We start from the raw sequence: 82,034 nt of genomic DNA, 5'->3' as shown, positions 1-82,034 counted from the left end.
ACTGGTGCCTTAGCTCAGTTGGTAGAGCAAAGGACTGAAAATCCTTGTGTCCCTGGTTCGATTCCTGGAGGCACCACTATAAAATCTTAACTTTAGTTTTGACTTTTATAAATTGTTACTTTAATAAGCATTAACTGGTGCCTTAGCTCAGTTGGTAGAGCAAAGGACTGAAAATCCTTGTGTCCCTGGTTCGATTCCTGGAGGCACCACCGAAAAACCCGAACTTTTTGTTCGGGTTTTTTAATTTTAACTAAAAAACTCATTGTTAAACAATGAGTTTTTTGTTTTTATTTTAATTTAAATTGCATTTCAATAGGCAGATGATCTGAAGCTTGGCCAAAATCATTTAAAACATTTCCACCTACATACTCTATGCTTTTTTCTGTATAAAATATATAATCTATTCTTTCGTATAAATCTTTAGTATCAAATGTATTTTTTGGGTTTTGAATATTGAAAGCAGCATTTCCTACTCCTTCCATTGTAAACATTTTTTGAATAACGGCTTCTTGATCTCTCGCTTTTGAGTTAAAATCTCCAAGTAATATTGTTGGGTAATTTTCTTTATACCTTTTAAAAACATTTAATACATAGTCAAATTGACGAACTCGTGTAGGTTTATCAAATGCTTCTAAATGTATATTTATAACCACAACTTCTTTTCCTTCAAATACAACCTTAACTACTTGAACTAACCTATCTAAATACAACGCATCCCTATAAAACGGACTATCTGGAACTCGTTCTAAAACAATACGTTCATAATCTTTTAATTCATATTTACTTAGAATTGATTGGCCAGAAACTACTTTTCCGAAATGCATACTAGGTGGCCAGTACGGATATGGCAAATAACGCTCATCCCAGTTTACTCCTCTTGCAATATTATTATAACCTAATTTAGAAAACTCTTCTTCTTGATTAACTTCATAAGATCTAGAAGCATTATAATCAATTTCTTGAAAAGCTATAATATCTGGATTTACTTTTTTAAGTTCTTTTTCTACTTTCTTTAAATTGTTTTCAAATAATTCTTTAGGCTTTGCTATTGGTAAATTATTTGTCATTCCACTTAAATAACCAATATTGTAAGTAACTATACTATATACAGAGTCTTTATCTAAATTTTCTGGATAATTATTTACTATTAATTTTGAATACTCCTTAGCGTCCATTGTTGACGATGAAGCCCAAAAGAAAAAAACTGCAAATAGTACCAATACTAAAACAAGTAATCTTAATAAAATTCTGATTATATTTTTCATAAAAAATTAAAGAAATGTTAAAAATGACTTTCAAATTTAAACTTTTTTAAAATAGCATAGTCATAGATGTGTAAATAATTAAAAAACTTAAATTTTATAAAGATGAAAAAAATAATAGCATTATTAGTTTTAGCAATTGGGTTTACTTTAACATCTCAAGCTCAAAAAGGAAAAAGAGGTGATTTTGAAAAACTAACAGTAGCTCAACAAACCGAATTAGCTGTAAAAAAAATGACTTTGAAGTTAGATTTAACAGCTGCTCAACAACGTAGAGTTAAACCTTTACTTGCTGAAAAAATAGCTAAGCGTAAAACTATGCATGAAAAAAGAAAGGCGATGAAAGAAAGCGGTAAAAAAAGGGAGAAACCATCTGCTGACGAACGCTTTGCTAAAAAAAGTAAAATGCTAGATGCTCAAATTGCTTTTAAAGCTGATATGAAACGTATTTTAAATGAGAAACAATACGAAAGATTTGAAAAAATGGCTGCTAGAAAAAAGCATAAACTTAAAAAGAAAATGAAACATAGAAAGCATAAAAAAAACTCAAAAGAAAGACGTCATAAAAATCATGATGAAAAATAAAAATTGGTTAGTAGTAAATTAGTTTTGATTGATGGCCCAGTTTTGGAAACAAAACCGGGCTTTTTTTATTCTTTAAACCAACTTGAATATTTTACATAATTGTTGGCTATTCTATCTATTTCTCCTGATATTAATTCTTTAGAAACATCCTTCACTTTTTTTGCTGGAACCCCTGCATAAATACTTCCACTTTCTACTCGTGTATTTTTTGTTATAACTGCTCCCGCCGCAATTATAGAGTTTGATTCTATAACACAATCATCCATAATAATACTTCCCATCCCTACTAAAACATTATCATGTATTGTGCAACCATGTACAATTGCATTGTGTCCTATAGAAACATTATTCCCTATTGTTGTTGGAGATTTTTGATAGGTTGCATGTATTACTGCTCCATCTTGTATATTTACCTTGTCTCCCATTTTTATATAATGCACATCACCACGAATTACCGCATTAAACCAAACACTACATTCTTTTCCCATTTCTACATCTCCAACTATTGTTGCATTTTCTGCCACATAACAATCTTCTGGTATTTTAGGCGATTTCCCGTTTACTGCTTTTATAATTTTCATTTTTCTATTTAAAATAAGATAATAAGTTTGCTTTTTTTGAAGAGGAAACCGTTATTTCTTTACCGTTTGATAAAATTACACTCCCTCCTTTTCCCTTCTTATATTTAACTACCATATTTACATTTACTAAATACGATTTATGAACTCTTGCAAAAGAATTTTCTTTTAAAAGTTCTTCAAAATACTTTAATGTTTTACTAACTAACTTTTTTGAGTTTAAAAAATGTATTTCTGTATAATTATCATCTGCTTTACAAAATTGAATATCGTTAATATCTATAACTTCAAACCCATCTTGTTGAGGGATTGTTATTTTCTCTGACGTTAAATTATTCTTTGGCAATAATACTGTATCTTCTAGCTCCTTTTCTCGTTCTTTTATTTCTGTTACTAAACTTACTGCTTTTATTAATTCATCTATTGAAATAGGTTTTAATAAATAGTATGTTGCTTGACTGTTTAATGCTTCTATTGCGTAGTGATCATAAGCTGTTACAAAAATAGTTTCAAATGTTTGATTTTCTATTCTATCTAACAAATCAAACCCATTTCCGTAAGGCATTTCTACATCTAAAAATACTAAATCTAATTCGTTTTCTTCAATTAATTTTTGTCCATCATCTATATTATCAGCTTCTCCAATCAGTTGAACATTTGGACAATATTTTAATAGATAATTTCTTAAAATATCTCTTCCAATAGCCTCATCTTCTATTATAATTGCTTTCAATTTCATTACTAATTTCTTTTTAAAATCAATTCTACTTTTGTTCCACTACCATCCTCTAACAAATCAGAAACTGATACGGATATTTTATCTTTATACATATCATTTAAAATAGCTATCCTGTTTTGAATAGTACTTAAACCTTTTGACTTTTGTTTTAACTGATGCTTGGTTTTAATTTCCATCGATTTTTTACGTCCAACTCCATCGTCTTGAATTGTTATCAAAATATTTTCCTCATTATATTGATCCATTGAAATAGTTAATTTTCCTTTCTCTTTTTTATATCGAAGTCCGTGCCAAATGGCATTTTCTATATATGGTTGTAATAACATTGGTGGAATCGCATAGTCATCTAATTTAATTTTTTCATCTATCGAAATCCCATATTCAAATTTATCTTTAAATCGATTATGCTCAAGTTTTACATATAACTCTAACAACTCAATCTCTTTTGTTAATGGAATAAAATCTTCATCAGAGTTTTCTAAAACAGAGCGCATTAACACTGAAAACTCAGATAAATACCTGTTAGCACTACGCTCATCATTTACCGCTATAAAATTATTCACAGAATTTAAAGCATTAAAAATAAAGTGTGGATTCATTTGCGAACGCATAGACTTTAGTGCTAATAAATTATTTGCTAACCTCTGTTGTTTATTTGTACGATGCATTAAATATGCTAATAAGCACATCAATAAAATTCCAGCTAACAATGAATAAATAATTAATTCTTGACGCTTGTTACTTTCCTGAACTAATTGTTGATCTTTATAAGCCAAGTCTATTTTATTCCCTGCTAACTCTTTATCTTTTTCTAAGCTTGATATTCTATTCTGACTCTCTGCTATTCTCCTACCAAAACGTTTGATTTGCTGTATTTCTTGCTCCTTTCTTGAATATAACGTATCTACTAACCTAACATAACTTTGATAAGCTTCTAATGCTCCCTTACTATTCCCAACCGATTCTAATACTTCTGAAAGTTTACGGGTTGCATCTTTTTGAATAATTATATCCTCATTCTTACCTGCCTCTTCTATACTCTTTTTTAAATAGGGAATTGCTTCATTATACTCCTCTTTTAAAATATAAGCATTCCCTATTTTATAATTTATTTTTTGTGAAGTTATTGAATCTACTAATGACTCTTTCAATTCTGAATCTATTGGAATATCATCTGTTTTTTCTAGACTTTCTTTACGTAATTGTATTTCTTCATCGTAGCGTTGGTTTTGATTATAATAGTCGGCAACTTTTTGTTGCACCTGTAATGAATTCATTGAGCTCCCCAAACTATCATATGCTAAATCTAAAGAATTTTGAAATAATGAATCTGCCTTTTTTTCTTCTCCTAATTTCACATATACTTCAGCTAATTTAGCATTTAGGTCTGTTATTTTAGACTTTACCTGACTCTTCTTCGCTATTTTCAAAGCACTTTTGTAGCTATCTAAAGCTTTAGTAAACTCTAGTAAATTCTTATATGCATCCCCTAAACCTTCATTCGCTATTAAACGATTATATACACTTAGTTTTCCTTTTAATACTTTCTTATAATTTCTTTTAGCATCACCATTTTTTAATGCTAATAATTCAGTTTTGGCTAATAGCAACAATACTTTTGAGTCATAAACTTCTTCTATTGATGCTTTATAATTTTCAATTGCTAAATCGTATTGCTTCCAGTGTATGTATATCTCTCCCAATTCTTTAAATGAAACAGATTTTCGCCTTTTAGTTTCACTTTCATTCAACATTTTTTCTACAAAAGTTAAACTTTTATCTAAATTTTTTTCTTTATAAAATTTTACTGAATCGAAGTATACATTAAACAGATTTGCTCCTTTTTTTCTTTTTGACGTTGCTTTCTTACTTAAAGAAACTTTATTAAAATTATATCTTGATTCTTTTTCGCCTTCAAAATTTTCTACCATAATTTTAATATCCTCATCATCTTTTATCCTATAAAAAACGGTATTAAAATCTGGATGAGCAACAACTAGTTCATCATTAATCTTAGCCCTAACATTATATCTTCCATATGAATCTAAAAATAAAAACCTTTTACCATTTACTGATATATCTGCATTTTTAATTGCTTTCCCCGAACTTTCATCCACCACACTTACTTTTACTGAAAATTCTTTAGCTTCTCTTTCTTGTCCTTGAGAGAAAACTATCGAAATACTCAATAGTAGCAACGTAAATAATATGTTTATTTTTTTATTCATCTCTTTATTAATTAGTGTAAACATACACACAAAAAATGAGTTCGAAAAATTCGTAATTACTCAAAAACACTTGTTATATACATCAAAAGCCTCATTTACTCATTTTATCTATCTAATCACTCAATATAGTGTGCTCTTTACTCATTATCATTTTTATTTCAAATAAGTTGCTCTTAGTTTTGAAGTATAAACAATATGTTATGAAAGTTACACAAACCTTAATTATTTTACTTTTTACTACTGTAGTTTTTAGTCAATCATTAAAAAACAACAGTCCTTTTATTGAAATAACTGGTCACGCTGAATTAGAAATTAGTCCTGATGAAATTTACTTAGATATTCGTTTAAAAGAAAGAATGAAAAATGGTAAAAAAATAACGTTAAACGAATTAGAAAATTCTTTAAAAAAAGAATTAGAAATCATAGGTATACCTATAACTAATTTATTTATTTCTGACATTAATTCGGTTATATCTAAAACTGGATGGTGGAGTCAAGAGGTTTTATCTATAGGCAAATATTCTTTAAAAATCACAAGCCCTAAAAAACTTAAAAAAGTATTTGAGGTTTTTAAAAAATTAAAAATTACTGATACTCGAATTACCAAAGCCACTCACTCTAAATTAACGCTTTTCAAAAAGAAAAATAGAATTGCTGCTATTAAAGCTGCTAAAGAAAAAGCGAAATATCTACTAAATGCAATTAATGCGACTATAGGAAAACCTTTAAAAGTTAATGAAACTGAACATCAACTACAAGATTTCGCACAATTAAATCATTTAAATACAACTTCAGAATATGGAAGTATATCGAAAGTAAAGTCTTACAAAAAAGATATTATACAATTTGAAAACATCAAGTTAACTTCTTCTATTTATGTAGTTTTTCAAATCAAATAAAAGATAATTATTAGCTACCAAACTACTAATAACTTAAAACAGAAAATTATGAAAACTCATGTATTAAAAATATTATTCGTTTTTACTCTTATAATCTCTACAGTAGGTTACGCAACGAATCCTAAAAGTAAAAAACAAACAACTAAAGTGGCTTTATTACTAGATACTAGTAATAGTATGGACGGGCTAATTAACCAAGCTAAAGCTCAATTATGGGAAATTGTAAATGAATTATCGTATGCTAAATGTAACGGAGTTACTCCTAAGTTAGAAATTGCTTTGTATGAATATGGAAATGATCAATTATCTTCAAAAGAAGGTTACATCCGTCAAGTATTACAATTCACTAGTAATTTAGACGATATTTCTGAACATCTTTTCTCTTTAAAAACTAATGGTGGAAGTGAATTTTGTGGACAAGTTATTCAAACTTCTTTAAACGAATTAAACTGGGGCGCGAAAGAAAATGATTTGAAAATGATTTTTATAGCAGGAAATGAACCATTTACTCAAGGTAAATTAAACTATAAAGATGCTATTACCAATGCTAAAGAAAAAGATATTACAATTAACACTATTTTTTGTGGTGATTATAACCAAGGAATTTCTGGAATGTGGCAAGACGGTGCTATTTATGGTGGTGGCGATTATATGACTATTAATCATAATAAAAACATTGTTCATATAGTAACTCCTTATGATAATGATATTATTATTTTAAATAAAAAATTAAATAAAACCTATATCCACTATGGTAACAAAGGATATTCTAAATATACAAATCAGAAAAAACAAGACTCTAATGCTCTTACTTTAGATGAAGTAGTAGTTGTAAAACGAGCTGTTACTAAAAGCTCTAAATTATATAAGAATGCTGAATGGGATTTAGTGGACGCTTCTGAAGAAAAAGAAATTGATTATACTAAATTAAAGAAAAAGCAACTTCCAAAGCATTTACAAAACAAATCGTCGAAAGAAATAAAAAGGCATGTAGATTTTAAGCGTAAAGAACGATTAGATATTCAAGAAAAAATTAAAGAATTAGATAAAAAAAGAAAGCAGTATGTAGCGAAAAAGAAACGTGAATCTTCTAAAAAAAACGAATTAGAAAGTGTTATGATTAAGGCTATAAAAAAACAAGCGAAAAAGAAAAACTACTCTTGGTAGGTTTAGTTTGATTAGTAGTTAGTTTTGAAGCGGAGTGGTACTCCGCTTTTTTATTTTATCATTAATTTTTCTCCAATACTAATACTATTACCAGTTAAACCATTAGCTTCTCTTATGCTTTTTACTGATGTTTGATATTTTCTAGCTATAGAATATAACGTATCTCCTTTTTGAACTTTGTGGTAGCCTGCTTTTATTCTTTGCTGCTTTTTATAATTCTTAGGTTTTATTCTATCGTATTGCGCTAAATTATATTTTTTTATAATCCCTATCAGTTTTTGAGGATAGCGTTTGTCTGTTGCATAACCCGCTCTACGTAAACCATAGGCCCATCCTTTATAATTTCTATGCCCTAATTTAAATAAGCTTGCATATCGTTTTCGAGTAATTAAAAACTGCGAATGATCTTCATATGATGTTTCTGGATATTTATATTTTCTAAAACATTCACCTTTTTCATCATCGTCATGTGTTACACTTTTTCCTTTCCAACCTCTATGGCACTTTATACCAAAATGATTGTTTGATCTTCTTGCTAAATTACTTCTACCACTTCCCGATTCTAATACTCCTTGTGCTAAAGTTATACTTGCTGGTATATTATGCTCGTGCATTTTTTTTACAGCTATCGGTGCAAATTTTTGAATATATGCTACCGTATGATTTTTATTTGTCTTTAAAGGCTTCTGTACCTGCTCTATTTGTGGTAGTTCAGGTATTACTTCTTCTACCTCTTCTAAAACAACCACTTTTGGTGTAGATTTAACCACATTTTTATTAGAACCACAACTTGCTAAAAATACTGTGCAAACTACTATGTAAAAAACTAACTTTATTCTCATTAAATGTTTATTAACTCTTGGTTTTTATTCTTTAATCTTTGATTTACTCCTGCTATCCCTTGTAAACCTCCTGTATGGATTGCTAATATTTTACTGTTCTTTTGAAATTCATTCTTTTTAATTTTCTCTATAATTCCAAACAACATTTTACCAGTATAAATTGGATCTAGAGGAATACTTGTTGCTGTTTTAAACTCATTAATAAAACGAATAAGTTCGGTATTATATTTTCCATAACCTCCAAAGTGATAATCGCTTTCCAAGCTCCAATTATCATTCCTATTTACTAACTGCTGAATATCATCTTGTAAAAAATCACCTTTTAAGGCTGGAAAACCTATTATTTTTTGATAATCTTTAGCTGATTCAATTAATCCAGCTATAGTACCTCCTGTGCCAATAGCAGAGCAAATATAATCGAATTTTTCATCTTTATTTGTTAAGATTTCTTTACAACCTTTTACAGCTAATTCATTGGTTCCTCCTTCTGGAACTAAATAAAAGTCTCCAAATTCTTTTCGAAGCTCTTCTATAAAGTTTTTTTCTGATTTATTTCGATAATCAGACCTTGATACAAACTTAAATTGCATTCCACTTTTATACGCTTCTTTCAAGGTAGTATTTTTTGACAGTGTTTTATTCAAATCAACACCTAACTCATCTCCACGAATAACACCAATAGTTTTAAATGCAGATAACTTCCCTGCTACTGCAGTAGCAACTATATGATTGGAAAATGCTCCTCCAAAAGTTAATAATGTATCTTTTTGTTGATTTTTAGCTTCTTCTATATTGTATTTCAGTTTTCGAAACTTATTCCCTGATACAAACGGATGGATTTCATCCTCTCTTTTAATATAGAGTTCGATATTCTTTTCTTTTAAAACTGAAAGAAAAACTTCTTGATTTTGACTTACAAAATCCTTACTAAAAAAAGAGTTATCTATACTATTCAATACTACCATATTTAAGATGCTAAAATACTAGAATTCCTACTGAAATAAAGTAATTCTGTTACTACATTTAATCATTAACACCCCTTTTCGCTTCAATTAATTGCTTTTAAATACTTCTTATAGAGTATAGCATCTGTAACAAACCTTTAATCCAATCGTTAAAATAGCATAAAAAAACTCTAAAAATGCGATCTATATTCTTCTTACTTTTAATTATTTCATATTTTGTTTCTTCTGCTCAAAACATTAAAATAAAAACTTTAAAAAAAGACAGCTTGATTATTATTAAAAAGGAGTCTAAAAAAGGGTTTTATCATGATTATATTTTATACATACCAAAAAAAACTCCTTTAAATAAAAATATTTTTTTATTGGTAGAGCCCAATAATACAGGCAAAACATCTGATAATATAGAAATCCATAAAAAATATGCTATTAATTTAGCTTCTGTAAGCTCCATTGGAAATAATATTTCTACAGAATTAAAAATCCCTTTACTTGTTCCTATTTTTCCAAGACCAGCATCTAAACCTCTTATGTACACTCATGCATTAGATAAAGATGTGATGATTGAAAAATCTCTTGAATTAAAACGACTTGACTTACAACTATTAGCAATGATAAATGATGCTAAAAAAAAATTAAACTCTATGAATATTAATGTTCATTCTAAAGTTTTCATGAATGGTTTTTCTGCTTCTGCTACATTTACAAATCGTTTTTCTTTTATTCATCCTAAGACTATTAAAGCTCTAGCTATTGGTGGTTTTAATGGAGAGCTCATTCTGCCTCAAAATAAAATTAACGATATTCAATTAAATTATCCAATAGGAATAAAGAACTTTAATGAATTATTTAATAAAGATTTTGAGATTAATCAATACAAGCAAATTCCTCAATTTATTTACATGGGTAAATTAGATAAAAACGATGCTGTTCAATTTGACGATGCTTATAGTGAAAACGAGCGTAAAATAATTAACAATAATATTGGAAGATCTGTATATAAAAGATATTTAAAGTGTCAAGAAATATATTATAAAAATAATATACATCCAATTTTTAAAACTTATGATAATGTTGGGCACTGGACCACATCTGATATAAATCTTCAAGTTATAAAATTCTTTTTAAAACAAATGCAAAACAAATAGAATCATACAAATTTGTTCTCTGTTTATCTATATAATGTAGTACTTTTAAACTCTTTATACTTTATATCCTGAATAATAAACTATGAACAAATTTTAAATTTTCTTTCAATCTTATTTTCTTGTTTTTTTGAGGAAAACACTATATAAAGCACCTGTTTCATTGTGAATATCTATTAATCTTTAAAAAATGAAATCAAAAACGATAAACATCAAACAAATTACTCCTTCTGAAGTTTTACCTATTCGACATAAAGTTATGTGGCCAAATATGCCAATTACATATGTTTCTCTAAAAAATGATGATGAGGCAAGACACTTTGGTTTATTTCTTAACGGAGAAATTACCTCTATAATTTCCTTATTTATAGAAAATAACGAAGCTCAGTTTAGAAAATTCGCAACTTTAATTGAGTTTCAAGGTTTCGGCTATGGATCTATATTGTTAAAACACATTATTTCTTTAGTGCAAAAAGAAAACCTTAAAAAATTATGGTGTAATGCTCGAGTAGAAAAATCAAAATTCTATGAGAGGTTTAACTTAAAAACCACTAACAAAAAGTTTGTAAAAGACGGAATTGATTATGTTATTATGGAAACCTATTTTTAAGAATAATCAGTCCATAAAAAAGCTCCTATAAACTAAGTATTATAAGAGCTTTAAATTTTATTAGTAGTTAGAAATCTGTTCTTCTACAGTTTCCCATTCTTCCATTAATGTATCTATTTGGGCTTTCTTTGCTTTATATTTTTCAAAGAAATTAGGTCGAGAAGAAACTTCATCATAATTCTGAGCCAATTCTAAATCTATTTTTTCTATTTCAGATTCAATATCTGCTATTTTATTCTCTATTTTATTTAGCTTATTCTTTAATCTTTTTAATTCTTTTTCTTCTTCTCTAGATAATTTATAACTGTCTTTTTTTGAAGTGTTTTTTTCTTCTTTTACAACAGTTTTCTTTTCTGCATCACGCAAATTCTCCATTTTGTGTTGCTCTAAGAAATAATCAATATCTCCTAAATATTCTTTTATTACTTTATCTTTAAATCCGTAAACTGTAGAAGTTAACCCTTGTAAGAAATCACGATCATGTGATACTAAAATCAAAGTTCCATCAAAACTCTGAAGTGCATTTTTTAACACATTTTTTGAGGCAATATCTAAGTGATTCGTAGGCTCATCCATTATTAACACATTAAACGGCGATAATAATAATTTACATAAAGCTAAACGATTACGCTCTCCCCCTGATAATACTTTTGCTTTTTTATCTACTGCATCTCCTCCAAACAAAAATGACCCCAACATATCTCTAACGCGCATTCTATTAGAATCGGTAGCAGCATCTTCCATAATTTCTAAAACCGTCTTTTCTGGAGGTAATTCTTCTGATTGATTTTGAGCGAAATACCCGATTTCTACATTGTGGCCTAGTTTTAAATCGCCTTCAAAAGGAATTTCTCCTACCATCATTTTTGCTAAGGTAGATTTCCCTTGTCCGTTTTGACCTACAAATGCTATTTTACTATTACGTTCTATTAATAAATCTACATTTTCTAAAACATGTTTATCTCCGTAACTTTTACATAAATTTTCTGCCTCAACAATTATTTTACCAGGTTCTTTAGAAATAGCGAAACGCACATTCATTGTTGCATTATCATCACCATCAACCTCAATACGTTGTACTTTGTCTAATTTTTTAATTAGCGATTGCGCCATAGATGCCTTACTTGCCTTGGCTCTAAACTTTTCAATCAACTTTTCAGTTTGCTCTATCTCCTTTTGCTGATTCTTCTGTGTTTGTAACTGCTTCTCTTTAATCTCAGCTCTTAACTTTAAAAACTCTGAATATGGCTTTTTATAATCGTAAATCTGTCCTAAAGAAATCTCTATTGTTCTATTAGTTACATTATCTAAAAACATTTTATCATGCGATACTAAAACGATAGCTCCTGAATAATTTTTTAAAAAATTTTCCAACCAAATAATAGATTCTATGTCTAAGTGATTGGTAGGCTCATCTAGTAACAAAATATCGTTATTTTGCAATAATAGTTTAGCCAATTCAATACGCATTCTCCATCCTCCTGAAAAAGTATCAGTTAACTTATCAAAATCTTCTCTTTGAAATCCTAAACCTTGTAATATTTTCTCAGTATCTCCTTGATAATTATATCCACCAAGTAATTCGTATCGCTCTGTTTTTTCGTTTAAATCGATTATTAACTGATTGTACCCTTCACTTTCATAATCGGTACGAGTTGCTAATTGATTGTTTATTTCATCTAAATCTAGTTCAATTGCTTTAATTTCAGTAAATGCCTGATATGCTTCTTCTAAAATAGTTCTTCCTTGAACAAAATCTATATCCTGACGCAAAAACCCCATACGTACTTCCTTATCAAAAGCCATGGTACCTCCACTACTTTCAATATCTTTAGAAAGCACTTTTAATAAAGTTGATTTTCCAGCTCCATTTTTCCCTATCAATCCTATTCTATCTCCTTTATTTAATTTAAAAGTGATTCCTGAGAATAAATCAGTTCCCATGAATGAAACCGATAAATTATGTACGTTTAACATAGTGTATTACGAATTACTTTGTTTTTGTAACTACTGTTACAAAATAATGTGTTATTTTTGTTGAAATTTGTGCAAACTTACAAAACGAAATAGTTAATTAGGTTAATAATTTAATAAGATATGTTAGGTAAAGGAAGTAAATTATATAGTATTTTTAAAAGTAAATGCCCACGTTGCCATGAAGGTGAGTTTTTTAAGTATGGTGTTTCTTTTAATCCTAAAAAAATAACAACACTTCATGATAACTGTCCAAAATGTAACTTAAAATATATGATGGAGCCTTCTTTTTTCTTTGGAGCTATGTATATTAACTATGGAATTGCAGTTGCCTTATTTGTTGCTATTTTTATTATCGCTAAAGTATTAATTGGCTTATCTATTCTTAAAAGTTTTATTCTAATTATAATATTATCTTTATTATTAACTCCTATTAACTTGCGTTTATCTCGCATTATTTGGATTAATATTTTTGTTAGCTATGACAAAAAACACTAAAAACACTTGATTTTCAGTAGTTTATTTAGTAGGTTTATATCATAATCTTACATTAGCCTCCAATATAAATTGCTAAATAAACTTTTAAATAAAAATTTAAAGCATTGTTTTTTTATAGTAACTTTTGCTTTCTCTTTTAGTTCTTTTTCTCAAAAGGACAAAGTTAAAAACATCTCAAATTTTAAATTAATACAACTTGATAGTCTTATTAGTACTTCTTTAACTAATAATAAAATTACTGATTTTGTTAAATACTCTGAAGAGTATATTGATATAGCTATTGAGAATAAAGAGTATGATGAAGCTATCAAAAAAGGCGTAAAGGTTATATATTATGTAAATGTACGTTTAGGAAAAAGAGAAAAAGCACTAAAAATAATTAATAAATTAGAAGGAATTAAAAGTACTACAACTAATTCTTACCTCCTAGGAAGTATCTTTTTAAAAAAAGGTGGTGTTTATTTTAACGGAAAAAATTATAATGAAGCCATTAAAAATTATAGTAAAGCTATAAACAATTACTCTTCTAAAGACTCTATACATGTTGCTGATGCATTGTATTTTAGAGGTCAAGCATATTTTAATATTAGCGATTTTTATAATGCTTTAACTAGTTTTAAAGAAGCTTTAAAGTATTATACTAATCTTAAAGATCAAGCTTATATTTACTATACCAAATCTTCAATAATTGACGTTAATGCTATTAATAACTTAATTACAAAAACTATTGAAGAAAGATTAAATCTTATCAAAGAAAAAATAAATGCTAATTATCTCGAAGGACTTTCAAGTGATTATTTAAAACTAGCTAATGAATATAAAAATAACAAACAGTATAGTAAACAAGAAAAAGCTCTTTATAAAGCTTTAAAAGCTGCAAAAAAGGAAAATGATGAATTTCTTAATTTAACCTATATTTATTCTGATTTAACTAGATTTTATTTACAATACGACAACTTAGCTCAAGCAAATTTGTTTTACAATTTAGCATCAAAGAGTATTATTAGTAACGAAAATGACAATTATTATCATTTTCAAAAATTAAAAGCTCATTATTTATTTAAAACTAATAAGTTAACTGCAGCTCTAAAGCTAAGTAAAGAGAATCTAATTAATGCAAAAAAGCAAAATTACACGCAAAATATTATTGATATTAATGAGCTACTATATAAGATATATAAAGCGCAAAATAATTTACCAGAAGCTTTTAAATTTTACACAAAATTTCATACAGTTAAAGACTCTTTATTTAATAAAGAAAAATTAAGCATCCTCTTATATTATCAAACATTATATGATATAAAACAGAAAGAAGATAAAATTAGAAAACAAAAAACAGACATTCATAATTTAACTGAAGATAAAAAAGATAAAGATTTTTTACTTTTAATATCAATAATTTTAAGCATATTAATAATAGCTTTACTTTTTTTCTTTTTTAATAGTATTTATTTAAAGAAGTCTCAACAACTAGATAAAAACTATTCTTCAAATCTATTATCCTATATAGATAATGAAAGAAAAAGGGTTTCAAAAGATATACACGATAGCCTAGGACATAAATTATTATTAATAAAAAACGAAGCTGTTATAAATAACGATGATAAAACCTGTGAGCTGGTCAATAAAGCCATTAATGAAATTAGAGTTATTTCTAAAAACTTACAACCAATTCAAATTTCGCAAATTGGAATAACAAAAACTATTCAAGCTTTTATTGATGAAATAGACACTTCTTATCAAGATATTTTAATTTTTGGAGATATTGATAATATTGATAATATATTACTTCCAGAACAGGAGCTTAATTTATTTAGAATAATACAAGAATCTTTAAACAATATAATTAAACATTCAAAAGCAGATTCTGCAAAAATTAGCATTCATACAACTCAAAAGCACATCAATTTAATAATTAAAGATAACGGTATTGGGTTTAATTATAATGAAAAATATAAAAATGCAAAAGGGCTCGGTTTAAAAAACTTAAAAAATCGGTTAAAATCATTAAATGGAATATCTAAAATAACATCAAAAATTAATAATGGAACAGTAATTACTATTTTAATACCTAAATAAAATATGAGGCCAAGTATTTACATAGCAGATGATCACCCTATTTTAATAAAAGGATTAACCGACTTATTAATTGAAAATAAATATCATATAATTGGCACTGCTAATAATGGTAAAACTGCACTTAATTTTATTTTAAAAAACGAACCCACCATTGCTATATTAGATGTTGAAATGCCATTATTAACAGGTATTGAAGTAGCAAAAGAATGCTTAAAGGAAAATATAAGTACCAAAATAATCTTAATAACTTTACATAAAGAAGTTCAACTTTATTTACAAGCAAAGAAATGTAATATTTATGGTTATATACTTAAAGAATTTGCTTTGGAAGAAATTGATTTGTGTATAAAATCTGTATTAAACAATACACCTTTTTTTAGTCAAAAAATAAAAGATATTTTAAATTTCACTGAAGATGACACTAGTATTTTAAATAATTTTACTTTAGCTGAAAGAAGAATTCTAAAACTCATTTCACAACATAAAACTAATAAAGAAATTGGGCATTTGTTATTTTTATCACCTAGAACTATTGAAAAATATAGAAGCAAAATAATTTTAAAATTGGATTTATCTCATAAAACTGGTGCATTATTAAAATGGACTCAAAAGAACAAACATCTTTTTACTTAAACTACATCCATTAAAACATAAAACAACTATAGTTGTTTTTCGATTTCAAAGAACATATTTCACTACGATAAACTTAATAAACTAATGATAAAATTACATTATTGGGTATTAATACCCAGTATTAATTCAAATAATATAACTTTATTTGCGTATTAAGATTGTTAATTAGTTACTATCTGTCTGGGGGGGCGCAAGATAACACTGTCTTAACAGTTGAATTATTAAAACAATCTGATTATTATAATTAGATTGTTTTTGTATTTATGTATTAAATCTTTTTATATCTATTTCCTTATCTAATTCTTCACCTTTTTCTAGATGATTAAATAGATTGTTTGCTATCGTTGGACCAATCATAACACCTCGTGTTCCTAAACCGTTTAAAACGACTAATTCTTTATATTTAGAATGTATTCCAACTAAAGGTCGTCTATCATTTACTGTAGGTCTAATTCCCGCTGTTTGATCTACTACTGTATATGGTACAGTAATTGCTTTTTTTAGTTTCTCTTCTAGCTCCTCCCTAGCTTCTTTTGTTGGTTTACATGTTTTATCTGTCCAATTAAAAGTAGCACCAACTCTATAATGGTCCTTTTGTAGAGGCATTACAAATACACTCGATTTTAATAAAAAATCAATTTTTAGCCCTGGGGCATGTATAATTATTGTTTCTCCTTTTGCCTCATTTAATGGCAAATAATTAAAAAATGGATTCTCAGTTATCCCAAAACCTTCACAAAAAATCACTTTTTTTGCTTTTATACTTTTATAATTAATCCTATTTTCTGAAATATTTAATTTATCATAGTTAAATGTTTCTTCTAACAATTTATTAGAGTTCTTTAAATATTCTCTATAAGATTTTACAAGTAGCTCTGTGTCTATTCTTCCTGTTCCTTTTAATTCACCAAAACCAAAATCGCCTATAATACCATCAATTTTTTCTTTGCTTATTTCTGGCATCATATAATTTAATAACGTTGGTTTATCTAATGCTAAAAACCAATTATTCTCATCACCAATACTTGTAAATGCTTTTTTTATAGAAAATTTATGGTCTAATTTTACATTTAGTTTTTTTTCTAAACTCTTGTAAAAAGATTTAGATCTTTCTATTTGTTTATGTCCATTCCATGCTGCATTAAAACGCTTTAATATAACAGGATTATATACACCTCCTGCTACTAAAGAAGAAGTTTGCGAATTATTTTCAAAAACTACAAAACTTTTATTATTCCTTTCTAAAATTTCTGCAAATGAAATTCCTGCTAAACCTAAACCAACGATAATGTAATCAACCTCAATATTCATACTTCAAAAATACTATTATTAAAACAAAAAAAGCGCTTGCAATGCAAGCGCTTTTAATTTTATTAACTAAGAATTACTAGTAGTTCCACATATCCATTTCACGGTTGCGAATACCTTCTTTAATTCTATCAGCTTCTAATAATTGGAATAAAGAATTACCTCTAACATAATCTTTAATAGATCTGTCTCCGTAAATATTTTCTTCCTTTTTTACTGTTGAAGTAAATCTTCTTGCATTTAACAAGTTGTCATACGATAACGGCTGTGCAGAGTTTTCTGGATTAAATACTTTAGATGCATGTAAGGTTTCTCTTGCGTCTGGGAAAAACACCCAAAATAAAGCATATTCACCTTCGTCTACAATATCAGTACCTAATATTTGTACATCTGGTCCCATTGGTGCTAAAGCTAACATACGATACTTTAGCTCTCCACCTCTTTTATCAAAATACCAAAGACCTTTAATTAAGTAACCTTTAATATCTGCAGATTGTACCGAATAAGGATCAACATTACCATAACCATCATCACGTTCATTATAAGTCATAGACTTAATTTCTTCCATTCCTATTTTAGTTGTAAAATAAGAATCGCTATAAACCTCTTTTATTTCACCATTTTTAATACCTTTTAATAAGGTATCAAACAACGAACGTCTTGTTAAACCTGCATTTGTAGTATCAATTGGATAATAATAAGGTAAATTGATTTTTTGATTTAAATCAACGTATTCCCACACCACTTTAGACCATAACACATCTCTATCACTAATATAGCCATAAGGAAGTGGTTTATCGTCCTCCGAAACAATTTGTGCTTCAGATTTAACTCCAATCTCATCTACCTTTGTAGCATTTAAGAGGTTAGCTTGGGCACTTACAAAACTAGTTGTAGCAAGTGCTAATAAAACCATATAAAAACGCTTCCAATTCATACTTTAAATTTTTTACTTATTAATTCGTAATTTCTATATTAACAGGTAACACTTTCTTAATCTTGTAATTAGAACCTGAAACCGATGCCTTAATATCATAAATAGTTATTACATCATTTCTTCTAGCTCTACCAAGTGCCTGTTTTGCTCTAGCTGTTAATCTAGTTCCATTAACTGGTATTGTTACTTGTCCTGGAACTTTAATTTTAAAACTAGATACATTTAATTTTAAATCAAATAAGAAATCTGGTAAGCCTGCTCCAACTGTAATTCGAGCTACACTTGCTTTTGGCATTTTTACAGTACCATATTGACCTCTTACCATACCTACCGCTGGTGGTATGTCTTTAATTCTATATTTCTTAGGTGTATTAATTTTACCACCTCCTGGTATTGTTGCAGAAACTCTAATAGTTACTTCATTCCCATTACCTGGTCTCATCATATACTTATCTCCATTAACTCTTCTTAAACCTGGTGCAGATGCAGTAACTTTGTTACCTGCCACTCCTGGTACAGAAATTGTTAAAGGATTAGATAATCCACGATATACTACATTCATTTTATCTGCAGAAACTACTGCTTCATTTGGTTTTGGAATTACAGAGTAACCACCTACAATTGGAATTGTTACTAAAGAATCATTTTCCATAAATTGGAATTCTCCTTTTAATTCCTTATCTCCTACTGCACCAGCTGGACCATCTAAGATAACTTGTCCTGCTTTAATCTTATCAGCAGCAATCTCTTTACCGTTAACAATTACTTTTTCAGCAGTTAAATTATCATCTTTTTTACCTAATACAATTTTACCAGATAATTTTTCTCCCGGATAGTATGCATTCTTTTCAAAAAGAACCATTGCTTCATAGTTCTTTAAAGAAACTGCACTTTCTAACTCTCCTTGTAATAATGCAGATAATGCATCTGATTCTGTTGCTTTAACGTCTGCCTGAATCTGAGTAAACTTAGTTAAAGATGCAATTAAAGGAAATCCTTCATAGTTATATTTCAACCAATCAACCTTCTTTTTATCTTTGTTTGTTACTTTATCTGTATTGAAACGAGATTCTACAACTCCAGCTACTTTAGTACCTTCTAATAATTTAGCTGATTGATCTCTAAATGCATCAATTTTAGCTACAAATTCTTTTCCTTTTTTAGTAACTTTTCCTCCTTTAAAGAAAAGCTCATCTAAGAATTTGGCCTTATCCATAGACTCATATGCCTTTGGATCTTTTACATCTGCCATCATTTGAGTTTTTAAATCTCCAATGTATGCATATAAGTCATCTGCTAATACTTTTAACTGACTTGTTTTTTCTTTAGCTTCACCATATTGTTTAGCTTGCTCTTGAGCTTTTTTTGCTAAAGTTGCATATGCGCTAGTATTCTTTTCAGTTGCTTTTACATTCGCTTCTGAAAGCTTTTCATTCATCAAACCGAAAGCAGATAATACCTCTTTACTCATATTCATTGCTAACATTGCAATAAATACAAGATACATTAGGTTAATCATCTTCTGCCTTGGTGATAGTTTTCCTCCTGCCATATTAATTAGTTTGTTTAGTTAATTAAAATTAGATAAACTAATTATTATTTATTAGACATTGCAGTTAACATTCCGCCATATACTCCGTTTAAAGAAGATAAGTTTGTTGCTAACGACTCCATTTGTTCTTGTAAACGTTGAGAATTTTCAACTAAAGCAGTATTTAAATCAGCTTGTTTACCTGCATTTTCAACTTGAGTAGAGTATAATCCGTTTAAAGACTCTAATTTAGCAGCTGCCATAGACATTTGCTCGTTATATTGGTTTGTTGACGCGATTGTGTTAGAAGTAGAAGTTAATCCTTCTGCTGCTCCTTGGAAATTTTTGATACTATCTCCTAAACTTGATACTAAGTTAGCATCTAAACGAGCATCTTTTAAAATATCATCTAATTTCTGAGATAACATACTTTGTGCTTCTGCAGGGCTTGCTTCTCCATTTTTTCCTAATGACTGTCCGTCTGCTAATTCAGGGTATACTTTTGTCCAGTCTAATTCATCTTCAACTGGTTCAAATGCTGATAAAGCAAATACTAATGCTTCTACAATCATACCTACCATTAGTACTTCATTACCAAAAGGCCAGTGTAAAATTTTAAATAATGCTCCAATAATTACGACTGCGGCTCCTAGACCGTAAGCCATATTAAACATTTTCTTAGTTGATTTTGATTGTGCCATAATTCTTTTTGATTTTAAGGGAATTAATATTTATTCTTGTTTGTATTATTTGTTTTTGCTAGTACCTAAGTAATCTTGTACTGTTCTAAATCCGATGTAACTTCTTGCTGTATCTGCATATTCCCAGTCACGAGAACTTACTTCTAAGAAATACGCTACATCTTTCCATGATCCTCCACGGATAATTTTTCTTCTATTTTCTTTTATCTCTACATTAGGATTCATTGTTGACCCCATGTAATATGACATTTGATTATACGCTGTATTAGTCCATTCTGCAACATTTCCTGCCATATTGAACAACCCATACTCATTAGGGTTATATGAGACTGCTTCTACAGTATATAAAGCTCCATCTGCTGCATAATCTCCACGCACTGGTTTAAAGTTTGCTAAGAAACATCCTCTATCACTTGTTGTACTTGGACCTCCCCAAGGGTATTTTGCATAATTTAATCCTCCACGAGCAGCATACTCCCACTCTGCTTCTGTTGGTAATCTAAAAGCTGGTACTAATCCTAATTTCTTTCTAGATCTTTGGTATCTATTTTTAGTTTTTGTTCTCCAGTGACAAAATGCTTTTGCTTGGTTCCAAGTTACTCCAACTACAGGATAGTTTTCATATGCTTTGTGAGCAAAATATTCTTGGTGCATTGGATCATTATATGAATAATTGAAGTCTTTAATCCATACTGTTGTATCTGGATATACATTTATAACTTCATCTTTCATAAAGTCTTTTCTATTCTTTCCAGTTCTTGCAGCAGCATCATTATCGAACCAAAAATACCTATAATTTAGTAATTTCGTATTGAAAGTCCTTATTCCATTTAAAGCTTCATCTTTTTTAATATATAAAGAATCCATTACTTCAACATAATCAGAATCTGGGTACTCTTGTGCTTGCCATACTAGATCTTCTTGCCAATTTAATGGTTTCAATGAATCTAAGCCTTCTCCTAACTCATAGTAATTCTCTCTCATATACTTGTCATAAGGAGTTTCATTTACTGTATCTTTAGAAGCAAAAGCATATAACTGAATACCTTGAGCATTTTTACCTGCAGTTGCTGGATCTTCATCTCCTCCAGAAGCAAATTCTGCTTGATAAGCTAATTTAGTTCTTGTAATAGAATCTCTTACCCAAGTAACAAACTGTTTATATTCACTATTAGTAATTTCAGATTCATCCATATAAAATGGCTGAACTGTTACTGTCTTAGTTGGGGCATTCATAGCTCCTAAAGGATCTTCATCTTGTTTACCCATAGTAAACGAACCTCCAGGGATTTTAGCCATTCCATATGGTTTTTCTGCAAACCATTTTCTTTTTGACTTTACTCCGACTAATTCTCCTCTATCTCCTCCGCTTGAACCACAAGAGTAAACGATAGATACTAATAATGCAAGTACTGCTATTTTCTTCATATTATTCCTTTCTTAAAAAAGAGGCGTAAACCTATTATTTTTTTTATTAAAAAACAATTACGTATTATATTTTTTTACCATTTAAAAGACAACTCTCTTTTAAACAAGCTTTTGCAAAGCTTTAAACCATCTATTAGGCATCTTTTGTTTAAGCGCCTGTTCATAATCTTGATAGTTACATGGTATTAACGCATGTCTTTTATGTTTATTATTCGATATTAAATTTATTTCCATCCACCAACGACCTGTTTTATCACTTTTATAAAAATTTATAGGGTCATCATCGTTTAGAAGAACTGTAAATTTTTGATATTTTTCTTTTGTTACAAATGGATAATCCTTAGCTCTAAAATTTACTCCTTCTATAAAGTACCAAATCATTTGAGCTATTAAATTTGCTGTTTGATAATTTGAATCTAAGGTACTATTATACTCATATATACCAAAGGAAGTTACTTTATCGCTAATACCAGCATATCTTGTTATTGCACAAATATCTTCTCCATAAAATCCATTTGGAGAAGCATTACTATTTGCTGGTGCTTCACTTTGACGAATACAACCAATGTCTATACTAACAATGTCTGCATCTCTCATTATAGGTTCTACTAAAGTTACATCTTTAACTTCTCCTAACCTAAAAGCATCAAAGTATAATTTATCTAATAAATCTATTTCTTCTTGTGAATTAAAATATGTTTGGTATCCAATATTACTATAATTGAATAAATTATTAGGTTGCTCCATAATCACCTTACTTAAAAATGATTTGGAAGACATTTCATCATCTATTGATCCTAAATCGAAACGGCTATCTACAGAAACTAAATTAACGGTTTGCTCTAAAGCATCATACCCTCTATAATTTGCGTAAGTTATATCTTGACTTCCTCCTATTATTATAGGTAGAATATTCTTCTTTAATAAAAATTCAACTGAAGAGCTTACTGCAAAATAAGTATCTTTAATAGAATTCCCTTGTTCTATATTACCTAAATCAGCAATTTGAACCTGCCAATTACCGGGAAATAATTCGTAAAGTTTTTTACGTATGGGTTGTAAATCTTTTCCGCAGCCTTCGTTATTCTCAGCTCCTCTGCCGTCTTTCACACCAAGTATAGCAATATTCACCCCAGATAGACTAGGGAAACCATTTTCAGCTGTGTGTAAACTAATATTTTGTCCCAAAACAGATCCTGGTTGCGACAATATATGTGCAACTACAGCTCCTTCTATTGGTTTAAAAAAATCGTAATTCATCTTAAGGGGGTCAGATTAACGAATTCGCAATATACTAAACTATTTTTTTCTAAAAGCTACTTTATTTCTTTTTAGTAGTTTTCTTTTTAACAGCTTTCTTTTTAGTAGTTTTCTTTTTTGGAGTTTTTGCGTCTATCATTTTCACAGCTTCTTCTTGAGTTAACTTCTCAATTTCAGTTGTTTTAGGTAACTCTATCTTTACCTTACCTTTTATAACATTAAAACGTCCCCAACGAGCTTTTTCTACACGAATACCTACTTCTTCAAAGTTATGAATTAGTTTTTCACGTTCTTTTCTCTTTTTATCTTCAATTAATGCTTCTAAATCTTCTTTAGAAAGATTATCAAAATCATATTTTTTATTAACGTTAATAAAAATTGAATTCCATTTGATAAAAGGACCAAAACGACCAACTCCTTTTTGAATAGGCATTCCTTCATATTCTCCTATTGGTGCGTCCGCTTTTCTTTTTGCTTCAATTAACTCAATAGCTCGATCCATATCTACAGACATAGGATTCTCTCCTTTATCTAACGACACATATTTACCATCAAATTTAATATATGGACCAAAACGACCATTTGCTACTATTACTTCTAAATTATCATAGTCACCTAATGTTTTTGGCAATTGAAATAAATCCATTGCTTCTTCATAAGTAATAGAATTCATCGTTTGGTCTGCTTGTAAACTTGCAAAACGTGGTTTTTCTTCATCTGTAGCCTCACCTATTTGCACCATTGCTCCAAAACGACCTAATCGTACATATACATTCTTACCACTATCAGGATCCACACCTAATAAACGTTCACCTTTAGCTCTTTCTGCATTTGCTGCAACATCCTCTACTACGACATGAAATCCCTGATAAAATTCTTTTATCATTTCAATCCAATCTTCCTTACCTTCAGCAATTTCATCAAAATCGCTTTCTACCTTAGCTGTAAAACCATAATCTAAAATAGCATCAAAATTAGCTACTAAAAAATCGTTTACAATATTACCAATATCAGTAGGTACTAATTTACCTTTATCAGACCCTACTCTTTCTGTTAATAACTGCTCTTCAACTGTCTGGTTTGCTAAACGTAATTGAATATAGTTTCTTTCTTTACCTTCTACAGTTCCTTTTTCAATATATTCTCTTCGTTGAATTGTAGAAATTGTTGGTGCATATGTAGACGGGCGTCCTATCCCTAACTCTTCTAAACGCTTTACTAATGCCGCTTCTGAAAATCTTGCTGGTGGACGCGTATAACGTTCAGTCGCTGTAATGTACTCATTACCTAAAACTTCACTTACATTCATTTTAGGCAACATTCCAGCTTGTTCTTCATCTTCATTATCGGTTCCTTCTAAATACACCTTTAAAAAACCTTCAAAAGTAATAACCTCACCGTTTGCTGTAAACTGCTTATCGTTTTTAGTATTATCTATTTTTACAACTGTTCTTTCTAATTGAGCTTCACTCATTTGAGAAGCTAAAGTTCTTTTCCAAATTAAGCTATACAATCGAGTTTGATCATATTCTCCAGTAATCTCATGATTCTCCATATTAGTAGGACGAATCGCCTCATGCGCTTCTTGAGCTCCTTTCGATTTATTTGAAAAATTACGTGGTTTGCTATATTCTTCTCCGTAAGATGCTATAATTTCAGCTTGTGCTGCATTCTTTGCATCTTCAGATAAGTTTACACTATCCGTTCTCATATATGTAATCAAACCGGCTTCATATAAACGTTGAGCAACCATCATTGTTTTTGCTACTGGAAAACCTAATTTCCTTGAAGCTTCCTGCTGTAACGTTGATGTTGTAAATGGCGCTGCTGGTGATTTTTTTGCTGGTTTTTTCTGTAAGTCTGCTACTGAAAACTCAGCACTCAAACATGAATTTAAAAAAGCTTCTGCTTCTTTCTTTTCTGAAAAATTCTTAGCTAATTTAGCTTTAAATTTTTTACCACTAGCATTTACAAATTCAGCATCAACTCTATAAGAAGCTACCGGTGTGAATCCTTCAATATCACGCTCACGTTCAACAATTAAACGTACTGCTACTGATTGAACTCTACCTGCTGACAATCCTCCTTTTACTTTCCTCCATAATACTGGAGAAAGTTCATATCCTACCAACCTATCTAATACACGACGTGCTTGTTGCGCATTTACTAAGTTATAGTTAATATCTCGTGGATTTTCAACTGCTTTTAAAATGGCTTTTTTAGTAATCTCATGAAAAACAATACGTTTCGTATTTTCTTCTTTTAATTTTAATTGCTCAGCTAAATGCCATGCAATAGCTTCTCCCTCACGATCCTCATCACTTGCTAACCAAACAGTTTCTGCCTTTTTTGCTAAATCTTTCAGTTTTTTTACAACTGCTTTTTTATCTGTAGAAACTATATACTTCGGTTTAAAATCTCCTTCAACATTTACACCTAACTCTTTTGAGGGTAAATCGGCAATGTGACCAAAACTCGATTCAACTTGAAAATCTTTACCTAAAAACTTTTCTATTGTTTTTGCTTTTGCAGGTGACTCAACTATTACTAAATTTTTTGCCATATGTATTTCCTCTTATCTCTTTTTACACCATATAATAAGAATAGGTGCTTTCAATTTGCAAAAGTATGTAGTTTTTTTTTAATAGTTATTGAATTAAAAAAAAATACATTTTCTAAACACTAATCAAAGTAAAAACATATTCTTTTTTTTAAAATTAAGAATAAACATTGTAATGCTTCAATAAAAAACCCCTATTCATTTCTGAAAAGGAGTTTTAAAAAAAGTTTTCAATATAATTTATTTACTTAGATATTGTTTTTTTCTGTTAAATCAAGATCTATATCTTCTTCAAAGCCAATTACATTTTTATAAATTATATACGCTGGTAAATAAGATAATGAAATTAGAAATAAGTTACCTAATCCGCAAGTTATTATACCTAACATCGTTGTTATTAAACCTACAATAAGCATTACTGCAATGGAAATCCCCCATTTTTTTGTTCCTAATTGAAATCCTACTTTAACAATATTTGTCACTGATTCTTCAGGATTAAAAGCAAAAATTATTAAAAAATATGAAATAGGCACCATTGTATATAACAAAGGAAGATAGCATAATAAAGCCGAGCCAATAGCTATTGATACAGTTATTAATGTTAGTAATAATAATTTTGTTAAATATTTTGTTTTAAAAAAATAAAAGAAATCTGATGTTGTTGTACCCTTACCTTTATCTAATGCTTTTACAATTCTATAAAATCCAGCTATTAAAGCAGAACTAGCAGCTACCAAAATTAAAAATAACACTATTATTAATAATACATATAGTATAGAAGTTCCTGCAAAGAATCCTGTAAACACCTCTGAATCTAAAGTTCCTCCTTGCGACTCCATCATTGCAACACCTATTAAAGGAACATAAACAAGGATAATAATAGGTAACATAATAAGAATAGAGAACAAAAACAATAATAACCCTTGCACCCAAACTTTTTTAAATAGTTCGATAATTTCATTTAAAATAGTTCCAAAATCTAGATGTTTTGCATTTCTGATTTTTTCTGATAACATTAAAATTTTATTCATTTTTTTATTGATTGTTGATACTAGCAAATATACCAACTTTAAAAAAATATTCTTTTTTACAGCGTTTATTTTCTCTGCCAATTTGTCATTGATTATAGTTTTTGGTTGTATCTTTGCAGACTATTTATTACGATTTAAGATTTTATGGAACAAGTAGAAAAGGTAATTGACGAAGAGAAGCAAGGGAAACCTCTTGTTATAGAACAAAAAGAAGAAAACAGTAAAAAACTTTTTATTGAAAGTTATGGTTGTCAAATGAACATGAATGATAGCGAAATTGTTGCTTCTATTTTAGCTGAACAAGGTTTTAACACCACTCAAAACTTAGAAGACGCTGATTTAGTTTTAGTAAACACTTGTTCTATTAGAGAAAAAGCCGAAACCACTGTTCGTAAACGCTTACAAAAATACAATGCCGTTAAAAAAGTAAATCCAAAGATGAAAGTTGGTGTTTTGGGTTGTATGGCTGAGCGTTTAAAAGAAAAGTTTTTAGAAGAAGAAAAAATCGTTGATTTAGTTGTAGGGCCTGATGCTTACCGCGATTTACCAAACTTAATTGAAGAAATTGACACTGGTAGAGATGCTGTAAATGTTATTTTATCTAAAGAAGAAACATATGCTGATGTTTCTCCTGTACGTTTAAATTCAAACGGAGTTTCTGCATTTGTTTCTATTACTCGTGGCTGTGACAATATGTGTACCTTTTGTGTAGTTCCTTTTACACGTGGTCGTGAACGTAGTCGCGATCCTCAAAGTATTATTGAAGAAGTACGATCTATGGTTGATAAGAACTTTAAAGAAATTACTTTATTAGGCCAAAATGTAGATTCATATTTATGGTATGGTGGTGGATTGAAGAAAGATTTTAAAAAAGCTTCTGAATTAGCACAAGCAAGTGCTGTAGATTTTGCACAATTATTAGATATGTGTGCTACTGAATTTCCAAAAACTCGTTTCCGTTTTGCTACATCAAATCCTCAAGACATGAGTTTAGATGTTATACGCACAATGGCAAAACACAGGAACATTTGTAAATACATTCATTTACCTGTACAAAGTGGAAGTAATAATATGCTTAAAGCTATGAATCGCCAACATACACGTGAAGAATATATGGAATTGGTTGATAATATTTACAAAATAATTCCTGAGATGGCATTAAGTCAAGATATGATTGCTGGTTTTTGTGGGGAAACAGAACAAGATCATCAAGATACATTAAATCTAATGCGCCATGTAAAATACGATTTTGGATTTATGTTTGCTTATTCTGAAAGGCCTGGAACTTTGGCTGCTAAAAAAATGCCAGACGATGTTCCATTAGCTATTAAAAAGAGACGTTTACAAGAAGTTATAGATTTACAGCAAGAGCATAGTTTATATAGAACTCAACAACATTTAGGGAAAATTGAAGAGGTTTTAATTGAAGGTACTTCTAAAAAAAATCCTGACGAATGGAAAGGTAGAAACACTCAGAATACTGTAATTGTTTTTCCTAAAGAGCATTATAAATTGGGTGATTTTGTTAATGTAAAAGTTGAAGATTGTACTTCTGCTACATTAAGAGGAGTTGCAATTGATTTCTCTGACAATAATTAAATTTTAAAATAACTATGGAAAACCTACAAGCTATAAAACAACGTTTCGGAATCATTGGTAACGATTTACATTTAAATCGTGCTATTGAAAAAGCTATCCGCGTTGCTCCTACTGATATTTCGGTTTTAGTTACTGGAGAAAGTGGTGTAGGTAAAGAAAATATACCAAAAATAATTCACCAGTTATCACACCGAAAACATGCAAAATATATTGCTGTAAACTGTGGCGCGATTCCTGAAGGAACCATTGACAGTGAGTTATTTGGACATGAAAAAGGTGCGTTTACTGGAGCTACAGCTTCCCGTAAAGGTTATTTTGAAGTTGCTGATGGAGGAACTATTTTTTTAGATGAAGTGGGAGAACTACCTTTAACTACTCAAGTACGCTTGTTACGTGTATTAGAAAATGGTGAATTTATTAAAGTAGGGTCATCTCAAGTACAAAAAACTAATGTTCGTATTGTAGCTGCAACGAATGTAAATATGCATCAAGCTATTTCTAAAGAAAAGTTTCGTGAAGATTTATATTACCGCTTAAGCACTATTGAAATTGACTTACCTGCTTTGCGTGATAGAAATGAAGATATTCATTTATTATTTAGAAAATTTGCTTCAGATTTTGCTCAAAAGTACCGAATGCCAACTATTCGATTAGATCAAAACGCTGTAAAAATGTTATTGAGTTATCGCTTTCCTGGTAATATTCGTCAATTAAGAAATATTGCTGAACAAATTTCTGTTGTAGAAGAGAGTCGTTTAATAACGCCTGAAAAACTAGTTCAATACTTGCCTAACAACAAAGGAAACTTGCCTGCGGTTATTGGAAATCAATCTAGTAATTCTGATTTTGCAAACGAACGAGACATTATGTATAAAATTTTATTTGATATGCGTAATGACATTAATGATTTGAAGAAACTTACATTGGACTTAATGCAAAATGGAAATTCTGAACAAGTACAAGCTGAGAATCATCAATTAATTGAAAAGATATATCAAGAACAAGAGCTGCCAGAAACGCAAAACATAGAAGTTGTTCAAATTCCACAATCTTCTTCTGCTCAAAATAATTATGAATATGCTGAAACTATTGAAGAAGATGAAAACTTATCATTACAAGAAAAAGAAATTGAAATGATTAAAAAATCTTTAGAAAAAAATAGTGGAAAACGTAAATTAGCTGCTAAAGAACTAGGCATTTCTGAAAGGACATTGTACCGAAAGATTAAACAGTACGATTTATAATCTAGTTAACAATAAAACAACTACAAATTATTTACTTTTGATTTTATGAAAAAATTATTTTACACCTTATTTTTTATTTCTACCACAATTATTGTAATTAGTTGTGGAGCCTACTCATTTACTGGTGGTGATACTGGAAATGCAAAAACAATTCAGGTCGATTTTTTTCCGAATCAAGCTCCATTAATAGAGCCAACGTTAAGTCAAAAATTCACACAAGAATTACAAGATCTTTTTACACGCCAAACAAATTTAACTTTGGTTAGTAGCGGTGGAGATTTACATTTTTCAGGTGAAATAACCGATTATCGTATTACTCCAATGAGTGCTAATGCAAATCAAACGGCAGCACAAAATAGACTAACAATATCTGTTAATGTAAATTATATTAATAATTTAGATGAGAAAAAGAATTTCGAGAAACGTTTTTCTTTTTATTATGATTATGGAGCTACAGAACAATTAACTGGAGGAATACTAGATACAGCTTTGAAAGATATTTTAGAAAGATTAACTCAAGATATCTTTAATGCATCTGTAGGTAAATGGTAAACTTTGAATAAAAAAAACTACATACAAATTTTAGAAAGCCCTCAATTAATTTCAAACGAAAATAATTCAGAGCTTAAGAATATTGTCCAAGAGTACCCCTATTTTCAATCGGCAAGAGCCTTATATTTAAAAGATTTAAAAAATCAAGAAAGCTATAAATACAATAATGAATTAAAAGTTACAGCTGCTTATACTACTGACCGTACTCTTTTATTCGATTTTATAACTTCAAAAATTTTTCAAAAAGAAAGTTCAAAAAAAGGAGAAAAAACTAGTTTAAAGGATATTTTACTTCCAAATAAAAAAGGGAAAAATATTTCTAAAATTGAAGAGAATTTAGCTATTGGAAGTCCGCTTCCATTTACCAAAAACGAATCATTTTCGTTTAATCAATGGCTTCAATTATCTTCAAAAAATATTATTGTAAGAAATCAAGATCCTAAGTCTCCTTCTGAGAAAAAAACTCTTCCTGAAAAATCAGAAAATGAATCTATTATTGATCGTTTTATAAAAACATCACCTAAAATTTCTCGTCCAAACAAGGCTAATCCATCTGAAATAAAAATTATTGAGAGCAAACAAAATTCTCAACTAGCAACAGAAACTTTAGCTAAAGTTTACCTTGAACAAAAAAAATACGATAACGCTATTCAAGCTTATAAAATATTAAGTTTGAAATATCCAGAAAAAAGTGGTTTCTTTGCAGACCAAATTAAAAGAATACAAATTTTACAAAACAATAAATAATGACAACGTACACTTTACTTTTAGTTTTAATTTTGATTGTTGCTATAGCATTAATCTTAATAGTAATGGTTCAAAACCCTAAAGGTGGAGGATTATCTTCTTCTTTTGGAGGTGGTGGTGCTCAAAACATTGGTGGTGTACAAAACACTAATAGTTTCTTAGACAGAACTACTTGGACTTTAGCTATTACAATGTTTGCTTTAATCTTATTAGCTAATTTCGCTATTCCAAGAGGTAATGCAGGAGATGCTCCACAATTAGATAGCACATTAGAAAACGTAGAAGCTACTACACCTGCTACACCATCAGCAAATGACACTACTAAAGATAGCGTTAAGTAAGCTTACTAAAACAAAATATATAATGCCAACGTAAATGACACGTTGGCATTTTTTTTTACACAAAACTCAAGCGCTCTAGAAAAAATGTCAGCAAAATTCTAATGGCATAATTTCTGACTATTTCAAAGTATAAACAAAAAACAAATTAATCATAATTTATATAAAATGGGATTAAACATTAAACCTTTAGCAGATAGAGTTCTTGTAGAACCAGCTGCAGCTGAAACAACTACAGCTTCAGGACTTATTATTCCTGATAACGCAAAAGAAAAGCCACAAAAAGGAACTGTTGTTGCCGTTGGTAACGGAACTAAAGAAGAGCCTTTAACGGTTAAAGTTGGCGATACTGTTTTATACGGAAAGTATGCAGGTACTGAATTAAAACATGAAGGAAATGATTACTTAATCATGAGAGAAAGCGACATATTCGCTATTATCTAATTTCATTCTATTAAAAAACTATTAAAAGATTAAATCAAAATGGCAAAAGATATAAAATTTGATGTTGACGCTCGTGACGGATTAAAACGTGGAGTTGATGCATTAGCAAACGCAGTAAAAGTTACATTAGGTCCTAAAGGTCGTAACGTTATTATTTCTAAATCATTCGGTGCACCTCACGTAACTAAAGATGGTGTTACTGTTGCAAAAGAAGTTGAGTTAGAAGATGAGTTAGAAAACATGGGAGCTCAAATGGTTAAAGAAGTTGCTTCTAAAACTAATGATTTAGCTGGTGACGGAACTACTACTGCAACTGTTTTAGCACAAGCAATAGTAAAAGAAGGATTAAAAAACGTTGCTGCTGGAGCAAATCCAATGGATTTAAAACGTGGTATTGATAAAGCTGTTAAGGCTATTACTGAAGATTTAGCTAAGCAATCTCAAGAAGTTGGAAATTCATCAGAAAAAATACAACAAGTTGCTTCTATTTCTGCTAATAACGACAAAGTTATTGGGGATTTAATTGCAACTGCTTTTGGTAAAGTTGGAAAAGAAGGTGTTATCACTGTTGAAGAAGCTAAAGGAATGGATACTTATGTAGACGTTGTTGAAGGTATGCAATTTGATAGAGGTTATTTATCTCCATACTTTGTTACAGATGCTGATAAAATGATTGCTACTTTAGACAATCCATATATTTTATTATTCGATAAAAAGATTTCTAACTTACAAGAAATTCTTCCAATATTAGAACCTGTTTCTCAATCAGGGAGACCTTTATTAATTATTGCTGAAGATGTTGACGGAACTGCATTGTCGACTTTAGTTGTAAATAAATTAAGAGGAGGATTAAAAATTGCCGCTGTAAAAGCTCCAGGATTCGGAGACAGAAGAAAAGCAATGTTAGAAGATATTTCTATCTTAACTGGTGGAACTGTAATTTCTGAAGAAAGAGGTTATTTACTTGAAAATGCTGATTTAACTATGTTAGGTACAGCAGAAACAATTACAGTTGATAAAGACAATACTACTATTGTTAATGGTAATGGAAATTTTGATTCTATAAAAGCAAGAATTTCAGAAATTAAAACTCAAGTTGAAACAACTACTTCTGATTACGATCGTGAAAAATTACAAGAACGTTTAGCTAAATTAGCTGGTGGTGTTGCTGTATTATATGTTGGTGCTGCTTCTGAAGTAGAAATGAAAGAAAAGAAAGATCGTGTTGATGATGCTTTACATGCAACTCGTGCTGCTGTAGAAGAAGGTATTGTTGCTGGTGGTGGTGTTGCTTTAGTTCGTGCTAAGAAAGTATTAGAATCTTTAGCTACTGAAAACTTAGACGAAACTACTGGTGTACAAATTGTAAATAAAGCAATTGAAGCTCCTTTAAGAACTATTGTTGAGAATGCAGGTGGTGAAGGATCTGTTGTAATTAACAAAGTCTTAGAAGGTAAAAAAGACTTTGGTTATGATGCTAAATCTGAAGCATATGTTGATATGTTAGATGCAGGGATTATTGATCCTAAAAAAGTAACTCGTGTTGCTTTAGAAAATGCTGCTTCTGTATCTGGTATGATTTTAACTACTGAATGTGCTTTAGTTGATATTAAAGAAGATTCTCCTGCTGGAGGAATGCCTCCAATGGGTGGTGGAATGCCAGGAATGATGTAAAAACCACCTACTTTACAAACCATATATTATATTAAAACTTGTTATTCTTTAACAAGTTTTTTTATTTAACAGTAATTATAAAAAAACAATAAATTTAAGGCATAATAATTGATGATAATATAAAAATTAAAAAATATTATTATGAAAATTAAAATTTACTCAGTTCTGTGTTTTTCTTTTATAGCACTAACTATTTCAGCTCAGAAAAAAAACATTACTACAACAGAAAAAAACAAACCTTTAGTTATAATTGCTCCTGAAGGGAAACTTAAATCTAATCAACTTGTTTTAAATTTTCTAAAATCAGATTCAAGGTTTAACTCTTTGCGATTAAAAAAATTGATTAACAATCAAAACAATGTAGGCTATAATGACTATGAAGATATTAATATAAAAATTAAGGAAATACCAGGCCAAGCCGTTCCTGTAAGAACTTTCGTTAAAATTTATTTAGATAATGAATTAATTTTAGATAGTGGCTTTAATAGACTACATGTCTTAAATGACTTAAGAATGAAAAAAGTTAAAAAAATTAGCAGAAAAAATGTAAGCTCTGGAAAAGAAATTTACATTTACACATTATAATCTTTTTATAAAAAACCTCGGGAAATAATTCTCGAGGTTTTTTTATGGAATGATTTTTTGACGATTTTTAGAAAAATTTACTATGAAAAAAAACTACATTAAAATAGCTTTATTGCTATTTTCAACTATTCTAGCTGCTCAAAAATCAAAACTTAATAATAATTATATAAGTTATTTTGAAAACACAAGAGAGATTCCTTTTTTACATCTTAATAAAACTTCTTTTTTAAAAGGTGAAGAAATTTGGTTCAAAGCATATATACAAGAACAAAATTCTCAAAAATTACATCCTACTACCACAAATCTTTATGTTTCTATATTTGAAGAATCTGGAAATCTAAAAGACCAACAACTTATACATATTAAAGAAGGTATGGGTTCTGGAAGTATTGATATAGATTCTACTTATACAAATGGTAATTATTACCTAAAAGCATCCACTAATTGGATGAAAAACTTTAAAGAGGACAATTCATTTAATCAAAAAATAAAAATAATTTCTTCTTTAAAAAGCACAAAAAAACTCACTAGAAATAAAGGAAATTATGAATTTAAACTATTTCCTGAAGGTGGTCATATTATAGAAAACACCAATAATAATCTTGGAATATTAATAAAAGATTATACAGGAAAATGAACAAAAATATATAAAAGCATACATTGAAGGTATTTCAGAGCAAGGGAAATTACTTTCGAAAGAAAGTATTTTAAAATAATTTATTTTTGGTATAAAATTTGATACTTATTCTTAATAAATTAAAAAATATTATTATGAAAATTAAAAACTATTTTATTATTGGAATTTTTCTTATTTCTATTTCAGGTAAAGCTCAAGAATTATTAAACAAAAATAATACTGAGACTTTTGAGACTATAAAAATTAGTGAAAAAACAAAAAAAAATCTACTATTACTTGATTTTTTAAAAAGCGATTCAAGATTTAATAATAATAAACTAAAGAAGTTAATAAAACTTCAACTAAGCTCTAATAACAATTCATATAAAAATTCCAACACTAGAGGAAGTAGGAATTTTGGGAATGGGACCACTAGTATAACTAAAATATTTCTTAATAATGAACAAATTCTAGGAGAAGGTATCAATAGACTTTACGCATTAAATCAACTAAGAATGAAAGACATAGACAAAATTAACCTATCTAATGTTAGTTATGATCCCGAAATTTATATTTATGAAAAATAATTAAATACAATTAAGCCTTCAGTAGTTTACTGGAGGTTTAATTATATATCTCTGGATTAGGATAAAAAGAAGCTAGGGAAAACCATAAACCAGTTACTGAGTCATTTCTTAATAATTCTCTCCCTTGCATTGGTCCTTGAATAACCTTACCATTAATTGACCATTTATTTCCTAAATTATCTATAAAAAAATCTTTTTCTCCTTTGTATGAATAGCTAAACTCCAAATTAGTTAAATCGGTAGGGATCTCAAATGATTTTATCACATTTTTATTTCCAACTAATAATATTCTTTTTCCATTAAAATTATCTTTAAAAACATTGCCGCCTTCAAACGTTTTAAATCGATATGCCTTTAGTAAATCACTGGATATTACACCATGCACTCTCTCTTTTTTAGGTAACCTAGTATCTAATGGCGATACAGGGAAAAATAAAAAATCATCAGAATCTAAATAACCTCCGTATGGATAGTTCTGATAATTTCTTGCAAAACCCTGATTATCTGATAAAATCTTTGTCTCTGGATACATTAATTTCCATGTTTCCCAATTAGTCTCTACTATTTCTATTCTTGTTGGTTTCTTTCCTAATTCACTACCATTAACACATTCTAATTTCATTTGAGACCAATTACTATTAGTTTCTCTATCATATAGTATTAAATTAGAATTGTATAAAAGACCCGAAACACCAAATTTAACAGGTTTTCCCAACTTAGAGTATTTCCACGCAAAAGCTGTTCGAGTTAATGGACAGTAATTAATCGTAATTTTTTCTCCATTAAAATCATCATTTAAAACCTCATGCCAATCCATAATCCTATGTGGGTACGCTCTAACTTCTGTTCCTATTTTTAAACCTATTACAATATCGTCATTTTGCATATAAGTACTAACTGTAGCATCTTGTCCTGATAAAAAAACTGGAGAATCTATTGAAGGAATTCCATCTTTACCTGCTCCATCGTAAATTTCATCTAATGGAATAGACCACGACTTAAAAGTTGAATTATTATTTCCTGAATTTGTGTTACCATTATTATTCCCTCCATCGCTTATATTGGAGTTATCATCTGATGAACAAGAAGTTATCAATAATAATATTAATAAAATTAGATTATACTTCATTTTTACTGAATTAAATTTACTGCTTTTTTATTCTTTTTCGAAAATTGAATTGAAATCCCTGTATTAATCCTATAAGTCGGTGTCAATTGAATTCCATCTACATTAGCATAAAGAGGTACTTCTAAACTTGTTGAAAAATTAATTTTCGGTGTTATTTTCAAAGAGAAATTTGGATTTATAAATAACCAGTCCCCTCCTGTATTCGCTATTTTAGTGTTATTTAATTTATCTGGATAAGCTTTCCTATACTTGAAAGATAAACTCGGGTTAATAATTTGCCCCAAAAACAAAAAAGAATCAGAAACACCTATAAAACCTTGAATTTCATTTCCAAATTTGTATTCATTAACCTCTTGATATTCAGAATTAACTCCTGTTTTTCTATAAGTTAACCTTCCTATTACATTAGTCGTTCTTCTAAAATTAAATCTTTTTATAAATGTTGATGTAAATAAGATATCAAAGGAATTACTACCTGGTTGTAAATCTGCATTTAATCTAATTCCTAAATCATTTACTTCCTCTGTAGATCCTATTGGAATTTTACCCCCTATCCCTGTTATTAAACTATAATTTTTTTTATTTAAAATCATATACCTCAATAATAGTACTCCATCTCCGATTCCTGAAGTTTCATCTAAATTTAAACTTGATAATCCAGTTATTTCTCTTTTCTGATTAACCCAACTTATTAAGCCTTCCACCAATAATCTCTCTGTTATATTATAACTAAAATTAAATAAAATTGAATTAGTTATTCTTAAGCGAGAATTATCTTGTAACTTTTTACTTCCTTCATTTAATGTATTCAAATTATTATAATCGTAAAATACACCAAATTGAGACCCTCCTTTTTCTAAAAAAGGTAAACCTATGTTATTTGACAATGGTACACCACCTGAACAACAAGTTTGTGAATATACTGTATTAAAGAAAAAAATGGTTATTAATGAAAATAAGAACCTAATCAACATAACACTATAGTTTATTAGTTTGTCGATTAGATTTCAATTCCTTACATGTAATAATAGAAGTGTTAAATTTTACGTTCTACTACATAATCAATCATTTGAAGTAATGAACTCTTATATTCAGATTCAGGAAAATTATTCAATATTGCTAATGCCTTATTTTTATAGTCATGCATTTTAGCAGTCGTATACTCTAAACCACCATTATCTTTTACAAAAGCTATAATCTCCTTAACTCGTTTTTTATTCGTGTTATGCTTTTTGACTGAATTAATCAACCAAGATTTTTCTTTTTGCGAGCAATTATTTAAAGTATAAATTAATGGGAGTGTCATTTTTTGCTCTTTAATATCTATACCGGTAGGCTTTCCAATTTTATCCTCTGTATAGTCAAATAAATCATCTTTAATTTGAAAAGCAATACCTATGTATTCTCCAAACTTTCGCATTTGTTGCACTGTTTCATTATTTGCCCCTACCGAAGCCGCCCCAATACCACAACAAGCTGCTATTAAAGTTGCTGTCTTTTGACGAATAATTTCAAAATATATTTCTTCTGTAATGTCTAATTTACGTGCTTTCTCTATTTGTAAAAGCTCGCCTTCGCTCATTTCACGAACTGCAATTGAGATTAGTTTTAATAAATCAAAATCTTCATTATCTATTGATAATAATAATCCTTTTGATAATAAAAAATCTCCTACTAAAACAGCTATTTTATTTTTCCAAAGTGCATTAATTGAAAAAAAACCTCTTCTTCTATTGCTATCATCTACAACATCATCATGAACCAGCGTTGCTGTATGAATTAATTCTACTACAGATGCTCCTCGATAAGTACGTTCATCAAACCCTCCGTTAGAAACCATTTTTGCAACCAAAAACACAAACATTGGGCGCATTTGTTTACCTTTTCTACGAACTATATAATACGTAATTCTATTTAATAACGGTACTTTAGATAACATAGAATCTTTGAACTTAGTTTCAAAGAGTTCCATTTCTTTAGTTATGGGAAGTTTTATTTGCTCTACTGGCTTCATTAATGTTTGATTTCCAAAATCAAAGACCAAAAGTAACGAAATATATTAAGATTCCATCACTCTAATTCGTTTCAATCTACTCCAAGCTTTTTTATGTCTTCTCTTGTATATTGACATTGTTCCTCTATCTAACCCAAAATAAAACAAACTAATACCTAAAGGAGGATTTGCACTAGGTAAAAAGTTAAATTTATTAAACGCTATCTCTGGCCATTTCCAACATTCAAGACCTGTTCCAATAAATTCTATAATAGCAATTACGCAATACATTGTTAAGTAAAACAATCGCTCATTAGGGTGTTTTCTCAAGAAGAAAAAAACCAGTATTGTGCATAAAAACCCAAAAACATCTTTTTTAAACAGTAAAAAATAAAGAGAAAAAAGTATGATTAAAATTGAACAAACTAATTCTATCGTTTTTCTATTTTTTTTGATTTTTGACTTTCTAGAGAAATAATAAACAAGTACAAAAACAATAGCGTGTCCTGGCGGAATATAATGTGGAATATTCCCTAAACGATAAGCATACATTCCTAAAACTATAGAAAATACATACTCCCCTATTATAGCTATTAATAAAGCATAAATAAGTTGTTCCTTTGTTCTTTTATTTGCTTTTAAGTATAGAAAAACAAATACCAGAATTACTCCTGTATTGTTTATCCATTGCGCATTTTTATAAAAATTTTCAGCTACTGGTTTACTATCTATAAATAAACCTAAAATAAGAATAAAGAATAACCAACCTAAAGTTTGTAAAGTTTGGCCTAAAAATGTTTTAGAAAAATACAAGTTATGATTTATTTGCTAATTGACCACAAGCTGCATCTATATCTTTTCCTCTAGAACGACGTACGTTTACAACAATATCATGCATTTCTAAATTTGAAATATAATTATTTATTGCTGCTGGACTTGCTTGTTGGAATTCGCCATCATCAATAGGATTGTATTCTATTAAATTAACTTTACATGGCACATAACTGCAAAATTTTATTAAAGCATTAATATCTTCTTTCCTGTCGTTTATTCCTCCCCAAACAACATATTCGTAAGTAATCATTCTTTCGGTTTTCTCATACCAATATTCCAATGCTTCTTTTAAATCTTTCAAAGGAAAAGTTGCATTAAAAGGCATAATTGATGTGCGCACCTCATCTATTGCCGAATGCAATGAAACTGCTAAATTAAATTTCACCTCATCATCTGCCATTTTCTTTATTATTTTAGGCACTCCTGATGTAGATACAGTAATACGCTTAGGTGACATCCCTAAACCTTCTGGGGAAGTAATTTTATCAATTGACTTAATTACATTATTATAATTCATCAAAGGCTCTCCCATTCCCATAAACACAATATTTGAAAGTTTTCTATTATAGTATAATAAACTTTCTTTGTTTATGGCTGCTACTTGATCATAAATCTCATCTGGATTTAAATTACGCATTCTTTTAAGTCTTGCAGTTGCACAGAACTTACAATCTAAACTACATCCTACTTGACTTGAAACACACGCCGTTGTTCTTGTTTTTGTTGGTATTAAAACCGATTCCACCACAAGACCATCGTGTAAACGAACTGCATTTTTTACTGTCCCATCTTTACTACGTTGCATGTCATCAACCTCTATATGGTTAATCACAAAATTCTCATCTAGCATTTGACGTGTTACCTTTGATAAACTTGTCATATCATCAAATGAATGTGCCGATTTATGCCACAACCATTCATACACTTGATTCCCTCTAAATGCTTTATCTCCATTTTTAACAAAAAAATCACGAAGCTCTTCTTTTGTTAATGCACGTATGTCTCTTTTCTTCACTTTCATCGGGTACAAAAATACACAAAACCTCACAAGTAGTCTTGTGAGGTTTTGATTTTAGTTTTATTCTATTTTTATAAAATTAACATCGCATCTCCATACGAGTAAAATTTATATTTCTCTTTAATTGCTTCTTGGTATGCTTCCATCATAAAATCATGACCTGCAAATGCAGAAACCATCATTAATAATGTTGATTTTGGTGTATGAAAATTTGTTATCATACAATTTGCAATGCTAAAATCGTAAGGAGGAAAAATAAATTTATTAGTCCATCCTTCATATGAATTTAACTTGTTTTTTGAAGATACTGACGATTCTACTGTTCTCATTACAGTTGTTCCAACTGCACATATCCTTTTTTTCTTTACCATGGCATTGTTTACCATATCCGCACTGTCTTGAGATACTATTATTTTCTCAGAATCCATTTTATGCTTCGATAAATCTTCAACCTCTACTGGGTTAAAAGTACCTAAACCTACATGTAATGTAGTTTCTGCAAAATCAATTCCTTTAATTTCTAAACGCTTCATTAAATGTTTAGAAAAGTGTAATCCTGCTGTTGGTGCCGCTACAGCTCCTTCATGCTTTGCAAAAATTGTTTGGTAACGATCTTCGTCCGATGGCTCTACTTCACGCTTAATATATTTAGGTAATGGTGTTTCACCTAATTTTATTAATTTCTCTCTAAACTCTTCGTACGGCCCATCAAATAAAAAGCGCAATGTTCTTCCTCTTGATGTTGTATTATCAATAACTTCAGCTACTAGATTTTCATCGTCGCCAAAGAATAACTTATTTCCAATTCTAATTTTTCTAGCTGGATCTACTAATACATCCCATAAGCGATTTTCAGCATTCAATTCACGTAATAAAAATACTTCAATACGAGCTCCAGTTTTTTCTTTATTCCCAAACATACGAGCTGGAAACACTTTTGTATTGTTCAACATCATTACATCTCCTTCATCAAAATAATTGATTAAGTCTTTAAACTTTTTATGTTCAATTTTTTGAGTATCTCTATGTAACACCATTAAACGTGACTCATCTCTATGCTCTGATGGGTACTCTGCCAATAGTTCTTCGGGCAATTCAAAACTAAAATTTGATAATTTCATCGATTATATTTTCTAAACGTGGGCAAATATACAATTTCGACATAGGCCTTGTCAAGTGATTTACTGTTTATTTTACTTCTACTGTTTTTATACCTACTTGCTTCATGTCTTTCCAAAAGTTTCTGTATGACTTTGTTACTACTTCAGCTTCTAAAATAGTAATGGGTATTTTTAATGCTAAAGGAGCAAATGCCATTGCCATTCTATGGTCATTATATGTTGCTATTGAAACATTCTCATTTGTCTTTTCCGATGCTTTTAAATGTAAACTTTCGTTAGTTACTGTAATATCTGCTCCTAATTTAGTTAACTCTTCTTTTAAAGCTTCTAATCTGTCTGTTTCTTTTATTTTTAAAGTATGTAAACCTGTTAAATCACACGCTAATCCTAAACCAAAACTAGTTACCGCTATTGTTTGTGCTATGTCTGGTGCGTTTTTTAAATCTTCTGTTAGGATTTCAGAACTAGTTTCTTTCTCTTTAGTTAAAGTAATTGAATTTTCTTCAAACACTGTTATAACTCCAAAGTGCCTATAAATTCTAGCCAAACAACTATCTCCCTGTAAACTATCTTGCTTATATGCCGACAATTTTACTGAAGAACCTATTTCACTCAAAGCTATTAATGAATAAAAATAAGAAGCGGAACTCCAATCAGATTCTACAGTTATATTTTGAGGCTGAATATCTTCTTTCGACTTAATACTAATAATGTTTCCTTCAAAACTTGCTTCAACACCTATTTGATGCAACAACGTTAAAGTCATTTTTATATATGGAACTGAAGTTATTTTTCCTTCTAATTGAATTTCTAATCCGTTTTCAAGACTTGAAGCTATTAACATTAATGCTGAAATGTATTGACTACTCACATTTCCATTTATAGATACTTTATTTTTCACTAATTTTTTACCTGTAATTTTTATTGGTGGATATCCTTCTTTTTGAAGATACTCAATATCCGCTCCTAAACTACGAAGTGCTTCTACCAATATTTCTATTGGACGATTGTGCATTCTTTCTGATCCTTGTAAAACCTTCACACTCCCTTCTTGAGTTGCAAAGAAAGCTGTTAAGAAACGCATTGCTGTTCCTGCATGTCCTATATCTGCTATTTCATTTGTAGAAGATAATGCTTCTTGTAAATGATGTGTATCATCTGAATCTGATAAATTATCTATAGCAATACTTGGAAATAATTGTTGTAAAATTAGCAGTCTATTGGATTCACTTTTTGAACCCGAAATTGTTATTTCTGATGCTATTTTATTATTCTCTTTGGTTTTTAGATGTAAGTTCATACAAACTATTTCATTTTTTTATTTACTATATACATTCCATACAAAACACTAACTGTTAATTTTGTAAGCCAAAAACGGACCCATTTATTTTCTGAAAAATTAATAGTATTTACTGTTTCAAAATCTAAAGTAAACAAGGCTCCTCCACTATTTACTATTAATGAAAATAGTGTTACAAAAATTAAGAATGGAATACTTACCTTTAAAACATTAATCCAGAAAATTCCCTTTTGTATATTCTTACCGAAACTCATTTATTTTAGTTTTTCATTATTATGATGACGATCATGATCGCGTTTTGTTTTTATATCTAACTTCTTATCAAAAGCTTCTTGTAAATTTACTCCTGTTTGGTTTGCTAAACATAAAACAACAAACATTACATCTGCCAACTCTTCTCCTAAATTTTTATTTTTATCGCTCTCTTTTTCACTTTGCTCGCCATAACGACGCGCAATAATTCTTGCTACTTCACCAACTTCTTCTGTTAATTGTGCCATGTTTGTTAATTCGTTAAAATAACGAACGCCATGATTTTTAATCCAATCGTCAACTTGTTTTTGAGCGTCTTGTATATTCATTTGTTTTGTTTTGACATTTTTAAAAAATCAAATATAAAATTTTTGATTACTTATTAATTCGCCATGGCGGATTTTTTCTATTCTCTCCTGCTTTAAATAAAATTAGTTTGTTTCCATCTGGATCTAATAAATGTGCTTCTCGCCATAACCATGTTTGATCTTTTGGCTGTTGCAAAAACTCAATTCCTTTCTTTTTAAGGTTTTCTACTAACTCATCTAAATTTTCATCTTCAAAATACAAAACAATTCCATTTTTTTCTGGCAAAGTTTCAACTTGATGTATTGAAAATGTACTATCTCCATCCGGAACTTCAAAACGAACATATCTAGGTCTTGCATCTACTATAAGATGCAAGCCTAGTTTTTGATAAAAAGCTATAGACACTTCTACATTTACTGAAGGTATAGTTACTTGGTTTAAGTTCATGCTTTTACTTGTTCTTTTTTTATAACTTTTATTAATATTGATAAGAAAAACAACCCGATTAAAGACATTAATGTAATAACCCACCATGTGTTATCGAAGCCTAAAGCATCAACCATTTGCATTCCAGAGTTATGTCCGAAAATATGTGCCGCAGAAAAAGCAATACTATAATATGCCATATACTCTCCTTGATTTCCTTTTTTTGCTCTTTCCATTACAAAAGCGTTAGAAAACGGAAAAGCGATCATTTCTCCAATTGTCATCAATAACATTCCTACAATTAAAACTCCAACCCATCCTGTTAAGTTTAATACTAAAAAACTTATTCCTGTGAGTAATAACCCTACAAACATTAATCGTTCTTTAGAATATTTACTTTCTTCTAACCATTTAATTAATGGCATTTCTAATATGAAAATTAAAAATCCGTTCATACCCATTATTAACCCTATTTCTAATTCTGACAAATGATGTGCATCTTTATAATACAAAGGTATTGTTGAGAAATATTGCAAGAACACAAATCCGAAAATAAACATTGCTACAAAAAACACCCAGAACGCCTTATCTGAAAAAACTGAAACTGGATTCTCTACTTTTACCTCATCTACTACTTTTGATTTCTTAGGGTTTAAAACATTTATAAGTAAAAAGGTTGCTAAAATACAAGTAACCCCATCTACCCAAAACAGTCCATTATATCCTAATGATGTAATAATTATTCCTCCTACTGCTGGTCCTGCTGAAAAACCTAAGTTGATAGCTAAACGTATTAAGGTTACCGAACGTGTTTTGTTTTCTGGTTTACTATATGCACTTAAAGCAACAAACATTGCAGGTCTAAAAGTATCGGCAACTAACATTACTAAAAATATACCTACACAAAATCCTGTAAATGTTGTTATGTATTGTAATGCTATAAATAACAAACCTGTTAAAAACAAGCTAGTTTTCATCACTTTATAAAAACCAATTTTATCTGTTAGCTTTCCTCCTAACCAAGATCCTATTACTGATCCTAGCCCAAAACAAGTCATTATCCATCCTACATCTTTTAATGTAAAATCCAAACTCTTTGTTAAATACAATGATAAAAACGGAATTACCATTGTACCTGCTCTATTTATTAATGTTATTAAAGATAGCCACCAAACTTCACTAGAGAGGCCTTTAAATGTGTTTAAGTAATTAAAATATAATTTTTTCATAGTTGTTGTGGTTTAGTTATTTGTGATTTGTTTAAAAATAAAAAGTCCGACTGTGAAGTCGGACTTTTTATAATTGATATATTTTATATTTAAATAATCATAATACATAAATAGCCCGACATCTTCCGTATCTCACGGTAGACTTACACTGCTTATATGTATTAAAAATTGTCATTTTATTTCTTAATTGAGGTGTAAAACTATAAAAAAAAGAAATAGGTTTTACAAAAAAGATTTTTAATTTCATTTTTATATTCGTTCTAAACAATTTAAAGTCAAAAACTAAGTATCATTCTTTTCTTCTAAAGGAGCCTAAATTTATTTAAAAGGTATATTTATACCATTCGTCGATATAAAAATACGCTTAACCTTAAATCAGATTTATTTTTTACAATGCTATACTATCTTTGAAGTATAAATGAAACATAAAGTAAATCTCGCCGAACAGATAGAGGTCACTAAAAAGAAACATTTATAAAGACTTTAAAAAATATTAATAACCTTAAAACCGTTATCGCATTATTCTATTTTTATTAAATCGCTAAACCTACTACTTTACGATTTTATACAAAACTGGTTTACTTGGACTGGCATCGTTTTCAAAAGGAGCTACCATTAAGTTTAAAAAATAAGTACCATCTTTTATAGCATTCGGTACAAATATGAACTCTGTAATTGTAGCTCCCATTCTTAACTCTTCTTTAGTATTCCAAAAAGCATTGTGTGCTAACAATTTTCCTTCATCTTTTTCTTTATCTACAGAAGGCAAATCTATTAACAAATGTTCTATATTATTTCCCCTTAAATAAACTGCAGCTTCTTCTGCTAAGTATGGCGGATTTGTATTTGAATAACGTTTCGATTTTTTATCTAATAAATTAGGCAAGGTTCTAATTACAACCGCTTCTCTTTCTTTATTTCCTAATGCTTCTTGTACCTGTTTTTTAGTAATTAATAAATCTTCATTAGCTTGTAATTCTGGCGCTACAGTTATCACTTCTGCCAAAAAGAAAAACTGTTTTAAATTTTTATTTATTGAATGCACTTCTTTTGTTATATGCCCTACACATTCGGTGTGTGTTATATGTGCATGTGGATTAAATGCTATATTATTAAAATTAACATCGGCTCCTTGTGCAACACTACCTGTCCAATCTCCTGACTTTACAGGCGAAATTTCTGGTTCTTCCAAATACCAAGCATTTATACTCTCTTTAGTTACATCTATTGGTATTGATATATCCAATGGTTTTGAGAAATCTATTTGATACTTTCCTGATTTGTGTTGTATTTCTGCAATCATAATTCTGTTTTAAACTATAAATAATTCGGAAGCCAATCCATCTGCTAAAAACTTTCCTTTCTGTGTTGTTTTTAAGATGTTATTTTCTATTACTAACAACCCTTGTTTTATAAATTTCTCTGACGAAACTAACAATTGTTCTTTAAAAACAGGTTCTATTTTTTCTAAAGACACCCCCCAAATGGTTCGTAAGCCTGTCATTAAATATTCATTAAATCGATCTTCTTTAGTTAACTCCTCTTTCTCATTAGGCAACTTCCCTAACTGAAGTTCTTTTATATATTTAGCATTGTTAGATACATTCCAACTTCTATGCGTTTCATTAAACGAATGTGCCGATGGACCTACCCCAATATATTTCTTTCCTAGCCAATAAGAGGTATTGTGCTTTGAAAAATATGTAGGTTTTCCAAAATTTGATATTTCATAATGTACAAATCCGTTTTTAGCTGTTTCTTCCATTAAAATATCAAAATGCTCTTTTGCTTCTACCTCATCTGGTGCTGGGTATTTTCCATTCTTCACAAAACTATCTAAAACAGTTTTTGGTTCTACCGTTAAGGCATAACTTGATATATGATTGATTCCAAAATCAAAGGCTATTTGTAAATTCTCTTTCCAGCGTTCGTTACTCATATTTGGAACTCCGTAAATTAGATCGATTGTAATATTATCGAAATAACGAATTGCCATAGACAAACATTTTTTTGCTTCCTCTGAATTATGTGCGCGATTCATACTTTTTAAATCTTCTTCAAAAAAAGATTGCACACCTACACTTAACCTATTTACTGGCGATTCTGCTAATTCTAAAATTTTAGCTTCCGTTAAATCATCTGGATTTGCTTCTAAAGTAATTTCTGGATGCTCTGTTACTTTATAATTTTGATGTATTGTATGTAATAGTAATTCAATTTCTTTGGCAGACAACAAAGACGGAGTTCCGCCTCCAAGATAAATGGTCTCTATAGTTTCTTTGGCTAACTCTTCTTTTCGAATCTCCAATTCTTTTACCATGCAAGTAATTAATTCTTCCTTCTTTTTTAATGATGTAGAAAAATGAAAATCACAATAATAACATGCTTGCTTACAAAACGGGATATGTAGGTAAATTCCTGCCAAATTAGTTTAGTAATTTTTTATCTATTTTATAAAAAAATATAAATTGTTCTAAATTTTCTAATTCAGAAGATTCGTCTTTACTTGAAAGAGTATAAGTTGAATCTATTAATTTTATTAAATCAGGTTTAAACTGTTCTATTTTTTTATAAATAGCATCTACTTTAATCAACGTTTTCATATAATCATAATTCCCTTTATTTAAATTATTAAAAGAATTATGACTACTATAAAAATCAGGGAAATTTCTAACTAATTTCACAATACTTTCGAAATTATTAGTTTTGTCATCTATGTACTGATTAAATGATTCTTCATCATATTCCTTCCAATATTTCATAACTGCTTTATTAAATACATTTAAAGTATTATGGAAAAAAGGAGCTAAGGATTTTAAATATTTTTTTTTAGCTTTCTTAGAAATCAATTCATTCAATTTGTTTCTAATATCTTTATGCTCTTTAAATTTTCTTGTAAAGTGACAGAGATCTTCTATTTCTAATTTACTCGCTAAATTTAATGTATCGTTTTGGTTTTTAGATTTATCTATTTCAATTGCTATTAATTCAACAATTCTTGATTGATAAGTTAAACCAAAAACATCTTTCTCGCTTTCTGGTAGAATATCTAAGTTTGAAAATAAAAAATTATAAAAAAACTCGTTACTTAAACCTTCTTCTTTAATTAGACTCTCTAAAACATCATAAAAACGATGTACCTTATTACTAACATCAGTTTTAATACTCAAAAGATTTTCTTTTAACTTTAGTGCTTTTTCATCAGTAATATTTTTATAAACTAACTTTTTTTTAAATTCAGAGACTTTACCTACCGTGTGATAAGAAAAATATTTCTCAAAATGATTAGGAGAGTTTATTCTTAATTTTTCATCAATTGATTTAATATAAACTTGATCATTCCTTAATCGTTCTTTTGTAATTCGATGATAATGAGGATAAAGCAAATTAACAATATCTCTAGAACTACCTTTAAGTATTTTATATTTATTTCCAATACCATCTGGTTCACCAAATAAATCATTAATAGTTATGAGTTTTTTTTCTAGGTTAGAGAAATCATAATTTTTAATATAATTAAAAATTACATTATAATTTACTTTCAAATATTCTATCCAGAATAAATCTCTTAAATTAACTTCTTCTCCAATAGCAAAAGCACTCACAAAAAAACTATTAAAAACTCTTATTACTTCTCTACCTCTTTTAAAATAATGAAATCTAAATTCATCTCTTATCTCATTTATCTCTTCTTTTCTATTAGAAAAACTTAAATTATCAATTACTTCTTTAAGTTTTGCATCAAAAAAAAACTTAAAATCTTCTTTTTCTATTTTTGGTAAATGAATTGGAATATTAATTATTTTTTCTAAAAATGCCTCGCCATCTCCAATACTATCTCCATATCTTTTACTTATTGCTTTAGCAACATGATCTTTATCTAAAGCAACTATGTAGACAAAATTATTAAAATTAGCGTTTAATTTTATCAACTTTAAAATAGTATATATTTCATTTTTATCAAGACGATCTATATCGTCTATAAACACAATTATATTATAATTTGATTTTTTTAAGGCTTCGTTAATTTTATCAATTAAAACTTCTAATGTAATTTCTTTACCTACAAAATCTTCTCCTAAAGCTTTCATTATTTCGCTAACATCAAAAGTAGCTCCAACTTTATTTGAAGGACTTAATCCTACGGAAGCAGAAAGTTTTACCGCCTTTGTATATCTACTATATTTTACAAGTTGTTTCCCTACTTTTTGAAGTACGCTATTTTTCTCTACAAACATCATTTTTGAAAGCCCATCGAAAAAATCAAAAAGCATTTCTTCTTCAGTACTATATCTCCAAGGGTTAAAATGATATTTTAAAATTCCATTTTGCTCTTTTTCTTTTTTCCATACATCAATTTGTTTTTCAACTAAATTTAAAAATGATGTTTTACCTTCTCCCCACTTACCAAAAACTCCTATAGTTAAAGGCTCAGGATTATCAGAGCTATTTTGAATTATTTTTTGAATTTTTTTAGCATAATGCTTAAAATTAAAAATATCTTCTTCACTTTTTGAAATAGGGGAACTGCTAATAAAACTCATCTTTTTTCTATTTCTTTACTCTTTTTTCATTCTGTTTCACAAACGCTGCCCAACCTGTGTAATTCTTACCTCCTACTACTTTTCCAGAATTGTAATAATGACAAACTGCTGCTGCCAAACCATCGGTAGCATCTAGGTTTTTTGGTAATTCTTTTAAGTTTAATAAAGACTTTAGCATCAATGCTACTTGTTCTTTACTTGACGTTCCTTTTCCTGTAATAGCCATTTTGATTTTCTTAGGCGCGTATTCTGTTACTGGAATTTCACGAGATAAACCCGCTGCCATTGCCACTCCTTGTGCTCTTCCTAACTTTAACATGGATTGCACATTTTTACCAAAAAACGGTGCTTCTAAAGCTATTTCATCTGGGTTATAGGTATCTATTAATTCTATGGTACGTTCGAAAATTAATTTTAATTTTAAATAATGATCATCATACTTTTTTAAAAGTAATTCGTTCATTTGAACAAATTCCATTTTTTTTCCTACCACTTTTATAATTCCAAACCCCATGATACTTGTTCCTGGGTCGATACCTAATATAATTTTTTCTGTCTTCAAATTCGTTTGTACTTTGCACTAACACAAAACTAATCATTTAATCTTGTTTATAAACCTCGGTATTCAACTATAGAATTACCTACGTACCTTATTTTTTTTTACTAAAACTGCATTTATGATAAACTCTTTATATTTTGTTCCTTAAAAAAGAATTCTTATGCTCATAATTACCCATCTTATAACTTTTTTTTCTGGCGTTTTAATATTTTATTGTTTATTTGAAAAACAAACAATAAAATATTATTAACCAATTTAAAATTAACTATTATGGCTCATTCTTTAGAAATAGAAGGAAATACAATAAACTTTACAGCTACTACTAGTATTCTTGAGGGAAAAAACAACGACGCTGATGTCTCTGGTTATTCTTTTCAAGAAGCTAATGAAGATGGTAATACTTCTACTCATCAATACGAAGTAATAACTTCTACTGCAACTAGTCTTCAAATACAAATTAACCTAACTAAAGGTGATACATTAAATGTTTGGACTAACTTGTTAAAAGACGGTAGTGATCTAGGAGGAGAAGACCCAACTACTCCAAGGGGAACTGAGGTTGTTGTTAAAGGTGACGATATGTAAAAGATATAATTACTTGTATATCTTATATAAAGCAAACTTTTTTTTTAAGTTTGCTTTATGAATTATAAGCCACTTCTTTTCCTTCTTCTTTTCAAAAGTTTTTTAACCTTCTCTCAAACAAGAAAAACTAAAGACAGTATTTTCTTCACAAATGTATCCAAAGTTTCTTCTGAGTTTTTTTCTAGAACTTATTTTAAAAAAGCTTCAATATATTTTTTTGAAAAAAATTGGGATTCAACCTTGGTTTATGCTCAAAAGCAACTAGACAGTCCTAATCAAAATAAACAAATCAAAAACTATTGTTATTTATATAGAGGTATTAGTTTAGATAAAAAAAAGTTATACCAAGAAGCCCTTAATCAATTATCTTTAATCACTAGTGATTTTGTTTTTTTAAATAGAGTTCAAATTTATAAAGGAGCTTTAAACATCAAATTAAACAAATATGAAAAAGCAATTTCTTATTTGAAAGACCTAGAGCATATACCTAAAAGTGAGCTAGCGTCAATTTATAAAGATGATATTTTAAATGATTTAGGTCTTTGTTTTCTTTTTCTAAAAGATTATAAAAAAGCAGAAAAATATTTTAAAGAAAGTTATCAAAAAGAAAAAGACACAAGCAATCTTATAGATAAACAAATAAATATAGCTAATTTATATTACAACCTTTATCAAGATGATATTGCTATCCCATACTTTGAAAACGCATACAAATTATCTGAAAGACTAAAAATAAACAACAATGATCTAACAAAAACTGGATTAAACGAAAAAAAACGTCAAATATACGATCAGAAAAGACTTACTGCTAAAAACATGTCTGTAGTAGAAGAAAATCGCAAAGCTTTTCAGAAAGCATTAAAATACAGAAAAGAATATGAACAATGGAAGGACTCTTTAAATGATCAAAGTAAAATTTATGCAGTTGCTCAAAAAGAAAAAGAATTTGCAGTACAACAAAAACAAAATGAAGTAGATATTTTACAAGTAAAAAATGAGTTACAAGAAACCCAACGTACTATCTTTTTATATGCTGCTATTGGTTTATTAGTTCTCTTAGGAATAAGCCTTTACTTCTATAGAGAAAAAGTAAAACGAAATAAAATTATTGCTAGTCAAAAAGAAGATTTAAATACATTAAATGCTACTAAAGACAAACTTTTTTCTATTGTAAGCCACGATTTACGTTCTTCTGTTAATGCTTTAAAAACAAGTAATGTTTCTTTAGTTAAGAATTTAGACAGTAATAATTTAAGTGCGCTACGTAATTTACTCCAAAATAACAGTGCTATCGTTAACGGTGCTTATGGTTTATTGGACAACCTTTTAAACTGGGCTTTATTACAAACCAATCAAGGTTATTTTAGTATTAGCTCTTTACGTTTGTTTTTTATTACAGAGCAAGTATCCTTTAACTACCAACCTTTATTGCTAGAAAAAGAATTAAGTTTTGAAAATACGGTTTCTAAAAAAGACATTGTTTTTGCAGATCAAGAGTCTTTAAAAATTGTACTACGAAATCTACTAGATAATGCCATAAAATTTTCAAAACCGAATGGCAGCATTAAAATATATACTAGAAACTCTTCAGAAACCTATTGCGATTTAATTATTGAAGACACTGGTTTGGGTATGAGTGAAGCTACACGATTAGACTTACTAAAAGACACTGCTCTTTTAAATAAAAAAGAACATGAAGATGTTATTGGTACTGGTTTAGGATTACAATTATGTAAATCAATGATTCAAAAAAATAATGGAAAATTTTCTATTGAAAGTGAATTAGGAAAAGGCACAAAAATGATTGTATCTTTACCTAAAAATCCTTCGAATGAATAATGTGAATGTTTTTATTATAGAAGATACTCCTGCTGAAAGCGATCGTTTAATTCAAGTCCTTGAAGACAACAATTATACGGTTACCGGATTGGCTAGAAATTTTAAAGATGCTTTAGCTCAATTTTATAAAGTTGATATTGACATTGTGATTATTGATATTTTTTTAAACGGAGTTCCAGACGGAATTACCTTTGCTGAAACTATTAACGCAGTTCCTAATTCTTCTAAGCCATTTGTATTTCTTACTAGTTCTAGAGACAGAAGTATTTTTGATAGAGCTAAACTTACGCAGCCATTTAGTTTTTTAATGAAACCTTTTAACGAGTTAGAAGTTTTGTATGCTATAGAAATGGCTGTTGAAAAATTTTACGCACAAAAAGATGTGTTTTTAGGCGATGATGAAGATACTGTTATAAGCGAAGAGCATTTATTTATTAAAAAAGGTAAATCACTTAAAAAAGTTTTAATAACTGATATTGTTTATATAGATGTTGAAGAAAAATACTGCAATATAATTACCGAAAAAGAAAAATTTGTAATTCTTATTTCGTTAACAAAAATCCTGCAACTGCTAAACAACCCTATTTTTCAAAGAACGCATCGAAACTTCATTGTAAACACCAACCACATTACTGAAATTATTCCTGCGGATAATTTGATCTTACTTACTGGAAATAATAAAGCTACTTTAAGCGAACGTTATAAAGATATTATTAAAAAAGTCCGTACCCTAAAATAGCTTATTAGTTCTTCATATGAGGTTTATCGGATAAACCTTCCTACTATTTTTTTCTGTTTTCATGGAAAAAATACACACTCTCATGCCTTTTTTTTCTCTTCTCCTCTATTTCTACTCTAATTTTAGGTCAGAAATAGAACGCTAGCACATATTATTTCGCTGTTTTTAAATAATTACAATTGTAGAAACCCAACCGTGTTTTCGGTAAATATTATAACTACACTTTACTATTTAACAACTAACCAAACTTAAATATAAATGGAGCAGCAACCATTTTAAAAAACGAGGCGAAATCCGAAAAGCCTTATGAGTAGGAACATATTAACTAAACTTAAATATCATGGGAAAAGGAGCATTTGTAACAGTAGAAAACAAAGGTACAGCATTAGCAAAAGTATATCAAGGAGGAGATAATTGTATGAACGCAACTGGAAATTGGGGTAATTTAATTCCAGCTGGTAAGGATTCAGCAAGAGAATATATCGAAGCACATGCGTCAGGTATACCTTGTTGTTGTGAAGCAAGTACAATTATTTACGGAATTGCAACATTAAACCCAGAAACAGGTGGATTCACACAGGTTGGAACTTTTAGCTTACGTGAGGACGATAATGTATGGTCTTCATCTGGAGCCACTGGACCTATTACTGTTAATTGTACACCTGGAGAACAATATACAATTACTGTAACATACAACAATTAATAAAAAATTTCACGTACGTGACTATTTTGATTTGAAAAGTTAATATGTTCATCATTATATCATCATGAACATATTAACTTATAATACAACAGTTTTCACTAAACTTTTAAATTATGATAGAGCCTTTTGAAAAAATAGTACAACAAGGAATTGATTTACAAACAGGAATCACTGAACTACTAAAACTTGAAAAGCCTTTCCCTGAGCGTTTAGTAAAACGGGTAAAAATAGATGATGTTTTTGCTAAACTAATTTATAGAGCTTCCTCAGAAAAAGAATTAATTCCTAGCCTACTCAAAGTTGGAGTTAAACAAGAAAACAATATTCAACATTCAAACTTTGAATTGGTTAAGAATGGCGCAAAATCTTTCATAAATTGGGGGGTAAGTGGATTTAAAATAGCTAGTCAAGAAGTAGTCGACGAGAGAACATTAATATGTAAAACCTGTCCTTATATTTCGAAAGCTACAGATCAAATAGCTTACAAATTTAAAATTAACGCTAATGAGGATATGAGTATTTGCTCTATATGTGGTTGCGTAATTAGTAGAAAAGTCGCCTTGCTAAATAAAAAATGTCCAAAAAATAAATGGTAAAAAAACTCAATACTTAAATATTATGAATACAAATACAACAACTCAAACAATTTATTTTAAAGGAACAATGGGCTTTGCCCCTAACCTTTTAGCAACAATAGTAAACTTTTCATTATTGGTACATCCAGAAAACCATACCGTAAGTGGAACAGTTACCATTAATGTAGGTACCGATAAGAAAAGCTACACAAGTAAAGTAAGTGGAACGGTATACTCAACTGGACTAGGTGATATCGTAAGAGTTTTAAGCTTAAAAGGAAGTATTCCTTCTGATAATAAATTAACTCCATTACAATTTCCTTTCGAAGCAAACATGGCTTTAAAAGCAGATTGGAATGGTGAAGGTGGATTCACTTTCCAAGGACAGCACGAAGAAAAAGTACCTGTAACGGGGAACATTTTTAATTTATAATATCAATTACAATAAAAACTCTGTGCTAGTTTACTAACATGGAGTTTTTTCACCATTTACTAACCAAACTATACTACACATTATGAGCACATTAAACGTAATATTTAACAAAGGAAACGATGCTACCCAAAAAGATATTTATATTGGTTTTGTTTCAGGAAGCGCTAACAATGAATTTAACATTAGTTATAAAGCTGGGGATTTAGAACCTTTAGAAATTGACATCAAACCATTAAATACGGTTGCAGGTCATGGAAATTGGTATACTTATGAAGAATTAAAGGAAGGTGTACAAATAACTAATTTTAGTGGACGAATTTATGTTTGTTTCAGTCAACCATGGAAAGTATTAGATGCATACTACGAACCTGCTCAAAACATTACTGATGAAAACTTCTTCTTGAGATATGATAAAATGGAGCTTACTTTTAATGGTGCTGCTACCGATGTTGCAGATTTAACAAGTATAGATTATTGGAGTATTCCTATGAAATTAGAAACTTCACTTAACGGAGCAACTCCTGTACAAACAGATTACGGATTAAAACAAGGTGTTTCTACAACTCAGGTATATAATGCTTTAAGTGCTTTAACACAACCTCCTAAATCTGGTTTAGCAAATGCAAAACCTGCTTTGGTTCCTGGAAGTTTTAAACAACACTCAGATCAACCAGGATCTGGATTTGCTAGAATTATAGGACCTTCTTCATATCCTCCAGTAGGTGGAGTTCCAATTACACCATATCATCTTTTTGATTCGTACTTAACATACTTAAATGATAACTTTGGAACAGCTCCTAAAGCAAATGCGGTTTCTATAAATGGATTAGGAAAAGGTGTAATTGCAAATATCGCTGGTCATTTTAACGGTGTAGGACCAAATGTTCCTTCTTCTGGATCACAGAGTCCGCAAGATTATAATTTAACTGCAATTATAGATGATAGTTTAGACATCTCATTAAGTGGAACTGTTGGTGGTAACGCTACTACTATGCTTTACAAAAAAGAAGATTTAATCAACCCGAATGGAATTTATGGAGCCAATGCTATGTTTTCTTTAAATGGAGCCGCAAAACAAAGTCCTGCTAACAATGTTTACGGTTGGATTACTGGAGATTTATTAGCTGGTTTTAATATTGGTGCTATTGGTTCTACCACTTCTATAAACGGAACACAGGCTGGAGCTATGAAAAGTAGTAATTGGTTTAGTAAAATACCAAACACAGAATTATTTGGAAACTTACAAAATAACAAGGGGTATTATAACGAGTATGCCGAAACTTTGCAAGAATTATCTGATGCTTATAACTTTGCGTATTCAGATCGTTTCTCTGCTGTACAAGTTTCTTTAGACCCTGCTAAGGTAAATACGCTTGAGGTTTCATTTTTTAATGTTGAAGTTCCATTATAATACAATACTAACTACAACTTTCATAAAAAACAAAAGCTTGTTTAATTAATAGTTAAACAAGCTTTTTTTATAATTTTATTATTCTTTATTTTACTTCAAGAGATGTAAATTGAAATGTATTACCATCAAACAACCCCTTATCCGATAGTTTTAATGACGGTATTACTAACAATGCCATAAACGACAAAGTCATATATGGAGCACGTAATTTACTTCCCATCTGTTTTGCCATAGCATCTAATTCAGCATAGGCTTTACCTATTTCTTCAGCTGGTTTATCAGACATAATTCCTGCTACTGGAAGAGAAACTATTTTTTCTTCAGTATTTGAAACAGCACAAACTCCTCCTTTATTTTCTATTAATAAGTTTACTGCTTTACAGATAGCTTCATCAGAAACTCCAACAGCAATGATATTATGAGAATCATGTCCTACAGAACTTGCAATCGCTCCTTCTTTTAATCCAAAATTCTTAATGAATGCTATTGATGGTTCCGCGTTTTTATAACGATTTACTACCGTCATTTTTAATACATCGCTTTCAGTATTAGAAATCAAATTACCATCTTTTATTAAAGAATCTACTTCTATTTCATTGGTAACTAATTCGCCATCTAATGCTTCTATTACTCTTATTTTATCTGATGCAGAATGAAACTCAAAGTCGGCAATATTCTTTTTATCAGTATCAAAATTATTCAGCACTTCAAAATCTACATGCTCAACAAATGATTGTCCTTTATCTGCAACTAATTCACCGTTAATATAGGTTTGTAACACTTTAAAGTTCTTTAGATCTTCAGTTACAATAAAATCTGCATCGTCACCTTCTTGTAACAACCCTACATCTAAGTTATAATGTTTTACAGGGTTTATACATGCTGCTTTTAATACTTTAAAAAGGTCAATCTCTTTAGCAACTGCTCTTTCACATAACTCATTTAAATGCCCAACTAATAAATCATCAGGGTGTTTGTCATCTGAACAAAACATCATGTTTTCATAATGCTCCGGTAATAAATCAATTAGTGCTTCGAAGTTTTTAGCTGCACTTCCTTCTCGAATAATCACTTTCATTCCTTTTTGAAGTTTCTCTAAAGCTTCTTCATACGTAAAGCATTCATGATCTGTATAAATACCTGCTGCAATATATTTATCTAAGTCTTCTCCTCGTACCCCTGGTGCATGACCATCTACTGGTTTGTTGTAATGTTTTGCCCAAGCAATTTTCTTTAATACCTCTTCATCTTGATAAATAACTCCTGGATAATTCATCATTTCAGCTAAATACTTGATATCTGGATTTTCCATCATTTTTTTAATGTCATCAGAATCAATAATAGCTCCAGCACTTTCAAAAGAAGTAGCAGGTACACAAGAAGGCGCTCCAAAATTAAATTTCAAAGGAACTTTCTTTCCGTTCTCAATCATAAACTCCACTCCTTTCACTCCTAATACATTCGCTATTTCGTGTGGATCGGAAACTGTTGCAACCGTACCATGAACAACTGCAATCTTAGCAAACTCTGATGGCACTAACATAGAACTTTCTATATGAATATGAGCATCTACAAAACCAGGAAGAATATAGTTTTCTACAGCATGATTAGCTTCTCTAATTGCTTTTATCTTTCCGTTTTCAACTTCAACTTCTCCTTTATAGATTTTTTTATTCTCTATATCAACTATATTTCCTTGTACAATCATTATCTACTTTTTTTGGGACTACAAAAATAGGTAGTATTTCTGCATAAAAAAAGCATCCGAAAGGATGCTTTTATAAACTATTTATTTTTCAACATTTGGTGGTCCTCCTGCTAAAATTTCTTCATTAGCATATTCTTCAAACTGCTTAAAGTTTGCTTTAAACGAATCTGCTAATTTATGTGCTGTTTTATAATACGCTTCATCATTATTCCAAGCTTGACGTTGGCTTAATAATTCTGAAGGTAATCCAGGACATTGTCTTGGTTGCGCTAAACCAAATACAGAATGAATGTGGTAATTCTCTGGAGTTATCTCCTCTGGTAATCCACCATTTAATGCTGCATTAATCATTGCACGTGTGTACTTCAACTTCATTCTATCACCAACTCCGTAAGGTCCTGCAAACCATCCTGTATTTACTAACCATACGTTTACTCCTGTTTCTTTCATCTTCTCGCTTAACATTTCTGCATAACGAGTTGGGTGTAATGGCATAAATGGCGCTCCGAAACAAGCTGAAAAACTTGGTAATGGCTCAGTAACTCCTGCCTCTGTACCAGCAACTTTTGCTGTATATCCTGAAATAAAGTGGTATGCTGCTTGACCTGGTGTTAACCTTGAGATCGGAGGCAGTACTCCAAAAGCATCTGCAGTTAAGAAAAAGATATTTTTAGGATTTTTTCCTATTGATGGCTTTTTAATATTTTCAATATGATAAATAGGGTAACTTACACGTGTATTTTGTGTAATTGAAGTATCATGAAAATCTACTTTCCCTTCAGCATCTGTTACTATATTTTCAAGAATTGCTCCTTTTTTTATAGCTGCATAGATTTCAGGTTCTTTTTCTTGAGAAAGGTCTATTACTTTAGCATAACATCCTCCTTCAAAATTAAAAACTGTATTTTCTGAAGTCCAACCATGCTCATCATCTCCAATTAAACTTCTGTTTGGATCTGTTGATAATGTTGTTTTTCCTGTTCCAGATAAACCAAAGAAAATAGCTGTATCCTCTTCCTTACCAACATTTGCAGAACAGTGCATTGGTAATGTATTTTTAAATACTGGTAAAATAAAGTTTAATGCTGAGAAAATTCCTTTTTTGATTTCTCCTGTATAACCAGTTCCACCAATTAAAGCAATCTTTTTTCCGAAGTTTAAAATAGCAAAATTATGCTGACGAGTTCCGTCAACTTCTGGATCTGCCATAAAACCTGGAGCATTAACCACTGTCCATTCTGGAGAAAAACCTTTTAATTCTTCAGCAGTTGGACGTAAAAACATGTTATATGCAAACATGTTACTCCATGGATACTCATTTACAACTCTAATATTTAGTTTATAATCTTCATCCGCACATGCATAACTATCACGTACAAATACTTCTTTATTAGAAAGGTAATCAGTTACTTTAGTATATAATTTATCAAATTTATCCGAATCGAAAGGTAAATTGATGTCTCCCCACCATATCTCATCCTTTGTAATATCGTCTTTAACGATAAAACGGTCCATAGGAGAACGTCCTGTAAACTCACCTGTTTTAACAGCTAATGCTCCAAAACTAGTATTCTCTCCCTGTCCTTTTTCAATAGTTAAGTCGTGTAACTCGTCTGAAGTTAATTGATAACGAACCGTAGCATCTTTAATTCCTAAGTTGTCTAACGATATCGTTTTCGTATCAAGATTTGTCATCTTAAAATAATTTAGTTGTGTTTAATTTTAGACAAAAATAGTCCTTTTTGATTAAACTCATTAATCATTGAAAAATTTTATCAACTATTCTTTTTTAATAACTTTCTTAAGAAACTGAAAAGCCATCAAACTCCAACCTATTATTAGTAAAACTCCACCTAATGGAGTTACAAACCAAATAGTTTTGGCTGGTACACCAATTAAATATATTGTATAAATTGATCCAGAAAACAACAATATTCCAGCTATTAAAAACATACTAATAGCATTTTTTTGCTTCAAATTAAACTCTTTGTATGTATTTACAAACAATAGTACAATTACATGTAAAAATTGGTACCGCACTGCTGTTTCAAAACTCTGCATTGCTTCTGGTGTTAATTTCGATTTTAATGCATGTGCTCCAAAGGCTCCTAAGATTACTCCTATTACTCCTAAAACCGACGCTATTGTTAAATTTTTATACATTTTAGCTATTTTTGTTTAATTTTAAACTTTTTTAGCGATATTGTCGCCATAAATTATTAGACCACAAAAGTACATTATAAATGAGAAAAATATTAATTATAGGAGCTGGTAGATCTAGTTCATCCCTTATAAAATATTTACTAGATAAATCGACACAAGAAAATTTACACATCACTATTGGTGATGTTTCTATTGAAAGTGCCCAAGAAAAAACAAACAATCATAAAAATGCAACTGCTATTAATTTAGATGTTTTTAATGCAGATCAACGTGTTGAAGCTATTAAAAATGCAGACATTGTTATTTCTATGCTTCCTGCTCGTTTTCATATTGAAGTTGCAAAAGATTGTGTTACTTATAACAAGCACATGGTTACTGCATCTTATGTTTCTGATGAAATGCAAGCTTTAGATAAATCTGTTAAGGAAAAAGGCTTGGTTTTTATGAACGAAATTGGCTTAGACCCTGGTATTGATCATATGAGTGCCATGCAAATTATTGATCGTATTCATGATCGTGGTGCCAAAATGTTATTATTTGAATCTTTCACAGGAGGTTTAGTTGCCCCTGAAAGCGATGATAATTTATGGAATTATAAATTTACTTGGAATCCTAGAAATGTTGTTTTAGCGGGGCAAGGCGGTGCTGCTATGTTTATACAAGAAGGAACTTATAAATACATTCCTTATCATAAATTATTTAGAAGAACTGAATTTTTAACTGTTAATGGTAGTGGAAAATTTGAAGCTTATGCTAATAGAGATTCTTTAAAATATAGAAGCATTTATGGTTTAGAAAATATTCCAACTATGTATAGAGGGACTATTAGAAAGGTTGGTTTTTCTAGAGCTTGGAACGTTTTTGTTCAATTAGGTATGACTGATGATTCGTACACTATTGAAAACTCTGAAAATCTAAGCTATCGTGATTTTACTAATTTGTTTTTAGCGTATTCTCCATCTGATTCTGTTGAATTAAAATTCCGTTCATACTTGAAAATTGATCAAGATGATATTATGTGGGATAAATTTTTAGAATTAGATATTTTTAATCCTAATAAAAAAGTTGGATTGAAAAATGCAACTCCTGCTCAAGTTTTACAAAAAATCTTGTCTGATAAATGGACATTACAAGATCATGATAAAGACATGATTGTAATGCAACATATTTTTGGTTACCAATACAAGGAGGAAAAACTACAAATAGAGAGCAGCATGATTATTAAAGGTGATGATCAAACCTATACTGCAATGGCTAAAACTGTTGGTTTGCCTGTTGCTATGGCTGCTTTAAAAATATTAAATGGAGAAATTAAAACTCCTGGGGTACAAATACCTATTACCAAAGAAGTATATGAGCCTATTTTAAAAGAGCTAGAAGAATATGGAATTATCTTTGCTGAAAAAGAAGTTCCTTATTTAGGTTATAACCCTGAAAGTATAAAAGGATAGAATAAACCTTTAGCAAACTAGATACAATGACAAAACATATTGAATTTCCATTAAAAAACGAATATCCTTCTTATGCTGAAATGTATATGAAACTGGTAAATAAAGATGGAACTTTAATACAACAGTTAAAATCTAGCTTAGAGAAAACTAAAGATGTAATCAATAATTTATCTGAAGAAAAACTTAATTATAGGTATCAGAAAAATAAATGGTCTATAAAAGAAGTTTTGGTTCACATTATAGATGATGAAAGAATATATGGATACAGAGCGCTTTCTTTTGCCCGAAACGATAAAACAAACTTCCCTGGTTTTGAGCAAGATGATTACAATCTATTTTCTGACACTTCAGAAAGAACTATTGAAAATATAATGGAAGAATATGAAGCTTTAAGACACTCTACAATTACTCTTTTTAATGGGTTTTCTAATAATGCTTTAAAACGTATAGGTACTGCCAATGAGAATCAAACTAGTGTAAGGGCTTTAGGTTATCATATTCTTGGACATGAATTACATCATATAAAAATATTAAAAGAGTTTTATTTATAAGCCTAGCTATTACACTTATAAATAACACTCTTTAGTTGACCCAATATAGGCATCAGTATACTGATGCCTTTTTCTTTTTAATTGATCCTTCTTAAACTCCTTTCTCTTTAAAAAAGGTTAACATCCTTATTTTGAGGCATAATCTTCTTGATTCTTAATCAGAATCTATTAGCTTTGCCGGCTTTTAACACAATTATATTAATTCAAAATATACACATCCAAACACAATGAGAAAAATAATACTTTTTAAAGCTATTTTATTGCTTTTTATCTTTCAAACAAGCCTAAATTTAGCACAACAAAAATTAAGCACACCTTATGGTAACAACAAAGAGGTAGGCAAACATGTAAAAGTAAATGGCACTAAAATATATTATGAAGAATACGGTGAAGGAGAGCCTTTATTAATTATTCATAGTTGTGGTACTGATATTAGTGCTATGGAATATCAAATTGACTATTTTAGAAATAAATATCGAATTATTGCTGTTGATAGTAGGGGCCAAGGAAAATCTAAATTAAAGACAAAAAAATTAACGTACGATTTAATGGCTCAAGATTTAGAAGCTCTTGTAAAACACCTAAAATTAAAAACCATAAATGTTCTTGGTTGGAGTGATGGTGGAATTATTGCTTTAAAAATGGGAATCAATAATAAGGTAAATATTAATAAAATAATTACCATGGGTGCTAACCTAAGACCCGATACTACAGCCGTTAATCCTTGGGCACGCAAGCAAGTTGAAGAAATGCATGCTAAGACTCTTAAAATGATTAAAAAAGGTGATACTTCTAAAGATTGGAAAAAAGAATTACAATTAGACGACCTTCTATTAAATCAGCCTAACATTAGTCATACTGAATTAGCTAAAATTAAGGCAGCCGTGTTAATTATGATTGGTGATAGAGATATTATTAAAAACGAACATGCTGTGGAAATGTATAATAATATTCCTAAAGCACAACTTTGTATAATGCCAGGGAGAAATCATGGTGCTCCTCGTAATGACTCTAAAATATTTAACGACATAGCCAATACCTTTTATTCAAATACATACGACTATACCAAATAAAACTCTTTAGTCAACTCAATATAGGCATCAGTATACTGGTGCCTTTCTTTTTATAACTAATTCTTCTTGTTGAATTTTTGGTTCTTGAAAAGAAAAAGTAAACATACACAATCGTGATTTTATTTTCATTAGAGTGAAAATAAAAATTTGCTTCTAATGAAAATAATATTTTGGTTATAATAAAAATATTATTTTGCTTCTAAGGAAACTAATCCTTTCATTAGAAGCAAAATAATTTAAAATAATTAATAGTGGTAAACTTACAATTTATATACTCATAAATTTTTAGAAGAAAGTCTGACATAACTCACTTTTAAAAGATTATGCTAAACCTGTTAAAAAGGTAATGTATAACTCTCCTTATAATCAGTTAAAACTCACTTTTTAAGTATATTCGCTATATACTAAACAAAAATTGATATGAAAACTAAATTTCTAATTCTAATAATTACATCTATTATGATTTTTGGATGCGATAAAAGAATAACACAAAATGAAAATGAGGGAAATTTATTAGAAACTCCTGAAACTCTTGAAAATGACAAAAATGTCTTTAGCATAAGTAAATATTCTAGTCGATATAACTCAAACATTATAGAGAAACTTTATGAGGAGGCATTAGATAAAAATGAACATCTGAAAAACCTTCATAAAAAAATAAACTTAATTAAAAATGATAGCCTTGATTTAAAAGCAAAACCTTACAAAAATTATTCAAAAACAAATAATAATTATTTTGAAAATGCTTACAATTACTCAAGCAACATTAAAGATTCAATTACGAAAAAATTAATGATTGATGTTTTTAAACGATTAGAAAGTAATTATAGAAAAAGCGTTTCAAAACACGAAAATAAAATGATAGAATTGGATAAAAAAGCTTCAATTCTAAATGATCAACTTATTTTAATGAAATTAGTTTTGACTGAACCTATGATGTCAAATTATCAGAGAAATGAATTACCAGAAATAAAAACATTAGAATCAATGATAAATGACTATAATAAACTAATTCGTGAAACTAAAGAGTACACAAAACTTCGAAAATAGTTACATATAACAACGTTGCTCAGAATTATGAAAAACACCTATTTACTGATAGTTTTTATTCTAGTAAGCTTTATAAGTTGTTCTGAAAAGGCACTGCTAGAAAAAAGTTTTGAAGTGGAAAAAACAAACTTAATGTTTGGCGGAATGATAGTTTCTGCAAATCCATTTCAAATTAAAGATAAAAAAGGAAAAAGATACATACGAGAAAAAGGTGGTACTGGTGGAATTAATCTAGCCAAACCGGAATTAAATAAATTATATTGTTCTGACTGCAATGTGACAGATAGTACTAAAGCTATTCTTATTATTAAATACCCATTAAAGAAAACAATTGGCTACAGAATATATAGTGAGAATGGTTTCAATAAAGAAAAGCTTGTTATTGAATTAAGTAAAGCATATTCTGAAATATTTATGAATAAAAAAAAATACGGAATTTGTTGTGATGAACTTGCTGATTTAGAATTAACAAGTATTTTAGTTTTCAAAGTTGGACAAGAAATTTATTTAGAAACAAAAGTTGATTCAAAAAAATAACTATGAGCAACAATGTGTATAATTCATTGCTAGTCCTAACCTACTTACCTCATACAAACACATTAGCAAAGCTTACATCTTCAAATAAAAATCTTTAGTCAACTCAATATAGGCATCCGTATATAGGTGCCTTTCTTTTTCTATAACTAAATTTTCTTCTTGAACTTCTAGTTCTTGAAAAGAAAAAGTAAGCATACTTCTCTTTATTTCTGAAGTTTCATTTCCTTTTACTCGACAAACTCTATTTACAAGCAACCTATTTTCTTTAGCTAATTGTACAAATTTTGCTTCTTCTTTATAAGGAATGATCACTGAAAACAATCCTCTCTCCGACAATATTTTAGAAACTCCTTTTAGTAATGCTTCAAAAGTTAGTGATGACGTAAAACGTGCTTTATTTCTAGCCTCATCTTTCGTTTCAAAATCATCGGTATAAAATGGTGGATTAGATACAATTACATCATATATCTCCTCTTCTTCTGCCATTTCATCAGCAAAATCATTGAAAGATGCACTATAACAAAACAGTCTGTCTCCCCAATCCGATTGTTCAAAGTTCTCTACCGTTTGTTCGTAAGCGTTTTCATCTATTTCTACCGCATCAATTGTCATCGCATCACTTCGCTGTGCTAACATTAATGAAATAACTCCTGTGCCTGAACCAATATCTAATATTGAATCTGGAAATTCACCCAATTCACACCAAGCTCCCAACAAAACTGCATCAGTACCAATTTTCATTGCTGTTTTATCTTGATGTACCGTAAACTCTTTAAATTTAAATGGTTTCATTTATAAAATTCTTTCCATGAATTTTTCTACATAAAACCACAGGAAAATAGCTACTGCTAACAATAGTATTAGAAACAACCCCTTTCTAGGATTGCTTTTTTTTCTATTTCCAAATCTTCTTTTAAATTTCATTTTATTAAATCTTTAAATAATTTATCCCAATCTTTATCTCTCATTGGAGAAGACCAAAACCTATAACTTTTATATTCTTTTGTTACAACCCTTATCCCTTCAACATAAACACGAGCATTAACAGTTTCTTTTTTAATCGATAAAATATCTTTTATAAAAAACTCTTTTGTATACCAAAAAAGAATATAGTTTTTTACTACAAATTTATCATCTTCAATTGAAAAATAGTTTAGTAATTTGGTTATAAAATAACTTATTACTAAAATGATTATTCCAGTTAACCAATTTTCACTTCTAAAAGCCATTAAAGAAACTCCAAAAAAAATAAAAAAACAGAACATTCCGAAATTAATATAAGTCCCCCTTACAGTCTTATTTTTAGGAAATTTAACAAGGCCACTCTTCTTATCTTTAGAATCTATTTTATATTCTAATACTTTTTTTATTTCTGCTAAATTAGCATACACGTCATCGATAAACTCTACCTTCTTTTTATCTCTAAAATAAATTACCATTCCCTCATAACCTTTAACTTGCCTTAGGTTTATCTTTAATATTTCTGATTTTAAATATTTTTTCTTTTTTAAAAAATGTACAATAATAATTTCTTTATCTCCTACAAAAATAATCGGTGCTATCTTAAAATAATAATATAATGTATATATCGCAGAAAAAAATGTAAATAAGACTCCAATCCAATCTTTGAAACCTTTTGCTTTTACAAAGAGAAGGTTTGTTATGAAAAAAAATAAAAGAACTAGTATAAAAACAGTGAATAACCTAAATAAATTAATTTTAGATCTTATCATTCTTTCTTAGCTCTTAACATTTCTCTTTTTCCTGGAGGGCCTGGTAAACGTTCTACTATAAAACCAACTGCTTGCATTGCTCGCCTAACACTTCCTTTTGCGGAATAGGTTACTAAAACTCCACCTTTTTTTATAGCTTTAAACATAATCTTAAAAATGTCTTCAGTCCATAAATCGGGTTGATGTTCAGCTCCGAAAGCATCAAAATAAATTAGATCAAAAGTATCAATATCTTCAATATCTTTAAAGAACTGTTGTCGCTTTGTTAAATAAAAATCTTGAGCAATTTCGTGTTTTTCTTCCCAAGAAATTTCGTGTATTTCTTTAAAAACCTCTTGTCTATCTTCAACATTCAATTCAGTTACATAATTCAATTTAGAAACTTCTTCTTTAACAACTGGATATGCTTCTACACCTACATAATTAATTGTTTTATTACTTTCTAAAAAAGTAATAAAACAATTTAAACCTGTACCAAATCCAATTTCTAAGACTGAAATTTCATCTTTATGAAATAGCGCTAATCCACTCTTAATAAAAACATGATATGCTTCTTGTATTGCTCCGTGTTTAGAATGATATTGTTCATTCCATTCGGGCAAATGAATGGTTGTTGAACCATCTGACGTTATAATTATTTCTCGCTTCAAATTATTTAATTAATAATTTTTCAATTCTTGGAATTGGTCCTCTGCATTTTACTTCGTGGCAAGACACACATGAATTAATTGCATTATTAAACTGCTCTTTTCTTTCTTCTTTAGCAACTTCAAAAAGCTTTCTATGCATTTGCTCAAAATGATTTGCAAAAGTTAAAAAAGTAGCATCAAAATCAGAACTATCGGTAAGTTTTGCTGTATGTATTTTAATATATTCCTTATTAAAATCGCCTATTTCTTTTCCTTGAATAATTTGTTCTCGTACTTTTTCATTTTTCGAGAGCATATTCCTCATTAATCCCGCCATTTCAGATGTTTTATACATCTGAAAATTTGACGGAACCTTTTTAATAATCTTTATTTCTTTAGTTTCTTTCTCTTTTTGGCATCCTAATACCAAACTCAAAAAAAACACAAACAAAATTCTATTTTTCATCAGCTACTGCCTCTAACAAAACACCATCTGCTAAAAATGAATACGTTACTTTAGGCTTAATTATTTTAGCTATTTCTTCTTCAGACTTTCCTGCGTCTTTAGCATAATGTTGTAATTCTTCTACTGAAACTTCATTTTTAAATGCCTTTCCATTTAAGATTACTTTACTTTCTGCTGAGTTCATTGGCATAAAAAATGCATAATCTTTAAACTTAACAAACGATGTTTTATCTCCATCTAATGGAACTTTTATCCAACATCCTTTTTTCTGACATACTTCTCCTATTTTACTTGTAAACTTCACATCTAAAGTATCACCTACATTCATACCCTCAAATTTCTTTGCCATTTCATCTTTAGAAATAGCATCTTTAGCTGAAATTTCTTTTCCAAAAGAAACAAATGCTACTTCTTTTACCTCTTCTTTCTTTTCTTTTTCTTCAGTTTTACAACCTATAAATGAGAGACTTAAAAAAAGCCCTATAAAAAGTATTTTTTTCATTTTTTGAAATTTAAATTAGTTAGATAACAAATATAATTATTATTCATTAAGTCATTCCTCTAAAAAAATATTATACAGCTAGTTTTTGTATCTTCGTAGCACTTGTAAAAACAGCAATTTATGAATATTGACATTCAGCAAATAGAGCAATCGAAAATAGACTCTGTAGACTTTGATAATTTAAATTTTGGACGAACATTTTCAGACCACATGTTTGTTTGTGATTTTATTGATGGACAATGGACTAATCCGCAAATATTGCCTTATGGTCCTCTTTTATTTGAGCCATCTGCTCGTGTTTTTCACTATGGACAAGCTGTTTTTGAAGGTATGAAAGCTTTTAAAGATGATAATGATGACATCTTTTTGTTTAGACCTGATGAAAATTTTAACAGAATAAACGTTTCTGCCGAAAGATTAGCAATGCCTCCTGTACCCGAAAAAGTATTTTTTGAAGGTTTAGAAAAACTATTAAACCTTGACAAAGATTGGATTAAAAAAGGATTAGGTAATTCTTTATATATCCGTCCATTTATAATTGCTTCTGAAGGTGCTATTGCTGCTTCACCTGCCGAGGCTTATAAATTTATAATCATATGTTCTCCTGCACAATCATATTATGCTGGAGAAGTTAGAGTACTTTTTTCTGAAAAATATAGTAGAGCTGCCGACGGTGGTGTTGGATCCGCTAAAGCTGCTGGTAATTATGCTGCTCAATTTTACCCAACTAGTTTAGCGCATAAAGAAGGATATCAGCAAATTATTTGGACCGATGCTAATACTCATCAATATTTAGAAGAAGCGGGTACAATGAATATCTTTTTTAGAGTTGGTAATAAATTAATTACCACTCCTACTAATGATAGGATTTTAGATGGTGTTACAAGAAAATCTATTATTCAGCTTGCAGAAGATAATAATATTGACATTGAGATTAGAAAGGTTTCTGTTGCTGAAATTAAAGAAGCTGCGCGATTAGGTGAATTAAAAGAAATTTTTGGTTCGGGTACCGCTGCCGTAATTAATCCTATTAAAGGTTTTAAACACCAAGATGATGTTTTCGAATTACCAAACATTGATGATTCTTATGCTAGCTTATTTAAAGAAAAACTACTTAACATACAGTATAACAAATCGGAAGACAAACATAACTGGCGTGTAAAAATTTAATTTTCAGTAAAAAAAAGCTATATTAGTAATTCATAATCAATTAATTACAAGAAAATTCTAAGGGGAAATGAAAAATATTGTACCAGCAGTTTTATCAATTATAATTGGTTTCTCTGTTTCATTATTTGCTTTAAATAATTATTCAGGTGAAAGCTTAATAAAAAGTGGCACTAAAGCAACTAAGAAAACTGAAACCACAAAAAAAACAAAACCTTCTTCTAAAAAGAAAAGCAAAGAAACTTCTAAAGATGTAAATCTTAATGATATTCAAGGGAGTTTTGATAATTGGAATACCTATACTAAAAAGAATATTGATTTAATGTCCACCTTTATTCCTATTGATGAAAAAGGCGCTAAAACCGGAAAAGCTATTTTTTTAAATTCTTTGCGAACTGGAGCTTATATTCCTATTAAATCTGAGGTAAAAGGTAAAACTCAGTACAAACTTACCAATCTTGAAAAATCTACAGATGGTAAGATTAGAAAAAGTATTATGGGTAAAGCTAATGTAGCCTATCAATATTTTAAAAGAGAAGGAAAAAAACTTCCTAAATATGATTTTGTTGACTTAAAAGGAAACTCTCATAATAAAGCTGATACTAAAGATAAAATACTAGTTTTAAAATGCTGGTTTATAAACTGTAAAGTATGTGTAGAAGAATTTCCTCAACTAAATGCTTTGGTTGATAAATATAAAGATGACAATATTGAATTTGTAAGTTTAGCCTTTGATGAAAAAGATAAACTTGTTGAGTTTTTAAAAACAAAATCTTTTAAATATGCTACTGTTCCTGAACAAAAAAAGTACATGTCTAAAAAACTAAAAGTAAAACAATACCCTACTCATTTAATTGTTGACTCCGACGGTGTTATTCTTAAAATGGTAAATAATGTTAAGACTTTAACTTCTGAATTAGAACTCATAATGAACAAATAATAATAAAAAAGCTCCTTAATTTATAAGGAGCTTTTTTATTATAATTCGTTTAATATTTCTTTAATATTTGGCTTAAAGTAATTAGGTCCTTTTAGTACTTTACCATCTTCTCTATAAATTGGCTTACCGTCTTCTCCTAATTTACTCATATTACTTCGCTGAATTTCATTAAACACTTCCTCAATTTTGTGTTGCATTCCATGCTCTATAATTGTTCCACATAAAATATACAACATATCACCAAGTGCATCAGCTACCTCAACTAAATCGTTGTTTTTAGCTGCTTCTAAGTATTCTTCATTTTCTTCCTTCATTAATTCAAAACGTAATTGCTTTCTATCATCTGAAATAGCAACTGTAGGTTCATTTTGAATATTTAGTTTAAACGCTGAATGAAATTCATGGACTGCTTTTATCTTATTTTTCATTTTATATAATTTCTAGTTCTGTTTGTATTTTTTGAAAATCAAAATTAGACCAATCTACTATATGGCTTTTAATATTTTCTTGTTGAAAATCTTCTAGGTTTTTATTCCTAATACCAAGAAAATGAACTCCTAAATTGTGTGCCGTTCTTAAATCCCAAATACCATCTCCTACAGAAATAATAGTCTCGAAGTCTTTTACTTGAAAATATTCTTTTGCTTTTTTTATTGCCGATTTCACAATTTCTTCTCTAGTATAAATACTATTAGATGCTTCTACCAAAGTTGGCACAAAATTAATATTTGCTTGTTCTAATTTAATCAAAGCTGGTTTTAATAATGATCCTGTTGCAAAACAAATAGCATAATCTGTTTCTCTCATAAAAAAATCAACTATCTCTTTTGCTCCTTTAATTTCAGATGTTTCTGGAAGGTTTACAAACAACTCTGTCATTTTAATTTCAAAATCCTTGATAAAAGACAATTCAAAATCTCTTTTAAAATTAGCTTCAAAATTTTGCTTTAAAATATAGCTATCTGTTACATTTTGATAGCTTTTCCAATTCTGATTAATATCTGTGATACCAAAACTCTTCATAGCTTCTACATAAGCTGTTTGATGTTGATTTTCACTTTTTGTTAATGTATCATCAATATCAAAAACAATTAAATTTTTCTTTTTCATTTATGTCGTCATTTTTAACAATCGAGCTGGAACTATTTTTAAAACCCAAGCTATTAATCGCCATCTTTTAGAAATATATGCTACTCGTTTTTTTCTTTTTATTGCTGAATAAATTTGTTTTGTTGCTTTTTCTAAAGGCACCATCCAAAAAATACCGTCACCCAAAGCCATGGCTGTATCTATAAAACCTGGTCGAATATCTGTTATAAATACTTTTTTTGATTTTATTGACTTTGTCTTAATATACAAGCTTTCTAAATATGCTTTTTGGTATGCTTTTGATGCAAAATATGAAGGTGAAGCTCTATTTCCTCTGAGCGATGCTATAGATGAAATTCCTACCAAATGTCCAAATTGTTGTTCTTTAAACAAATTATAAGCTAATCCATATAACTTAGTAGCCCCAACTACATTAGTTTGAACTGTATTATTTTCTATACTCCAATCTAATTTATTATTAACCTCTCCGACTCCTGATGAATGAATAATTAAATGAACCTCTCCTAATTCACTCACAATTTCTTTAAAGGTTTTCTCTAACTCTTCAACTTGAGTTATATCATTTTGCTTTATAATTATTTGATTAGGATTTTTAACTTTTAGCTCCTCTAGTCTCTCTAATCTCCTCCCTGTAACTGCAACAATATAATTATCTTGTACTAGTAGTTCGGTTAAGTTTTTACCAATACCAGATGTTGCCCCAAAAACAATTGCTGTTTTAGTTTTCTTCATTATAAAATCATTCTTTAACTTTGCTAAAAATACAATTTTATGTTTACACTTATTGCTGCTAAAATGTTTACTACTGGGAGAATTATTTTTGCTAGTTTATTTGCTATCGCTTTTATTATTTTAATGTTTTACAGCTATAAGAAAGATGCTAAGAATAATAAAAAACATTATCAAAATGGCGCTTTGTATGTAGCTATAGGTATTATTGCTGTTATAACTCTTTTATTTCTTTCGAAATTTTTAATAAAAGGTTAAACCATTTCTTCTATTTCATTTATTTTTTCATGATCTAAAACTGTATAGCCTCCTTCATTAAAATGAAATGTACGTTTATACTTTACTCCTGTTTTTAATTGTTGAAAATCATATGAAGTAATTTGATATACTTTTTGTCCAAAAGATTCTTCATGATACTGAATTAAAGCATATAATTTTGCTTCTAATTCCATTATTTCTTCATCTGAGTATTTAAAAAGTGGGCTTTTTTCATCTATTTCATGAACAATTGTCCATACTGTAGGCAAGTACATAATTTTATCTCTCTCTAACTTTAATTGAAAAAATTCTCTTTTATAATCCCCTTCTTTATTTTTCTCATTTACTGATAATGTTACTGTTATCTCGGGTTCTATCATTACTGTTTTTCTACTATTCATTAAACGAAACATAATAGCTCTATGCTCTTTAAAATCTCGTAGAATTAAATTCTCGCTAAAATGAATTGCTGCTTTTGCTCTGGAAAAACGCCCATATAACAACCCTGTAATGAATGAAAAACTTAACAAACCTATCATTGCCTCAAAAGCCGCAATTAAATTGGCTGTTATTCCTTGTGGTGCTATTCCTCCATAACCTACTGTTGTTAATGTTTGAGCACTAAAGAAAAATCCATTTAAAAAATCATCAATAAAATTACCTTTCGATGGTGTTATTTCTTCAATTCCTATTCCCATATATACAAATCCAAATACTATATTTAAAAAAGTATAACCTAATGTAATTAATAAAAAAAACTTCCACCATGATAACTCTATAAAAAAGGTATATAAATCATCTAGATTAAACTTTTTGTTTATATGTATTACATTAGAACTCCCATCTTTATTTACAATTCCTTTAATATTCTTTTTTGAATTGTATCCAAAACCTGGGTCTTTTATTTTCTTTGCCATCCTTCGTTTCTTTATGCTTTAAAAATACAAAAAACCGATACTTAAAAAATATCGGTTTTTATAATTCTTATTTACTAATTCCTATTAGTTTTTTATTGGTAAAAAGTTATAGTTTTTAGCATAAAACTTCATTTGCTCTTCAAATGTTTTTGGTTGTGCTATTTTTACATCTGTAATATTTCCTTCAGCATCTGTTACTGGTTCTAAAACAGGATTTACAAATCCACTATAAGCTGCATCAGGAAATTTTTCATTTCGCTGTTTTACTTCTTTATGAATCTCTTGGTCTACTTTTACTCCATAACCTTCTACTAAAGCTTTTGCTGCCTCGAAATCTCCTTCTGATTTAATTCTTTGTGTTTCTTTTAATAAGCGTCCAAAAATCTCGCGAAGTTTTATATAATCATTCACAACAAAATATGTTTTTCCATCTTTTGTTACTTTTTCAATTACATTATCTTTCTTTCCTTGTTCAAATGCCCAAGCTGACACCCATTGACGGTTTACCATATGGTCTTCCTCTATATCGTCTCCTACATTAATACGAATTAACTGAGTTATTAATCCATTTCTAATATAACCATCGTAAGCAGCTTTCCCTACTTTTTGCCAATCTTCTACCAATCCTAATTCTTGTAATTTCGGATCCATTAAATAGTATAATCCAACTAAATCTGCTCTTCCTTCTTCCATTGTAGAAGCATAATTTTTTAATGTTTCCTTAGGCTGTCCTACTCCTTTATTAATCTGTCCTGATGCATGCCCTATTACTTCATGCAAAGCAGTATGTAACTTATCTGCTAACTTTCCATATTTAAGTTCTAAATCTATTTCTTCTTGATCGTGAGCAAACTCTTTTAAACGCCCAGAACCTCCTGCATTATTATAGGCTCCGATAATGTTTCCTAATGAAACTGATTTTGATCCATGTTGTTGACGAATCCAGTTGTTATTTGGTAAATTCACTCCAATTGGTGTACTTGGTGATGCATCTCCTGCTTCTCCTGCTACATTAACTGTTTTATATGAAACCCCTACTACATTTTTCTTTTTATGTGCTGGTAATAATGGTGAATTATCTTCAAACCATTGTGCATTATCAGATAGAACCTTCATTTTCTTAGACATATCGAAATCTTTAATTTCTACTATTGTCTCATAAGATCCTCTATATCCTTTAGGGTCATTGTATACTTCTATAAACCCGTTAATCCAATCAATATTTCCTTCTGTAGATGTAGCCCAAGCAATACAATATTTATCCCAAACATCTAAACTTCCTGTTTTATAATATTCTATTAATAATCCTAAAGCTTCTCCTTGCTTTTCGTTTTCTGCTACTCCTTTAGCTTTTTCTAACCAAAAAATTATTTTATCAATAGCTTGCCCATACATTCCTCCAGATTTCCATACTTTTTCTACTAACTTTCCGTCTTCACGTACTAATTTAGAATTTAATCCAGCTTCTATTGGCTGACTTTCTGGTCCTTTGTATGCAGTTTTATAAAAAGTTTCTACATCATTACTTGTAATGTCTGGTCCATAAAAATTAATTGCTGATGCCAATACATTATCTACCCCAGCTTTTTTATTCACTTTTTTACTATCCTTATCATTAAAGATAACCTCAAGTGCTTCTGCTGATAAATTTGTATTTGTTTCTTTTAATAAACCTTCTAAATATTCTTTAGCAAATGTTGGTTTGAGTTTATCGTTTGAATAATGGTGGTGAATACCATTAGAAAACCATACTCTTTTTAAATATTCTTTAAATTTTTTATAATCTTCAGAATCCTTATCTCCTTTATAATCGTTATTTACTTTTTCTAAAGCCTTTCTTATTTCAAGATTATGACGATAGTTTTGATCCCACATTATATCACGTCCAGCCAATCCTGCTTGCGTCATATAATAAACTAGTTTCTTTTCTTTTAAGGTTAACTCTTCAAATCCTGGTATTTGATACCTTAACACTTTTATATCTGCAAATTGCTCTACTTCATGTTCAAATTTAGATTCTTTTTTCACCTCCTCTTTCGACGCTACTGGTTCTTTTTTCTTTTCTACATTACAAGAAACCAATAAGCTAACTGCTGCGGCAGCGCAAAGCATATGTTTTAATTTCATTTTTTTAATTTAAATTGATTTTCTGTTGATAAATGTACGAATTTTAAACTTCGTTATATCTAAAGCAGTCTGTAGTATGATCGTTAACCATACCTGTTGCTTGCATGTGCGCATAAATTACTGTTGACCCAACAAACTTAAACCCTCGCTTTTTTAAATCTTTTGAAATTATATCAGACAACTCAGTTGTCGCAGGAACTTCTTCTCGTTTTTCAAAAGCATTTTTTACCGGTTTCCCATCAACAAAATTCCAAATATATTTTGAAAATGAGCCAAACTCATCTTGCACTTTCATAAAAAGCTGTGCATTTGTAATCGTTGCTTTTATTTTTAATTTATTTCTAATTATCCCTGCATTTAAAAGTAATTCTTCAAATTTATCTTCGCCATAATTTGCTATTTTTTTATAATCGAAATTATCAAAAGCTTTTCTGAAATTCTCTCTTTTTTTAAGTACTGTAATCCAACTTAACCCAGCCTGAAAAGTTTCTAAAATCAAAAACTCAAACAACTTATCATCCTCATATACAGGAACTCCCCATTCTTGATCGTGATATTCTATATATAAAGGGTCATCACTTACCCAAAAACATCTTTTTTTCATTTCTTTAATTTAAAATTGAAAATTACTGTTAAACAAGCTAAAAATCAATGAAAAATGGAATAATTTTTGCAACTTTATAATTAGAAAATCTTCTGATTATGAAAACATTAAAATACTTTTCGATATTTAGCATACTTATAATAATATTTTATGCTTGTAGTTCTTCACCAATAAAAAACAATGCTACTTCTAAAGAAGAGCCTGTAGTTATAAAAAATGATAGTTTAGAATATGAAATCACTATCATAGATCCTGGTTTTAATCATTACTTAAATACTATAGCTAAACCTGTTGGCTTTCACTCTCAATTTTATCTAGAAAACAAAAACCGCCTTTATGTTCCTATTTGGAATTCAAGAGCTAACAATTCTTTTAATTTTAATCCAAATATATATGAAAATCAAATCAATTATAATCCTAATATCAATTATGGTTATGATGTAAATTATAAACTTTTCAATTATTTTGAATTTGCACAACGCAAATACCGTATGCGTTTACGATAAATTATAAACTTCCTGTAAATCTGTATATTTGTCAAAAAAAATTAATAACATAAAATGAAGTTTTTAAGAAATTTATTAGCATCAATTCTTGGTTTTTTCGTAGCCATTTTTTTAATATTTATATTCTTTGTAGCCATCGCGGCAATTGCTGGGTCTGATGATGAAATAACAGTAAAATCAAATTCTGTTTTAGAATTAAATTTAGCTACTTCTATAAAAGATTATGCGCCTCGAGATAATAGTCCATTAGCAGAAATATTAGAATTAAACGATGAGAAATTAGCCTTAAATAATATTATTAATGCTATTGAAAATGCTAAAACCGATACTAAAATTAAAGGTATAAGCATTAAAACAACTTCAGTAAATGCTGGTATTGCACAAACTCAAGCTATTAGAAATAAAATTGAAGAATTTAAAGAAAGTGGAAAATTTGTATATGCTTATAACGATGTTTATTCTCAGAAAAATTATTATTTAAGTTCGGTTGCGGACAGTTTATTTTTAAACCCAGTTGGAGCCATTGACTTTAAAGGTTTATCTACTGAAATTTTATACTATAAAGATTTTGAAGATAAATATGGAATTAAAATGGAAGTAATCCGTCACGGAAAGTATAAAAGTGCAGTTGAACCATATTTGAGTAATAAAATGAGTGACGCTAACCGCGAACAAACTACTTCTTTTCTAAACTCAATTTGGTCAGAAATTACTGAAGACATTAGCGTTAGTAGAAATATTTCAGTAGAACAATTAAATTTAATTGCTGATAACGCTAACGGAAGAAACGCTACAATTGCTAAAGAAAATAAATTAATTGATGCTATTATTTATGAAGATGAGTATAAAGAAAAACTTAAACTAGACTCTGATAAAAAAGTAAATACTATTAGTTTAGAAGATTATATAAAATCTGGAAAAGGAAGGATTTCTTCTATCAGTAAAGATAAAATTGCTGTAATCTATGCTCAGGGCCAAATAATGTATGGTGAAGGAAATGAAGATATTATTGGACAAGGCTTAACAAACAGAGCTATTCGTAAAGCTAGAAAAGATAAAAATGTAAAAGCTATAGTTTTACGTGTTAATTCTCCTGGAGGAAGTGCTTTAGCTTCTGAATTAATTTGGAGAGAATTAGAATTAGCTAAAAAAGACAAACCTTTGGTTGTTTCAATGGGAAATTTAGCCGCTTCAGGAGGTTACTATATTGCATGTAATGCTAACAAAATTATTGCAGAACCAACTACTATAACTGGTTCCATTGGAGTATTTGGTGCTATTCCTAACTTTAACAAGCTTGCCGATAATATTGGTATAAATGCGGAGCAAGTTTCTACGAATGATAGTCCAAACTATAGTGTTTTTGAACAAATGAATAAAAAATTCTACGATGTAACTAAAGAAGGTGTTGAACAGATTTACACCACTTTTGTTAATCGTGTAGCAACAGGAAGAAACATGACTTATGAACAAGTTAATGAAATTGCTCAAGGTAGAGTTTGGAGTGGTAAAGAAGCTATAAATAAAGGGTTAGTTGATAAATTAGGAAGTTTAAATGATGCTATTAAAATAGCAGCTGAATTAGCTGATATTGAAAACTACAAAATTCGTAATTACCCTAACTATAAAAAAGATCTAAAAGATGCTTTAAGTATCTCTCCTTTTGCTAAAGTTTCTAAAGAAGAGATATTAAAAGAAGCTTTAGGTGACGAAAATTATCAGTTATATAATAATATTAATCAAATAAAAAAGTTAAAAGGGATTCAAGCAAGAATACCTTTTATATTTCAAATTAAATAAAAAAAAGGTACTCTATGAGTACCTTTTTGATATATGCATTTTAGAAAAACACTTATAATATTTATCTTTTTACTATCAAATAGTATCTACTCTCAAAGTAATGATATAAAAAATGATAGTCTACAGGTAGAAAAACTATATGCAAAAGCAATAGATTTAAAAGACAACAATCTTGTAGAGGCTAAGAAAAATTTTGAAGATGCTATAGAGATTATAGATAAAAGTTTATTCTCTAAAAATGAATTCTTATTAAAAAAAGCTTCTATTTTAGAGCAACTCGCTTATTTTTTAAGAAGAGAAAACAAGTTTGACACTGCTCTAAAATATCTTCAAGAAAGTATAGAGATTAAAAGAAAGATAGGAGAAAAATATACTTTAGGATACACTTATTCTCAAATAGCTTGGTTATGGCTCTATCAATCTGAATTTGATAAGACTAAAGTTAATTTAGATTCTGCCTTAACACTTAGTAAAAAATACAACAATATAAACGAAACCACTAGAACCTTAAGTAGGTATGGTATTCTTTATCAAAATTTAAAAGAATACTCTAAAGCTGAACAACATCATTTATATGCTATTAAACTTGCTGATTCTATAAATTCAATTAATTCAATCGCATCCACAAATGCAAACTATGCTTACTTTTTAAGACGACAAAAGAGATATAAAGAAAATATCCCTTTTCTTAAAAGGTCGGTAGGAATGCATCAAAAGGCAAATAATCAAATAGGATTAGAGTCAAGTTATTTTGCTTTAGGAGTTACTTATAGAGTATTAGGTAATCCACTCAAGGCCATAGAATTATATAATAAGGCTATTGCTATGTCTAAAAAGCAAAAAAATGAGGCTGTAATTCATTCTAGATATTTAGGTTTAAGTAATAGTTATGCTGACATCAAAGATTATCAAAAAGCATATAAATATCATTTAGACTATACTAAATGGTGGATAAAAGTTAAGAATGAAAAGAACTATCAAAAAATGGTAGATCTTCAATCTAAATATAAATACGAACAGCAACTAGCAATTGACAGCCTACGTTTTACTCAAGAAAAAAAAGAAATAGAGATAATTGCTCAAACAGAATCTTCAAAAAAGAAACTATACTTCGCTTTATTCCTCGTTACATTAACTGGTGCATTTGCAATAGGCTACTTAATTCGTCGTAATTTCAAACAACGTTCAATTCATATTAAAGCCGAATATGAAAACAAAAGAAAAATACTTGACCAAGAAATTAAAACTAAGGAAAAAGATATTAAAAGTTTAATTGCAGACAACAGTATGCGCTTAGCCTTTAAAGAAGAATTATTAGATAAAATAAAAAACGACGTAATAGGGTCGACACCAGAAAGCATAGAAAAATCTCTTACCTCGTTAACTACTCAATTAAAATTGCAAATAAACACAGAAAGTAAACTATCTGGATTACAAGAAAAAATAACAGACGTAAATCAATTTTTTGATACTACATTAAGAAAAAAATATCCTGAATTAACAAAAGGAGAAAGAGAGGTTTGCGCATTATTACGTTTGAATTTATCAATAAAAGAAATTATGATTATTAGGAATGTTTCTACCGATTCTGTAAAATCAATGCGTAGAAGAATTCGTAAAAAAATGAATATTCCTTCAGAAATAAGCATCGAAGAATTTATTCGGTCATTAATATAATAATCTATTTACATTCAATATATAAAGAATGACACCTTTTGACACCGCATAAAAACTCTAAATCTAAGCGTCACTCATAACTTTGCTAAACCTAACTAAATAGCAAGTCTAATGAGAATACGATTACTTTTTATACTCTCTTTTTTGGTTTTCCTTTTTTCATATAATGGATATACCCAAACAAATAATCAAATTAGCGGAGCAACTATAACTCCAACCCAAAATTCAGATACTAATACACCCTCTCCATACGATGGTACATTAACCTTTAATCCGGGGTCACTTATAACTACTGGAGATTGGAACTTGATTCTTGGTCCAGGTGCAGGAGGCTCTTTAACCACGACCTATGCAAATATTTTTATAGGCGGTATGGCAGGTGCTAAATTCAATAGTATAAATAGTCGTAATAATACTATAATTGGTGTGTTTGCTGCGGATCAAACTACAGGCAATGCTGAGAATGTATATATAGGGAATTATGTCGCTAGAAATTCAACGGGTGATGACAATGTTGTTATTGGTTATAGAGCAGGAGAGAATATGACTTCGGCATATGATAATACACTTATTGGTGAAGAAGCAGGTAAGTCCTTAACAGAAGGAGATGACAATGTGTTTATAGGTGAAGATGCTGGTCGCGCAACAACAACTGCCTCAGATAATTTATTCATAGGAAGTAAAGCAGGTGTAAAGAATACATCTGGAAGTGGAAATACTTTTATAGGAGGAGAAAGTTCTTCAAGTGTTGGGAGTGCTATAGAAGGGTTTAACCCTGTATATGCTTTATCATCTATATCCAATTCTGTTGGAAGCGAGAACAAAACAGGACAAGGAAATACATTTGTAGGTAATGGAGCTGGCCAAGAGAATATAGATGGGTATGCGAATACTTACTTAGGATTTGATGCTGGAGCGGAAAGTAGTCGTGCCGATGGTAATACATTTATAGGCTATGGTGCTGGTTGGGATAATAACAGAACAAACGCTACTAATCTAGCAAATAGAAATACCTATGTAGGAGCCATGGCTGGAGGGACTAACAGAACAGGTTCAGATAATGCAGGGTTGGGATGGAATGCTAATTTTACCGCAAGTGGTTCATTCGGAGCCTCTGCAGGAAAAAATAATCGTAATACCTTTATGGGTAATGAGGTGGATGTATTTGGAGATGACCAAGTCATTATAGGATATGACGCAAAAGCCTCAGGAAATAAAGGTTCAATTACTATTGGATCGTTAAGTAGTACCACGCAATCATATGCTGCTGCCATTGGATATGATGTAGATGTTACTCTCGCAAATACTATGGCATTAGGAGGAAACACAACTACTAATAGATTCAGTGTAGGAATTGGTACTGTAGCTGCCAATCAAAATGCTTCTTTAGAATTAGCTGATGTTGATAAAGGTTTTTTAGTTAATAGAGTAACTACCGCTCAACGTACTGCTATGGAAACTGCTGCTGCAAGTGGAAACGCTTTAACAACTACTGATGCAGGTTTAATGGTATACGATACAGATTTAGCAACTCTTTTTGTTTGGAATGGAACTACATGGATAAGCACAACTTCTTTAAATACGGATGACCAAAAAGTAGATACTTTTCAATTAGTTGCTAATAAAATTGAATTGTCTATGGAAGCTGATGGTGAAACAGTAAAAGAAATCGATTTATCTCGATTCCTTGATAATACAGACACACAAAGAATTGATTCATTAATGCTTATTAGAAATAACAAAATCCTTATATCTCTTGAAAACGATGGAGAAGTAGGAAAAGAGCTCGATTTATCTAGTTTTAAAGATAACACAGATGAACAAGCTTTATCTTTAGCTACAAATACTTTAAGTATTTCAGGGAATGCAACAACTATAGATTTAGCTAAGTATCTAGACAATACTGATACCCAAACTATTTCTTTAGCTGGTACTGATTTAACCATAGCTAATGGAAATACGATTGATGTTTCTTCATTACAAGATGGAACCGG

The 82,034-nt window shown here is 29.5% G+C and carries 81 protein-coding genes and 2 tRNA genes; 39 read left to right on the top strand and 44 right to left on the bottom strand.

Annotated features, from left to right (window positions below; genetic code table 11):
- Positions 1–3 precede the first annotated feature (3 nt).
- Together Q0881_RS15795 and Q0881_RS15790 are read left to right on the top strand one after the other, a co-directional pair.
- Positions 4–76, top strand: a tRNA-Phe gene (locus tag Q0881_RS15795).
- 60 nt (positions 77–136) lie between these two features.
- Positions 137–209 (top strand) — tRNA-Phe (locus Q0881_RS15790).
- 78 nt (positions 210–287) lie between these two features.
- Here Q0881_RS15790 and Q0881_RS15785 read toward each other — a convergent pair.
- Positions 288–1,265, bottom strand: coding sequence for an endonuclease/exonuclease/phosphatase family protein (locus Q0881_RS15785; RefSeq protein WP_299162365.1), 978 nt, complete (start codon positions 1,263–1,265; stop codon positions 288–290).
- Between the two features lie 102 nt (positions 1,266–1,367).
- On the opposite strand from Q0881_RS15785, the gene Q0881_RS15780 reads away from it, so the two are divergent.
- Entirely contained in the window at positions 1,368–1,847 is a 480-nt protein-coding gene (locus Q0881_RS15780; RefSeq protein WP_299162363.1) for a hypothetical protein, read from the top strand.
- Between the two features lie 65 nt (positions 1,848–1,912).
- Here the strand turns inward: Q0881_RS15780 and Q0881_RS15775 are convergent, their stop codons facing one another.
- From Q0881_RS15775 to Q0881_RS15765, 3 genes are read right to left on the bottom strand one after another with little or no spacing between them, the layout of a single operon-like run.
- Complete coding sequence (locus Q0881_RS15775; protein WP_299162361.1) at positions 1,913–2,428, bottom strand: gamma carbonic anhydrase family protein; 516 nt, start codon at positions 2,426–2,428, stop codon at positions 1,913–1,915.
- A 4-nt stretch (positions 2,429–2,432) separates the two neighbouring features.
- Positions 2,433–3,164 (bottom strand): LytTR family DNA-binding domain-containing protein, encoded by a 732-nt coding sequence (locus tag Q0881_RS15770; RefSeq protein WP_299162359.1) that lies wholly within the window; start codon positions 3,162–3,164, stop codon positions 2,433–2,435.
- A gap of 2 nt (positions 3,165–3,166) precedes the next feature.
- Positions 3,167–5,392: a histidine kinase gene (locus Q0881_RS15765; protein WP_299162356.1), complete on the bottom strand. Its 2,226-nt coding sequence runs from the start codon at positions 5,390–5,392 to the stop codon at positions 3,167–3,169.
- Positions 5,393–5,592: 200 nt separating this feature from the next.
- Between Q0881_RS15765 and Q0881_RS15760 the strand changes: the two genes are divergently transcribed.
- Together Q0881_RS15760 and Q0881_RS15755 are read left to right on the top strand one after the other, a co-directional pair.
- Complete coding sequence (locus Q0881_RS15760; protein WP_299162353.1) at positions 5,593–6,291, top strand: SIMPL domain-containing protein; 699 nt, start codon at positions 5,593–5,595, stop codon at positions 6,289–6,291.
- Positions 6,292–6,339: 48 nt separating this feature from the next.
- Entirely contained in the window at positions 6,340–7,458 is a 1,119-nt protein-coding gene (locus Q0881_RS15755) for a VWA domain-containing protein (protein ID WP_299162349.1), read from the top strand.
- Positions 7,459–7,508: 50 nt separating this feature from the next.
- Here the strand turns inward: Q0881_RS15755 and Q0881_RS15750 are convergent, their stop codons facing one another.
- Both Q0881_RS15750 and Q0881_RS15745 read right to left on the bottom strand, forming a co-directional pair.
- Positions 7,509–8,300: a glucosaminidase domain-containing protein gene (locus tag Q0881_RS15750; protein ID WP_299162346.1), complete on the bottom strand. Its 792-nt coding sequence runs from the start codon at positions 8,298–8,300 to the stop codon at positions 7,509–7,511.
- Positions 8,300–9,256 (bottom strand): pyridoxal-phosphate dependent enzyme, encoded by a 957-nt coding sequence (locus Q0881_RS15745; RefSeq protein WP_299162343.1) that lies wholly within the window; start codon positions 9,254–9,256, stop codon positions 8,300–8,302. Before Q0881_RS15745 ends, Q0881_RS15750 begins: the two co-directional genes overlap by 1 nt.
- A gap of 185 nt (positions 9,257–9,441) precedes the next feature.
- On the opposite strand from Q0881_RS15745, the gene Q0881_RS15740 reads away from it, so the two are divergent.
- Positions 9,442–10,410 carry a hypothetical protein gene (locus tag Q0881_RS15740; RefSeq protein WP_299162340.1) on the top strand — a complete coding sequence of 323 codons (969 nt, stop codon included), beginning with the start codon at positions 9,442–9,444 and terminating at the stop codon, positions 10,408–10,410.
- Between the two features lie 187 nt (positions 10,411–10,597).
- On the top strand, positions 10,598–11,017 hold the full coding sequence (locus Q0881_RS15735) for a GNAT family N-acetyltransferase (protein WP_299162338.1): 420 nt from the start codon (positions 10,598–10,600) through the stop codon (positions 11,015–11,017).
- 60 nt (positions 11,018–11,077) lie between these two features.
- Here Q0881_RS15735 and Q0881_RS15730 read toward each other — a convergent pair whose 3' ends face one another.
- Positions 11,078–12,994 carry an ABC-F family ATP-binding cassette domain-containing protein gene (locus Q0881_RS15730; protein ID WP_299162335.1) on the bottom strand — a complete coding sequence of 639 codons (1,917 nt, stop codon included), beginning with the start codon at positions 12,992–12,994 and terminating at the stop codon, positions 11,078–11,080.
- A 120-nt stretch (positions 12,995–13,114) separates the two neighbouring features.
- On the opposite strand from Q0881_RS15730, the gene Q0881_RS15725 reads away from it, so the two are divergent.
- The 3 genes from Q0881_RS15725 (at position 13,115) to Q0881_RS15715 (ending at position 16,201) form a co-directional block, all read left to right on the top strand.
- Positions 13,115–13,489 (top strand): DUF983 domain-containing protein, encoded by a 375-nt coding sequence (locus tag Q0881_RS15725; RefSeq protein WP_299162333.1) that lies wholly within the window; start codon positions 13,115–13,117, stop codon positions 13,487–13,489.
- Between the two features lie 69 nt (positions 13,490–13,558).
- Positions 13,559–15,568 (top strand): ATP-binding protein, encoded by a 2,010-nt coding sequence (locus tag Q0881_RS15720; protein ID WP_299162330.1) that lies wholly within the window; start codon positions 13,559–13,561, stop codon positions 15,566–15,568.
- A gap of 3 nt (positions 15,569–15,571) precedes the next feature.
- Complete coding sequence (locus Q0881_RS15715; RefSeq protein ID WP_299162327.1) at positions 15,572–16,201, top strand: response regulator transcription factor; 630 nt, start codon at positions 15,572–15,574, stop codon at positions 16,199–16,201.
- Between the two features lie 261 nt (positions 16,202–16,462).
- On the opposite strand, the gene Q0881_RS15710 is transcribed toward Q0881_RS15715, so the two are convergent.
- The 8 genes from Q0881_RS15710 to Q0881_RS15675 all read right to left on the bottom strand — a co-directional run bounded on the left by Q0881_RS15710 (position 16,463) and on the right by Q0881_RS15675 (position 26,957).
- Positions 16,463–17,512: an FAD-binding oxidoreductase gene (locus tag Q0881_RS15710; protein WP_366139571.1), complete on the bottom strand. Its 1,050-nt coding sequence runs from the start codon at positions 17,510–17,512 to the stop codon at positions 16,463–16,465.
- 76 nt (positions 17,513–17,588) lie between these two features.
- Complete coding sequence (gldN, locus tag Q0881_RS15705) at positions 17,589–18,446, bottom strand: gliding motility protein GldN (protein WP_299162324.1); 858 nt, start codon at positions 18,444–18,446, stop codon at positions 17,589–17,591.
- Between the two features lie 19 nt (positions 18,447–18,465).
- Entirely contained in the window at positions 18,466–19,998 is a 1,533-nt protein-coding gene (gene gldM / locus Q0881_RS15700; RefSeq protein WP_299162321.1) for a gliding motility protein GldM, read from the bottom strand.
- A 44-nt stretch (positions 19,999–20,042) separates the two neighbouring features.
- Entirely contained in the window at positions 20,043–20,678 is a 636-nt protein-coding gene (gldL, locus tag Q0881_RS15695; RefSeq protein WP_299162318.1) for a gliding motility protein GldL, read from the bottom strand.
- A gap of 45 nt (positions 20,679–20,723) precedes the next feature.
- Positions 20,724–22,106 carry a gliding motility lipoprotein GldK gene (gene gldK / locus Q0881_RS15690; RefSeq protein ID WP_299162314.1) on the bottom strand — a complete coding sequence of 461 codons (1,383 nt, stop codon included), beginning with the start codon at positions 22,104–22,106 and terminating at the stop codon, positions 20,724–20,726.
- A 99-nt stretch (positions 22,107–22,205) separates the two neighbouring features.
- Entirely contained in the window at positions 22,206–23,366 is a 1,161-nt protein-coding gene (locus Q0881_RS15685; protein ID WP_299162311.1) for a formimidoylglutamase, read from the bottom strand.
- A 61-nt stretch (positions 23,367–23,427) separates the two neighbouring features.
- Positions 23,428–25,929, bottom strand: coding sequence for a type I DNA topoisomerase (gene topA / locus Q0881_RS15680; RefSeq protein ID WP_299162308.1), 2,502 nt, complete (start codon positions 25,927–25,929; stop codon positions 23,428–23,430).
- Positions 25,930–26,174: 245 nt separating this feature from the next.
- Positions 26,175–26,957 carry a hypothetical protein gene (locus tag Q0881_RS15675; protein ID WP_299162306.1) on the bottom strand — a complete coding sequence of 261 codons (783 nt, stop codon included), beginning with the start codon at positions 26,955–26,957 and terminating at the stop codon, positions 26,175–26,177.
- Between the two features lie 144 nt (positions 26,958–27,101).
- Between Q0881_RS15675 and miaB the strand changes: the two genes are divergently transcribed.
- From miaB to Q0881_RS15625, 10 genes are all read left to right on the top strand, one after another.
- Positions 27,102–28,556, top strand: a complete 1,455-nt coding sequence (miaB, locus tag Q0881_RS15670; protein WP_299162304.1) for a tRNA (N6-isopentenyl adenosine(37)-C2)-methylthiotransferase MiaB — start codon at positions 27,102–27,104, stop codon at positions 28,554–28,556.
- A gap of 14 nt (positions 28,557–28,570) precedes the next feature.
- Positions 28,571–29,800: a sigma-54 dependent transcriptional regulator gene (locus Q0881_RS15665; RefSeq protein WP_299162302.1), complete on the top strand. Its 1,230-nt coding sequence runs from the start codon at positions 28,571–28,573 to the stop codon at positions 29,798–29,800.
- 45 nt (positions 29,801–29,845) lie between these two features.
- Positions 29,846–30,352: an LptE family protein gene (locus Q0881_RS15660; protein ID WP_299162300.1), complete on the top strand. Its 507-nt coding sequence runs from the start codon at positions 29,846–29,848 to the stop codon at positions 30,350–30,352.
- A 3-nt stretch (positions 30,353–30,355) separates the two neighbouring features.
- The gene (locus Q0881_RS15655) at positions 30,356–31,099 is read left to right on the top strand and encodes a hypothetical protein (RefSeq protein WP_299162297.1); all 744 of its coding nucleotides are present in this window, start codon (positions 30,356–30,358) and stop codon (positions 31,097–31,099) included.
- Complete coding sequence (secG, locus tag Q0881_RS15650) at positions 31,099–31,440, top strand: preprotein translocase subunit SecG (protein WP_299162294.1); 342 nt, start codon at positions 31,099–31,101, stop codon at positions 31,438–31,440. Before Q0881_RS15655 ends, secG begins: the two co-directional genes overlap by 1 nt.
- A 165-nt stretch (positions 31,441–31,605) precedes the next feature.
- On the top strand, positions 31,606–31,881 hold the full coding sequence (locus Q0881_RS15645; protein WP_299162291.1) for a co-chaperone GroES: 276 nt from the start codon (positions 31,606–31,608) through the stop codon (positions 31,879–31,881).
- Positions 31,882–31,920: 39 nt separating this feature from the next.
- Complete coding sequence (groL, locus tag Q0881_RS15640) at positions 31,921–33,555, top strand: chaperonin GroEL (RefSeq protein WP_299162288.1); 1,635 nt, start codon at positions 31,921–31,923, stop codon at positions 33,553–33,555.
- Positions 33,556–33,696: 141 nt separating this feature from the next.
- Positions 33,697–34,140 carry a hypothetical protein gene (locus Q0881_RS15635; protein ID WP_299162285.1) on the top strand — a complete coding sequence of 148 codons (444 nt, stop codon included), beginning with the start codon at positions 33,697–33,699 and terminating at the stop codon, positions 34,138–34,140.
- An 82-nt stretch (positions 34,141–34,222) separates the two neighbouring features.
- Positions 34,223–34,777: a hypothetical protein gene (locus Q0881_RS15630; protein ID WP_299162282.1), complete on the top strand. Its 555-nt coding sequence runs from the start codon at positions 34,223–34,225 to the stop codon at positions 34,775–34,777.
- A gap of 134 nt (positions 34,778–34,911) precedes the next feature.
- Entirely contained in the window at positions 34,912–35,343 is a 432-nt protein-coding gene (locus Q0881_RS15625) for a hypothetical protein (protein WP_299162279.1), read from the top strand.
- Positions 35,344–35,380: 37 nt separating this feature from the next.
- On the opposite strand, the gene Q0881_RS15620 is transcribed toward Q0881_RS15625, so the two are convergent.
- The 15 genes from Q0881_RS15620 to ruvC form a co-directional block, all read right to left on the bottom strand.
- Positions 35,381–36,472, bottom strand: coding sequence for a DUF3179 domain-containing protein (locus Q0881_RS15620; RefSeq protein ID WP_299162276.1), 1,092 nt, complete (start codon positions 36,470–36,472; stop codon positions 35,381–35,383).
- 2 nt (positions 36,473–36,474) lie between these two features.
- Entirely contained in the window at positions 36,475–37,446 is a 972-nt protein-coding gene (locus Q0881_RS15615; protein WP_299162274.1) for a hypothetical protein, read from the bottom strand.
- A 62-nt stretch (positions 37,447–37,508) separates the two neighbouring features.
- Positions 37,509–38,486 carry a polyprenyl synthetase family protein gene (locus tag Q0881_RS15610; RefSeq protein ID WP_299162272.1) on the bottom strand — a complete coding sequence of 326 codons (978 nt, stop codon included), beginning with the start codon at positions 38,484–38,486 and terminating at the stop codon, positions 37,509–37,511.
- 45 nt (positions 38,487–38,531) lie between these two features.
- Positions 38,532–39,278 (bottom strand): hypothetical protein, encoded by a 747-nt coding sequence (locus tag Q0881_RS15605; protein ID WP_299162269.1) that lies wholly within the window; start codon positions 39,276–39,278, stop codon positions 38,532–38,534.
- A 1-nt stretch (position 39,279) separates the two neighbouring features.
- Positions 39,280–40,320 carry a 23S rRNA (adenine(2503)-C(2))-methyltransferase RlmN gene (rlmN, locus tag Q0881_RS15600; RefSeq protein WP_299162266.1) on the bottom strand — a complete coding sequence of 347 codons (1,041 nt, stop codon included), beginning with the start codon at positions 40,318–40,320 and terminating at the stop codon, positions 39,280–39,282.
- Between the two features lie 68 nt (positions 40,321–40,388).
- On the bottom strand, positions 40,389–41,438 hold the full coding sequence (gene queA / locus Q0881_RS15595; RefSeq protein ID WP_299162264.1) for a tRNA preQ1(34) S-adenosylmethionine ribosyltransferase-isomerase QueA: 1,050 nt from the start codon (positions 41,436–41,438) through the stop codon (positions 40,389–40,391).
- A 67-nt stretch (positions 41,439–41,505) separates the two neighbouring features.
- Positions 41,506–42,738 carry a 3-phosphoshikimate 1-carboxyvinyltransferase gene (locus tag Q0881_RS15590; protein ID WP_299162261.1) on the bottom strand — a complete coding sequence of 411 codons (1,233 nt, stop codon included), beginning with the start codon at positions 42,736–42,738 and terminating at the stop codon, positions 41,506–41,508.
- A gap of 5 nt (positions 42,739–42,743) precedes the next feature.
- Positions 42,744–42,992, bottom strand: coding sequence for a hypothetical protein (locus Q0881_RS15585; protein WP_299162259.1), 249 nt, complete (start codon positions 42,990–42,992; stop codon positions 42,744–42,746).
- On the bottom strand, positions 42,993–43,319 hold the full coding sequence (locus Q0881_RS15580; RefSeq protein WP_299162256.1) for a nucleotide pyrophosphohydrolase: 327 nt from the start codon (positions 43,317–43,319) through the stop codon (positions 42,993–42,995).
- Positions 43,320–43,365: 46 nt separating this feature from the next.
- Positions 43,366–43,746 carry a VOC family protein gene (locus tag Q0881_RS15575; protein WP_299162253.1) on the bottom strand — a complete coding sequence of 127 codons (381 nt, stop codon included), beginning with the start codon at positions 43,744–43,746 and terminating at the stop codon, positions 43,366–43,368.
- Positions 43,743–44,954 carry an MFS transporter gene (locus Q0881_RS15570; protein ID WP_299162250.1) on the bottom strand — a complete coding sequence of 404 codons (1,212 nt, stop codon included), beginning with the start codon at positions 44,952–44,954 and terminating at the stop codon, positions 43,743–43,745. Before Q0881_RS15570 ends, Q0881_RS15575 begins: the two co-directional genes overlap by 4 nt.
- 550 nt (positions 44,955–45,504) lie before the next feature.
- Positions 45,505–46,257 carry a cyclase family protein gene (locus tag Q0881_RS15565; protein WP_299162247.1) on the bottom strand — a complete coding sequence of 251 codons (753 nt, stop codon included), beginning with the start codon at positions 46,255–46,257 and terminating at the stop codon, positions 45,505–45,507.
- A gap of 9 nt (positions 46,258–46,266) precedes the next feature.
- Positions 46,267–47,379: a radical SAM family heme chaperone HemW gene (hemW, locus tag Q0881_RS15560; protein WP_299162244.1), complete on the bottom strand. Its 1,113-nt coding sequence runs from the start codon at positions 47,377–47,379 to the stop codon at positions 46,267–46,269.
- A gap of 1 nt (position 47,380) precedes the next feature.
- Positions 47,381–49,498 carry a P-loop NTPase fold protein gene (locus Q0881_RS15555; RefSeq protein ID WP_299162241.1) on the bottom strand — a complete coding sequence of 706 codons (2,118 nt, stop codon included), beginning with the start codon at positions 49,496–49,498 and terminating at the stop codon, positions 47,381–47,383.
- A 7-nt stretch (positions 49,499–49,505) separates the two neighbouring features.
- Positions 49,506–50,060 carry a crossover junction endodeoxyribonuclease RuvC gene (gene ruvC / locus Q0881_RS15550; protein ID WP_299162238.1) on the bottom strand — a complete coding sequence of 185 codons (555 nt, stop codon included), beginning with the start codon at positions 50,058–50,060 and terminating at the stop codon, positions 49,506–49,508.
- Positions 50,061–50,327: 267 nt separating this feature from the next.
- On the opposite strand from ruvC, the gene Q0881_RS15545 reads away from it, so the two are divergent.
- The 7 genes from Q0881_RS15545 (at position 50,328) to Q0881_RS15515 (ending at position 56,342) form a co-directional block, all read left to right on the top strand.
- Positions 50,328–50,642, top strand: a complete 315-nt coding sequence (locus tag Q0881_RS15545; protein WP_299162235.1) for a hypothetical protein — start codon at positions 50,328–50,330, stop codon at positions 50,640–50,642.
- 57 nt (positions 50,643–50,699) lie between these two features.
- Positions 50,700–52,481 carry a tetratricopeptide repeat-containing sensor histidine kinase gene (locus tag Q0881_RS15540; protein ID WP_299162232.1) on the top strand — a complete coding sequence of 594 codons (1,782 nt, stop codon included), beginning with the start codon at positions 50,700–50,702 and terminating at the stop codon, positions 52,479–52,481.
- On the top strand, positions 52,474–53,220 hold the full coding sequence (locus tag Q0881_RS15535; RefSeq protein ID WP_299162229.1) for a response regulator transcription factor: 747 nt from the start codon (positions 52,474–52,476) through the stop codon (positions 53,218–53,220). The genes Q0881_RS15540 and Q0881_RS15535 overlap by 8 nt, the downstream gene beginning before the upstream one ends.
- Before the next feature lie 340 nt (positions 53,221–53,560).
- A complete protein-coding gene (locus tag Q0881_RS15530) occupies positions 53,561–53,923 on the top strand; it encodes a hypothetical protein (protein ID WP_299162225.1) in 363 nt (120 codons plus the stop codon).
- Between the two features lie 113 nt (positions 53,924–54,036).
- A complete protein-coding gene (locus tag Q0881_RS15525; RefSeq protein ID WP_299162223.1) occupies positions 54,037–54,519 on the top strand; it encodes a hypothetical protein in 483 nt (160 codons plus the stop codon).
- 22 nt (positions 54,520–54,541) lie between these two features.
- On the top strand, positions 54,542–54,931 hold the full coding sequence (locus Q0881_RS15520; protein ID WP_299162220.1) for a DUF1842 domain-containing protein: 390 nt from the start codon (positions 54,542–54,544) through the stop codon (positions 54,929–54,931).
- A gap of 82 nt (positions 54,932–55,013) precedes the next feature.
- Positions 55,014–56,342 (top strand): beta-1,3-glucanase family protein, encoded by a 1,329-nt coding sequence (locus Q0881_RS15515; RefSeq protein ID WP_299162215.1) that lies wholly within the window; start codon positions 55,014–55,016, stop codon positions 56,340–56,342.
- Positions 56,343–56,427: 85 nt separating this feature from the next.
- Here the strand turns inward: Q0881_RS15515 and ade are convergent, their stop codons facing one another.
- From ade to Q0881_RS15500, 3 genes are all read right to left on the bottom strand, one after another.
- Entirely contained in the window at positions 56,428–58,050 is a 1,623-nt protein-coding gene (ade, locus tag Q0881_RS15510; RefSeq protein ID WP_299162213.1) for an adenine deaminase, read from the bottom strand.
- 81 nt (positions 58,051–58,131) lie between these two features.
- Entirely contained in the window at positions 58,132–59,745 is a 1,614-nt protein-coding gene (gene pckA, locus Q0881_RS15505; RefSeq protein ID WP_299162211.1) for a phosphoenolpyruvate carboxykinase (ATP), read from the bottom strand.
- Positions 59,746–59,829: 84 nt separating this feature from the next.
- On the bottom strand, positions 59,830–60,213 hold the full coding sequence (locus Q0881_RS15500) for a DUF423 domain-containing protein (RefSeq protein WP_299162208.1): 384 nt from the start codon (positions 60,211–60,213) through the stop codon (positions 59,830–59,832).
- An 80-nt stretch (positions 60,214–60,293) separates the two neighbouring features.
- On the opposite strand from Q0881_RS15500, the gene Q0881_RS15495 reads away from it, so the two are divergent.
- The 5 genes from Q0881_RS15495 to Q0881_RS15475 all read left to right on the top strand — a co-directional run bounded on the left by Q0881_RS15495 (position 60,294) and on the right by Q0881_RS15475 (position 64,875).
- Positions 60,294–61,664, top strand: a complete 1,371-nt coding sequence (locus tag Q0881_RS15495) for a saccharopine dehydrogenase family protein (RefSeq protein WP_299162205.1) — start codon at positions 60,294–60,296, stop codon at positions 61,662–61,664.
- 26 nt (positions 61,665–61,690) lie between these two features.
- Positions 61,691–62,215, top strand: a complete 525-nt coding sequence (locus tag Q0881_RS15490; RefSeq protein WP_299162202.1) for a DinB family protein — start codon at positions 61,691–61,693, stop codon at positions 62,213–62,215.
- A gap of 227 nt (positions 62,216–62,442) precedes the next feature.
- Positions 62,443–63,288: an alpha/beta hydrolase gene (locus Q0881_RS15485; protein WP_299162199.1), complete on the top strand. Its 846-nt coding sequence runs from the start codon at positions 62,443–62,445 to the stop codon at positions 63,286–63,288.
- Positions 63,289–63,708: 420 nt separating this feature from the next.
- Positions 63,709–64,338, top strand: coding sequence for a hypothetical protein (locus tag Q0881_RS15480; protein WP_299162197.1), 630 nt, complete (start codon positions 63,709–63,711; stop codon positions 64,336–64,338).
- Positions 64,339–64,365: 27 nt separating this feature from the next.
- Complete coding sequence (locus Q0881_RS15475; RefSeq protein WP_299162194.1) at positions 64,366–64,875, top strand: hypothetical protein; 510 nt, start codon at positions 64,366–64,368, stop codon at positions 64,873–64,875.
- Positions 64,876–64,947: 72 nt separating this feature from the next.
- Here Q0881_RS15475 and Q0881_RS15470 read toward each other — a convergent pair whose 3' ends face one another.
- The 5 genes from Q0881_RS15470 to Q0881_RS15450 all read right to left on the bottom strand — a co-directional run bounded on the left by Q0881_RS15470 (position 64,948) and on the right by Q0881_RS15450 (position 68,205).
- Entirely contained in the window at positions 64,948–65,667 is a 720-nt protein-coding gene (locus Q0881_RS15470; RefSeq protein WP_299162191.1) for a methyltransferase, read from the bottom strand.
- Positions 65,668–65,795: 128 nt separating this feature from the next.
- Positions 65,796–66,608 carry a hypothetical protein gene (locus Q0881_RS15465; RefSeq protein WP_299162188.1) on the bottom strand — a complete coding sequence of 271 codons (813 nt, stop codon included), beginning with the start codon at positions 66,606–66,608 and terminating at the stop codon, positions 65,796–65,798.
- A complete protein-coding gene (gene mnmD, locus Q0881_RS15460) occupies positions 66,605–67,258 on the bottom strand; it encodes a tRNA (5-methylaminomethyl-2-thiouridine)(34)-methyltransferase MnmD (RefSeq protein ID WP_299162186.1) in 654 nt (217 codons plus the stop codon). Before mnmD ends, Q0881_RS15465 begins: the two co-directional genes overlap by 4 nt.
- A gap of 1 nt (position 67,259) precedes the next feature.
- A complete protein-coding gene (locus tag Q0881_RS15455) occupies positions 67,260–67,703 on the bottom strand; it encodes a hypothetical protein (protein ID WP_299162183.1) in 444 nt (147 codons plus the stop codon).
- Positions 67,693–68,205 (bottom strand): DUF4920 domain-containing protein, encoded by a 513-nt coding sequence (locus Q0881_RS15450; protein WP_299162181.1) that lies wholly within the window; start codon positions 68,203–68,205, stop codon positions 67,693–67,695. The genes Q0881_RS15455 and Q0881_RS15450 overlap by 11 nt, the downstream gene beginning before the upstream one ends.
- A gap of 120 nt (positions 68,206–68,325) precedes the next feature.
- Between Q0881_RS15450 and Q0881_RS15445 the strand changes: the two genes are divergently transcribed.
- Both Q0881_RS15445 and Q0881_RS15440 read left to right on the top strand, forming a co-directional pair.
- Complete coding sequence (locus Q0881_RS15445; protein ID WP_299162178.1) at positions 68,326–69,375, top strand: branched-chain amino acid aminotransferase; 1,050 nt, start codon at positions 68,326–68,328, stop codon at positions 69,373–69,375.
- 67 nt (positions 69,376–69,442) lie between these two features.
- The gene (locus Q0881_RS15440) at positions 69,443–70,312 is read left to right on the top strand and encodes a TlpA disulfide reductase family protein (RefSeq protein WP_299162176.1); all 870 of its coding nucleotides are present in this window, start codon (positions 69,443–69,445) and stop codon (positions 70,310–70,312) included.
- Between the two features lie 38 nt (positions 70,313–70,350).
- Here the strand turns inward: Q0881_RS15440 and Q0881_RS15435 are convergent, their stop codons facing one another.
- From Q0881_RS15435 to Q0881_RS15425, 3 genes are read right to left on the bottom strand one after another with little or no spacing between them, the layout of a single operon-like run.
- Positions 70,351–70,740 carry a nucleoside triphosphate pyrophosphohydrolase family protein gene (locus tag Q0881_RS15435; RefSeq protein ID WP_299162174.1) on the bottom strand — a complete coding sequence of 130 codons (390 nt, stop codon included), beginning with the start codon at positions 70,738–70,740 and terminating at the stop codon, positions 70,351–70,353.
- A gap of 1 nt (position 70,741) precedes the next feature.
- Positions 70,742–71,422, bottom strand: a complete 681-nt coding sequence (locus Q0881_RS15430; protein WP_299162171.1) for an HAD family hydrolase — start codon at positions 71,420–71,422, stop codon at positions 70,742–70,744.
- A complete protein-coding gene (locus Q0881_RS15425) occupies positions 71,423–72,154 on the bottom strand; it encodes an SDR family NAD(P)-dependent oxidoreductase (RefSeq protein ID WP_299162168.1) in 732 nt (243 codons plus the stop codon).
- A gap of 39 nt (positions 72,155–72,193) precedes the next feature.
- On the opposite strand from Q0881_RS15425, the gene Q0881_RS15420 reads away from it, so the two are divergent.
- On the top strand, positions 72,194–72,409 hold the full coding sequence (locus tag Q0881_RS15420) for a hypothetical protein (RefSeq protein ID WP_299162166.1): 216 nt from the start codon (positions 72,194–72,196) through the stop codon (positions 72,407–72,409).
- On the opposite strand, the gene Q0881_RS15415 is transcribed toward Q0881_RS15420, so the two are convergent.
- The 3 genes from Q0881_RS15415 to Q0881_RS15405 all read right to left on the bottom strand — a co-directional run bounded on the left by Q0881_RS15415 (position 72,406) and on the right by Q0881_RS15405 (position 76,057).
- Entirely contained in the window at positions 72,406–73,326 is a 921-nt protein-coding gene (locus Q0881_RS15415) for an ion channel (protein ID WP_299162164.1), read from the bottom strand. The genes Q0881_RS15420 and Q0881_RS15415 overlap by 4 nt on opposite strands.
- An 84-nt stretch (positions 73,327–73,410) precedes the next feature.
- Positions 73,411–75,453: a dihydrofolate reductase gene (locus Q0881_RS15410; protein WP_299162162.1), complete on the bottom strand. Its 2,043-nt coding sequence runs from the start codon at positions 75,451–75,453 to the stop codon at positions 73,411–73,413.
- Positions 75,454–75,496: 43 nt separating this feature from the next.
- Complete coding sequence (locus Q0881_RS15405; RefSeq protein WP_299162160.1) at positions 75,497–76,057, bottom strand: DNA-3-methyladenine glycosylase I; 561 nt, start codon at positions 76,055–76,057, stop codon at positions 75,497–75,499.
- 98 nt (positions 76,058–76,155) lie between these two features.
- Here Q0881_RS15405 and Q0881_RS15400 point away from each other — a divergent pair, with 98 nt between their 5' ends.
- The 4 genes from Q0881_RS15400 to Q0881_RS15385 all read left to right on the top strand — a co-directional run.
- A complete protein-coding gene (locus Q0881_RS15400) occupies positions 76,156–76,563 on the top strand; it encodes a DUF6146 family protein (RefSeq protein ID WP_299162158.1) in 408 nt (135 codons plus the stop codon).
- A 54-nt stretch (positions 76,564–76,617) separates the two neighbouring features.
- Positions 76,618–78,363, top strand: coding sequence for a signal peptide peptidase SppA (gene sppA, locus Q0881_RS15395; protein ID WP_299162156.1), 1,746 nt, complete (start codon positions 76,618–76,620; stop codon positions 78,361–78,363).
- A gap of 33 nt (positions 78,364–78,396) precedes the next feature.
- A complete protein-coding gene (locus tag Q0881_RS15390; protein ID WP_299162154.1) occupies positions 78,397–80,040 on the top strand; it encodes a tetratricopeptide repeat protein in 1,644 nt (547 codons plus the stop codon).
- Between the two features lie 111 nt (positions 80,041–80,151).
- Positions 80,152–82,034, top strand: a 1,883-nt coding sequence (locus Q0881_RS15385; protein ID WP_299162152.1) for a hypothetical protein, incomplete at its 3' end; no start/stop codon positions are given.

The organism is uncultured Tenacibaculum sp., assembly GCF_947494125.1.
Taxonomy (GTDB): domain Bacteria; phylum Bacteroidota; class Bacteroidia; order Flavobacteriales; family Flavobacteriaceae; genus Polaribacter.
Note: the sequence above shows the minus strand (reverse complement) of the source record. Positions and strands in the feature narration are given on the sequence as shown.

Bases quoted from the DNA above. Each gene is read 5' to 3' on its own strand.
- sppA (WP_299162156.1), top strand. From the start codon at position 76,618: ATGAAGTTTTTAAGAAATTTATTAGCATCAATTCTTGGTTTTTTCGTA.
- Q0881_RS15660 (WP_299162300.1), top strand. From the start codon at position 29,846: ATGAAAAAATTATTTTACACCTTATTTTTTATTTCTACCACAATTATT.
- Q0881_RS15635 (WP_299162285.1), top strand. From the start codon at position 33,697: ATGAAAATTAAAATTTACTCAGTTCTGTGTTTTTCTTTTATAGCACTA.
- Q0881_RS15535 (WP_299162229.1), top strand. From the start codon at position 52,474: ATGAATAATGTGAATGTTTTTATTATAGAAGATACTCCTGCTGAAAGC.
- Q0881_RS15415 (WP_299162164.1), bottom strand. From the start codon at position 73,326: ATGGCAAAGAAAATAAAAGACCCAGGTTTTGGATACAATTCAAAAAAG.
- Q0881_RS15715 (WP_299162327.1), top strand. From the start codon at position 15,572: ATGAGGCCAAGTATTTACATAGCAGATGATCACCCTATTTTAATAAAA.
- Q0881_RS15445 (WP_299162178.1), top strand. From the start codon at position 68,326: ATGAATATTGACATTCAGCAAATAGAGCAATCGAAAATAGACTCTGTA.
- Q0881_RS15495 (WP_299162205.1), top strand. From the start codon at position 60,294: ATGAGAAAAATATTAATTATAGGAGCTGGTAGATCTAGTTCATCCCTT.
- Q0881_RS15570 (WP_299162250.1), bottom strand. From the start codon at position 44,954: ATGAAAAAATTATATTTTAATTACTTAAACACATTTAAAGGCCTCTCT.
- Q0881_RS15760 (WP_299162353.1), top strand. From the start codon at position 5,593: ATGAAAGTTACACAAACCTTAATTATTTTACTTTTTACTACTGTAGTT.
- gldL (WP_299162318.1), bottom strand. From the start codon at position 20,678: ATGGCACAATCAAAATCAACTAAGAAAATGTTTAATATGGCTTACGGT.
- Q0881_RS15615 (WP_299162274.1), bottom strand. From the start codon at position 37,446: ATGTTGATTAGGTTCTTATTTTCATTAATAACCATTTTTTTCTTTAAT.
- gldK (WP_299162314.1), bottom strand. From the start codon at position 22,106: ATGAAGAAAATAGCAGTACTTGCATTATTAGTATCTATCGTTTACTCT.
- Q0881_RS15585 (WP_299162259.1), bottom strand. From the start codon at position 42,992: ATGAGTTTCGGTAAGAATATACAAAAGGGAATTTTCTGGATTAATGTT.
- miaB (WP_299162304.1), top strand. From the start codon at position 27,102: ATGGAACAAGTAGAAAAGGTAATTGACGAAGAGAAGCAAGGGAAACCT.
- Q0881_RS15410 (WP_299162162.1), bottom strand. From the start codon at position 75,453: ATGAAATTAAAACATATGCTTTGCGCTGCCGCAGCAGTTAGCTTATTG.
- queA (WP_299162264.1), bottom strand. From the start codon at position 41,438: ATGAAATTATCAAATTTTAGTTTTGAATTGCCCGAAGAACTATTGGCA.
- Q0881_RS15625 (WP_299162279.1), top strand. From the start codon at position 34,912: ATGAAAATTAAAAACTATTTTATTATTGGAATTTTTCTTATTTCTATT.
- Q0881_RS15475 (WP_299162194.1), top strand. From the start codon at position 64,366: ATGAAAAACACCTATTTACTGATAGTTTTTATTCTAGTAAGCTTTATA.
- Q0881_RS15485 (WP_299162199.1), top strand. From the start codon at position 62,443: ATGAGAAAAATAATACTTTTTAAAGCTATTTTATTGCTTTTTATCTTT.
- Q0881_RS15530 (WP_299162225.1), top strand. From the start codon at position 53,561: ATGGGAAAAGGAGCATTTGTAACAGTAGAAAACAAAGGTACAGCATTA.
- Q0881_RS15645 (WP_299162291.1), top strand. From the start codon at position 31,606: ATGGGATTAAACATTAAACCTTTAGCAGATAGAGTTCTTGTAGAACCA.
- Q0881_RS15620 (WP_299162276.1), bottom strand. From the start codon at position 36,472: ATGAAGTATAATCTAATTTTATTAATATTATTATTGATAACTTCTTGT.
- Q0881_RS15590 (WP_299162261.1), bottom strand. From the start codon at position 42,738: ATGAACTTACATCTAAAAACCAAAGAGAATAATAAAATAGCATCAGAA.
- Q0881_RS15775 (WP_299162361.1), bottom strand. From the start codon at position 2,428: ATGAAAATTATAAAAGCAGTAAACGGGAAATCGCCTAAAATACCAGAA.
- Q0881_RS15770 (WP_299162359.1), bottom strand. From the start codon at position 3,164: ATGAAATTGAAAGCAATTATAATAGAAGATGAGGCTATTGGAAGAGAT.
- Q0881_RS15545 (WP_299162235.1), top strand. From the start codon at position 50,328: ATGGCTCATTCTTTAGAAATAGAAGGAAATACAATAAACTTTACAGCT.
- Q0881_RS15725 (WP_299162333.1), top strand. From the start codon at position 13,115: ATGTTAGGTAAAGGAAGTAAATTATATAGTATTTTTAAAAGTAAATGC.
- Q0881_RS15675 (WP_299162306.1), bottom strand. From the start codon at position 26,957: ATGAATAAAATTTTAATGTTATCAGAAAAAATCAGAAATGCAAAACAT.
- Q0881_RS15430 (WP_299162171.1), bottom strand. From the start codon at position 71,422: ATGAAAAAGAAAAATTTAATTGTTTTTGATATTGATGATACATTAACA.
- gldM (WP_299162321.1), bottom strand. From the start codon at position 19,998: ATGGCAGGAGGAAAACTATCACCAAGGCAGAAGATGATTAACCTAATG.
- Q0881_RS15425 (WP_299162168.1), bottom strand. From the start codon at position 72,154: ATGAAGAAAACTAAAACAGCAATTGTTTTTGGGGCAACATCTGGTATT.
- Q0881_RS15400 (WP_299162158.1), top strand. From the start codon at position 76,156: ATGAAAACATTAAAATACTTTTCGATATTTAGCATACTTATAATAATA.
- Q0881_RS15540 (WP_299162232.1), top strand. From the start codon at position 50,700: ATGAATTATAAGCCACTTCTTTTCCTTCTTCTTTTCAAAAGTTTTTTA.
- rlmN (WP_299162266.1), bottom strand. From the start codon at position 40,320: ATGAAAGTGAAGAAAAGAGACATACGTGCATTAACAAAAGAAGAGCTT.
- Q0881_RS15440 (WP_299162176.1), top strand. From the start codon at position 69,443: ATGAAAAATATTGTACCAGCAGTTTTATCAATTATAATTGGTTTCTCT.
- Q0881_RS15480 (WP_299162197.1), top strand. From the start codon at position 63,709: ATGAAAACTAAATTTCTAATTCTAATAATTACATCTATTATGATTTTT.
- Q0881_RS15405 (WP_299162160.1), bottom strand. From the start codon at position 76,057: ATGAAAAAAAGATGTTTTTGGGTAAGTGATGACCCTTTATATATAGAA.
- Q0881_RS15710 (WP_366139571.1), bottom strand. From the start codon at position 17,512: ATGAATATTGAGGTTGATTACATTATCGTTGGTTTAGGTTTAGCAGGA.
- Q0881_RS15685 (WP_299162311.1), bottom strand. From the start codon at position 23,366: ATGAATTACGATTTTTTTAAACCAATAGAAGGAGCTGTAGTTGCACAT.
- Q0881_RS15435 (WP_299162174.1), bottom strand. From the start codon at position 70,740: ATGAAAAATAAGATAAAAGCAGTCCATGAATTTCATTCAGCGTTTAAA.
- gldN (WP_299162324.1), bottom strand. From the start codon at position 18,446: ATGAATTGGAAGCGTTTTTATATGGTTTTATTAGCACTTGCTACAACT.
- secG (WP_299162294.1), top strand. From the start codon at position 31,099: ATGACAACGTACACTTTACTTTTAGTTTTAATTTTGATTGTTGCTATA.
- Q0881_RS15450 (WP_299162181.1), bottom strand. From the start codon at position 68,205: ATGAAAAAAATACTTTTTATAGGGCTTTTTTTAAGTCTCTCATTTATA.
- Q0881_RS15765 (WP_299162356.1), bottom strand. From the start codon at position 5,392: ATGAATAAAAAAATAAACATATTATTTACGTTGCTACTATTGAGTATT.
- Q0881_RS15575 (WP_299162253.1), bottom strand. From the start codon at position 43,746: ATGAACTTAAACCAAGTAACTATACCTTCAGTAAATGTAGAAGTGTCT.
- Q0881_RS15515 (WP_299162215.1), top strand. From the start codon at position 55,014: ATGAGCACATTAAACGTAATATTTAACAAAGGAAACGATGCTACCCAA.
- Q0881_RS15525 (WP_299162223.1), top strand. From the start codon at position 54,037: ATGATAGAGCCTTTTGAAAAAATAGTACAACAAGGAATTGATTTACAA.
- Q0881_RS15580 (WP_299162256.1), bottom strand. From the start codon at position 43,319: ATGAATATACAAGACGCTCAAAAACAAGTTGACGATTGGATTAAAAAT.
- Q0881_RS15780 (WP_299162363.1), top strand. From the start codon at position 1,368: ATGAAAAAAATAATAGCATTATTAGTTTTAGCAATTGGGTTTACTTTA.
- Q0881_RS15750 (WP_299162346.1), bottom strand. From the start codon at position 8,300: ATGAGAATAAAGTTAGTTTTTTACATAGTAGTTTGCACAGTATTTTTA.
- Q0881_RS15610 (WP_299162272.1), bottom strand. From the start codon at position 38,486: ATGAAGCCAGTAGAGCAAATAAAACTTCCCATAACTAAAGAAATGGAA.
- Q0881_RS15785 (WP_299162365.1), bottom strand. From the start codon at position 1,265: ATGAAAAATATAATCAGAATTTTATTAAGATTACTTGTTTTAGTATTG.
- Q0881_RS15630 (WP_299162282.1), top strand. From the start codon at position 34,223: ATGAAAAAAAACTACATTAAAATAGCTTTATTGCTATTTTCAACTATT.
- ade (WP_299162213.1), bottom strand. From the start codon at position 58,050: ATGATTGTACAAGGAAATATAGTTGATATAGAGAATAAAAAAATCTAT.
- Q0881_RS15390 (WP_299162154.1), top strand. From the start codon at position 78,397: ATGCATTTTAGAAAAACACTTATAATATTTATCTTTTTACTATCAAAT.
- Q0881_RS15665 (WP_299162302.1), top strand. From the start codon at position 28,571: ATGGAAAACCTACAAGCTATAAAACAACGTTTCGGAATCATTGGTAAC.
- Q0881_RS15465 (WP_299162188.1), bottom strand. From the start codon at position 66,608: ATGATAAGATCTAAAATTAATTTATTTAGGTTATTCACTGTTTTTATA.
- groL (WP_299162288.1), top strand. From the start codon at position 31,921: ATGGCAAAAGATATAAAATTTGATGTTGACGCTCGTGACGGATTAAAA.
- Q0881_RS15730 (WP_299162335.1), bottom strand. From the start codon at position 12,994: ATGTTAAACGTACATAATTTATCGGTTTCATTCATGGGAACTGATTTA.
- Q0881_RS15490 (WP_299162202.1), top strand. From the start codon at position 61,691: ATGACAAAACATATTGAATTTCCATTAAAAAACGAATATCCTTCTTAT.
- pckA (WP_299162211.1), bottom strand. From the start codon at position 59,745: ATGACAAATCTTGATACGAAAACGATATCGTTAGACAACTTAGGAATT.
- Q0881_RS15740 (WP_299162340.1), top strand. From the start codon at position 9,442: ATGCGATCTATATTCTTCTTACTTTTAATTATTTCATATTTTGTTTCT.
- Q0881_RS15520 (WP_299162220.1), top strand. From the start codon at position 54,542: ATGAATACAAATACAACAACTCAAACAATTTATTTTAAAGGAACAATG.
- Q0881_RS15455 (WP_299162183.1), bottom strand. From the start codon at position 67,703: ATGAAAAATAGAATTTTGTTTGTGTTTTTTTTGAGTTTGGTATTAGGA.
- Q0881_RS15420 (WP_299162166.1), top strand. From the start codon at position 72,194: ATGTTTACACTTATTGCTGCTAAAATGTTTACTACTGGGAGAATTATT.
- Q0881_RS15555 (WP_299162241.1), bottom strand. From the start codon at position 49,498: ATGAGTTTTATTAGCAGTTCCCCTATTTCAAAAAGTGAAGAAGATATT.
- Q0881_RS15470 (WP_299162191.1), bottom strand. From the start codon at position 65,667: ATGAAACCATTTAAATTTAAAGAGTTTACGGTACATCAAGATAAAACA.
- Q0881_RS15755 (WP_299162349.1), top strand. From the start codon at position 6,340: ATGAAAACTCATGTATTAAAAATATTATTCGTTTTTACTCTTATAATC.
- topA (WP_299162308.1), bottom strand. From the start codon at position 25,929: ATGGCAAAAAATTTAGTAATAGTTGAGTCACCTGCAAAAGCAAAAACA.
- Q0881_RS15735 (WP_299162338.1), top strand. From the start codon at position 10,598: ATGAAATCAAAAACGATAAACATCAAACAAATTACTCCTTCTGAAGTT.
- Q0881_RS15565 (WP_299162247.1), bottom strand. From the start codon at position 46,257: ATGATTGCAGAAATACAACACAAATCAGGAAAGTATCAAATAGATTTC.
- Q0881_RS15500 (WP_299162208.1), bottom strand. From the start codon at position 60,213: ATGTATAAAAATTTAACAATAGCGTCGGTTTTAGGAGTAATAGGAGTA.